Origin of the sequence: Paenibacillus sp. GCM10027627 (genome assembly GCF_042675505.1) — a bacterium.
Taxonomy (GTDB): domain Bacteria; phylum Bacillota; class Bacilli; order Paenibacillales; family Paenibacillaceae; genus Pristimantibacillus.
In genome coordinates this window covers 1,033,837-1,149,179 of sequence record NZ_JBHTHB010000001.1, presented here as the reverse complement: position 1 = coordinate 1,149,179, position 115,343 = coordinate 1,033,837, and the positions used below count along the sequence as shown (strand labels likewise).

At 48.1% G+C, this 115,343-nt stretch carries 95 protein-coding genes, 1 riboswitch and 1 other annotated feature (2 of these 97 only partly in view); of the genes, 80 read left to right on the top strand and 15 right to left on the bottom strand.

All coding sequences use genetic code 11. From position 1 onward, the window contains the following. The 8 genes from solA to metE all read left to right on the top strand — a co-directional run. Positions 1–564, top strand: partial view of an N-methyl-L-tryptophan oxidase gene (solA, locus tag ACFQZE_RS05300; RefSeq protein WP_379354392.1) — the end only. It extends 582 nt beyond the left edge of the window; the window shows 564 of its 1,146 coding nt (coding positions 583–1,146); its start codon lies off the left edge, out of view; its stop codon occupies positions 562–564. 281 nt (positions 565–845) lie between these two features. Beyond that, positions 846–3,221 (top strand): hybrid sensor histidine kinase/response regulator, encoded by a 2,376-nt coding sequence (locus tag ACFQZE_RS05295; protein ID WP_379354389.1) that lies wholly within the window; start codon positions 846–848, stop codon positions 3,219–3,221. A 56-nt stretch (positions 3,222–3,277) separates the two neighbouring features. Further along, positions 3,278–5,626 (top strand): hybrid sensor histidine kinase/response regulator, encoded by a 2,349-nt coding sequence (locus tag ACFQZE_RS05290; protein ID WP_379354387.1) that lies wholly within the window; start codon positions 3,278–3,280, stop codon positions 5,624–5,626. After that, complete coding sequence (locus ACFQZE_RS05285) at positions 5,626–5,991, top strand: response regulator (protein WP_379354385.1); 366 nt, start codon at positions 5,626–5,628, stop codon at positions 5,989–5,991. Before ACFQZE_RS05290 ends, ACFQZE_RS05285 begins: the two co-directional genes overlap by 1 nt. Before the next feature lie 25 nt (positions 5,992–6,016). After that, positions 6,017–7,066 carry an HD-GYP domain-containing protein gene (locus ACFQZE_RS05280; protein WP_379354383.1) on the top strand — a complete coding sequence of 350 codons (1,050 nt, stop codon included), beginning with the start codon at positions 6,017–6,019 and terminating at the stop codon, positions 7,064–7,066. Positions 7,067–7,348: 282 nt separating this feature from the next. Next, positions 7,349–7,960, top strand: a complete 612-nt coding sequence (locus tag ACFQZE_RS05275; RefSeq protein ID WP_379354381.1) for a rhomboid family intramembrane serine protease — start codon at positions 7,349–7,351, stop codon at positions 7,958–7,960. Positions 7,961–8,943: 983 nt separating this feature from the next. Beyond that, positions 8,944–9,846, top strand: coding sequence for a LysR family transcriptional regulator (locus ACFQZE_RS05270; RefSeq protein WP_379355518.1), 903 nt, complete (start codon positions 8,944–8,946; stop codon positions 9,844–9,846). Between the two features lie 134 nt (positions 9,847–9,980). Next, the gene (gene metE / locus ACFQZE_RS05265; RefSeq protein ID WP_379354379.1) at positions 9,981–12,269 is read left to right on the top strand and encodes a 5-methyltetrahydropteroyltriglutamate--homocysteine S-methyltransferase; all 2,289 of its coding nucleotides are present in this window, start codon (positions 9,981–9,983) and stop codon (positions 12,267–12,269) included. 127 nt (positions 12,270–12,396) lie between these two features. Here the strand turns inward: metE and ACFQZE_RS05260 are convergent, their stop codons facing one another. Continuing rightward, entirely contained in the window at positions 12,397–14,085 is a 1,689-nt protein-coding gene (locus tag ACFQZE_RS05260; RefSeq protein ID WP_379354376.1) for an exosporium glycoprotein BclB-related protein, read from the bottom strand. Positions 14,086–14,335: 250 nt separating this feature from the next. Here ACFQZE_RS05260 and ACFQZE_RS05255 point away from each other — a divergent pair, with 250 nt between their 5' ends. Beyond that, positions 14,336–15,889, top strand: coding sequence for an SAM-dependent methyltransferase (locus tag ACFQZE_RS05255; protein ID WP_379354373.1), 1,554 nt, complete (start codon positions 14,336–14,338; stop codon positions 15,887–15,889). A 58-nt stretch (positions 15,890–15,947) separates the two neighbouring features. Here ACFQZE_RS05255 and ACFQZE_RS05250 read toward each other — a convergent pair whose 3' ends face one another. Next, on the bottom strand, positions 15,948–16,385 hold the full coding sequence (locus ACFQZE_RS05250) for an Lrp/AsnC family transcriptional regulator (protein WP_379354371.1): 438 nt from the start codon (positions 16,383–16,385) through the stop codon (positions 15,948–15,950). A gap of 159 nt (positions 16,386–16,544) precedes the next feature. Between ACFQZE_RS05250 and namA the strand changes: the two genes are divergently transcribed. After that, positions 16,545–17,549, top strand: a complete 1,005-nt coding sequence (namA, locus tag ACFQZE_RS05245; protein ID WP_379354369.1) for an NADPH dehydrogenase NamA — start codon at positions 16,545–16,547, stop codon at positions 17,547–17,549. Here the strand turns inward: namA and pdxR are convergent. Next, positions 17,546–18,967 carry a MocR-like pyridoxine biosynthesis transcription factor PdxR gene (gene pdxR / locus ACFQZE_RS05240; RefSeq protein ID WP_379354367.1) on the bottom strand — a complete coding sequence of 474 codons (1,422 nt, stop codon included), beginning with the start codon at positions 18,965–18,967 and terminating at the stop codon, positions 17,546–17,548. The two genes, namA and pdxR, sit on opposite strands and share 4 nt — an antisense overlap. Before the next feature lie 112 nt (positions 18,968–19,079). Between pdxR and ACFQZE_RS05235 the strand changes: the two genes are divergently transcribed. The 17 genes from ACFQZE_RS05235 (at position 19,080) to ACFQZE_RS05155 (ending at position 36,980) form a co-directional block, all read left to right on the top strand. Beyond that, positions 19,080–20,081: an aldo/keto reductase gene (locus ACFQZE_RS05235; protein ID WP_379354365.1), complete on the top strand. Its 1,002-nt coding sequence runs from the start codon at positions 19,080–19,082 to the stop codon at positions 20,079–20,081. 34 nt (positions 20,082–20,115) lie between these two features. Further along, positions 20,116–20,664, top strand: a complete 549-nt coding sequence (locus ACFQZE_RS05230) for a GNAT family N-acetyltransferase (RefSeq protein ID WP_379355516.1) — start codon at positions 20,116–20,118, stop codon at positions 20,662–20,664. 160 nt (positions 20,665–20,824) lie between these two features. Further along, on the top strand, positions 20,825–21,910 hold the full coding sequence (locus ACFQZE_RS05225) for a PLP-dependent cysteine synthase family protein (protein WP_379354363.1): 1,086 nt from the start codon (positions 20,825–20,827) through the stop codon (positions 21,908–21,910). A 1-nt stretch (position 21,911) separates the two neighbouring features. Then, entirely contained in the window at positions 21,912–23,156 is a 1,245-nt protein-coding gene (gene cntE / locus ACFQZE_RS05220; RefSeq protein ID WP_379354361.1) for a staphylopine family metallophore export MFS transporter CntE, read from the top strand. A gap of 147 nt (positions 23,157–23,303) precedes the next feature. Next, the gene (locus tag ACFQZE_RS05215) at positions 23,304–24,191 is read left to right on the top strand and encodes an ABC transporter permease subunit (protein WP_379354359.1); all 888 of its coding nucleotides are present in this window, start codon (positions 23,304–23,306) and stop codon (positions 24,189–24,191) included. Beyond that, positions 24,188–25,111 (top strand): ABC transporter permease, encoded by a 924-nt coding sequence (locus tag ACFQZE_RS05210; protein WP_379354357.1) that lies wholly within the window; start codon positions 24,188–24,190, stop codon positions 25,109–25,111. The genes ACFQZE_RS05215 and ACFQZE_RS05210 overlap by 4 nt, the downstream gene beginning before the upstream one ends. Positions 25,112–25,375: 264 nt before the next feature. Next, positions 25,376–26,179, top strand: a complete 804-nt coding sequence (locus tag ACFQZE_RS05205) for a carbonic anhydrase (protein ID WP_379354354.1) — start codon at positions 25,376–25,378, stop codon at positions 26,177–26,179. Positions 26,180–26,552: 373 nt separating this feature from the next. Further along, positions 26,553–27,131, top strand: a complete 579-nt coding sequence (locus ACFQZE_RS05200) for a hemerythrin domain-containing protein (RefSeq protein ID WP_379354352.1) — start codon at positions 26,553–26,555, stop codon at positions 27,129–27,131. Positions 27,132–27,260: 129 nt separating this feature from the next. Then, on the top strand, positions 27,261–29,867 hold the full coding sequence (gene adhE, locus ACFQZE_RS05195; RefSeq protein WP_379354350.1) for a bifunctional acetaldehyde-CoA/alcohol dehydrogenase: 2,607 nt from the start codon (positions 27,261–27,263) through the stop codon (positions 29,865–29,867). 73 nt (positions 29,868–29,940) lie between these two features. Further along, a complete protein-coding gene (mobA, locus tag ACFQZE_RS05190; protein WP_379354348.1) occupies positions 29,941–30,561 on the top strand; it encodes a molybdenum cofactor guanylyltransferase in 621 nt (206 codons plus the stop codon). Positions 30,562–30,602: 41 nt separating this feature from the next. After that, complete coding sequence (pflB, locus tag ACFQZE_RS05185) at positions 30,603–32,882, top strand: formate C-acetyltransferase (protein WP_379354346.1); 2,280 nt, start codon at positions 30,603–30,605, stop codon at positions 32,880–32,882. A 35-nt stretch (positions 32,883–32,917) separates the two neighbouring features. Then, the gene (pflA, locus tag ACFQZE_RS05180; protein WP_379354344.1) at positions 32,918–33,655 is read left to right on the top strand and encodes a pyruvate formate-lyase-activating protein; all 738 of its coding nucleotides are present in this window, start codon (positions 32,918–32,920) and stop codon (positions 33,653–33,655) included. A gap of 116 nt (positions 33,656–33,771) precedes the next feature. Beyond that, entirely contained in the window at positions 33,772–34,482 is a 711-nt protein-coding gene (locus tag ACFQZE_RS05175) for a Crp/Fnr family transcriptional regulator (RefSeq protein WP_379354342.1), read from the top strand. A 21-nt stretch (positions 34,483–34,503) separates the two neighbouring features. After that, positions 34,504–34,908, top strand: coding sequence for a nucleoside-diphosphate kinase (gene ndk, locus ACFQZE_RS05170; protein WP_379354340.1), 405 nt, complete (start codon positions 34,504–34,506; stop codon positions 34,906–34,908). 28 nt (positions 34,909–34,936) lie between these two features. Beyond that, positions 34,937–35,128 (top strand): hypothetical protein, encoded by a 192-nt coding sequence (locus tag ACFQZE_RS05165; protein WP_379354338.1) that lies wholly within the window; start codon positions 34,937–34,939, stop codon positions 35,126–35,128. Between the two features lie 286 nt (positions 35,129–35,414). Beyond that, positions 35,415–35,786, top strand: a complete 372-nt coding sequence (locus tag ACFQZE_RS05160; RefSeq protein ID WP_379354336.1) for a Na-translocating system protein MpsC family protein — start codon at positions 35,415–35,417, stop codon at positions 35,784–35,786. A 174-nt stretch (positions 35,787–35,960) separates the two neighbouring features. Further along, a complete protein-coding gene (locus ACFQZE_RS05155) occupies positions 35,961–36,980 on the top strand; it encodes a sodium-dependent bicarbonate transport family permease (RefSeq protein ID WP_379354334.1) in 1,020 nt (339 codons plus the stop codon). A 56-nt stretch (positions 36,981–37,036) separates the two neighbouring features. On the opposite strand, the gene ACFQZE_RS05150 is transcribed toward ACFQZE_RS05155, so the two are convergent. Together ACFQZE_RS05150 and ACFQZE_RS05145 are read right to left on the bottom strand one after the other, a co-directional pair. After that, positions 37,037–38,860 (bottom strand): APC family permease, encoded by a 1,824-nt coding sequence (locus ACFQZE_RS05150; protein ID WP_379354332.1) that lies wholly within the window; start codon positions 38,858–38,860, stop codon positions 37,037–37,039. An 84-nt stretch (positions 38,861–38,944) separates the two neighbouring features. Then, the gene (locus ACFQZE_RS05145) at positions 38,945–39,388 is read right to left on the bottom strand and encodes a hypothetical protein (RefSeq protein WP_379354330.1); all 444 of its coding nucleotides are present in this window, start codon (positions 39,386–39,388) and stop codon (positions 38,945–38,947) included. Positions 39,389–39,392: 4 nt separating this feature from the next. Further along, a riboswitch (cyclic di-AMP (ydaO/yuaA leader) is annotated at positions 39,393–39,557 on the bottom strand. Between the two features lie 244 nt (positions 39,558–39,801). Beyond that, positions 39,802–40,073: a binding site (T-box leader), on the top strand. A gap of 88 nt (positions 40,074–40,161) precedes the next feature. Between ACFQZE_RS05145 and asd the strand changes: the two genes are divergently transcribed. Further along, a complete protein-coding gene (gene asd, locus ACFQZE_RS05140; RefSeq protein ID WP_379354328.1) occupies positions 40,162–41,247 on the top strand; it encodes an aspartate-semialdehyde dehydrogenase in 1,086 nt (361 codons plus the stop codon). 43 nt (positions 41,248–41,290) lie between these two features. Here asd and trhO read toward each other — a convergent pair whose 3' ends face one another. Next, positions 41,291–42,193: an oxygen-dependent tRNA uridine(34) hydroxylase TrhO gene (trhO, locus tag ACFQZE_RS05135; RefSeq protein ID WP_379354326.1), complete on the bottom strand. Its 903-nt coding sequence runs from the start codon at positions 42,191–42,193 to the stop codon at positions 41,291–41,293. A 368-nt stretch (positions 42,194–42,561) separates the two neighbouring features. Between trhO and ACFQZE_RS05130 the strand changes: the two genes are divergently transcribed. The 10 genes from ACFQZE_RS05130 to ACFQZE_RS05085 all read left to right on the top strand — a co-directional run bounded on the left by ACFQZE_RS05130 (position 42,562) and on the right by ACFQZE_RS05085 (position 58,012). After that, a complete protein-coding gene (locus ACFQZE_RS05130; RefSeq protein WP_379354324.1) occupies positions 42,562–44,955 on the top strand; it encodes a polyprenyl synthetase family protein in 2,394 nt (797 codons plus the stop codon). Positions 44,956–45,020: 65 nt separating this feature from the next. Then, entirely contained in the window at positions 45,021–45,581 is a 561-nt protein-coding gene (locus ACFQZE_RS05125) for a CBS domain-containing protein (protein ID WP_379354322.1), read from the top strand. A 526-nt stretch (positions 45,582–46,107) separates the two neighbouring features. Beyond that, complete coding sequence (locus ACFQZE_RS05120) at positions 46,108–47,442, top strand: lytic polysaccharide monooxygenase (protein ID WP_379354320.1); 1,335 nt, start codon at positions 46,108–46,110, stop codon at positions 47,440–47,442. A gap of 311 nt (positions 47,443–47,753) precedes the next feature. Next, the gene (locus ACFQZE_RS05115) at positions 47,754–49,106 is read left to right on the top strand and encodes a lytic polysaccharide monooxygenase (RefSeq protein ID WP_379354318.1); all 1,353 of its coding nucleotides are present in this window, start codon (positions 47,754–47,756) and stop codon (positions 49,104–49,106) included. A 169-nt stretch (positions 49,107–49,275) separates the two neighbouring features. Further along, positions 49,276–50,331 carry a lytic polysaccharide monooxygenase gene (locus ACFQZE_RS05110; protein ID WP_379354315.1) on the top strand — a complete coding sequence of 352 codons (1,056 nt, stop codon included), beginning with the start codon at positions 49,276–49,278 and terminating at the stop codon, positions 50,329–50,331. 696 nt (positions 50,332–51,027) lie between these two features. Then, positions 51,028–52,380, top strand: coding sequence for a lytic polysaccharide monooxygenase (locus ACFQZE_RS05105; RefSeq protein ID WP_379354313.1), 1,353 nt, complete (start codon positions 51,028–51,030; stop codon positions 52,378–52,380). A 195-nt stretch (positions 52,381–52,575) separates the two neighbouring features. Continuing rightward, a complete protein-coding gene (locus ACFQZE_RS05100) occupies positions 52,576–55,362 on the top strand; it encodes a glycoside hydrolase family 3 C-terminal domain-containing protein (protein WP_379354311.1) in 2,787 nt (928 codons plus the stop codon). A 160-nt stretch (positions 55,363–55,522) separates the two neighbouring features. Beyond that, positions 55,523–56,131, top strand: a complete 609-nt coding sequence (locus ACFQZE_RS05095; RefSeq protein WP_379354309.1) for a class I SAM-dependent methyltransferase — start codon at positions 55,523–55,525, stop codon at positions 56,129–56,131. A 92-nt stretch (positions 56,132–56,223) separates the two neighbouring features. After that, complete coding sequence (locus tag ACFQZE_RS05090; protein WP_379354307.1) at positions 56,224–56,934, top strand: response regulator transcription factor; 711 nt, start codon at positions 56,224–56,226, stop codon at positions 56,932–56,934. Beyond that, positions 56,927–58,012 (top strand): HAMP domain-containing sensor histidine kinase, encoded by a 1,086-nt coding sequence (locus ACFQZE_RS05085; RefSeq protein ID WP_379354305.1) that lies wholly within the window; start codon positions 56,927–56,929, stop codon positions 58,010–58,012. Before ACFQZE_RS05090 ends, ACFQZE_RS05085 begins: the two co-directional genes overlap by 8 nt. 161 nt (positions 58,013–58,173) lie before the next feature. Here ACFQZE_RS05085 and ACFQZE_RS05080 read toward each other — a convergent pair whose 3' ends face one another. Continuing rightward, positions 58,174–59,985: an alpha-helical endospore appendage domain-containing protein gene (locus tag ACFQZE_RS05080; RefSeq protein ID WP_379354303.1), complete on the bottom strand. Its 1,812-nt coding sequence runs from the start codon at positions 59,983–59,985 to the stop codon at positions 58,174–58,176. Between the two features lie 236 nt (positions 59,986–60,221). Between ACFQZE_RS05080 and ACFQZE_RS05075 the strand changes: the two genes are divergently transcribed. From ACFQZE_RS05075 to ACFQZE_RS05050, 6 genes are all read left to right on the top strand, one after another. Next, positions 60,222–60,578, top strand: coding sequence for a hypothetical protein (locus ACFQZE_RS05075; protein ID WP_379354301.1), 357 nt, complete (start codon positions 60,222–60,224; stop codon positions 60,576–60,578). A 189-nt stretch (positions 60,579–60,767) separates the two neighbouring features. Beyond that, a complete protein-coding gene (locus ACFQZE_RS05070) occupies positions 60,768–61,325 on the top strand; it encodes a hypothetical protein (RefSeq protein ID WP_379354299.1) in 558 nt (185 codons plus the stop codon). Positions 61,326–61,581: 256 nt separating this feature from the next. Next, complete coding sequence (locus ACFQZE_RS05065) at positions 61,582–62,652, top strand: S-layer homology domain-containing protein (RefSeq protein ID WP_379354297.1); 1,071 nt, start codon at positions 61,582–61,584, stop codon at positions 62,650–62,652. 195 nt (positions 62,653–62,847) lie between these two features. Then, entirely contained in the window at positions 62,848–64,029 is a 1,182-nt protein-coding gene (locus ACFQZE_RS05060; RefSeq protein WP_379354295.1) for a glycerate kinase family protein, read from the top strand. After that, positions 64,026–65,567 carry an SLC13 family permease gene (locus tag ACFQZE_RS05055; RefSeq protein ID WP_379354293.1) on the top strand — a complete coding sequence of 514 codons (1,542 nt, stop codon included), beginning with the start codon at positions 64,026–64,028 and terminating at the stop codon, positions 65,565–65,567. The genes ACFQZE_RS05060 and ACFQZE_RS05055 overlap by 4 nt, the downstream gene beginning before the upstream one ends. A 135-nt stretch (positions 65,568–65,702) precedes the next feature. Next, positions 65,703–67,349: a histidine kinase N-terminal 7TM domain-containing diguanylate cyclase gene (locus tag ACFQZE_RS05050; RefSeq protein WP_379354291.1), complete on the top strand. Its 1,647-nt coding sequence runs from the start codon at positions 65,703–65,705 to the stop codon at positions 67,347–67,349. Positions 67,350–67,451: 102 nt separating this feature from the next. On the opposite strand, the gene ACFQZE_RS05045 is transcribed toward ACFQZE_RS05050, so the two are convergent. Further along, entirely contained in the window at positions 67,452–68,219 is a 768-nt protein-coding gene (locus tag ACFQZE_RS05045) for an ArsR/SmtB family transcription factor (RefSeq protein WP_379354289.1), read from the bottom strand. Positions 68,220–68,364: 145 nt separating this feature from the next. Between ACFQZE_RS05045 and ACFQZE_RS05040 the strand changes: the two genes are divergently transcribed. The 7 genes from ACFQZE_RS05040 (at position 68,365) to ACFQZE_RS05010 (ending at position 79,353) form a co-directional block, all read left to right on the top strand. Next, complete coding sequence (locus ACFQZE_RS05040; RefSeq protein WP_379354287.1) at positions 68,365–68,937, top strand: NADPH-dependent FMN reductase; 573 nt, start codon at positions 68,365–68,367, stop codon at positions 68,935–68,937. A 92-nt stretch (positions 68,938–69,029) separates the two neighbouring features. Continuing rightward, positions 69,030–69,365 carry an ester cyclase gene (locus ACFQZE_RS05035; RefSeq protein ID WP_379355514.1) on the top strand — a complete coding sequence of 112 codons (336 nt, stop codon included), beginning with the start codon at positions 69,030–69,032 and terminating at the stop codon, positions 69,363–69,365. 29 nt (positions 69,366–69,394) lie between these two features. Beyond that, complete coding sequence (locus ACFQZE_RS05030; RefSeq protein ID WP_379354285.1) at positions 69,395–69,799, top strand: ester cyclase; 405 nt, start codon at positions 69,395–69,397, stop codon at positions 69,797–69,799. Positions 69,800–69,984: 185 nt separating this feature from the next. Then, positions 69,985–70,809: a MerR family transcriptional regulator gene (locus ACFQZE_RS05025; RefSeq protein WP_379354282.1), complete on the top strand. Its 825-nt coding sequence runs from the start codon at positions 69,985–69,987 to the stop codon at positions 70,807–70,809. A gap of 42 nt (positions 70,810–70,851) precedes the next feature. Next, the gene (locus ACFQZE_RS05020; RefSeq protein WP_379355512.1) at positions 70,852–71,853 is read left to right on the top strand and encodes a serine hydrolase domain-containing protein; all 1,002 of its coding nucleotides are present in this window, start codon (positions 70,852–70,854) and stop codon (positions 71,851–71,853) included. Positions 71,854–72,105: 252 nt separating this feature from the next. Then, on the top strand, positions 72,106–78,939 hold the full coding sequence (locus tag ACFQZE_RS05015) for a DNRLRE domain-containing protein (protein WP_379354280.1): 6,834 nt from the start codon (positions 72,106–72,108) through the stop codon (positions 78,937–78,939). A gap of 15 nt (positions 78,940–78,954) precedes the next feature. Further along, positions 78,955–79,353 carry a DUF4279 domain-containing protein gene (locus ACFQZE_RS05010; RefSeq protein WP_379354278.1) on the top strand — a complete coding sequence of 133 codons (399 nt, stop codon included), beginning with the start codon at positions 78,955–78,957 and terminating at the stop codon, positions 79,351–79,353. Positions 79,354–79,504: 151 nt separating this feature from the next. On the opposite strand, the gene ACFQZE_RS05005 is transcribed toward ACFQZE_RS05010, so the two are convergent. Further along, a complete protein-coding gene (locus ACFQZE_RS05005; protein ID WP_379354276.1) occupies positions 79,505–80,191 on the bottom strand; it encodes a Crp/Fnr family transcriptional regulator in 687 nt (228 codons plus the stop codon). Between the two features lie 81 nt (positions 80,192–80,272). Here ACFQZE_RS05005 and ACFQZE_RS05000 point away from each other — a divergent pair, with 81 nt between their 5' ends. The 4 genes from ACFQZE_RS05000 (at position 80,273) to def (ending at position 82,983) form a co-directional block, all read left to right on the top strand. Next, positions 80,273–81,034: an HAD-IIB family hydrolase gene (locus tag ACFQZE_RS05000; protein WP_379354274.1), complete on the top strand. Its 762-nt coding sequence runs from the start codon at positions 80,273–80,275 to the stop codon at positions 81,032–81,034. Between the two features lie 238 nt (positions 81,035–81,272). After that, positions 81,273–81,992 (top strand): class I SAM-dependent methyltransferase, encoded by a 720-nt coding sequence (locus ACFQZE_RS04995; protein ID WP_379354272.1) that lies wholly within the window; start codon positions 81,273–81,275, stop codon positions 81,990–81,992. A gap of 212 nt (positions 81,993–82,204) precedes the next feature. Then, positions 82,205–82,444, top strand: coding sequence for a helix-turn-helix domain-containing protein (locus ACFQZE_RS04990; protein ID WP_379354270.1), 240 nt, complete (start codon positions 82,205–82,207; stop codon positions 82,442–82,444). A 17-nt stretch (positions 82,445–82,461) separates the two neighbouring features. Further along, on the top strand, positions 82,462–82,983 hold the full coding sequence (gene def / locus ACFQZE_RS04985; protein WP_379354268.1) for a peptide deformylase: 522 nt from the start codon (positions 82,462–82,464) through the stop codon (positions 82,981–82,983). Between the two features lie 68 nt (positions 82,984–83,051). Here the strand turns inward: def and ACFQZE_RS04980 are convergent, their stop codons facing one another. Continuing rightward, entirely contained in the window at positions 83,052–83,642 is a 591-nt protein-coding gene (locus ACFQZE_RS04980; protein ID WP_379354266.1) for a TetR/AcrR family transcriptional regulator, read from the bottom strand. A 109-nt stretch (positions 83,643–83,751) separates the two neighbouring features. Between ACFQZE_RS04980 and ACFQZE_RS04975 the strand changes: the two genes are divergently transcribed. The 13 genes from ACFQZE_RS04975 (at position 83,752) to ACFQZE_RS04915 (ending at position 98,267) form a co-directional block, all read left to right on the top strand. After that, on the top strand, positions 83,752–84,231 hold the full coding sequence (locus tag ACFQZE_RS04975; protein ID WP_379354263.1) for a PH domain-containing protein: 480 nt from the start codon (positions 83,752–83,754) through the stop codon (positions 84,229–84,231). Further along, complete coding sequence (locus ACFQZE_RS04970; protein ID WP_379354261.1) at positions 84,218–85,660, top strand: PH domain-containing protein; 1,443 nt, start codon at positions 84,218–84,220, stop codon at positions 85,658–85,660. Before ACFQZE_RS04975 ends, ACFQZE_RS04970 begins: the two co-directional genes overlap by 14 nt. A gap of 74 nt (positions 85,661–85,734) precedes the next feature. Next, positions 85,735–86,808 (top strand): NAD(P)H-dependent flavin oxidoreductase, encoded by a 1,074-nt coding sequence (locus tag ACFQZE_RS04965; protein ID WP_379354259.1) that lies wholly within the window; start codon positions 85,735–85,737, stop codon positions 86,806–86,808. 82 nt (positions 86,809–86,890) lie between these two features. Further along, on the top strand, positions 86,891–87,772 hold the full coding sequence (locus ACFQZE_RS04960; protein WP_379354257.1) for an alpha/beta fold hydrolase: 882 nt from the start codon (positions 86,891–86,893) through the stop codon (positions 87,770–87,772). Positions 87,773–87,793: 21 nt separating this feature from the next. Next, positions 87,794–88,675: a DMT family transporter gene (locus ACFQZE_RS04955; RefSeq protein ID WP_379354255.1), complete on the top strand. Its 882-nt coding sequence runs from the start codon at positions 87,794–87,796 to the stop codon at positions 88,673–88,675. 258 nt (positions 88,676–88,933) lie between these two features. Then, positions 88,934–91,003, top strand: a complete 2,070-nt coding sequence (locus tag ACFQZE_RS04950; RefSeq protein WP_379354253.1) for an Ig-like domain-containing protein — start codon at positions 88,934–88,936, stop codon at positions 91,001–91,003. Between the two features lie 185 nt (positions 91,004–91,188). Further along, complete coding sequence (locus ACFQZE_RS04945) at positions 91,189–91,545, top strand: glyoxalase superfamily protein (RefSeq protein ID WP_379354251.1); 357 nt, start codon at positions 91,189–91,191, stop codon at positions 91,543–91,545. A gap of 86 nt (positions 91,546–91,631) precedes the next feature. Next, a complete protein-coding gene (locus tag ACFQZE_RS04940) occupies positions 91,632–92,369 on the top strand; it encodes a metallophosphoesterase family protein (protein ID WP_379354249.1) in 738 nt (245 codons plus the stop codon). 81 nt (positions 92,370–92,450) lie between these two features. Further along, the gene (locus ACFQZE_RS04935) at positions 92,451–93,236 is read left to right on the top strand and encodes a VOC family protein (protein ID WP_379354247.1); all 786 of its coding nucleotides are present in this window, start codon (positions 92,451–92,453) and stop codon (positions 93,234–93,236) included. A gap of 265 nt (positions 93,237–93,501) precedes the next feature. After that, a complete protein-coding gene (locus ACFQZE_RS04930; protein ID WP_379354245.1) occupies positions 93,502–93,840 on the top strand; it encodes a PadR family transcriptional regulator in 339 nt (112 codons plus the stop codon). Positions 93,841–93,855: 15 nt separating this feature from the next. After that, positions 93,856–94,875 (top strand): hypothetical protein, encoded by a 1,020-nt coding sequence (locus tag ACFQZE_RS04925; protein WP_379354243.1) that lies wholly within the window; start codon positions 93,856–93,858, stop codon positions 94,873–94,875. Between the two features lie 389 nt (positions 94,876–95,264). Continuing rightward, entirely contained in the window at positions 95,265–95,435 is a 171-nt protein-coding gene (locus ACFQZE_RS04920) for a hypothetical protein (RefSeq protein ID WP_379354241.1), read from the top strand. Between the two features lie 360 nt (positions 95,436–95,795). Then, positions 95,796–98,267, top strand: coding sequence for an aminotransferase class I/II-fold pyridoxal phosphate-dependent enzyme (locus tag ACFQZE_RS04915; RefSeq protein ID WP_379354238.1), 2,472 nt, complete (start codon positions 95,796–95,798; stop codon positions 98,265–98,267). 115 nt (positions 98,268–98,382) lie between these two features. On the opposite strand, the gene ACFQZE_RS04910 is transcribed toward ACFQZE_RS04915, so the two are convergent. Then, positions 98,383–99,516 carry an NADH:flavin oxidoreductase gene (locus ACFQZE_RS04910; RefSeq protein ID WP_379354236.1) on the bottom strand — a complete coding sequence of 378 codons (1,134 nt, stop codon included), beginning with the start codon at positions 99,514–99,516 and terminating at the stop codon, positions 98,383–98,385. Between the two features lie 540 nt (positions 99,517–100,056). On the opposite strand from ACFQZE_RS04910, the gene ACFQZE_RS04905 reads away from it, so the two are divergent. From ACFQZE_RS04905 to ACFQZE_RS04885, 5 genes are all read left to right on the top strand, one after another. Further along, positions 100,057–100,800 (top strand): polyphosphate polymerase domain-containing protein, encoded by a 744-nt coding sequence (locus ACFQZE_RS04905; protein ID WP_379354234.1) that lies wholly within the window; start codon positions 100,057–100,059, stop codon positions 100,798–100,800. Next, entirely contained in the window at positions 100,793–101,497 is a 705-nt protein-coding gene (locus tag ACFQZE_RS04900; RefSeq protein ID WP_379354232.1) for a DUF4956 domain-containing protein, read from the top strand. The genes ACFQZE_RS04905 and ACFQZE_RS04900 overlap by 8 nt, the downstream gene beginning before the upstream one ends. A 122-nt stretch (positions 101,498–101,619) precedes the next feature. Further along, positions 101,620–102,633 (top strand): phosphodiester glycosidase family protein, encoded by a 1,014-nt coding sequence (locus ACFQZE_RS04895; protein ID WP_379354230.1) that lies wholly within the window; start codon positions 101,620–101,622, stop codon positions 102,631–102,633. Between the two features lie 5 nt (positions 102,634–102,638). Next, positions 102,639–103,649, top strand: a complete 1,011-nt coding sequence (locus ACFQZE_RS04890) for a GtrA family protein (protein ID WP_379354228.1) — start codon at positions 102,639–102,641, stop codon at positions 103,647–103,649. Positions 103,650–103,664: 15 nt separating this feature from the next. Next, complete coding sequence (locus tag ACFQZE_RS04885) at positions 103,665–105,587, top strand: CotH kinase family protein (RefSeq protein ID WP_379354225.1); 1,923 nt, start codon at positions 103,665–103,667, stop codon at positions 105,585–105,587. Positions 105,588–105,675: 88 nt separating this feature from the next. Here the strand turns inward: ACFQZE_RS04885 and ACFQZE_RS04880 are convergent, their stop codons facing one another. After that, a complete protein-coding gene (locus tag ACFQZE_RS04880) occupies positions 105,676–106,263 on the bottom strand; it encodes a DUF4358 domain-containing protein (protein WP_379354223.1) in 588 nt (195 codons plus the stop codon). A gap of 363 nt (positions 106,264–106,626) precedes the next feature. Here ACFQZE_RS04880 and ACFQZE_RS04875 point away from each other — a divergent pair, with 363 nt between their 5' ends. The 7 genes from ACFQZE_RS04875 to ACFQZE_RS04845 all read left to right on the top strand — a co-directional run bounded on the left by ACFQZE_RS04875 (position 106,627) and on the right by ACFQZE_RS04845 (position 112,123). Next, a complete protein-coding gene (locus tag ACFQZE_RS04875; protein WP_379354221.1) occupies positions 106,627–106,956 on the top strand; it encodes an ArsR/SmtB family transcription factor in 330 nt (109 codons plus the stop codon). Next, a complete protein-coding gene (locus ACFQZE_RS04870) occupies positions 106,956–107,354 on the top strand; it encodes an SRPBCC family protein (RefSeq protein WP_379354219.1) in 399 nt (132 codons plus the stop codon). Before ACFQZE_RS04875 ends, ACFQZE_RS04870 begins: the two co-directional genes overlap by 1 nt. A 125-nt stretch (positions 107,355–107,479) precedes the next feature. Beyond that, positions 107,480–109,735, top strand: coding sequence for an ATP-binding cassette domain-containing protein (locus tag ACFQZE_RS04865; protein ID WP_379354217.1), 2,256 nt, complete (start codon positions 107,480–107,482; stop codon positions 109,733–109,735). A 209-nt stretch (positions 109,736–109,944) separates the two neighbouring features. Next, a complete protein-coding gene (locus ACFQZE_RS04860) occupies positions 109,945–110,712 on the top strand; it encodes a hypothetical protein (protein ID WP_379354215.1) in 768 nt (255 codons plus the stop codon). Between the two features lie 81 nt (positions 110,713–110,793). Further along, positions 110,794–111,279: an SRPBCC family protein gene (locus ACFQZE_RS04855; RefSeq protein ID WP_379354213.1), complete on the top strand. Its 486-nt coding sequence runs from the start codon at positions 110,794–110,796 to the stop codon at positions 111,277–111,279. Positions 111,280–111,281: 2 nt separating this feature from the next. Continuing rightward, positions 111,282–111,797, top strand: coding sequence for an SRPBCC family protein (locus ACFQZE_RS04850; RefSeq protein ID WP_379354211.1), 516 nt, complete (start codon positions 111,282–111,284; stop codon positions 111,795–111,797). A gap of 14 nt (positions 111,798–111,811) precedes the next feature. Further along, on the top strand, positions 111,812–112,123 hold the full coding sequence (locus ACFQZE_RS04845) for an ArsR/SmtB family transcription factor (RefSeq protein WP_379354209.1): 312 nt from the start codon (positions 111,812–111,814) through the stop codon (positions 112,121–112,123). Between the two features lie 60 nt (positions 112,124–112,183). On the opposite strand, the gene ACFQZE_RS04840 is transcribed toward ACFQZE_RS04845, so the two are convergent. From ACFQZE_RS04840 to ACFQZE_RS04830, 3 genes are all read right to left on the bottom strand, one after another. Then, entirely contained in the window at positions 112,184–114,205 is a 2,022-nt protein-coding gene (locus tag ACFQZE_RS04840) for an acyltransferase family protein (RefSeq protein ID WP_379354207.1), read from the bottom strand. 239 nt (positions 114,206–114,444) lie between these two features. Next, positions 114,445–114,846: a hypothetical protein gene (locus ACFQZE_RS04835; RefSeq protein ID WP_379354205.1), complete on the bottom strand. Its 402-nt coding sequence runs from the start codon at positions 114,844–114,846 to the stop codon at positions 114,445–114,447. Positions 114,847–114,888: 42 nt separating this feature from the next. Beyond that, positions 114,889–115,343 carry the 3' portion of a MauE/DoxX family redox-associated membrane protein gene (locus ACFQZE_RS04830; protein WP_379354203.1) on the bottom strand. The gene runs 415 nt beyond the window's last position, so the window shows 455 of its 870 coding nt (coding positions 416–870); the start codon falls outside the window, past its right edge; the stop codon is at positions 114,889–114,891.

Genomic DNA, 115,343 nt, shown 5'->3' with positions numbered 1-115,343 from the left:
CTGATTCTGTGTATGGGGGCGTGGTTTCAAACAAAGGTTTCGCAAGCGGAACTCCCGATTCAAGCCGTTCGCAAAGCGGTGGGCTGGTTTGAAGCACCGGGCTCCCTATTCGATCATACCCGGTTTCCCGGATTTACGTTCAGCAATGGGCAAGGAGAGTATTACGGATTTCCAAGCTATCGCGAGTCGGGAGTCAAAATCGGGAGGCATGACGCGGGCCAGCTGTGGAAACCGGATGAAACCTTTGAACCGTTTGGACACTATTCGGAGGATGAGAGCGATTTGCGTGGAGCGCTAAATACGACTATGCCGCAAGCCTCGGGACGGCTATTGAGGGGTGCGGTATGCAAATATGAACGAACCCCTGACGAGCATTTTATTATCGACAACCATCCGCAACACGCCAATGTGTGGCTTGCTGGCGGATTTTCCGGGCACGGCTTTAAATTTGCCAGCGCCGTCGGAGAGCTGTTGTCTGAAAAAGTATGGAGCGGAATTGATCGCTATGACCTCTCTCCCTTTTCCATTAGCCGCTTTAAAGGGTGCTCTGACAAAACTAAATGAGTCAAGCCTGTATTTTAGGCTATAAAAAAACGGCCACTAAGGTTCGAAAAATCTTAGAGGCCGTTTTTTTGCCTATTTTTCTTTCAAAATGCAACCATATAAATCAATAAAATAACAAAATGTCAGAGGTTGTCGTTTAATCGCGGAGGCTTGAGTATATGGGCCTAAATGATTTTGAAATAGTAGTTTTCATAATAGGTCAAACAGCGTAAAATAAATGAGTAACCTATGGTGATTTAGCAATATTTACATCGTTTTAAACGGAAAAAGGAGGAGCGGAATTGACGCATTTACACGGCTCGCATGATGCTACGCTCGTCGTCATTTCTTATATTGTAGCTGTCGTAGCTTCGTACACTTTGCTAGGGATGGTTGAAAGAAGCATAACTTCAAGCGGCAGACAGCGATGGGGCTGGAGGCTGTTTGGTGCTTTGTCGATGGGAATGGGCATTTGGTCGATGCATTTTGTCGGCATGTTGTCTTTTACCTTGCCGGTACCGGTCAGCTACGATTTAAGCATCGTGCTGCTGTCGGTAATCGCGGCGCTTGCAGGCTCGTTTGTTGCGCTATTGATTGCGGGACGAAGCGAGCCCCGATTGCGCCATATTTTTATAGGCGGGGCGTGGCTAGCCGCTGGCGTGGCGTCGATGCATTACATCGGCATGGCCGCTATGCAAATTAACATTACGTACGACCCTGTTTATTTCGCCTTGTCGATCTTAATTGCTGTGGTTGCTTCAATCGTAGCCTTGTGGCTGGCGATCTATTTTAAGAAAGGTGCGGAGTCCGGGAAGCGGTGGATGAAATTCGGCAGCGCGCTCATTATGGGGGCGGCCATTGCTGGCATGCATTATACCGGAATGATGGGGGCTAGTTTCCAGCCGCTGGATCAATCGGAATTGTCGGCGGGCGTCGTATTAAATCAGGAATGGCTTGCTTATTTGATTTCAACCGGTACATTAATTACGCTTGCCATCTCGATATTCGGCATTTTTATTTCCAAACGTTTTGCAGTGAAAGATTCCGAGATTCAAGAAAAATCGGAAGAAATTTATACGATGAATTTGGAGCTTCGACAGTTGAACGAGCATCTGGAAGAGCTGGTTGCGATTCGAACGGAGCAGTTGGAGAAAGCGCATAACGAAGCGATTGAAGCGAGTCAGATCAAAAGTCAGTTTTTGGCGAATATGAGCCATGAGCTTCGGACGCCGCTTAATGCGATTATCGGGTACAGCGAAATGCTGCAAGAGGAAGCGGAAGACATGGGGGAACCGAGTTTCGCCGAAGATTTGTCCCGCATTCATACAGCCGGCAAACATTTATTGGTGCTGATCAATGATATTTTGGATATTTCCAAAATTGAAGCGGGGAAGATGGAGCTTCATATTGAAATATGCAACCTGTCGGACATCATCGATGAAGTTATGGCGACCATGCGGCCGCTCATCGACGGGAAAGGGAATCGACTGGAGACGGTATTGAGCAAAAATATGGCTATCTGGACCGATATGACCAAGCTCCGCCAAATTTTAATCAACCTGCTCAGCAACGCCAATAAGTTTACAGACGTTGGAACGATTACTTTCGACATTCGCGAAGAAGCAAGAGGCCAGCGTGCGGGCTATAGCTTCCGCATAAGCGATACGGGCATCGGCATGACACCCGAGCAGGTGGACAAGCTATTTCGTCCGTTTACGCAAGCGGATGCCTCGACCACCCGTAAATATGGCGGCACAGGGCTTGGCCTTGCCATTACTCGCAATTTTGCGGGAATGATGGGCGGCACCATTGAAGTGACGAGCGAGCTTGGCGCAGGAACAACCTTTATTTGCTGGCTGCCTTCCGAGGAGCCGCTTGCGAGCGAGGAATCGCCCGCTGTCGAACATTTGGAGCCTGTCGTTACCGCTGGCGAAAGCGAAAAGAACGTACATATTTTGCTGATCGACGACGAAGCGTTTAACCGAGAACTAATGGAGAAATATTTATCCAAAACAGGCTGGAAGCTTGTTGCCGCAGCGGGCGGAGCCGAAGGGCTGAGGCTGGCGAAGGCAATTAAGCCGAAAGTGATTTGTCTCGATATACTGATGCCAAACATGGATGGCTGGAGTGTGCTGACCGCACTGAAAAGCGATCCTGAGCTGGCGGATATTCCCGTTATTATTTGGTCGATGGCCGGCGACAAGCAATTGGGTTATTTGTTGGGGGCGGCGGAATTTCTAATGAAGCCCGTCCAAAGGGAGCAATTAATTAGTGTTATAAATCGATATTTGCCCTCTGAAGAAGAGTACCAGTCTATTCTTGTCATTGAAGACGATACGGCGGCCAGCGAACTTGCGGCAAGAACGCTGCGCAAGGAAGGTTTCGTCGTTTTGGAGGCCGGAAACGGTCTTAAAGCACTCCATTTATTGTCGCGCGAGCGGCCTCCTTCGCTCATTTTGCTAGATTTGATGATGCCGGAAATGGACGGCTTTACGTTTATTGAGGAACTAAGGATGAGAGAGGCTTGGAGAACGATTCCGGTCGTTGTGCTCACAGCCAAAACGCTAACTCCCGAAGACCGAAAAAAGCTGAACGGATACGTTCAAAACATTGTTCAAAAAGGAGCTTTTTCCCCGCAAGCGCTGCTTGAGGAGATCAAGAGCTATTTAGACCGATAAGAGAAGCGAATACCGGTTAATCGAGTACACACTCTTAAGATGAATAGGAGAAGATCATGTCAACGATCCAACAGGATGTTTTGCATGCGTTAACGGTCTTAGGGGAAACGTCCACCATTTCAATTACGGATGATAAGGGCATTTTCACCTTTGTCAACGAGCTATTTTGCGAGAAATCGAAATATGAGCGGGATGACATTATAGGACAAGGCTATGACAAAATTAGCTCCGGCTATCATTCTCGAATTATGGCGCTAGAGCTTTGGGATATGACGGCAGATGGCAAGGTGTGGAAGGGCGAGCTAAAGCATCGTGCCAAGGACGGCAGCGAATATTGGGTCAACTTGACGGTTGTCCCTTTTGTCAACGATGAAGGAACCGTCTACCAGCGAATTTCGATCGGGACGGATATTACAGACCGCAAAGTAAGCGAGGGCCAGTTAGTTAAAGCGATGGACAATTTGCGGGATATTGAGGATGCGCTTGATGCTTCCTCGATCGTGGCCATCACAGACGACAAAGGCGTTATTACTTATGTCAACGAGAAGTTTTGCGAGATATCCAAATACGATAGGGAAGAGTTGATTGGCAAAACGCATCGCGTCATAAACTCTGGGTTTCATCCCAAGTCTTTTTTTAAAGAGATGTGGGAGACGATTACGGTAGGCCGCAGCTGGAGGGGCGAAGTGAAAAACCGCGCCAAAGACGGCACCGAATATTGGATGAATACGACAATTGTTCCTTTTCTCGACGATAATCTTCGTCCTCGCCAGTTTATTGCGATTCGAACGGATATTACGGACCGGGTTAAAGCGGAAACAGCGCTCGCAGAGAAGACCAAGCAGCTCGCGAAAGCGCATGACGAAGCGATTAAGGCCAATATGATCAAGAGCCAGTTTTTGGCCAATATGAGCCATGAGCTGCGGACACCGCTAAATGCCATTATCGGTTATAGCGAAATGCTGCAAGAGGAAGCGGAGGAACTTGGCGAAGCGACGTTTGCCGAAGATTTGGCGAAAATCAGCAAAGCCGGCAATCATCTATTGGCGCTCATCAACGATATATTGGATATTTCCAAAATTGAGGCGGGCAAAATGGAGCTCCATTTGGAAACTTGCGCTTTAAGAGATCTTGTCCAGGATGTGATGACGACGATTCGTCCTTTAACCGCGGGCAAAGGCAATCGTCTTCAAGTGAAATGCGAGGATCACTATGAAATAACGACGGATGTGACCAAGCTGCGGCAAATTTTGCTCAACCTGCTCAGCAATGCCAATAAATTTACGGAATCCGGCTCCATCCTGTTTGAAATTAGCGAGGAGACGCGCAATGAGCGAAGCGGATACCGGTTTGCTGTGCGAGATACGGGGATTGGCATGACGCCGGAGCAGCTCGACAAGCTGTTTCAGCCGTTTACACAAGCCGATGCTTCTACAACAAGAAAGTATGGGGGAACGGGTCTTGGCCTTGCGATTAGCCAACGATTCAGCGAAATTATGGGCGGAGACATTCGGGTGGAGAGTGAATTCGGCGTCGGAACGACGTTTACTTGCTGGCTGCCGGGTTCACCTTCGCAAAAGCTGATTGATCCCGAAAGAGCCGGGCTGCAAGCGGCAAGTGGATTAATGGACGAAGAGCAAGGAAGCGACATTCATATTTTGCTTATTGACGACGAAACGTTTAACCGCGACCTGATGGAACGGTATTTGGCGAAAACAGGCTGGTCGCTCGCTTTTGCAAACAATGGCGCCGAAGGACTGCGGCTGGCGAAGAAGCTTCGGCCTAAAGTCATTTGCCTCGATATATTAATGCCGAGCATGGACGGATGGAGTGTGCTGACGGCACTAAAAAGCGACGCCGAACTTGCCGATATACCCGTTATTATTTGGTCGATGACAAATGACAAGCAGCAGGGCTATTCGCTTGGAGCGACTGATTTTTTAATGAAGCCCGTCCAGCGCGATGAGTTGATTGCCGTTATGGAGCGTTATTTAAAAAACAGGCGTGAGAGCACGGTTCTAGTCATTGAAGACGATGCCTCCGCCAGCGAGCTGATTACGCGGCAACTGCGGAAGGACGGATACAACGTAACGGAAGCCGCCAATGGAGCTGTAGCTTTGGAAATGATGGCCCGGGAGCTTCCTTCGCTAATCGTACTCGATTTAATGATGCCTGAAATGGACGGCTTTGAATTTATTGAGACCCTCAAAAAGCAGGATGAAGCATGCAAAGTTCCAATTGTTGTCCTGTCTTCGAAGGAGATTTCGATGGAGGAGCGGCAAAAGCTGACCGGCAGCGTAAAAAATATTATTCAAAAGGGAGCTTTTCATCCAAAATCTTTGCTCGCCGAAATTCAGACATACCTACTGCAAAAGGATGACAGTAAGAAAGGAGCAGCGGAATAATGCATACGATTTTGCTTGTGGAAGACAACGAGATGAATCGCGACATGCTCAGCAGGCGGCTTGTCCGCAAAGGCTATCGAGTTCTGACGGCGGTAGACGGGCTGCAAGGTGTGGAGATAGCGGACTCGGAGCGTCCCGATCTGATTCTGATGGATATGAGTCTTCCAGTTATGGACGGATGGGAAGCGACCCGAACGCTAAAGGGGAATGAAGCATTGAAATCGATCCCCGTTATCGCTCTGACGGCACATGCGATGGCCGGCGATGACGAAAAAGCGTTCCAGGCAGGCTGCGACGACTTCGATACGAAGCCGATCGATTTGGAACGTTTGCTGCAAAAAATGCAGCAATTGCTGGCGAAATAAAGCTTTACAGAAGCGGGGGACTAACGTGGCATCATTTGCTCCGAATCATGCGAAAATATTAATTGTAGACGATCAAGAATACAATATCAGCCTGCTGGAAAGAATTCTCGGCCGTGCAGGGTTTCAGCATATATTCAGTACTATGGATCCGCATCAAATTGGGCAAATGCTTATTGATGTGGACCCAGACATTATTTTGCTGGACTTGCATATGCCCGGAATGGACGGAATCCAGTCGCTTAAGCTGATCCGCGAGCAGATTGGCGAAGACAACTACTTGCCCGTTTTAATGCTGACAGCTGACGTGACGCCTAAGGCGAAGCAAGAGGGGCTGCAAGCAGGCGTCAACGATTTTTTGACCAAACCCTATGATCGAAACGAGGTTGTGTTGCGTATTACGAACTTATTAAAAACCCGGGATCTTCACAAGCAGCTTCAGCGCCATAATTTATTGCTGGAGGAACGTGTGCAGCAAAGGACGGAACAGCTTCAGCAGGCCAAGCTGGAAATTTTGCAGCTATTCGGGCGTGCGGCAGAATACCGGGACGACATGACAGGCATGCATACGCAGCGCGTCGGTGAATTATCCAATATGATCGCATTGGAATTAGGGCTTCCTCAGCGGGTTGTCGAGCAGATCAGCATGGCCGCTCCGCTGCATGATATCGGGAAAATCGGCATTCCCGATGTTATTTTGCTTAAGCCGGGCCGCTTTGAAGAAGAAGAATTTGAGCACATGAAACGCCACACGACGATTGGGGCGAGCATTTTGGAAGGAAGCTCCTTCGACGTGCTCAAAATGGCGGAATTGATTGCAAGGTCGCATCACGAGAAGTGGGACGGCACCGGCTATCCACAGCAGCTTCGCGGCGATGACATTCCGATAGAAGCTCGAATTGTGGCGCTTGCGGACTTTTACGATGCACTCACGCATGAACGGCCTTACAAAAAGGCGTGGACGTCTGAAGAAGCCATCGCAGAAATCGAGAACCAAAGCGGCCGCCATTTTGATCCGAGTGTTGTGCAAGCCTTTCTGAGAGGCATTCGCAAGGGGGATGCGGTAGAGAGTATTTAAAGGGTTTCTTCGAGGAAGCGAGCGGATTTCGTATCCGCTGCTCCTTCTCCTCGGATAACCTTTGACGATGAATATAAAGCGCTAGCACTGGGGGATTGCCTTTGGGCTTGCGCTTTTTTTATTAATAATGAGTCGAGCCGCCTATTCCAATAACCATATCCTCCTATAGCGAACTATCGTTAGAAGTGGTATCATTTTAATTTCTAAAGCGGCAGTTTAGACATGGGAGCTCGGGTCCAATAATATAATAGGCTTCAAATCCGATAAGGAGGCATGGTCGGTATGTTTTTACGCAGTGAAAGCTTAAAGGAATATATCCGGTTATATCCGGTCATAAGTGTTGTTTTGCTAATCAATATTGGATTGTTTATCGCAATGGAAGTGGCGGGGTCTTCGACCTCCAACGCTACGTTGTTTGAATTTGGCGCAATGTTTAAATTGGAAGGATATGCGGGGCCGGAGCCGTGGCGGTTCGTCAGCTCGATGTTTCTTCATATCGGGTTTATGCATTTGCTTATGAACGGATTTGCGCTGTATGTATTTGCCGCGCCGCTTGAACGAATGTTTGGGAAATGGAGATTTGCTGTTCTTTATTTAGCGTCCGGCATTATTGGCAGCATCGCGAGCTACTGGCTCCATCCCGGCGATTTTATCGGGGCGGGAGCTTCGGGAGCCATTTATGGCATCTATGCGGCTTATCTGTATTTGTCCATCTTTTATAAGGATGTGTTTGGAAAAGACAATGCGGTCGCCATTCAGACGATTCTTGTAGTCGGCGTTATTTACTCTATCGTCATGCCCAATGTCGATCTATACGCTCATCTTGGCGGATTTGCGGGAGGTTTGCTGGCCACGGCCGTTATTTTCGCGGTAGCTAGAAGGAGACGGCAGTAGGGAAGAGATGGCATTAGGAAAGAAATGGAAATAGGATAGAGACAGATAGGGAAGAGACAGCAATAGGAAACAAGATGCATACCGGATGAAATCGTCCACATCATTGTTCATCTACAGCAATTGCAACTTCGGGCTTTCATAAAAAGGGCATTCCTATAAATCAATGATGATTGCCCTCTCATGTAATAGTGATTTCCAGCAATAAAAAAGCCTTCAAATCCACTGTAGCGGTGGATTTGAAGGCTTTTTGGCTCTACATTTGGGAGTGGCTCATCTGTCATTGCCCTTTTGAAAAGCCCTTTTTCTGTTTTTTTGGGAAAAGCGCAATTGTAATGAGCAGCGCCCTCCATTGTGCTAGAAACCACTAGAGGTTTCGCGGAGCCATGGTTTGGAGATTTAGTTGTGCGAGAAACCACTGGAGGTCAAGCGTGGGCCCGATTTGGAGATTTAGTTGTGCGAGAAACCACTGGAGGTCTCGCGGAGCCCCGATTTGGAGATTTAGTTCTGTGAGAAACCACTGGAGGTCTCGCGGAGCCCCGATTTGGAGATTTAGTTGTGCGAGAAACCACTGGAGGTCAAGCGTGGCCCCGATTTGGAGATTTAGTTGTGTAAGAAACCACTAGAGGTCACGAGTGGCCCCGATTTGGAGATTTAGTTGTGTGAGAAACCACTGGAGGTCAAGCATGGCCCCGATTTGGAGATTTAGTTGTGTAAGAAACCACTAGAGCGCTCGGCGAGTCCCTTTTTGGACAATTAGCCTTGAGATCGGGTGTCTCTGCCGGCGACCGCTTTGCGGCAATGGAGGCACCTGACCTTTAATGAATGGCATCCGAAACTTCGCTAAAACAACAATACGGAATGTTGCCATGTTATGTAGAACACTACCATGAAAACAAATAAGCCGACCAAAGTAAAGTAGCGGCGACAGACCTCATTTAAGTTGTATAATAGGGAGTAAAAAACGGTTGGAAGGGGATACGACGTTGACGTTGCAGCAGCTTAAATATGTCATTGAGGTTGCCACCAGAGGCTCTATAAACGAAGCCGCCAAACGGCTGTTTATTTCCCAGCCCAGTCTCTCAAACGCGATCAAAGATTTGGAAGAAGAGATGGGGGTCGCCATTTTTGAAAGAACGAATAAGGGAATCTCTCTCTCCAAAGAAGGGGTAGAGTTTTTAAGTTATGCGCGTCAGGTAGTCGAGCAAGCAGAGCTGCTGGAAAACCGCTATTTGAACGCCAAGCCGTCGCCGCAGCATTTTTCGGTATCGACACAGCACTACGCCTTTGCCGTCAACGCATTTGTCAGCTTGGTGCAGGAGCATGGGCATGAGGAGTACGAGCTGGCGCTGCGGGAAACCAAAACCTATGAAATTATAGAAGATGTCAAAAGCATGCGCAGTGAAATCGGCATCCTCTACTTGAACGAATTCAACGGCAAAGTCATTAACAAGCTTCTGAAATCGGCGAATTTGCAATTCAACAGCTTATTTACGGCCAAACCGCATGTTTTTATAAGCGTTCACAATCCGCTCGCGAAGCAAAAGATCGTGACGATTGACCAACTGCAGGAATATCCTTATTTGTCATTTGATCAAGGGGAATACAACTCGTTTCACTTTTCGGAAGAAATTTTGAGCACGCTGTCGCATAAAAAAAGCATAACGGTCAACGACCGGGCAACGCTTTTTAATTTGTTGATCGGGCTGAACGGTTATACGATTTCGACAGGCGTCCTAAGCGCCGATTTGAACGGAAACGCCATTATTCCTGTTCCTTTGGACTGTGAAGAAAATATAAACGTAGGCTGGATTTCCCATAAAAATACGTCGTTATCGCTGCTCGGATCTGCATATGTTGAAGCGCTAAAATCGGCTATTGCCCAATAATGTTTCCCAACCACGGCCGACGCCGCACTCCGGTATAGTTTTTGACTATATCTAGATATAGTTTAATCCAGTTACACTATATCTAAGCGATCATGGTATCTTTCTTGTAACAATTTGTATAGGAGTGTTGCAAGATGGCAAAAAGCAGTGTGCTCGGCTATCCTCGTATTGGCGCGGACCGTGAATGGAAAAAGGCTTTGGAATCGTTTTGGGGAGGCAAGCTGGAACAAGGGGAGTTTCTTGACAAGCTTCAGGAAATCCGTCTGAATCATTTGCGGAAGCAGCAGGAGCAGGGAATTGACTACATTCCAGTCAATGATTTCAGCCTTTACGATCAAGTGCTGGATACGGCTGCTATGTTCGGAATTGTGCCGAAGCGATTCGATTATGACGGCGGTGTAGTTCCTTTGTCCGTTTATTATGGCATCGCCCGTGGAACAAAAGACGCGACTGCCAGCGAAATGACCAAATGGTTTAATACCAACTACCATTACATCGTTCCTGAACTAGACGGAGCGGAGCCAAGCCTTGCTGAAAATAAACCTCTTGCCGCTTATCGCGAAGCAAAAGAAAAGCTAGGCATTGAAGGCAGACCGGTTATTATCGGTCCACTGACGTTTCTGAAGCTGTCCAAAGGATACGATGCGTCGCAGACTGACGAATGGATCGGACGTTTGCTTCCATTGTACGTTCAAGTATTGCAAGAGCTCGCAACTGAGGGAGTGCAATGGGTACAAATCGACGAGCCGATTCTCGTCACTAAAGTAAGCGGCCAAGATATTGCCCGTTTGAAAACGATTTACGATACGTTCGCCGCAGCCGTGCCGCAGCTGAGCATTATGCTGCAAACGTATTTTGAAGCAGTAGAGAGCTACAACGAAATCGTTCAGCTCCCGGTTAAAGGAATCGGCCTTGATTTTGTCCATGGGCTGTCCGGCAACGTGGCGGCTATCCAGCAATTTGGATTCCCGCAGGACAAAGTACTTGGTGCCGGCGTGATCGATGGCCGCGGCATTTGGAAGGCTTCACTCAAGGAGAAGCTGGCGCTGCTCGGCGAACTTTCCGCAGTCGTTTCGTCCGATCACCTTATCGTTCAATCGTCTTGCAGCCTGCTTCATGTTCCTGTAACGGTGCAGAATGAAACAAAGCTTTTGCCGGAACTGAAGGGTGCGCTTGCGTTCGCCGATGAAAAGCTGACCGAAATCGCTTTACTGACTAAAGCGGTAAATGAAGGGCAAGCCGCCGTTGCCGAGCAGTTGGAGCAAAGCGAACAAGCGATTACCGCACTTAAACAGTCCAGCGAGCGCAACCGCCGCGATGTGCAGGAAACCGTTAAAACGATTAGCGGCTTGCAGCCAAACCGGAACCAATCGTTTGCAAATCGCCATATCGCCCAGCAGCACAAATGGAATTTGCCATTGCTGCCGACGACAACGATCGGAAGCTTCCCGCAGTCGGCTGAAGTTCGCAAGGCACGCCAGCTTTGGCGCAAAGGCGAGTGGGGCAACGAGCAGTACGGCGATTTCATTCGCGAGCAAATTGATCTGTGGGTCAAGCTGCAAGAGGAGATCGGGATCGATGTTCTCGTTCACGGCGAGTTTGAACGGACGGATATGGTCGAATTTTTTGGCGAAAAGCTTGCCGGATTTGCTTTTACCCAATACGGTTGGGTCCAATCCTACGGCTCCCGCTGCGTAAAGCCGCCAGTCATTTTTGGAGATGTGGCCTTCGAAGAGGCGATGACGGTAGAAGAGACGGTATATGCTCAATCGCAAACGAAACGTCCGGTCAAAGGGATGTTGACAGGCCCGATTACGATTATGAACTGGTCGTTTGTTCGTGATGACATTAGCCGCGAGGAAATTGCTTACCAGCTTGCATATGCGCTTAGACAGGAAGTTGAAGCGTTGGAGCAGGCGGGTATCGGGATGATTCAGGTCGATGAGCCGGCCGTGCGCGAAGGATTGCCGCTGAAAGAAGCGGATCAAGCTCATTACTTGTCTTGGGCGGTCAAAGCGTTCCGTATGACGACTTGTACGGTTCAAGATACAACGCAAATTCATACGCATATGTGCTATTGTGAATTCCACGATATGATTGATTCCATTGAATCGATGGATGCGGATGTTATTTCGATCGAAACGTCCCGCAGCCACGGAGAGCTTATCCATAGCTTTGAGGAGAATACGTACAAGCTTGGCATCGGCCTTGGCGTATATGATATTCATAGCCCTCGCGTACCGGGTGTGGAAGAGATGACCAGTATGATCGAACGCGCTTTGCGTGTGCTTGATCCAAAGCTGTTTTGGATTAACCCGGATTGCGGCTTAAAAACTCGCGGCCGCGAGGAAACCATTGCTTCGCTGCGCAATATGGTAGAAGCGACTGAGCTAGCCCGTGAGAAATACACACAAAAGGTATAGCGCGATTGCAAGACGGCTTTTGGATTAGGAGATTTGGACATATATAAAATAGAGAAACCGTCCCTTGGAGGATGGCCCGATTGCGAGGCCATTCCCCAAAGACGGTTTCTTTTGCGCTGTTTGTCTATTATGCGATCGTAACGCCAGCGCTGGCGTAACCTTCAATCGTGTTAATTAGACTCAGGCCAGTAGCGGTTGCCGAGAAGACGAGCAATAGCCGCTCTTGCGTCGTAACGGGAATGCTGAGTCCCGTAGTCGCTCCGTTGCTGATCGCTCCGATGGCGATAATGCCTGTCAAGCTTGGTGCCAGCGTTACGATTGCTCCCGGTATCGGGGTAAAAGTATTGTTAGGCGTAGTTGAGCTATATAGTTGAGCTTGAATCGTTACGGTCGATCCAATAAGGCTGAGCGCAAGCGTTGTGCTGAAGTAAGCTGCGATGGAAGTAATCGTGCCAGCTCTTGGAACGGTGAAGGCAAAGTTCAACAGTGTTCCCGAAGCGCCCGTCAAGTCGATTGTTGCTCCAAGCACGCTCAGCGTAGGAGCGCTGCTGCCAAAGCCAACAAGTCCGCCGGTTCCGGCGAGTCCGCCAAGAATGGTAGTTAAGGATGTCGGAATTCCGGAAGCGAAAGGAATAATCGCACCGCTGCCCGTCGCACCTGTAGCGCCAGTCGCTCCAGTTGCTCCTGTAGCACCTGTAACGCCGGTCGCTCCAGTAGCTCCAGTCGCACCCGTAGCTCCTGTCAAACCAGTCGCACCTGTAGCGCCCGTCGCCCCAGTCACACCAGTAGCACCAGTAAGGCCCGTTGCTCCTGTTGCCCCAGTAGCTCCAGTAGCTCCATCCACACCTGTAGCGCCTGTTGGACCTGTAGGTCCAGTTGCGCCCGTCGCACCCGTTGGTCCAGTAGCTCCGTCGTCGCCCGTTGCACCCGTTGGTCCAGTCGCACCTGTTGTGCCTGTCGCACCAGTCGCACCTGTTGCTCCTGGGTCACCCGTAACACCAGTCGCGCCTGTCGATCCTGTTGGCCCTGTCGCTCCCGTTGCGCCCGTCGCTCCGTCGTCGCCCGTTGCACCCGTTGCGCCAGTCGCGCCAGTAGCTCCTGTAGCGCCCGTCGCCCCTGTAATGCCATCGTCGCCAGTCGGGCCTGTCGCACCTGTCGCACCTGTTGGCCCAGTCGCGCCAGTCGCACCCGTCGCTCCGTCATCGCCCGTTGCGCCAGTCGCTCCCGTCGTACCTGTAGCGCCAGTCGCCCCTGTAACTCCTGTTGCCCCAGTCGCGCCAGTCGGCCCCGTTGCTCCTACTCCAGTCGCTCCCGTCGCGCCAGTTGCGCCTGTCGTACCCGTCGCACCAGTCGCGCCTGTTGCTCCTGTCGCTCCTGAAACGCCCGTCGCTCCGGTTAATCCCGTCGCGCCCGTCGCCCCTGTAGCGCCAGTCGCGCCCGTTGCGCCCGTCGGACCTGTCGGGCCTCCTGCTGGACCTGTCGCTCCAGTCGATCCCGTTGGCCCTGTAGGGCCGACGGATATCGGCGTGTTCAAGATGCTATCCAGCTTGGTCTGCAAAATCATTTCCTTTTGAGTAGCCACTTTCAGTGTGCTGAGTACGCTTTCGTTGATATTCAGCAAATCGCTTATCGTTGCAGGCGGTGCAGTTACGCCGGGAAGCGTTCCTAATACATATTGAATTTTTTCGCCTTCCGCATTAATAATGTGACTTAGCCCGAGCTCCTCGAGTGCAATGGACGACAAAAGCAAGTTGATGGCATCTTCGCGCGTGACGGTGATAGAAGGAGTAATGTTGGGCAGATTGGCTTGAGACATTGATGTTTCCCTCCTCAAAGTGTTTGATTGAATGTGTCTAATTAAAAGAAAAAATAGATTTGAAATATACTATGTGACTAGTATAAAAGGGTATAAGCTGTTCCCTACATATATGAAAAATGTGTACATATCCTCAAATCCATGGCTGCTGTCCGTCGCAGAAACGGGCTTTGCCGTTTGTTCCGTGTTAATATGATATGATGGGAAAAAGATCATCCATGACTATAAACCGAAAGCAGGTATAGATAAAATGACGCAACAGAGTAAGAAACGGTACCTTTTTAACGAGGCGCCATTTTGGGAGTGGCAGCGAAGCTACTACGAAGAGAAGGGGAAAAACGCCTGGACCAACGATCAGGTACCGCAATACAGCTCAAGCAATCCTATGATGGCGACGGCTTATGCGGAAATGATATTCGGCTTTCTTCAAGACCGAGCCAAAAGCGAGTGGCCAAAAGAGAGGGTCGTCATTGCCGAATTGGGCGCGGGCCATGGTCGCCTTGCGTTTCATCTTTTGGACCGCTTATGCGAATTGATCGATTATGCCGGCTTAGAACTGCCGCCGTTTCAATATATATTGACTGATTTGGCAGAAGCCAATATCGACGCTTGGCGAGAGCATCACGCGTTAAAGCGGTTTGTGGACTCCGGTCTGCTCGATTTTGCCAAATTCGACGCCATGCAGGATGCTGAGCTGCATTTGCTTGTTTCCAAAGAGACGATTAGCCCTGGCAGCTTGAAGCAGCCGGTTGTCATTGTCGCCAATTACTTTTTTGATGCGATCCCGCAACAATTGATTTATATAAAGGAAGGAAGGGTGCTGGAATGCGAAGTCATGCTGGAGCTGGAAGAAGGAGAAGGGACCTCCGATGAATCGGGCGCATTGAAGCATGTCCCGCTTAGCTATAGCTATCGCGAGGCTCCCCATTATGAAGATGATTCGTCGCCATACCGGGAGGTCATCTCGCTTTACCGGGAGGAGCTGGAAGATTCTCATGTTTTGTTCCCGGCGGCAGGCCTGGCTTGTATAGAGCGATTGCATGCTTTATCGGAAGCCGGCTTTGTGCTGCTGACGGCAGACAAGGGGGATCATTTGCTCGAAAGCTGGAAATATGCGGAGCCACCGCAGCTCGTTGTGCACGGCAGCTTTTCGCTTACGGCCAATTACCATGCCCTTTTGCATGTTTGGGAACAAAGGGGAGCTTTGCCGCTGTTAACGGCACACCATTATCAAAATATAAATGTAGGCTGCCTAATCATGGTGGACAACCCGCCCCACTGCACGCAATTACGGCTTGCCTATCGGCGGTTTGTTGAACGTTTTGGACCGGATGACTTCTACAGCTTAAAAGAGTGGGCGGATCGCAGCATCCATTCCATGAAGCTAAAGCAGTTGCTGGCTTTCTGGCGGCTTGGCGGATACGATGCGGAATTTTTTGTTCAAAGCGCGAAACGGCTGTCGAGCCTCATCCTAAAGGCAAATGATGAGGAATTGGACGATATAGTTCAAGGGATCCGATTGATGTGGAAGTCTTATTACAAATTGGAGCAGCGGTACGACTTGGCTTTGGATGCAGGTCTGTTGCTGTTTGAAATGGAGAGATACGAGGACGCGAAGATTTTTCTGGAAAAATCGGTGGAAACGGATGAAGAGGAACCTCTGCCAACGGTTTGGTGCTGCCTTGCCGTATGCTGCTGTGAGATGGGCATGATCGAGCAGGCCAAGCAATATTTGCAGGCTGCGCTTGCGCAAGAGCCAGACCATCTAGAAGCTCAAGCGCTGCTAGAAAGCTTATCCCAGTAGGCAAAAGTGTAAAGGACGATATTCGCAGGCGTGAGCCTAACGGATATCGTCCTTATTTTTAAACGGTCGCAATCGGGATTAGCGGTTTGTATTCAACGGGCGAAGACATCACAATGAGCGTGACGGAATCGCCGAATTTGCCGCTTGCGTTAATAAACGTTTCCAGACTCTGCATAGATTCCGTCGTTACCTTCAATAAATAGTTGTATTGTCCGCTTATGCGGTGGCATTCCATAAGGTCGACCGATTGTTTGCAAAACGCAATGAATCCTTCACAATCTTTGGTATGGAACATGAGATAGGCGGTTGTTGTTTTGTTCACCTTCTCCGCTGAAACGACAGCACGGTAGCCGAGCAAAATTCCGCGCTCCTCCAGCTTGCGCACCCTCTCCGCCACTGCAGGCTGGGAAAGGCCAACTTCGCTGCCTAGTTCCTTCATCGAAATTCTCCCTTGCTCCTGCAGCAATTCTACGATTTTTTTATCCGTTGTATCCATTCCGCCGCTCTCCTTTTTTTATTAAGTCAACATGCCAATATTTCTTTAATAATGAACAAAAGAAACCTAAATACCTTATTCATTCCATTCAATTGCCTGCTTCTCCTCTATATAATAAAACCAAAATTGAAAATAAAAAAGACAACGGGGGAATGGAAGATGAGCATGCTGTTTAGTCCAATCAAAATTCGGGAAATGGAACTGAAAAATCGGATTATGATGTCGCCCATGGGAACCGTTTCGGCGGGGGAAGACGGCTTCGCAACGGATTGGCATTTGCTCCATTACGGAGCGCGGGCGCTTGGCCAAGTGGGACTCATTATGCTGGAAGTAACGGCTGTTATGAAAGAAGGGCGGGATGCCGGCTCGCTTGGCATATGGAGCGACGAGCACATTCCAGCGTTTCGCCGTATCGTTCATGCGCTCCACGAGCAAGGCTCAAAAGCGGGCATCCAGCTTTGGCATGCTGGCCGCAAATCCAACTTGGAGGGACTTGCCGTATCGGCATCCGGCTTGCCTCATCAAGGGAGGAGCAGCCGCACGCTAACCATCCCGGAAATAAAAGAGGTTGTAGAAAGCTTTCGCGTTGGAGCGGCGCGGGCGAAGGAGGCGGGTTTCGACGCTATCGAGCTGCATGCGGCGCACGGTTATTTGCTGAACGAGTTTCTTTCTCGGCATACGAACAGAAGGACGGACGATTATGGTGGTTCCCCAGAGAGACGGTACCGTCTGCTGCGTGAAGTGATCGACGCTGTACGCAGCGTTTGGGACGGACCGCTTTTTGTCCGCGTATCGGCGAACGAATATGGCGAAGGCGGCAACGGCATCGAAGAAACGATTCGTTATGCCAACTGGATGAAGGAGCAAGACGTCGATCTCATCGATGCCAGCAGCGGCGGCGTATTTCCTGTCAAACCGGATGTTTATCCCGGCTACCAAGTGCCGTATTCCGAAGCGATCCGCCAAGCGGCGGAAATTCCGACTGCCGCTGTCGGACTGATTACAAGCGGGCTGCAAGCGGAAGAAGTATTGCGCAACAAACGCGCCGACTTGATTGCGGTAGGAAGATCGTTGCTGCGCAATCCGTTTTGGGCGCTTACGGCGGCGGAGCAGCTCGGTGAAACAATCGAGGAGCCCGCCCCGTACAAAGGCTTTTGGTATTAAGTGGCCGGGATATGCGAGAGTACAAACCGCTGGATGCGGGCTACGCCCTCTTCGATTTCTTTATTGGATAAGTTGCCGTAACCAAGCACGATGCCTTGCGGATAGGGCGATTCTGAAATTTTGTACTCGCAGGTTCGCTCTATTTGAAAACCAAACCTTTCCGTATCGTGCCAAGGCAGTTCGGCGACCAAAGGGGAGTGGAAACGGACTTGCAAATGCATGCCTGCCTCGTCACCCAAGATGGAAATATCAGCGCCAAAGCTGCTTTGAAGACGTTCCTTTAGGAGAGCTCTTCTTTTTTTATACACCTTTTTCATGGCTAGAATATGCCGTTCCAGCTGTCCATCCCGAATAAATGCATCTAGCGCCTTTTGCATCGTAAGCGGGGTAAACAGATTAAGCCGTTCTTTTGTTGCTGCAATCGTTCCAACCAGATTTGGAGGAGCTATTAAAAATCCGATTCGGAGGCCCGGCGACAACGTTTTGCTGAATGTCCCCATATAAATAACTCTGGCAGGGGACAGGGCTAACATAGGGGGAACAGGAATCCCCTTTAGCCGAAATTCGCTGTCGTAATCGTCTTCGAGCAAGTAGGCGCCGGCTTCTTCCGCCATCCGGATCGCTTTTTGCCTGCGCTGAATGGATAGTAGGCTTCCAGTAGGGAATTGATGCGATGGCGTAAGCAAAGCCAGATGCCCTTTCTCAAACCGAGTCAGATTATCGAGGTCCATTCCGTTGTGATCTACGCCGACTGGCACCAATCGATAATTTAGAGCGCTGAAAATATCGCGGGCAAACCCAATAGTGGGATCTTCTACGTACACGGAGTGGTAGTCGGCAGATAAGGCTAAGGCGGTCAGAAGCATCCCTTCTGACGAGCCCGATACGATCATAATTCTTTCCGGCGGACTGTCAATTCCTTTCGTTCGGTATAAATAGTCGGCAATAGCGGCCCGCAAGCCGGGGTCGCCCAGAAGGTTTCCATATCCGGACACGTGCCCTGCATCGGCCTCGGCTGCTTTTTTTACATATTTGGCCCACAAGCCCCTCGGAAAAAGGGTTTGATCCGGCAGGCCCGTTGCAAAATCGATGATGTCGCGGCTGCTGAACGAAACGGATTCGGTCACCTCTTGTTTTTGCAACGGTTCTTGCAGTCGGGTTTGCGTGGGTGTCGCAATTCCTTCCGCCACAAACGTGCCTGATCCCGTTCGGCCTTCCAAATAACCTTCGGCGGTTAACTGCTCGTAAGCCTCAATGACAATGTTGCGTGCAATTCCCCATTCCTTAGCCAATACTCGTGTCGGAAGAAGCCGGGTACCGGCAGCGAGTCCGCCGGACTCAATGACTGAGCGAAGCTGACCGCATATTTGCCTCGTTACGGAAAGAGGCGAGCCCTTTTCAATATAAATGCCGTACATCGTATTCCTCCCTGATTTGGCTCTAAAAAATATTCAAAAATCGGCTCTTATTGCAAGCCATTTGAATGATTATAATGAAAAACGAGCGATCCGAAAAGGGAGGATATATAAAATGAATACAGGAATGAAAACAGTAATGAAAAAGTTGGGCAAATCCGACATTGAAGTAAGTCCGCTTGGACTCGGGTGCTGGGCAATCGGTGGGCTTTTCACGCTAGACGGCATTCCGGACGGCTGGGGAGAAGTGAACGATGAGGAATCGATCCGTGCCATTCACGCGGCGATTGATAGAGGCATCACCTTTTTTGATACGGCGGATGCTTACGGGACAGGGCATAGCGAAGCGATTTTAGGCAAGGCGGTCAAAAACAGACGGGATCAAGTCGTCATTGCGACAAAGTTTGGCTATACAAATAACGAGTTGACCAAAGAAGTATTTGGCCGCCATGACGTATCTCCCGAATATATTCGTTATGCATGCGAGCGTTCCCTTCGCCATCTCGGGACCGATTATATCGATCTCTACCAAATTCACGCAGGTGGATTAAGCGGCGAAGAGATGGATTCCGCTATCGGAACTTTAAACGAGCTTCAGCAGGAAGGGCTTATCCGAAGCTACGGCTGGAGCACATGGGACCCGGAAAGGGCTGAAAGCTTTGCTAAACGATCGAAAGCGGTAGCGATTCAGCATACGCTTAACGTCCTAAGAAACGAAGAGCAGATGGTGTCTGTTTGCGAGCGGTATGGATTGTCGAGCATTAACAATTCGCCGCTTGCGATGGGGCTCCTAAGCGGTAAGTTTAACCAGAATTCCAAGCTGCCGGACTCCGATGTACGCGGCAGCAGCCATGAATGGGTCACTTATTTTAAAGATGGCAAGCCGTCTCCGGAGTACTTAGAGAAGTTGAATGCCGTTAAGGAGCTGCTTGGCAGCGACGGACGGACGCTTGTGCAGGGAGCGCTCGCTTGGATATGGGGAAGAAGCAACGCGGCCATTCCGATTCCAGGCTTCAAAACGACAAAACAAGTGGAAGAGCTCGCCGATGCCATCTCATTCGGCCCGCTTTCCAAATCGCAAATGGATGAAATTGAGAAGTTGCTGCGTTTCGTCTAGAATGGGGGGTAAACAAATAAAGGAGCTTTTGATGATGGAAGTTTCGATAATAGAAATGACGGAGAGCGATCATGAACATGTCATTGACATTGACGACAGTTTTGTTGTGGATTCTATTTTAATTCCCTATTTTTCGGGAGAGAGCATCGCATATACCACTCATAAGGTAGAATTTTATATCAAAAGTTATGAGGATGACGAATCGGATGAAAGCTTGGAGGAAAACCGGAATGGCTACAGCTCGGATTCCGTTATTTTCAAAGCTTTTGCGGATGAGCACCCGGCAGGTCAAATTAGACTTAAACGGAATTGGAATCATTTTGCCTATATAGAAGATATAAAAGTGGATAAGAGATACAGGAGAGCCGGGATCGGACGAAAGCTTATGGAGCAAGCGGAGAAATGGGCGCTGGCAGGCGGTATGCCGGGCGTCGCTCTCGAAACGCAAAACAACAATTTGAAAGCTTGCAAGTTCTACGAAAGCTGCGGATTTGTTTTAGGAGGCTTTGATTTATTCCTTTACAAAAATTTGGGGAAGTCTTCCGATGAGATTGCCCTTTATTGGTACAAGATGTTGAATTAACGGTTGATGTCAAAAAGATATCGAATTCGGCGAATCGCCCCGCCGGAGACGATATCTTTTTTTATGCATAAAATTTGATTTTATAGCTCGAAATGGTCATTTGTCCCAATGGGCTTTATGTTAAGTTAGATTTGAATTGAACCATAAAAGGAGGACGCTGATGAAAACGATTTTGGATACGGTGGGAGGCTCTCCGCTTGTTCAGCTAACGAATCTGGTAGAAGGGAGAGAGATGGATATCCGGCTGAAGCTGGAGCGGACGAACCCGGGAGGGAGCATTAAGGACAGGCCTGCTCTCTATATCGTTAAGGAAGCGGAGAAGCGGGGATGGCTGAAGCCGGGAGGAACCATTATTGAGTCTTCGTCAGGCAATTTTGGCATTTCGCTTGCGATGATTGGCGCAGCCAGAGGGTACCGTGTCATTATATTGGTCGATCCGAAGACGACTCCCGCCAATCTATCGATGCTGAGGGCGTATGGGGCGGAAGTGATTGTGGTCACGGAGCAGGACGACAGCGGCTCCTATCACAAAACAAGAATTGCTTTAGCCAATAGACTGCACCGTGAAATTCGGAACTCGTTCCGACCTGACCAATGCTTCAATTTGCTGAATGGTGAGGCTCATTACCGGCAAACGGCGGCCGAGTTGTACGAGCAATGCGAAGGCGAACTGGATGCTGTTGTGTTGACCGTCAGCACGGGCGGGCAAATCGGCGGATTTTCACGTTTTTTCCGCGAGGCCGCTCCCCATGTCCACATTATTGCGGTTGATGCTATCGGCTCCACTGTTTTTGGCGGAGTTCCTCATGCGTATATGCTGCCCGGTATGGGGCTTAGCTGGACACCGGCCAATATCGACGATTTGGGACGCATTGACGCCGTATTCAAGGTGCCGGACGAAGATTCGTTTATGATGTGCAGAGTGCTTGCCAAGCACGAAGGCATTTTGTGCGGCGGTTCCACGGGGGCAGGCATGCTGGCCGCATGGAAGCTGGCCCTTCAAAGCGGTACGTTCAAAAAAATCGTTTGTGTCGCCTCGGACAATGGGGAGAGATATTTATCGACGATTTATAATGACGAATGGATGAGAGAAAAGTCGTTTAGTCTCTCAACTAGCCCTCAAGAAATGTGGAAACGAGTCGAGGCGCTGGAACCATACAGCGTCAATCCGATCGAAACGGCCAATTACAAGCCTGAGCTTGGGCTGCTGCTCGATTCACCAAGCTTAAACGATTTGACGGGTTAAAATGGCCAGAGCCTCATTCCCGGAAAGTCGCAGCAACCCCTTTTCTCCACAGGCGCTTAAGATTTACGCCATTACCATTTTATTTTATGCCGTCGTGTATATGGTTTTGATGGTCATCCCCTTTTATGCCGCGTCGCTGGACGCCACCAAAACGGATATCGGACTCATTATGGGCGTGACGATGCTCGCCTCGATGGCGGCACGCCCCGTTGCCGGAAAATGGATTGACCGATTTGGGGCGCAGCGTATTTTTTCAATCGTGCTTTGTGTATTTGCCTTCTCTTTGCTTGGATACTTTTTCCCTAGTTTATGGATGTTTGGTCTTGTGCGTCTTGTGCAAGGCATAGTGGCCGCCTTTTTTTCGACGGCAATGGAAATTATGACCATTGATTTGCTGTCGGACAAAGTTCGAGGGCAGGGACTTTCGTTATACTCGCTCGCTACGATGATCCCTTCCACCTTTGGCCCCGCAGTTGCGCTTGCATTAAAAGATTCGATCCCGATGACCGGAATGTTGTGGAGCTTTGTCGCGATGGCTGCTTTGAATGTTGCCTTTGCTTTTTTCGTCATCATAACGAAGAAGCGGCCATCCGCTGTAGAGGGCGGTGGAGGGGGGAGACAAGAGGAGCAGGAGCATGTCAGCCACTCCGGCTTGTGGAGGAATAGAAGTTTGCTTGTTTCCTCGCTTATCATGCTGCTTATGTCCATTGCTAACGGCGCTATATTCACTTTTTTGCCGCTTTATTTGACGGAAAAGCAATCGGCATGGGGCAGCAGCTACTTTTTGGTTCAAACTCTCGTTTTGGTTGGTTGCCGCTTTTTTGGCCGCAAACGTATTCCTTCCGACGGTCGTGCTCCCAAAGCGATCGTTTGCTCCATGGGCTTGATGGCGGCAGCCGGGACCCTTCTGCTCAGTCTCTCCGCCGAATGGCCCTTTCTGCTTCTGGCCGCCGTATTCAACGGAATAGCGTTTGCTATGCTTTATCCCGCCTTATTGACGTTTGTGTCGTTTAACGTTCCTTCCCATGCGAGAGGCTTTTTGCTAGGTTTATTTATAGGAGCGGCAGACTTGGGATTTTCGCTTGGCGCTCTTGCGATGGGGCCGCTTGCCGACGCATCGTCCCTCCGCTTCATGTTTATTTGCTGCTCCGTTATTTGTTTGTTGTCGATTACAATGACAAGGCTATACCGTTCCGAACGGCTGAAAGGCAAACGTCAACTAGAGAAAACGGAATCCTTTACGTAAAATGGGATGAAATCTCTTCTTCATAAGCTTACCGGGGAGGCATGTGCTCGGTAAGTTTTTTAATGTAAATTTTTGGACTTACAAGAAGAGTTAGGTTGGAGCTATAATAGATTCAATTCAACTCTACCAGCGGAAAGGAAGTTCAACGTGTCCAAAGCTGTGCAAATGACTTTGATTTTACCGGCTATTCTAATATTTGTTCTATTTTTTGCCATGATGCCCGTTGTGCTTCAATTCGGTCCGGACGGCAACTCGATTCATCTTTCCTGGAAAACGGGATTTTGGCATATCAAGCAATATTTTTCGGGAATCGGGACGGGAGATTCGTTTCGCTTTTTTATCGGGAAAAACGAATTTAATTTTTGGGAGGAAATCGGTTTTTATTTTCGCATTTCGTTTATCTATGTAATAGCGGGTGGCCTTCTGGGAACGTTCATCGGCATTTTTGCTGGTATTTATTTTGCGATTTCCAACTCAAGGTGGATGAAAAGCATCGTTGATTTGGTAGGCTCGCTGCCGGATTTTATTCTCATTTTGATGATGCAGTTTGCGGTGGTGTTTATTGCTTCGGAAACGGGAATTGTTATTTTTGAAGTGGCTACGCTCACTTCTGACGATCCAGCTATTGTGCTGCCTATCATTGCGATGGTTTTGGTGCCGGCCAATTATATGATTCGTAACGTGGCCATGCAAATGAAACTGACTTTGACGGAGGACTACATAAGCAACGCCAAAGCTCGCGGTTTAAGCAAATCTTATATTATTTTCTACCATGCATTGCCAAATGTGCTGCCTTATATAAAAGGAGATTTACATAAGCTGATGGGCATTTTGCTCGGCAATTTGTTTATAGTGGAATATTTATTCAATAACAATGGCATTTCGATGCTTATTTTTACGAACGCTTTTGTCGACGGTTATTTTCAATATGACATTATCGTAAACGGGCTGTTGTCCTTTATGGTTTTGTATGGAATCGGATACGCAGTGCTTAGAGTATTTCTATTCCTGCTTGGGAAGGTGTTTCAGAGATGAACAAAACGTTAATTGCCGGTCTGGTTATTATTGTCTCCATGATTTTAATCGCCATTTTTGGCCCGCTTCTCGCGCCGCACGCTATCGATCATCGCATTAAAATTGAATATGTTATCGATAAAAACGGGGAAGGGGAATACGTCGCGCCTCCTGCCGCCCCTAGAGCGGAATATCCCCTTGGGACGGATAAAAACGGCTATGATATGCTGACCAAACTTTTGCACGGTGCAAAATATACCGTTTTGCTGTCGATTGGCATCGCTGCTGCTAGAGTGTTGATCGGCGGACTAATCGGCATGATTGCCGGCATTTACGGGAAAGAGCCAGACCGGGACAAAAAAAGCGGACCGGCCATTTGGAGCATGCTTAACGGCATACCGATCTTTCTGATCGTATGGCTGCTGATGATAGGCATTTCCATTAATCCGGCAGCTTCCACATTTACGATGTCGATGCTGCTGGCGGTTGTGCTTTTGGTGATCGGAATTCCGTCCATCGCTTCAACGGTAAAGGCCAAAACGCTTATTTTGCGCGAGAAGCAGTACGTCACAGCTTCCCAATCGCTAGGGGCGGGAAAATGGACGATTATTCGCTCCCATCTGCTGCCGCATTTGAAGGAGAGCTTCCTTATTTTGCTCGTTAATGAAATTATGCTGATTTTAGCGCTGTTCGGCCAATTAGCACTATTTCAAATTTTTGTAGGCGGTACGGAGATGTATCCGAGCCCTCCCGAATTCCATAGTAGATCGAATGAGTGGGGCGGTTTGATCGGACAATCGAGAATGAGCTTTTACTCCAACCGCTGGATTTTTTATGCGCCGCTTGCATCTTATGTTCTATTAATTATTGGCTTCCATATGACCTCCAAAGGGCTCGAGAAACGGTATAGCAAAATGTTTTCCAAGTTTTCGCATTTGTAAGCCTGGGCTCTCGCCGGCCATTCTCATAGAAGCGAACAAAACATCGGGGATAAACCGGTGTTTTTTTGTTTGGGCTTCATGCAAAATGAAAGAGAGAGAATTCGACAAGCACATGAAGTTTATGAACTAAATGATCAATATTTGTCTTTTTAATCTATTTATTTCCAGTATGGTAATCTGATAGAAATGATTGGAAAGGAGGGAGCAAGTTTAATAGCGTATGCCGTTATACAATCAACTTTTAAAGAGGAGATGGATTGACGTATGCCAAAACGCATAGCCAAAGTATTGACAGGTGCCGTATTGCTGGCTTTATCAGCTTCGGCCATTGTTTACGCTGAACCGTCCGCTACTAAAAGCGAAGTGGGTTCACCTCATTGGTCTTACGAGGGCAGTACAGGGCCCGGGCATTGGGGCGATCTTAGTCCAGATTATGCGGCATGCAAGACGGGAAAAGAGCAATCTCCGATCAATATCAAAACGTTTCAGGCAAATGAAAGCGGTGCCAACGAAAAGGTAAAAGTACAATACAAAACGACAGCGTTCACATTCGGCCACAATGGTCATACGATTCAAGCCAACACGGCGTCTACCGCAAACCAGCTTACGATTGGCGGCAAAGCCTATACGCTTGCTCAGTTCCATTTCCATACACCTAGCGAACATGAAATAAACGGGAAATCATCGCCGCTTGAGCTTCATTTGGTGCACAAAAGCTTAGAGGGCAATCTTGCCGTATTGGGCGTGCTGATTAAGGAAGGCAAAGCGAATGCCGCTTTGGGAGAACTATGGTCCAAACTTCCAAAAACCCAAACGTCAACCGATCTTGCTCTGAAATCGCCAATTGAGCTGAACAAGATTTTGCCTGGCGACTTGGATGCCTATCGTTATCAGGGCTCGCTGACGACTCCTCCATGCAGCGAAGGCGTCAAGTGGACGGTTTTGGAGGAGCCGATCCAAATGTCGAAGGCTCAAATCAGAGCGTTCCAAACTATTTTCCCGGATAATCATCGTCCCGTGCAGCCGGTTCATGGCCGCATTGTGAACGAAACGGAAGTAAAGAAATAAAGATAGGATTTGCGAGAGAATAATCGTTTCCTACGATATGGCCATACTTTGATAGATAGGTTTGCTAAGTTTCATGATTACGCTTCATAAAGAGTTTCCGCATATGCGGGAGCTTAAAATTTTAAGGATTTTAAGGAAACCCTCGTCATTATAAACCTGTGACCCGTAAAATAGACACTTTGAAAAAAAGTGCCTTTGGCGGGTCACAGTTGTTATGACGTCGGGTTTCTTTTGTTTTTTGCATTGAACATTTGGCGATTTATTAACCTTCAATTTGATGCTGGCGGTGACCAAAGTCACAGATGGAAGCGGGCCGCTCCCTTATACTACAGGGGACAATGATGTTGCATGCATACAAATGGAGGTGGAGACGATGTTTCAAACACCGACCAAAACGGTGAAGCTGGATCCTATTGATTCCGCAAGACCAAGCGCTTTTATGCAGTTGGCTATCCGATTGCAGGAGGAGCATGAGCAGCTCAAACTAAAATGCAGCTTACTGAGCGAGCTTAGCGCGCAAACGGCTGCACGCCATGGAGCGGAAGGCTCGTTGCGTTCTCTCAAAGAGCTGCGGGCCAAGGCGGAGGAACTGCTTCTCGACTTGTCCTGCCACGCCAAATGGGAGGATGAAGAGCTGTTTCCTATTTTCACAAGATATTATAAGCGAAAAGAAGAGCCGACGATTTTGCCGTCGATGTGGGTGCTGGAGAAGGATCATGAGCTGGCGGTTCAATTTTTTGAATCGTTTTTGCAGACGAGCCGGACGCTGATTGGCCTTTTGCAGCTTGAAAAGGGAAGGCCGGACGCGGCGCTTATGAAATTGCTTAAGGAAGGCTGCGACCAGCTTACGCAAGGCTGTCTCATTTTAACGGGCCATTTTCAAATGGAAGAAGAACTTATTTTTCCGCTGGCGGACGACATTTTAACGGACATGGACTACCTGTTTTCGTAATTTTCATAACTTTCATAGTTTTCATTCAAGTGTGATAAATATCACCGATTTCTTCCATTCCATTCGATATGATGAAGGCATAAAGGAGATTCCACTCTTCCAAACCGGATCTCCAAGAAGGAGGAGCTTATGGCCGTTAAAGACAAGGCAGTCGATTTGAAATATTCGGCAAGCGAAGAAGTGGATCGTCTCGTATCCCGTGCAAAAGCAGCTAGGGAAGCATTTATGGAGATGACGCAGGAGGATGTCGACCGTGTCGTGCAAGCGATGGCGCTCGCCGGTCTCGATCAGCATATGGTACTCGCCAAAATGGCCGTTGAAGAAACGGGACGCGGAGTATACGAAGATAAGATAACAAAAAACATTTTTGCAACGGAATACATTTATCACAGCATTAAGTCGGACAAAACAGTTGGCGTTATTGAAGAGAACGTCTATGAAAACTATCGGAAAGTAGCCGAGCCGGTCGGCATTATTGCCGGAGTGACCCCGGTAACGAATCCGACGTCGACCACAATGTTTAAAGCTTTGATTGCCGTGAAGACGCGTAATCCGATCATATTCGCTTTCCATCCCTCCGCTCAAAAATGCAGCGCGGCATCGGCCAAAACGCTTCTGGATGCGGCTGTCGCAAACGGTGCGCCAAGTCATTGCATTCAGTGGATCGAAGCACCGTCCGTAGAGGCGACCCAAAGCTTGATGAACCATCCCGATGTGGCGCTTGTTCTGGCGACTGGCGGGGCGTCGATGGTAAAGTCCGCTTACAGCACTGGCAAGCCGGCGCTTGGCGTCGGACCGGGCAACGTGCCGTGCTTCATTGAACAATCCGCCGATTTAAAGCAGGCGGTAACGGATTTGGTTTTATCCAAAACGTTCGACAACGGAATGATTTGCGCTTCGGAGCAAGCGGTCATCATTGAGGAGGCCGTGTACGACGGGGTGCGCAAGCTGATGAAAGAAAACGGCTGCTACTTCCTCAACAAATCCGAAACGGAGGCGGTATCCAAGCTTGTCATTCAAAGCGACAAATGCGCCGTCAACGGTGCGATTGTCGGCCAGCCCGCTGTCAAAATAGCGGAGCTTGCGGGCGTGCAAGTTCCGCAAGATACTAAAATTCTTGTCGCGGAGCTTGGCGGAGTGGGACCGGCATTCCCGCTGTCCGCCGAAAAGCTTAGTCCCGTGCTTGCTTGCTACAAAGTGAAAACGGTAGAGCAAGGCATCGAGCGGGCAGCCGAAGTGGTCGCATTTGGCGGCCTGGGCCATTCTTCGGTCATTCACTCCCGCAACGAAAAAGCGATTCAAGCCTTTTCGGATCGGCTCAAAACGGGCAGGGTCATCGTCAATTCTCCTTCGACACATGGAGCGATAGGCGACCTATACAATACGAACCTGCCGTCGCTTACACTAGGTTGCGGTTCGTACGGCCATAACTCGACCACCTCCAACGTAACGGCCGTCAATTTGCTAAACGTCAAGCGTGTCGCTTACCGGACGGTCAACATGCAGTGGTTTAAGATTCCGCCGAAAATTTATTTTGAAAAAGGCGCTACGCAATATTTGGAGAAAATGCCCGACATCTCCCGCATTCTTGTTGTGACGGACGAGATGATGGTGAAGCTGGGGTACGTCGACAAGCTGGACTATTATTTGCGGAAACGTACAACCCCGGTTGCGATTGAAGTGTTTTCCGACGTTGAGCCCGATCCATCCGTAGAGACGGTTCAGCGCGGCACTAAGATGATGGAAAGCTTTAAGCCGGATTGCATTATTGCACTTGGCGGCGGCTCGCCGATGGATGCGGCAAAAGCGATGTGGCTGTTCTATGAATATCCCGATACCGATTTCCATTCGCTGAAGCAAAAGTTTCTCGACATCCGCAAGCGCGTGTACAAATACCCAAGACTCGGCGAAAAGGCCAAATTTGTTGCGATCCCAACGACGTCAGGCACGGGCTCGGAAGTGACGTCCTTCGCCGTCATTACGGATAAGAAGGAAGGCCATACGAAATATCCGCTGGCGGATTACGAGCTGACGCCGGATGTGGCCATTATCGATCCCGATTACGTATACAGCTTGCCAAAAACGGCGGTGGCGGACACGGGAATGGATGTGCTCACTCATGCCATTGAATCTTATGTTTCGGTGATGGCGAGCGATTATACGGATGGACTTGCGCTTCATGCCATTCGTCTCGTTTTCCAGCATCTCGAAAACTCGTACCATACGGGCGATCCGCTGGCGCGCGAAAAAATGCATAATGCTTCGACTATTGCCGGAATGGCATTTGCAAACGCCTTTTTGGGCATCAACCACAGTCTTGCGCACAAATGGGGCGGAGAATATCATACGGCGCATGGACGCACCAATGCGATTTTGATGCCTCACGTCATTCGGTACAATTCGCAAAAGCCGACCAAGTTCGCTTCGTTCCCGAAATACGGACATTTTATCGCCGACGAGCGGTATGCGGAAATTGCGAAAATGCTGGGGCTGCCGGCACGGACAACGGCGGAAGGGGTGAACAGCCTCATCGACGCGATCCGCAAGCTGAATCAATCGCTCGGCATTCCGGAAAAGTTCCAGGATGTCGGAGTGGAACCCGCCGATTTTGAAACGAAGGTCGATTATTTGGCGGATCGCGCGTTTGAGGATCAATGTACAACGGCGAACCCGCGCATGCCTTTAGTTGCTGAACTTGCGGACGTTTACCGGAACGCCTTCTACGGCAGATTTTAACAGGGGCGTATGGGCTGCCGGCTCTGTCGGCCGGCGGCCCTATTTATCGTCCAAAACGGGAGGAGCGATAACCATGATGTCAGGCGTTATTTTGGCAGGCGGAGATCACCTCAGCATGAATGGCGTAAATCGGGCTTTCCTCGTGATGGAAGGCGAAACGTTGATTGAACGGCAAATTCGCGAAATGGGACGATGCTGCAGCGAAATTACAATCGTGACGAACGATCCGCGCCCTTTTCTCCGAACCGTTGACCGGGATATTCGCATCATTACCGATTATTTTGTAGGCAAAGGGCTGCTGAGCGGCATGCATGCGGGACTAGCTTTGTCCAAATATGACCGGGTTTGGCTGTTGGGATGCCATATGCCATTCCCTTCAGCGGAGGCCGCCCGCTATCTCAATACGCATATGCGGGAAGGAATCGACGCTGTCATTCCTTGCATGAAGAGTGGAGCCTACCCTTTACATGCTATTTTTAACCGAGTAGGAGCCGCCGCCCGCATCGAAAAGCTGCTGAAAAGCGGCTATTTCAGCAAAACGGCACTGCTGAATGCGCTCAATTGGCGGAAGGTAGAGGAGTCGACGCTGACAGGGGCTGGAATTGACGGCAGGTTCGTTCATTCGCTGAGGACGAAAGAGGATTATGACAGGCTTGCGGGTCATTCCATAGGGACGAAGCTGCCTCAATCCTGACCATGAAAGCTGTATATATTTCAATATGGAGGTGCACGAAGATGGCTATGAAGGAAAAGGAAATGATGGAGCGCATAGCAAAGCCGGATGGGCCCGCTCCTTGGCGGGGCTTTAAACCCGGCAGCTGGCAAAAAGGGATCGACGTCCCTTCTTTTATTGAACGAAATTTGACCCCTTATGAAGGCAACGAAAGCTTCCTGGCTGAACCTACGGAAGATACGGTGGCGTTATGGGAGCAGGTTAGCGAGTTGTTGAAAGAGGAGCGGGAAAGAGGCGGCGTTCATGATATCGATGTTCATACGGTGTCAACCATAACCGCCCATGAGCCGGGTTATATCGACCAGGCGAAGGAAAAAATCGTCGGCCTCCAGACTGACGCTCCGCTGAAGCGTGCCGTTCAGCCGTTTGGAGGCATTCGGATGGCGGCTGACGCATGCGAAGCATACGGTTACCGCCTCTCTCCTGTACTGGAGGAGCTGTTTACAACCATTCGCAAAACGCATAACCAAGGCGTTTTCGACGCTTATACGACCGAGATGCGCGCAGCGCGCAAAGCGGGCATTATTACCGGCTTGCCTGACGCTTACGGCCGCGGCCGTATTATCGGCGACTACAGGCGAGTGGCTTTATACGGGGTAGACCGGCTGATCGAAGCCAAAAATGAGGAGCTGCTCCAGTTGGAAGTAGACGCCATACTGGAGGAGGTTATTCAGTTGCGAGAAGAGCTCTCCGAGCAAATTCGCAGCTTGACCGAGCTGAAGACGATGGCCGCCTTTTACGGCTTCGACATCTCTACGCCTGCGGCGAATGCGAAGGAGGCGGTGCAGTGGCTTTATTTTGCCTACCTCGCGGCGATTAAAGAGCAGAACGGAGCGGCGATGAGCCTCGGGCGCGTCTCCAGCTTCCTGGATATTTACATGGAGCGGGATTTGAAGGAAGGCGTTCTGACGGAGATGGAAGCGCAGGAGCTGGTCGACCATTTCGTTATGAAGCTGCGCATCGTCAAATTTCTTCGGACGCCTGACTATAACGAATTGTTCAGCGGCGATCCGACTTGGGTGACGGAAGCGCTTGGCGGCATGGGACTGAACGGCAAACCGCGCGTGACGCGAAGCTCGTTCCGCTTCCTGCATACGCTCTACAATCTCGGTCCTGCACCGGAGCCGAACTTGACCGTGCTCTGGTCGCCGAGGCTGCCGGAAGCTTTCAAACGGTATTGCGCGCGCGTCTCGGCAGAAACAAGCTCGATTCAATATGAAAACGACGATCTGATGAGGCCTCATTTCGGCGATGATTACGGAATTGCCTGCTGCGTCTCCGCTATGCGGATCGGCAAGCAAATGCAGTTTTTTGGAGCGCGGGCGAACCTCGCCAAAGCGCTGTTATACGCCATTAACGGCGGATTGGACGAAAAGTCGGGGGCGCAAGTAGGTCCCGCAATCGCACCTATCGAATCGGAAGTGCTGGATTACGAGGAAGTGATAGCGAAGTTCGATCTCGTGCAGGATTGGCTGGCGAGACTTTATATGAACACGCTAAATGTCATTCACTACATGCACGACAAGTATTGCTATGAACGAATCGAAATGGCGCTGCACGACCGTGATATCGTTCGAACGATGGCTTGCGGCATTGCCGGTTTGTCGGTGGTGGCGGATTCCTTAAGCGCGATCAAACATGCCAAAGTGAAGCCGATACGTAATGAACAAGGCATCGCGGTCGATTTTGAAATTGAAGGCGAATATCCGCAATACGGCAACAATGACGATCGAGTAGACGACATTGCGGTCGAACTTACGAAAGGCTTTATGAACCGTCTACGGAAGCATAAAGCATATAGGGGCGCTATCCCAACGATGTCGGTGCTTACGATTACTTCCAACGTCGTTTATGGCAAAAAAACCGGCAGCACGCCGGACGGCCGCAAATCCGGCGAGCCGTTTGCGCCGGGCGCCAATCCGATGCATGGCCGCGACCGGAAAGGGGCTCTCGCCTCGCTTGCTTCCGTCGCAAAGCTTCCTTACGCGGACAGTCTGGACGGCATCTCGAACACATTCTCCATCGTGCCGAGAGCGCTTGGCAAAGAAGCGCCCGACCGATTTGCCAACTTATCCGCCATGCTGGACGGTTATGCGCATAGCGGCGGTCACCATCTCAACGTCAACGTATTCAACCGCGAGCAACTGATGGATGCGATGGAGCATCCCGAGCAGTATCCACAGCTCACGATTCGTGTATCGGGGTATGCGGTCAACTTTATTAAGCTGACGAGAGAACAGCAGCTAGATGTCATCAGTCGTACGTTCCACGGGGAAATTTAAGTTGCGGCTAGTGCAAGGAAAGGAGCGTGAGCCGCATGAAAGGGCGGATTCATTCCATTGAAACGTTCGGCACCGTCGACGGTCCGGGCATACGCTTTGTGTTGTTTATGCAGGGCTGCGCGCTGCAATGCCAATTTTGCCACAATCCAGATACATGGGACACAGCGGGAGGCCGTCATGTGACGGTCGACGATATTTTGCGAGAGCTGGAGCCATACTTGCCTTACTATGAGGCGTCGGGAGGCGGCATTACGGTGACAGGAGGAGAGCCGACGCTACAGGCTCCCTTCGTCGCCGAGCTGTTTAAGGCGTGCAAGGAAAAGTATGGCCTGCACACGGCGCTTGACAGCTCCGGCTTTTGCGAGCCCACTCATGCCGAGGAGCTGATCCAATATACCGATCTCGTTTTATTGGATTTGAAGCAGCTCGACCGAGCGAAGCATGAGCGGCTCACTTCTCAACCGAATGATCGTATTTTGGCATTTGCGGAATGGCTGTCGGCGAAAAAACAGCCCGTATGGATCCGGCATGTTCTTATTCCAGGTGTAAACGATGAAGCGAGCGATTTGGCGCAGCTTGGGACGTTCCTTGGGAAGCTCGAAAATGTTGAGAAGCTGGAGCTGCTGCCTTACCATCGGATGGGCGTTTACAAATGGAGGCAGCTTGGACGGGAATATCCGCTAGAAGGCGTGCAGGAACCGACGGAACGGGAAATGTTGCGTGCAAGGCAAATGATTGAAGCGGCCCGAAAGCAAGTGTCTTGCCCCTGTTAACGACTCCATGAAATAGGGGATTTTTCCCTCCAAAATCAGTGAGCCCCCCGATGTTTCCGCTGCTCTCGCCGAGGTATGATGAAGACATAAGTAAGGTCCTTGGGGAGAGTGGCGAAATGGGAACAAACGCGAGGCAACTGGAAGGGCTTGCGCCCGTGCTGTCCATGGAAAGCTTTGAAAAGCTAAAAAGCATTATGTATATTAGGCAGGCTGAGAAGGGATCTACGCTGTTTTGGGAAGGCGACCCCGCGAGCCATTTATATTTTGTCATGAAAGGCCGGGTTAGGACGACCAAGTCTGCGGATACCGGGCGTGCATTGACGTTGTATTTGCATCAGCAAGGGGATTTGCTAGGCCAGATGGACCCGTTTCACGATTCTGTGCACAGCTTCAGCGCGGAGGTGCTGGAGGACGCCACGGTCGGAGTCATTCAGCGTAAAGACCTCGAAGCTCTGCTATGGCAAAACAGCGATTTGTCCATTGAGTTTATGAAGTGGATGGGGCTTATGCACCGATTGACGCAATCCAAGTTTCGCGATTTGATGATGTTTGGCAAAACCGGGGCGTTATGCTCCTTGCTTATCCGGTTAAGCAACTCTTACGGAGAGCAAAGAGGCAAAACCATTTGGATCGATCTCAAAATAAGCAATACGGAACTGGCCGATATGATCGGCGCCACTCGGGAAAGCGTTAACCGGATGCTGAGCGACTTGAAAAAGGACGGCGTCGTAGCTTATGAGAACGGGCATATCGTCATCTCTGATTTCGACTATCTCCGCAATGTATGCCATTGCGAAAATTGCCCGAAAGAAATTTGCCGTATGTAAATAGAAAGGAGGTGGCTTGCAATGTCTGAAAAAGCGTTTGTAATGATTAAGCCCGATGGCGTTCGGCGCGGCTTAATCGGTGAAATCGTGAGCCGGTTCGAGAAAAAAGGGCTGAGCGTCATCCGGGCGGAGCTCAAGTCCATCGAAAGAGAAATCGCCGAAACTCATTACGGCCATCTGAGACAGAAGCCTTTTTTTGAAGAGCTGGTCGCCTATATTACTTCGGGTCCCGTGTTGGCTCTAATTGTCGAGGGAAGAAATGCCGTGCAATGCTCGCGGTCGCTGATCGGTCCGACGAACCCCGCTGAAGCGCCGCCCGGTACGATCCGTGGAGACTTTGGCCTCGATGTGGAAGAAAACATCATTCACGGCTCCGATTCGGTAGACAATGCCCGGCGGGAAATCGATCTGTTCTTTTATAAATAATAGAACGATTAATAGGAGGTCATGCTTTATGACGGAAACGAACAAATACAACATCGTCACCGAAAAGATGATCAAATATTGCTATACTTGTCCTGAAGCCCATAAGTGCGACACAGAGGAAAAATGTATAGCCTGCTGGAAAGAAAAAGGGCTGCTGAATGAAGAGGAGCTGAAGGAGCTCGAAACGACAGAGGGACTGCTGAAGCTATATGCTCTTTAGCGGCTGAAGCCAATGAAGGGCTGTATCGGAAAAGTGAGTCTCTACCGTTAAAAATAGCTTGACAAGAGAGCGGAGCAAACTCTATTATGTACTGTAATAAGCTCCGAGCGATCTTGCGAGATCATGATGCAGGCAGCGCTTTAGCATATCGCTATCCGGTGGGATGGCCGTATGAAAAGGCAACAACTCCGGCATAATGAAGCAATGGATAATTCGGCATATTTTTTGGAGACCGCTCCAATGAAATATGCCGTTTTTTTATGGAGTCGGTTGGGAGGCAGGGAATATGGCAAGTTCAAAGGGCGAGCTGGAAGATAAAATTAGCCGCGCGCTTACGCAGTGGGAGAAAGAATATTTGGGACGCGGGCCCGTATCGGTGAAGACGGATATTATCCGCAATATGATCGTTATCGTTCTTCACGGCATTTTGACGCCGGCAGAGCGCAACTTGGCCAAAACGCTGGACGGCATGCTGTCGATCAAAAAAATTCGCGCCGACCTGATCGAATCCGGCAACAGCGAGCTGAAAGAACTGCTCGCCGGACTGACGGGATCGAAAGTGATCAGCTTTCATACCGATGTCAGCACAAGAACGGGCGAACGAGTTATCGTTCTGATGATGGCTGACAATTTAGAAGCGGCGTTTATCGCTCAATAGCATTTTGGCAGACTCAATGAAATAACATCGGCAGATCGTGAGAAAGGCTCGCTTTAAAGAGTCGGTTTCACCTAAACCGGAAATAGTCGAATGGCGGCGTCCTTAAAGTAAAGGGAGGCGCGAGTTCGAACGTTTCCGGTTTTTTGTTGCCTAAAATATGGAGGAGGAAATGTGATGTATGAAATTGTAGTTCAAAACCTGCTGTCGCCCGCTGTTTTGTTTTTCGCGCTGGGTCTGGTCGCCGTATTGGTGAAGTCGGATTTAAAGTTTCCGCAGGCGCTCAGCGATTCGCTTAGCATCTATTTGCTTGCGGCAATTGGTCTTAAAGGCGGGATGGAGCTGTCCAAATACGACTGGAATACGCTGGCGCGGCCAATTGGGGGGGCGCTGCTGTTAGGCGCCTTAATCCCAATCGCAACTTTTGGACTAGCTAGAAAGCTGGGGTTTGACCGCAATAACGCGGCGGCGCTTGCTGCTACCTACGGTTCGGTCAGCATTGTTACCTACGGAGCCGCGGTCGCCTTTCTTGGTCATGCAGGCATCGCTTTCGAAGGGTTCATGGGGGCTATGGTCGTATTAATGGAGAGTCCGGCCATCTTTATTTCTTTATTGATCTTGGGCTGGCTTCGGACCAAGGAATCCGGAGCGCAGCGCTCCAGCTATGCGCTTGGCATCGTAGCTTCGGGAGGATTTGGCGGCAAGCCCCGCATCGACCCCCATGTCATAAGGGAAAGTCTGTTTGGCAAAAGCATCTTGCTGCTGCTAGGAGCGCTGCTGGTCGGTCTAGCGATAGGGCAACAGGGAATGCCGATGGTGAAGCCGCTTTTTATCGATCTGTATCCCGGCGTGCTGATGATCTTTCTGCTTGGCATGGGACTGGCAGCCGGAGAGCGCCTCTCCGAATTAAAGCAATATGGCTTTAAGCCGATTGTGATGGGGATCGTTATGCCGCTTGCATTTGGAGCGATGGGAGTACTGATCGGCGGGCTGTGCGGCTTGTCGACCGGCGGAGCCGCACTTATGGGCGTGCTTGGGGCGAGCGCCTCTTATATCGCCGCGCCCGCCGCGCTCAAAACGTCCATCCCGGAAGCGAACCCGTCCGTATATTTAGGGATGTCGCTTGGCATAACCTTCCCGTTCAACCTCATCATAGGCATCCCGTTATATGTACAGATGGCACAATGGTTATCTTAAACATTAGCTGACTGTCGTATCTCTCTGATCTCAGTATGCAACGGCAATGTAGCCCTTTACTTTTTCAAATGATAAGGAACGGTCGTAATAATAATGTCTTTGCGGTAAAGCAAATAAGCCCGGAGCATAAAGCTGGTTTGGTTGTGCAGCAAGTAGTGCCAGCCTTTTTTCGGAATAAACTGCGGAATGATGACGGAAACCTGGTAGTTTGATTCGCCAGCCTTGCGCTGGACGGTATCGATAAATTTGCTGAGCGGCTGAATAAGACTCCGGTAAGGAGAATGCAGCGTGACCAGACGGATATCGGGCCGCCAAGCGTCCCATTTTTCCTCAAAACGAGTTTCCTCTTCCCGCTCAAAAGCGACATACACGGCAATAATTTGTGCTGCCGACATCGATCTGGCGTAGTCAATCGACTGCTCTACGACATGCGTAATGCCCGAGACGGGGAGGATGACCACATTGCCTTCAATCGGAATATGGGGCTCGCAAGTCGTCAACCGCAACTGCTCTCCGACGGCATCGTAATGTTTCCGGATACGGTAAAATATAAAGACGATGATCGGCAAAAAGAGGAGCACCGACCAAACTTGCGCAAATTTCGTCGTAAAAAACATAAGAGTTACAATTAAACTAATGATGGCGCCGGTCGAATTGATGATTAGCTTTGGAACCCAGCCTGCTGGACGTTCTCGCAGCCATTTCACCATCATGCCCGTTTGCGACAGCGTAAAAGGAATAAAGACGCCGACCGCGTAAAGTGGAATCAAATGCTCCGTCTGTCCGTGAAAAGCGACGATCAAGAGGATGGATAACAGTCCAAGAATGATGATGCCATTGGAATAGCCTAGTCGGTCGCCCCTTACTTTAAAAATTCTCGGAATAAATTTGTCATTCGCCAAATTAACGGCAAGCAGCGGGAAAGCGGAATACCCCGTATTAGCCGCCAAAATGAGGATAAGCGCGGTTGTTCCTTGGACAATAAAATACATCGTGCCCCGTCCGAATGTTTGCTCTGCAATTTGAGACACAACCGTCTCTTCGGCTCGTGGGGTGATGCCGTAATAATAAGCCAGCAGTACGATGCCCGAAAATAAGACGGCGAGCAAAAACCCCATAGCGGTCAATGTTTTGGCCGCGTTATGGGGGGCGGAAGGTTTAAAGTTTGGGATAGCGTTTGAAATGGCCTCTACGCCGGTAAGCGCGGAGCTGCCGGAGGCAAACGCTTTAAGCAACAAAAACAAGCCGATGCCGGCAACAGGAGTTCCGATTGGCGTATGCAGTTCCGGGGACACCCTGCCTGTAACAATGTTGAATATGCCTGCAGCGATCAAAATAAACAATGTGATTACAAACAAATAAACGGGATAGGCAAGCACGGATGCAGATTCCGTCACGCCCCGCAAATTGAGCAAAGTGAGAAGCATCACAAATACGACGGCAATGATGACGGTATAATCGTGCAAAGAAGGAAAGGCTGACGTAATGGCGTCCGTTCCGGCCGAGACGCTCACCGCAACCGTCAAAATATAATCGACAAGCAGGGATCCGCCGGCAACGAGCCCGGGAAATACGCCAAGATTATTTTTGGATACGACATAAGCGCCGCCACCGTACGGATAGGCAAAAATAATTTGACGATAAGATAGAATTAAGGCAGTCAGCAAAATGAGAACGCCGATCCCGATTGGAATGGAGTACCAAAATGCGGCTGCGCTGACCGTGAACAAGACGATCAATATTTGTTCAGGGCCATACGCAACCGATGAAAGGGCATCGGAGGACAAAATGGCAAGCGCTTTTCGTTTGTTCAGCTTCTGCTCGCCAAGTTCGGTCGATTTTAACGGCTTGCCGATTAATAGGCGTTTAAATGTCGACATGTAGCGTCACTCCAATATCTGCTTGAATTATCCCTTTATCATTTCCCGAACTTTTGCCCATATTCTTGTTTAACTTAATCGTCTTTAAAATAAGGAGGCGTAAGACACCGCACGATCCAGCAATAATGTAGCATTAAGAGGGTACACTTTGCCGAAAGACGGAGATGTAGTTAGTCCAATCTGATTGGCCGCTTGAAAAAACATTTGGAGAGACAGATCGGACTCATATTCATTGTTTTGCTGTTCTTCACGTTCCTGGGAATCAAAGTCGATACGTCTACCGGCAAAACGGAGCAGCTTCACGCTCCATCGTGTCCAATCGAGCGGTTTGTCGCTTTCGTTCACAAACATTTCGCTCCAGCCCGTACCCGTGCTGCTCGTTAGCCGCAGGTAGAGGAGGTACCCCTTTGGCATCGCATCGCCGGTGGTGGGGAGAACGAACACTTCAATTCTTTTCACTGTGAAACAAGTAGGTCGCAGGATGGTGGGTTGTAAAGGGTAAACATAGGATGGCGATGTCATCATCATTAAAATCTCTCCTCTGTTCGCTTGCGAGGTTAGCTGACGGATTCGGGCCGGGAGCCGCCCTACCGGAGTAACGCCGGATTCACCCCTGTGAACGTATGTACATATAATGTACGACTTCACGGTTGGTTCCCCCGCATTTTCGTTTCGAAAATTTCAGCGATAGTAGTGGCCGCAATTGGCATGAGGTCATTTTAAATCCGGGTCCAATTTTTGTAAAATGCGAAATGAAGCCAATGCAAGCAGTGTAGGCTCAAGGTAAGCGAAAATGACTCGTTTTTCCGAGAAAAAGAGGGATTATCTAGAAATAGCGCATTCATTCTCCCTCGTGCCTTGCTCTGATTGCTCTGGAAATGATGCGAATTTTGAAAAAAAGGTTTACGGCGGAAAAGTTATTTGATAATATAATCGCAATATCAAATGCATTGAAGAGACGAGTAAATAACCGAATTCCTTTCCAGAGAGCCCTTGCCAGCTGAAAGAGGGCATTGAATTCCTTATTGAAAAAAGACTCAGAGCAGCGCGTCGGAACTTCCTAAAGGGGAAGGGGTGATGCGACAGGAGCTCCTGTTACAGAGCTAGAGTATAAAGCATTGAGCGAAAAGCTATGCCGTACTCGAAGAGGCCCATATGGCGACATATCGGCAAATTTAGGGTGGTACCGCGAGTTACAAATCTCGTCCCTGAGACTATGATAGTCTTAGGGGTGGGATTTTTTTATTTCCTTTTTGAATAGCTATGAAGCATATCACATTACGAAAGGATTTGAATGTCTCATGTCAGCAAAATTGAAAGCAGGTATTGTCGGCGGTACAGGAATGGTCGGTCAGCGTTTTATTGAGCTGCTTAACGGTCATCCTTGGTTTCAAGTAACAGCTATTGCGGCCAGCGCAAGCTCGGCAGGCAAAACATATGAAGAATCCGTTCAAGGAAGATGGAAGCTTGCCACTCCAATTCCGGAAGATGTAAAGGGAATCGTCGTGCAGGACGCATCTAAAGTGGAGGAGGTTGCTTCTGGAGTCGACTTTATTTTTTGCGCGGTGGATATGAAAAAGGCGGAAATTCAAGCTTTGGAAGAGGCCTATGCGAAAACGGGCACGCCCGTCATTTCCAACAACTCGGCACATCGCTGGACGCCGGATATTCCGATGGTTATTCCAGAAATCAACCCCGAGCATATCGACATTATTGCCGCGCAAAGAAAGCGGCTTGGAACGGCTACCGGGTTTATTGCGGTGAAGCCTAACTGTTCCATTCAGAGCTACGTTCCGGCGCTGCACGCATTAAAGGATTTTAAACCGACCAAAGTTGTGGCGACTACGTACCAAGCCATTTCCGGCGCTGGCAAAAATTTCACGGATTGGCCTGACATGCTAGACAATGTCATCCCTTATATTGGCGGGGAAGAAGAAAAGAGCGAGCAGGAGCCTTTGCGTATTTGGGGCAGCATCCAAAACGGAGGAATTGTGAAAGCAAGCGCTCCGCTTATTACGACTCAATGTATTCGCGTTCCAGTAACGGATGGGCATTTGGCGGCTGTGTTTGCATCGTTTGAGAAAAAGCCTTCCAGAGAAGAAATACTTGCCCGCTGGTCGGAGTTCAAAGGACGTCCGCAAGAACTGGGACTGCCTAGCGCGCCGAAGCAGTTTATCACTTATTTCGAAGAGGAAAACCGTCCTCAAACGAAACTGGATCGCGACATCGAGCGCGGAATGGGCGTTTCGGCGGGACGATTGCGTGAAGATTCCATTTACGACTACAAGTTTGTAGGTCTCTCCCATAACACATTGCGCGGCGCGGCTGGCGGAGCTGTACTGATCGCCGAGCTGCTTAAAGCGGAAGGTTATATTCAAGCCAAATAAATAAAAAAGCGGGCTCTCTGTGAGAGCCCGCTTTTTTTATAAGTTAAGCCAGCTTTCTAGCTTGATCGTTCGTTTTGCAATCTTCGGTACAATAGTGCTCATAGGTTTCTTGACAATCGTCGCATACGAGATGCTGATGATGGCACAAGTCGTCGGCGCAGTTGATATAAGTATCAGTAACCTCACCGCAATGATGGCATTTGCCAACGATAATATCTTCGTCGGTTTGATTGACCCTCACGGAGACGCGCTCGTCGAAGACATACATTTTGCCGTCAAACAGACGTCCTTGAACGACCGGGTCCTTGCCATAAGTAGCAATTCCGCCTTCCAGCTGGGCAACATCGCTGAACCCTTCGCTCATCAATACTCCGGTTAGCGTCTCGCAGCGAATGCCGCCTGTGCAATACGTCAAAATCGTTTTGTCTTTGGCGTCCTGCAAGTTTTCGCGAATCCACTTCGGAAATTCACGGAATGATTCCACTGTCGGGCGGATCGCGCCGCGGAAATGGCCCAAATCGTATTCATACGTATTGCGTCCGTCGATAATGACGACATCGTCGCGCTGCAATTGCTCGTGGAATTGCTCCGGCGACAGGCGCTTGCCGCTAATGACGTTAGGATCGAGCTCTTTTTCGTATCGCAAAGTGACCAGTTCTTTTTTGGGACGGACAAACAGCTTTTTGAAAGCGTGCTGCTCGACTTCGTCCACTTTATACACCATATCGGAAAACAGAGGGTTAGCGCTCATATGAGCCTTGTAAGCCTCCGTTTGTTCAATTGTACCGGATAACGTCCCGTTAATCCCTTGATGAGCGATCAAAATGCGGCCCTTTATGCCAAGCTCTTTGCAATAAGCGAGATGTTCGGCGGCAAACGCTTCATAATCGGGAATAGCGACATACTTATAATATAGCAAAATACGATAGGGCATTTCGGTTTCCATACAGTTCACTCCTCATAACTTGACGCGGTCAAACACGCACATTGTATACATTATATATAACTAAAGGGGCAATGTATACTCTGAACGGTTTCCATTCCTTGTTGGTTTTACAATGTTGGGACTATTTTACTGGTCATTTTTACCTACTTCGATATTGAAAATCTTCCTGTTAAAACTTATAATAATAAAGGGTGCGGCTATTTTTGGCTACCCTTTAAATTTCCAAAATAGATTTCTTTTTGAATGAACTCCTTTTTGGAGTTCTTTGTTTATTTTCCAATTTTACTTCTTCATGGATTCCATTTCGTAACCGGGAAGACGGCTTCACGTATTATTTATCAAAAATAGAAGTAGAGGGAATCCAACCTATGAATATTGCGCTTGCAAAACATGCTGCTGCTGATACTTGGTTTGAACAGGCCGAGCGGAAAGCGGCTCGGTATTTTGAAACACTTTATATGCAGGTGAAGGATCAATCCTACGTGCCTGTATTAAGCGAAGATTTTCAGAAATGGAAGAGGGGGCATATTCAGCCGTATTCGTGGCTGGGCATGTTCTCAAAAGGGAATAGAAAACCGGACACCAAAGATTATAACCGCTACGTCCGCTGGCTGAATTATACGGGCAAATTGGATGACTATCTGGATCGCAGCATCTCTTATATTTATATGAGGGATTTAGGCAAAGCGCTGGACCAGCCCCATACCCGGCAACGAATTGATACAGTGGTTGCCTATATTCAAAAACATCTTATTGGGCCCGAGGCATCACCCGGAGGCGGCCAGCCCCACTTTTTGAGCATTGCCGGTCTGTACCGCTGGTCGCAACGAGAAGGGGTAGAAAATGCCGCCATTTGGGTAATCCATAAATTAAAAAGCGTATCCGCTCATATTCCGGAAGGAATGAGCTCAGAGCATGCCGTGCGCAAATTGATCAAAATCATTTTGGGCGTTGTTCTGCACGTTATCGAAGAAATGAGCGAAGGCGTACCTCCTGCCGAACGGTCCAAAAGGCTGGATGAAGCGATTCGGCTAGGCTATTCCTATGGTTTGACATACCCCTTTATCGATGATCTGCTGGATTCTGAAGTTCTAAGTCCAAAGGAGAAGGAGCTGTATTCCAGGCTCATTCGGGAAGCGCTGCTGAAAGAGACGGCGCCGGATATCGCTGATTGGACTGGAAGCAATCCTGAGCTGATGCGCTTTGTGTATGGGGAGCTTAAGGAAGCGTTTGACTATGTGAAAAACTATCAGCGCTCGGAGATGAAGGAAGCTTTTTTTGAGCAGTCCTATGTTTTTTTTCATTCGCAAGAGATGGACCGCGCCAAAAAGCTGGACTATACGCGCTATACGAACGAAGACCTTTATTTGCCGGTTATTTTAAAGTCGTCGTCCTCCCGGTTGATTGTCCGTTCCGTCATAAGCGCCGACGCCGATGAAGGCTTCGATCAGCACACGTTTTATTATGGAATCTATAACCAGCTGGCCGATGATTTTGCGGATTTGTTTGACGACATGAGTAACGGAGCGGTTACGCCGTATACGTATTATTTAAAATATAGGGAAGAGCGCTCGGATCTTATTAACCCATATGAGATGTACTGGACGGTCATTTCCAATCTTATTCATAACGTTTACCGATCCGATGATAAAACCCGGGAAGTCATTTTGGATCGCGCCATTAACGGCCTCAAGAGGTGCAAAGAACGGGTCGGAGTTCAGAAATACAATGAGCTGATGGACATTTTCGCTTCTGGAAGCCCGGAATTTAACCGTATTGTGCAGCAAATGGTGAGCAAAGCGGATGATGTCGATTTTTTTGACAAGCTGATTCGCGATCAAATGGTGGCCGTTTTACGGAACGATAAGAATGAACGAGACCATTTTGTTAAAACGGTTAAATCGGTACGCGATCAAATCAATAGCGAGCTCGAAATTGCAAGTGACATCGACGGTTATCCGGAAATGAAAAAGTCGATGATCGACGCAGCGAATTTCAGCCTGCAAGGTTCTGGAAAACGACTTCGCCCAATCGTTTCATGGGTGATGGGAGTGGAGGAATACGGGCTAAGCGCTAAAGGGATCATTCCTCTCCTAAGGTCACTTGAGTATATGCATACGGCATCGCTTATTTTTGACGATTTGCCTTCCCAGGACAACGCATCCACTCGCAGAGGGCGGCCGACCTTGCATCAGGTTCACAATAGCGCGACCGCGGAGCTGACCGGATTGTATCTCATTCAAAAGGCGATTGAGGAACAATCGTCGCTTACGCCATTCGATCCAAAAGCGATTCTTGCGCTCATGAAATATTCATCGCAAAAGGCGGCGGATATGTGCATGGGACAGGCGATGGATTTGCATTCCAAAGGAAAAGCGCTGACGCTTGAGGAATTGAATACGATCTGTTTCTACAAAACGGGCATCGCATTCGAAGCTTCGTTGATCATGCCCGCTATTTTGGCAGGAGTGAAGCCTGAGGAGAAGGAAGCTTTAAAAACATACGCATATCATGCGGGAATCGCTTTTCAAATTAAAGATGACCTGCTTGATCTAGAAGGCGATGTGCACTTGCTCGGCAAGCCGACCGGCCAAGACTCCGGAAACAACAATTCGACGTTTGTGACGGTGCTCGGTAAGGAAGGCGCCGGGAAGGAAATGTGGAACCATTATTGCCTGGCGATGGAGCAGCTTCAGGCGATGCCTCGGCCTAGCGCATTTTTAAAGCATTTGTTAAACTATTTTGTTAACCGTGACAGATAAGTGCCGAACATAATAAATGCCGCCGATGGAGACTAATCGTCTTCTGGCGGCATTTTTAGTTTGGTATGCAACTGAGAACATGGATAGGAGCGGTAAAAGCCGGGTATTCTATTCAGACTGCGGCAAACCGTCAGAGTATTGATTGGGCTTGTCTGCCGGAGAATGGAATGGAGAGGGGTACTAAAGTGAGGCAAGTAAGGGAGCTCATGTCGACGCATTGCAAAACGGTTACTTTACAGGATAACGTATATGAAATTGCCCTTTTAATGGCTCAATATGATATTGGATTTGTGCTTGTTGTTGATGGAGATGACTCTAGCAAGTTAATTGGGGTAGTGACCGACAGAGACCTGGTCATTCGCGGCTATGCTTCAAAGCGGCCCGGCTCTTGTCCGGTTTCCGATGTCATGAGCGATTCGCTTGTGACTGTATCGCCCGATGAAGATGCCGAGGAGGCGGCCGACCTGATGGCCAGCCATCAAATTCGGCGCCTTCCCGTTGTAGAGAACGGCAAACTTGTAGGGGTTATCACACTCGGCGATTTGGCGCTTGGGTCTACAACTGGCCGGGATGCGGGACATGCGCTTAGCGAAATTTCGGTGCAACATCATCATGCTTTTCATTAGGGTAGGAGCACAACCTGAGCAAAAAGCCCGCGAGATTTTTTAAAATCGTGGGCTTTGCCGTTTTCAATTTACCAATCTATGAAATAGGACTTTTGGAAGGGACTTTCAGTAGTTTCCATAATATACTAAATTAGTGCTAAACTATTATTTTAAAGTTATAGCGTTTACATTATGATAGATTTACCAACTACCCCTACACAAATTTCGATTCGGGCATTTTGAATCAGCACCCATTTCCCCTTCGTTTCCGTAAGTCCTACCTGCGCAATCCTTGCCTAATTTCAGTAAGCATTCCTTTATAACTCCAGAAGCCAAGTCAAAACGACAAGTGGCCTAGTCAGCTATGTGTATAAGCTCATATGAGTTTATATAAATCTAATTTAGAAGGAGCTGATCAAGCATCTCTGTTTGAGCTTGTCTAAGATGGACCGCAGCTATGAGTAGAGACTATTTGTTAGGCAATTCGGATGAGGTTTGAAAATGGATGGAAACAAAACCATACCTACAATTCGGGAGGAATGTGTAGATGATCCAAGTCCGTTTGAATTCCAGTTTTATGATGCGCGTATTGATAATTGGCGGTAGTATGCTACTAGTGTTTGCATTTATGTTAGCGTTTGCAAAATCGGTATCTGCCTTCGGGTATGTCGATTCCCCCGCCAGTCGGTCCATACAGTGTAAAAACGGATTGAATACGAATTGCGGACCTATCATCTACGAACCGCAAAGCTTGGAAGGACTGAAAGGCTTCCCTGCATCCGGCCCGGCAGATGGACAAATTGCGAGCGCCGGCAATGCGATCTTCTCTAATCTGGATCAACAATCGGCCACCCGCTGGAACAAAGCGAGCATCGCTAGCGGCCAAAACATATTTACATGGAAAATTATTGCCAATCATGCAACAACGAGCTACCGCTATTTCATTACTAAAACAAACTGGGATCCTAATCAGCCTCTCACTCGCGCTCAACTTGATTTAACACCGTTCTGTACCGTTCCGGGAAACAATCCGCCGTCAGTAAATGTGTCTCATAGCTGCAATGTGCCCCCGAGAACAGGTTATCATATCATTCTAGCCGTGCGGGATATTGCCAACACGCCAAACGCTTTTTACAACGTCATTGACGTTAACATTGGAGCTGGCGATATTACGCCTCCAACAGCTCCAACCAATTTCTACGCAGGAGCAGTAGGGGTAAATTCGGCATATGTGAACTGGGGAGCTTCGATCGATGCCAACGGAGTAGCCGGATATGAGGTTTATGCGAACGGCAACCCAACCCCGATTGCTTCTACAACAGGGGCGACGAGTGTCAGCTTGCCGAATTTGCAGAGCGGCACGACCTATACCTTAACTGTTAAAGCATACGATTCAGCGGGCAATCGTTCCGCCGCGAGCAACAGTATCCAAATTACGCCAGGCGACAACACGGCGCCAACCAGTCCTACCGGGCTTCAAGTGGTAGGAACAGCAGGGTCCAATTCTGTCACTCTTAAATGGAATGCTTCGACTGATGCGAACGGCATCGCAGGATACCGGATTTACACCGGCGGCAATGTAGTCGCTAACGTTCCAGGAACAGCAACGCAATGGAATGTGTCGGGACTTTCTTCAAATACATCATATACATTTACGGTTCGTGCCGTTGATCCGTCGACCAACGAATCCGGCAACAGCAACGCCGTGACCGTGACCACAGGGCAAGGCACGACAGCTGCGCCATGGGCGCCTAATACGGTTTATGCTTTGAATACGCTGGTTTCTTACAACGGATTGACTTATAAATGTACATTTGCTCATACATCCTTAGTTGGATGGCAGCCAGGCGCAGCTGCAGCTCTCTGGCAGCTTCAGCCTTAATCAAACCTTTTAATTGCTGCAAGACCTGCACCCCTGAAACAGATTGGAATAAACCGGATTGGTTTTTCTGATGGATTTCAGGGGTGTGTTTTATTGAAAGGGAGCGACAAAGATAGGCTGCAACAACATTTGTATATAAGCTCATTGAGTTTATATAAATCGGTTTTAAAGGAGTTGGTTTATGAACCCTTTTTGAGATGGCTACGGTAGGCTGCAAGGAAGAGTGTCGGTAATGAAGCAAGGAAAATCGCATGAGGTTAAGAAACGGGTGGATACAATACCATACCTAAAACTTAGGAGGTAATGTGAAGATGATTCAGTTCCGTTTGGATTCGAGACTAATGATGCGTATTTTGATTGCTGGCGGGGGGTTATTGCTTGTCATGGTAGCTATGCTGGCGTTCGCAAAGTCAATTTCCGCCCACGGATATGTCGATTCGCCTGCAAGCCGTGCCATACAATGCAAAAACAACTTGAATACGAATTGCGGCAGCATTATTTATGAACCGCAAAGTTTGGAAGGGCTAAAGGGCTTTCCTAACGCAGGTCCAGCCGACGGTAAAATTGCAAGCGCCGGCCTTGCCGGCTTCGCCAACTTGGATCAACAATCGGCTTCGCGCTGGAATAAAGTGAACATCTCAAGCGGGCAAAATACGTTTACTTGGAAATTTACCGCGCCTCATGCGACTACAAGCTACCGTTATTTTATTACTAAACCTAATTGGGATCCGAATCAGCCGCTCACTCGCGCGCAGCTTGATTTAAATCCGTTCTGTACGGTTGCGGGCAACGGTCAAGCGCCGCCAACGACGCTATCCCATAGCTGCAACGTTCCTTCGAGAACAGGCTACCATATTATTCTTGCCGTATGGGATATTAGCAACACGCCAAACGCTTGGTACAATGCGATCGACGTTTTTTTTGGCACACCCGATGTAACGCCGCCTTCAGCACCAACTAACTTGACGGCAGGCGCGGTAGGCTCGTCGACGGCAACTTTGTCGTGGGGGGCTTCGACCGACGTTAACGGCATTTCGGGCTATGAAATCTATTCCGGTTCCAGCACAACCCCGCTGGCTACCGTGCCCGGCAATCAGCTCACCGTCAATTTAACGAATCTGCTCGGGGGTACAACCTATCAATTAACGGTTAAAGCTTTCGACCCGTCGGGCAACCGATCCGCGGCAAGCAACAGCATTCAAATTATAACGAGCCAGCCGCCGGTCGACAATACGCCGCCTAGCGATCCTACCGGTCTTCATGTGATGGGAAGCCCAGGCTCAACTTCGCTGACGCTCATGTGGAATGCGTCTACGGATGTTTCCGGCATCGCGGGGTACCGGATTTACGTTGGCAACAGCGTGGTAGCTACTGTAACGGGAACGGCGACCGAAAAGCTGGTGACAGGCTTAGCGCCTAACACGCAATATACGTTTACGGTTCGGGCGATCGATCCGTCGACGAACGAGTCCGGCAACAGCAATGCCGTTACGGTTACAACCGCACAAGGGTCAACGGCTACACCATGGGCCCCGGGCGTAGCTTATGCGGTCAATACGCTTGTTTCTTACAATGGATTGACGTACAAATGTATTCAGCCGCATACGTCGCTAGCTGGATGGGAACCAAGCACAACGGCTGCTTTGTGGCAGCTCCAGCCTTAACACATTAAGGCCGGGTTAAAACCGTTTTGCATCGATAACGGGCATGAGGGCCACATAACTGTAGAAGACATCCCCTAGAATCGACATTGGAAGATCGGTCCCTTCGAGGGGATGTCTTTTTATGGCTGAAGGATTCCAGTACTATACTTAAAAATTGGGAGGAATAAACATGAATCAATTCCAGTTGAATAGAAGACCATTGCTGCTTATGTTGGCCGCTAGCGGCGGTTTGCTTATTGTAATTGCTTGTATGCTGGCGTTTGCGGGATCGGTGTCCGCTCACGGCTATGTCGATTCGCCCGGCAGCCGGGCCATCAAATGCAAAAACGGATTAAATACGAATTGCGGACCCGTTATCTATGAACCGCAAAGCCTGGAAGGGGTGAAAGGGTTCCCGATTTCGGGACCGGCAGACGGACAGATTGCGAGCGCCGGCCATTCCTTTTTCTCCAACCTGGATCAACAATCGCCAACCCGTTGGCACAAATCGAACTTGAGCAGCGGCCCCAATACATTTACATGGAAATTTACGATCCTGCGACCAACAACCAACTTCCGCTACTTTATTACTAAGCCGAATTGGGATCCAAACGCGCCTCTGACTCGTTCGCAACTGGATCTTACGCCTTTCTGTACTATTGAAGGCAATGGACAGAGTCCACCGATTACGGTGTCTCACAACTGCAACGTTCCAGCGAGAACAGGCTACCATGTTATTCTCGCCGTGTGGGATATTCAAAACACGCCAAACGCCTTTTACAATGTGATAGACGTTCAGTTCGGTCCTGAAGATCCGATCGGACCTCCTACAAATTTAATAGCAACTGCGGTTGGCTCGACAACGGCGTCTCTTTCGTGGGGAGCTCCGGAAAACGGTCATCTGATTGCAGCTTACGAAATTTATTCCGGGGCTATCCCAACACCGCTGCTTGTTGTGTCAGGCAATAACTTGAGCGCCAATTTAACCAACTTGCAGAGCAATACGACTTACAGCTTCACCGTTAAAGCGGTCGGCCCATCAGGCGATCGAACCAGAGCGAGCAACGCTGTGACGGTAACTACGACACCGGATTCGACAGCGACTCCGTGGGCTCCGAACACGGCTTATGCCGTAAACGCTCTTGTTTCATATAACGGTGCAACTTATAAATGTATTCAAGCGCATACGTCTTTAGCAGGGTGGCAGCCAAGCGCAACTCCTGCTTTGTGGCAACTTCAACCCTAATGAAAGATAAATAAGGCGGTTTTGCAAAAGGGCCGCAAATCTATCCTGATTGATGCAATGAGCGCACCCCTTAAAATAGTCATTGGATGCCGATTCGATGACTGCTAAGGGGTGCATTTTTATGGGGAAATGACGAAGCATAGTTCGAGCTTATCCGCTACTGCCTTGTGCAAATCAGATTTGTTTCGCCATTATTTCGATAGATTCGAAGCGACAGGTTGTCGCAAGAATAGGTCGTTGGGAGCAAAAAGGGGGCGTCTGCCTCGTATACTATTTTAGTTCTAAACTATTATACACAAAAGACAGCGTTTACATTATGATAAAACTACCAACTATCCCCAGCTATTATCCGAGCCCGGATGTCGGCTTTAGCCGCATTCTGTTCATTCGGATAGAAACAGCACCTCATCCTCCTCCATTTTTCAACAAACACTGCTTATTCCCAGCAAATCATCCTACCTTGTCGATTGCACCGTTCCCCAAGCACACAATCGCAGCATTGTTATGCTCACAGTCGTGTATATAAGCTCTTAGAGTTTATATAAATTCAATTTTGAAGGAGCTGGTACACTAGGTTTGTTTGAGCTTGTTAAGTTTGGCTATGTGGACGAGGGGAGGCAGTAGACTGACATTCGCATGATGTTTGAAAACGGGTGGATACAGTACCAAACCTAAAATTCGGGAGGTAATGTGAATATGATTCAAGTCCGTCTAAATTCGACTCTTATGATGCGTGTTATGATTGCCGGCGGCGGTCTGCTGCTTTTATTGGCATGTATGGTAGCGTTTGCAAATTCGGCATCCGCCCACGGATATGTGGATTCACCAGGGAGCCGGGCCATATTGTGCAAAAACGGCGTAAATACGAATTGCGGCAACATTATATATGAACCGCAAAGCTTGGAAGGGCTCAAAGGCTTCCCGGCAGCTGGACCGGCCGATGGTAAAATTGCAAGCGCGGGTCTCGCGGCATTCTCTAACCTGGATGCGCAATCGGCTACACGCTGGAGCAAAGTAAACATCAGCAGCGGCCAAAATACGTTTACTTGGAAATTCACTGCCCGTCATGCGACAACAAGCTACCGCTACTTCATCACTAAAGCAAATTGGGATCCTAATCAACCGCTTACACGTGCACAACTTGAACTGACGCCGTTCTGTACAGTTAACGGAAACGGTCAGCAGCCTCCGGCTACGCTGTCTCATTCTTGCAACGTTCCAGCTAGAACAGGCTATCATATTGTGTTGGCTGTTTGGGATATTGCAGATACGCCTAACGCTTGGTACATCGCAATTGACCTTAACTTTACCGGTGGCCCAGGAGGAGACAATGTTGCTCCTACAGCGCCAGGTACTCTGGCTGCTTCCAATGTAGGAACAAATTCCGCTACGCTGAATTGGGGCGCTTCCACGGACAATGTGGGCGTGACTGGCTACCGCATCTTCAATGGCGCGAACCAAATCGGTTCGACAACGGGAGCAACGACATTGAATTTGACTGGGCTTACCGCGAATACAGCATACAGTTTAAACGTTAAGGCGATCGATGCCGCGGGCAACCTTTCGGGGGCGAGCAATACGGTCAACTTTACAACGCAAAACACAACCGGACCTGATACCCAGGCGCCAACAGCGCCAAGCGGACTTCATGTAATGGGCACCTCAACGCCTACTTCGATTCCGCTCATGTGGAACGCCTCGACAGATAATGTCGGCGTTACCGGGTATCAAGTTTTCCGCGGCACTACGCTCGTGCAGACGGTATCGGGCTCCACTTTGAGCTATACGGTAACCGGCTTGACTGCAGGTACGGCTTATACGTTTACGATTAAAGCGATTGACGCTGCGGGCAATGTATCGGCAGCGAGCAATGCGCTAACAGTGACGACACCAACAAATCCGACCACATATCCGGCATGGAGCGCAACGGCCGTTTATGTGGCTGGCAACAAAGTGACGCATAACGGCGTCAATTACGAAGCCAAATGGTGGACGCAAGGCGAAACTCCAGGTACAGCGGCCGCTACTGTTTGGAAAGTGATTCCTTAAATTGCAGCATAGAGCTGACCCAAGTCATCCGAAGATGACTTGGGTCAGCTTTTTTTTATGCCGTTAAAGGGAAATTGACGACGGATTCGCACAGTTTAGCCTAGGGTTATGATTTTAAAAAAACGGAAGATATGCTATACTAATCGAAACGTTTCGATTAGTATGCTTTACATCAAGAATACTGGGAGGCCACATATGACTGATCAATTAATAGGAGTTCCACTGGAAGGATTTGCGGCGTTCAGCCGAAAAGTAGCTGCGGAAGGAGCCATCCTGCTCAAAAATGAGGGACAAGTATTGCCGCTGAGGAGCGGGGAAAACGTTTCGATTTTCGGCAGAACCCAAATCAACTACTATCGCAGCGGTACTGGCTCGGGCGGCAGCGTTCATGTCGCTTATACGACAAACCTGCTTGACGGGCTTCGCGGCAAACCAAACGTAAGTGTTAACGAAGAACTGGCTTCTATTTATGAAAAGTGGGTCGAGAACCATCCGTTCGACAACGGCGGGGGAGGCTGGGCGGCGGAGCCGTGGCATCAGCAGGAAATGCCCCTGACCGATGAGGTCGTAGTCGCGGCAAGGCGAGCGTCAAGCAAAGCGATTGTTGTTATTGGACGCACGGCGGGCGAGGATCAAGACAATGCCGACGCGCCGGGCAGTTACCGGTTGACGGCAGACGAGATGGATATGTTGAAGCGTGTAACGGCGCATTTTGAACAAACGATTGTTGTGCTTAACGTGTCCAACATTATGGATATGAGCTGGCTGAACGATGCTGGCTGCGTACATCCGATTTCTACAGTTGTTTACGCTTGGCATGGCGGGATGGAAGGTGGCAACGCAATTGCCGACGTTCTCTCAGGAGAAGTTACGCCAAGCGGGAAGCTGACCGATACTATCGCTTACTCCATTCACGATTATCCTTCCACACGCAATTACGGCAACGAATTTAAAAGCGTGTATGAAGAGGATATCTATGTAGGCTATCGGTATTTCGAAACCTTTTGCCCAGACAAGGTTCAGTTTGAATTCGGATACGGCTTGTCTTATACTTCATTCGCTTGGAAGGCGGAGGGCGCAAAGACGGTTGAAATAGAGGACAAGCCTCATATTGAATTCGAAGCGACGGTGCAAAATACAGGCAGCGAGTTTGCCGGAAAAGAAGTTGTGCAGATTTATGTGGAGGCTCCGCAAGGCAAGCTTGGAAAACCGTCGAAAGTGCTGGCGGCCTTCGCCAAAACGGGTTTGCTTGCTCCCGGCGAGTCAGAACGGATTACGGTAAGCGTGCCCCTTCACTCGTTGGCATCCTATGATGATGCAGGCGTGACGGGCTTTCCTTCGTCTTATGTCCTAGAAGCCGGGATATACAAGTTTTACGTGGGGAACAGCGTAAAACAGGCTGCCGAGCTGAGTGTTGATGGCGAGCCAGGCTATTTGGTCGCACAATTGCAAGTAGTAGAACAGCTTCAGGAGGCGATGGCGCCTGTCGAGAGCTTCACCCGATTAAAGCCGGGTACGCAGCATGAGAATGGGACGTATATGCCTGTTTTTGAAGAAGTGCCGACGCGAAACGTTTCGATGGCGGATCGTATCGAACAGAACTTGCCGGTATCGTTGCCGCATACCGGAGATCAAGGTTATGTGCTTAGAGATGTATATGATGGAAAAGTGGACATGGACACTTTTGTCGCTCAGCTAAGCGATGAAGATTTGGCTGCTCTTGTGAGGGGAGAAGGGATGGTCAGCCCGCTTGTAACGCCGGGAACGGCTTCAGCGTTTGGCGGTGTGACCGACAGTCTCGTGCATTATGGCATTCCGGCAGCCTGCACAGCGGATGGACCTTCCGGCATTCGAATGGATAGCGGTCATAAAGCGACACAAATTGCAATTGGCACGCTGCTTGCGGCAACTTGGGATGTGAAGCTTGTTGAAGAGCTGTATGTCATGGAAGGCAAGGAACTGGTAAGGAACCGGGTTGACGCTTTGCTCGGTCCTGGCATGAACATTCGCCGCAGCCCGCTCAACGGCCGAAATTTTGAATATTTTTCAGAGGACCCGCTTGTAACCGGGTTGTTCGCTGCCGCTTGCACTCGCGGAATTATGAAAGGCGGCTCTAACGGCACGCTAAAGCATTTTGCCTGCAACAATCAGGAAAAATACCGAAGCAAAGTAAACGCCGTCGTTTCCGAGCGGGCGCTGCGCGAAATTTATTTGCGAGGGTTTGAAATTGCCGTGAAGCAAGGCGGCGCCAATTCTATTATGACGTCTTACAATCCGATAAACGGTCATTGGGCGGCGTCCAATTACGATTTGAATACGACCATTCTTCGTGGGGAGTGGGGTTTTAGCGGCATTGTGATGACCGATTGGTGGGCCATTATGAACGATCCTGTTCATGGCGGTACCCCTGACCGGAAGCTGACGAACTGGATGGTACGCGCGCAAAACGATCTTTATATGGTCGTTAGCAATTATGGCGCGGAAACAAACGTTTGGGGAGACAATACGATGGAATCTCTGGAGAATGGTACGTTGACCAGAGGGGAATTGCAGCGTTGCGCCAAAAACATTTGTGAGTTTATTATGCAAGCGCCAGTATTTTCCCGGAATACGGCAACGGAAGAAACATCGGTGACGGTTAAGGCCGATGCTTCCCTTCCATCTGCCGCGGCGCAATCGATTTCCGGAGATGCAGAAATTAAGCCGAGCGCCGATGGCGCCATCGTCTTGAATGTAGAGGAAGCCGGCGTTTATCGGTTATTCGCGCGAATCATGTCGACCGAAACGGAATTAGCCCAAAGCGCTTGCAACTTGACGTTAAACGGCGGGCTCGCCACAACCGTTCAAACAAATGGCACGGACGGAAAATGGTTTACGCAAAAGCTGGTGAAAGTCGAGCTGGAGGCGGGGAATTATGAAATGAAGCTCGACCACGTCAAGCCGGGATTGTCGTTCGACTGGATCGTTTTCAAAAAAATATAGTTCCATCGGGGCACAGCCTGTCAAAACCGTGAGAACGGAGCTGACAGGCTGTGTTTTTTGTTTTCATCTTCAGAAATTATTTAGAAATTTTTTGACTTGTTCTGAAAAAGTTTTCGATATGCTGGCATCATCAAAAAAGAACAAGCGAGGCGGGCTGAAGATGAAAGCGATTGGGGAGAAGCTGTTGTTTTTATATAAGTTTCTAAATGCACCGAGGCGAATGGGAAGCGTCACGCCTAGCTCCGGCCAATTGGCGAAAAAAATGCTGGAGCCGGTTGCATGGCATCGAGTTGGCAGCATAGCGGAACTTGGGGCGGGTACGGGTGCGATTACAAAACATTTGGGGGCGATACTGCGTCCCAAAACAAAAGTGATCTTATTTGAATTTGATTCAGAGCTGCGCGAGCGGCTGACCGTGGATTATCCGGATTATGTTTGCTTTGACGATGCATGCAAACTGTCCTTTTGCTTGAAGGGGGAAGGGCTTGACGGGGTCGATTGCATTTTGAGCGGACTGCCGTTTTTCAACTTTTCGCCTCGCCTGCGCGAGCATCTATTGCATGAAGTTTTTCGGTCCTTAAAGCCCGGAGGTTTGTTTGTCGCTTTTCAATATTCCTTGCAGCTGCGCAGTCGGCTCCACCGTCAATTTGAAATTGAACGCATACATTTTGTTCCTTTTAATGTACCGCCAGCTTTTGTATATGTTTGCAGGAAGAGGGAGGAGCAGAAAGGTAGAGTTAATAAAGACATTGGACTGGAGATGTGGTAGTTTTTGTGTAAAGAATATTTATTTGCAATAACAAGTGGATATTGCCTATAGAACAAGGGGAAGCCGTTTTAAACCGAGGAGGGACGCAGTTGATGCCAAATGTGCTAGTAACGGATGATGATCCCGAAATCCGCGATGTTATTCGCATTTTTTTGCAAAATGAAGGGTTCCGAGTGTTTGAGGCGGAGGATGGCTTGCAGGCGCTGGAGTTGCTTGGCAAGGAGAAGGTCGATGTGGTCATTTTGGATATTATGATGCCAGGGATGGATGGGATAAAGGCCTGTTTTGCAATCCGGTCGATCACCAAGGCGCCCATCATCATGCTTTCAGCCAAAGGCGAAGATATCGACAAAATTACGGGATTAACGACAGGCGCCGACGACTATATGGCTAAGCCGTTTAACCCGCTGGAACTGGTAGCGAGGGTGAAGGCGCAGCTGCGCAGACAGTCATTTGCGAATGAAACGGAAGCGGGTGCTGCCGGTCATGGTTCAGAAGCGGACAAAAATTTGATCGAAATAGATGGACTAAAAATCGATAAAAGCCGCCATCGCATTACGGTGAACGGAAAAGAAGCGGCGCTCACTCCGATTGAATTTGCAATTTTGGAGCTGCTGGCTCGCAGGCGTGGACATGTGTTAAATGTGGATCAAATTTACCGCAGCGTGTGGAAAGAAAACAAATTTTTATCCGATAATACCGTGATGGTGCATGTAAGAAACCTTCGCGAAAAAATAGAGGAAAATCCTAGGGAGCCCCGCTATATCAAAACGGTCTGGGGAGTGGGGTACAAAATTGACTAAAAGCGGAAGCGTTCTGACCCTTTTGGATCGGAAAAAAAGTATTCGCATTCGAATTTTTTGGTCATTTTTAACGAGTTTTTTGCTGGCTTTTGTGGCGGCAACCGTCGTACCTTCAGGCGATATGACTCATAAAATAGGGTCGACGTTTTCCGTGATCATCACTTTCGCGGTCTTTATTATTTTGTTTATGTTGTTCTTTTTTCTTCTGACAAGACGGATCGTCCGCAATATGCAAACATTGGCCGAGGGGCTGGTGACCATCGCTAATGGCGATCTCAACTATCGGGTTCCCCTGGTCGGCCAAGACGAGCTTGGAACGGTTGCGCAAAATATTAATTACATGGCCGAACAGCTTCAGTCGATGATGGAGAGGGAACGACTACTGGAACTGTCCAAGATGGAGCTTATTACCCATGTGTCGCATGATTTGCGAACTCCGCTGACCAGCATTGTCGGGTATTTAAATTTGCTGAAAAATGACGATTACAAAAATATTGAGGAGCATAAGAGGTATATTCATAATGCGTACAATAAAACGCAGCAGTTGAATAAGCTCATTGACGATCTTTTTGATTATACGCGCTTGTCAAGCGGGGATGTTCGATTGACGCTTCAAACGATTGATCTTCGCAGTTTGGTTGAGCAGATGGCGACCGAGGTGGAGCCGATTGCTCAGGAAAACTTATTAGCGGTTAAACTGACCGGCCCGGAAACGCCGCTATTCGTGCATGTTGATGCGGAGAAGCTAGTGAGAGCCATTGACAACTTGCTTATGAACGCGCTTAAGTTTTCATTAAAGCCGGGAGAAATCGCATTGCATTTGGAGAGTCGGGAAGATGCCGTATTATTAACTGTTGAAAATAAAGGCAAGCCGATTACGCCGGAGCAGGAAATTCGTTTGTTTGAACGGTTTTATAAAGCGGAGCCGTCAAGAAGGGATCGCGAGATGCCACCTGGAGCTGGACTGGGGCTTTCTATTGCAAGCCATATTGTGGAGCTTCATGGAGGAAAGATGTCGTATATTCATCGGGAGGGGCATTTTACGTTTGCGATGGAGCTGCCCGCAGCGTTGTCGTGAAACAAGGTTTGAAGTAAACTGCCTGAAGTATGGATGAGTGCTCGGATGAATGGCATCATTCACTGTATATTGCCTCATTACTGACGCTAAACAACAATTCAAATGGAAAACAGACGATTACAATAGTTGTGATCGTCTGTCTTCTTTGGAAACAAGTTTAATTAGAGTAATCTGAATGTTTCAAGATTAGCGGTAACTCCAAAGTTGGAGCCAGCGCTGCCCTGCAGTTGAATTTGTAGCACACCTGGCGGTGCCGCAACCGTCAGAATAAATGATTTCGAAATAAACACGACTGAATTTGCAGAAACACCCGTTACGAAGAAAGAATTTCCTACCTGCACACCGTCCAATAGCGCTAGTCCTGTAATGTTTTCAACTGATCCTACGTTGTTGTTAATCGCTAGCTCGTAGGTCACCCAATATGTGGCGCCCGGTGCAAAAGTAATATTGGTTGTAGGAGGAGCAGATGAGATTTGTGAGGCGTCTGTGGTAGCGAATGCAGTCCATTGCACGAGTGTTGCTGTTGACGTGACGGTTTGCTGGGTCAGGCCACGAGACGCTTCTGCAACAACAGTTGTTAAAGCTGGGCCTGTTGCGCCAGTAGCCCCGGTGTCGCCTGTCGATCCCGTCGCGCCTGTTGCTCCAGTTGATCCCGTCGCGCCTGTCGCCCCGGTAGCCCCAGTGGTTCCAGTAGCTCCGGTAGCCCCAGTTGTACCAGTAGCTCCCGTCAGCCCTGTCGTACCCGTGGCACCAGTCGCGCCTGTCGAACCTGTCGCGCCGGGATCACCAATGTCTCCAGTTGGTCCTGTTGCTCCAGTAGCGCCCGTCGATCCCGTCGCGCCCGTCGCTCCAATATCGCCGGTATCTCCGGTTGCGCCAGTTGATCCAGTGGCTCCTGTGGCTCCAGTAGCTCCAGTAGCTCCAGTAGCTCCAGTAGCTCCTATTCCGGTAGCCCCAGTCGCACCCGTAGTTCCGCTCGGTCCTGTTGGACCAGTTGGTCCTGTCGCGCCAGTAATACCTGTTGCTCCTGTCGCTCCGGTAGTGCCACTCGGTCCAGTTGGTCCCGTAGCTCCCGATGGCCCAGTTGCGCCCGTTGCCCCGGCTCCAGTAGCACCTGTTGGTCCTGTCGCGCCAGTGACACCAGTAACCCCTGTCACCCCGGTCGCTCCTGTCGCGCCGGTCGTTCCACTCGGTCCAGTCGGTCCAGCAGGTCCGGTGGCGCCAGTGGCTCCCGTTGCGCCAGTAGTACCGCTCGGTCCAGTAGGCCCTGTTGGCCCCGTTGCTCCAGTTGATCCGGCTCCTGTCGCTCCAGTTGGTCCTGTGGCGCCAGTGACCCCGGTTGAGCCTGTTGCGCCGGTAGTGCCGCTAGGTCCAGTTGGTCCAGTCGGTCCGGTTGCTCCAGTTGTACCAGCGGCGCCAGTCGCCCCCGTTGCGCCGGTAGTACCGCTAGGTCCAGTAGGCCCAGTTGCCCCAGTTGTGCCAGAGGCACCTGTAGCCCCCGTCGCGCCCGTAGTACCGCTAGGTCCAGTAGGCCCTGTCGCACCAGCTGTGCCCGTTGCCCCTGTTGCCCCAGTCGCACCAGTCGTTCCGGTTGCTCCGGTAGCTCCAGTAGCGCCTGTCGGTCCAGTTGGCCCTCCCGCAGGACCAGTCGGCCCTGTTGCTCCAGTAGGTCCTGTTAAGTTAGGAGCGGTAAGTACGCTTTCCAGCTTGCTTGTTAACAACATTTCTTTTTTGATCACTTCTTGCAGGGTCGATTTTACGCTAGCATCAACAGCCAAAAGATCGCTTATCGTTGCTGGGGTGCTTAATCCGGGCAAAGTTCCGACCGCATACTGAATTTTTTCGGCTTCCGAATTGATAATATGACCGAGACCGAGTTCCTCAATCGCAACGGATGCCAAAAGCAAGTTCAAAACATCGTCTCTTGAGATGGTTATAGTTGGAGTAATGTTAGGTATGTTGGCTTGTGACATAGATGAGATCACTCCTTAAAAATGGATAACAGAAACTTATGCCGGATAGCCTGGTTAGTTTGCCTATTTTTTTCGACAGCTTATCTTTTCCTTTCGCAAATTTTGCAGTACTAGAATGACCGACGCACTTATTTAATGGAGCAGGCAAAGCGCGACGAACGGCACATTTACAAAATCGGCTTGGCTAGCCTAAACTATAATGGATAATAGTTCCAAATAAAGGGAGGTAGGAAACCATGATAAGAAGAAAAGTTCTGCTCGTTGTTGCGATTAGTTCTCTGTTAATGGCCCTCATTCCGGTAATGCCGCTAACCGCTGCTCCAACTACCGCTCCAGCCGTGGCGAAAAGTCAACCTAGTTGCCGAATTATTAAAAACATAACCGGATCAGGCACACTAATTGTAGATGTAACAGCGTTGGGCAGTAGTGCTTGGTGGACGTTGTCAGTCAAAAACAGCAGCGGCCAAACCCTCTATAATCAGGTTTACGGCGATAACGTGTCATTGCCAAACTTGCCAAATGATACGTATACGGTAGAAGGAGCTTGTTCTCCGTTCACTCAATATTTTGACTATCAAGCTTATTTCCAATAATAGTACTCATCAGCCGCGCTAAGCGCGGTTTTTTTATTTCCAAATTTCTCTTTTTGTTATGAGTATAATGTCCTATAATGTCGTAATGAAGGGAGATTTGTCATACCGAATGCCGCATTCAAGATATGTTTGCATCTAGAGTCATCGTTCGGAAGTGTTATTTTGTAATTCAGAAAGGGGAACGTTTTGTTGAATTTGGGAAAGCCTGCATTTTTGACAGCTGAAAGTAAATTTTCATCTTTCTTCATGATTATGTTAATCGCTTTATTTGGCGTAATCGTTTTGTTTTTTACCGTGTTTAATAATAATCTCCATGCATACCTCATTTCTAAGGCGTTGTTTCTTTGTTTTTTGTGTTTTACTTTCGTTGGTTTAGGACGAAAGTTTTTGTTAAAGTCAAAAAGTAACGGAAGCGGCAGTCCTTCTCATCCCGCGCTGGGAACAATCGGCAGATGGATAGTCGGTTTATTTTGCTTCGTTATGGCCATTGTTGTAGGTATTGCTGCTTTAGTGCATGTCATAGACCTCATTTTATGGGCAGCAGGGAGTCTGGCCGAAATAGAAGGGCTTGTGGAAAAGAAATGGTTTGATGGCGAGGGGAAATGGGCAAGTGATCACTATTTTATACAGGTTGGGGAAAATAATCATGAGTTAGTGAAAAATGCGGAAGTGGAAGTTGGGGATTACGTCAAACTAAAGGCGTTGCCAATTACCGACACGGTTATTGAAATGGAAGTTGTTAAATAAAGCGAGTGTTGCGGTTAGAAGAAACAATGAAAGTCATGGGCTACGGGCTTGACTAGCGCTGTAGCTGGAATAGTCGAGTACAAAAGATTTGATCGTGGCAAATGGGCTAGCTCTCATTATTATTATCGGTAAATGGCAGCGATTATGAGCTGGTGTTCAACCTTAAATCGAAGTTATTATTTACCGCTAGAATGCAGGCTCCGGCTCTGTTATCCTTCTTGATGGACTTGAAAATAGGATAGAGGAGCTTATGAAATTGAAAAAGGTATTATCCATCGTATCATCTATTGCACTCGCTGCCGTACTACTTTGGCCTGTTCAGCCTGCCGCCGCAAGCGATGCGGAGCCGCCTTCGCTAAACATGTATCTTCCAATTGACATCGAAGATCATTGGGCGTATGCGGAGCTGGATCATTTTGTTATGGCCGATTTGATTAAAGGTTACCAAAATGGAGACGGATCTGTATCGGTAAAGCCGGAGCAAAGCGTTACCCGTGCTGAGTTTGTCGCATTGCTCGTACGCGGTCTCGGACTAGAAAGCAAAGCGAGCGGCAAAGCTTTTGCCGACGTGGAACCGACTAAATGGTATTACGAGCCTATTCGCATTGCGAGTTCGCTTGGTATAGTAAACGGAACAAGCGACGCTCAGTTTGAGCCGGGCAAAAAAATTAACCGTGGCGAGCTTGCAACAATGATCGTAAGAGCATTTAAAAGCTCCATCGATTTTGCGGATGTTACACGCGACCTTCCTTTTGTTGACGTGCCGGACTATTTTGCAACAGAGTCGATAGCGGCCGCTTATGAAACAGGTATCGTTTATGGAAAAACGGAGTTGGAATTCCAGCCCTTCGCTTCTGCTAAACGTGCCGAAGCGGTAGTCATGCTGACGCGCGCACTGGATATGCAAGCTAGCGATCTGCCGGAAGATTCCGCCTTGTTCGAGCTTGTGAAGAAGTCCGATACAACGTTCAAAGACGCAGTAAATGCAAAGCAGTTGGATCGTTTGCATGAACTGAATGAAAGCTACTCTACTGGCTATCAGTTTGCCCTCAATTATGTAATTGCGAATGCTTTGCTTGAAATGAAGGAAGAAGGAATTGTCCTGAATTATGCGGATACAAAAGAACCCGTTCTAACCGTTTTGCATAAAGCGGATCGGTTCGCTATCGTGGAATCGACGGGCGGCAGCTACGAGTTGACAACAACTGAAAATGGCCAAGAAAGCAAAGAAACGCTCACTTCGGACTCGCTTTATTTGATGAAGAAGATGGGAGACGGAAGCTGGAAAGTGTATGCCAACCTTTTTGATGAAGAGCAGCAGCCTTAATATTTATTAACCTGCTTCGCAATAGAATTAAGCGAAATCCCGCCAATGCACTGGCGGGATTTTTTCTGTTTTCTCATTCTACTCTCATCGCTTTCTAATCTTACTCTCACGGCGTTCACGGAATCGATCGTTACAATGGCTACATATCGACGGAAAAGTATTCCATAAACGGTGCAGCGGAGAGGGGAAAGCAAAATGAAAATCGTGGTAGTCCCATCGGGATTTAAAGAAAGTTTAAATGCGGAAAATGCGGCGACTTGCATTGAAAGAGGGATTAAGAGAGTTATGCCGGAGGCGGAGGTTCTCTCCATTCCAATGGTAGACGGGGGAGAGGGCTTTGCTGAAACGTTGGTGCGGGTAACTTCGGGAGAGCTTGTCCAAACAACGGTTACGGGTCCAGTCGGAAGTCCGCTCGAAGCGGTCTTTGGGTTTCTTGGAGGGGACGGGCCGCGAACGGCCGTAATCGAAATGGCAGCTGCGGCCGGGCTGCGGCATGTTCCGCGAGACATGCGCAACCCCGCTTTAACGACGACATATGGTGTGGGCGAAATGATTCTGGCCGCATTGGATTTAGGAGCGGAGCAAATATTGTTTGGCTGCGGCGATTCGGGTACGTCCGATGGCGGAGCCGGGATGGCGCAAGCGCTGGGCGCCCGTATGCTGGACAAAGACGGCTGCGAAATCCAAAAGCGCGGAGCAGTGGGTTTGCTGGGATTGGAGCGAATTGATTTGTCTGCTCTGGACCCGCGGCTACGGGGCATTCGCATTGACGTTGCATGCAATTGGCATAACCGGCTTTGCGGTCCCAAAGGCGTAGCCCGAGTGTTCGGGCCGCAAAAAGGCGCTACGCCTGAACAAGTGAGGGAGCTTGAAGCCGCATTGGAGCGTTACGCGAAAGTAATAGAGGGCGACATCGGAATCGATGTGCGAACCGCCCCCGGCTGCGGAGCGTCGGGAGGGCTTGGCGCAGGGCTCAAGGCGCTGCTAGGCGCACATCTTCATTCCCGCTATGACATTATTTCCGAATATATGAATCTTGATGATATGCTTCAGCATTGCGATCTTGTGTTTACGGCGGAGGGCAGCATCGATTTCCAGACGCCGCATGGCAAAATTCCGTCTGAGGTAGCTGCCAAGGCGAAACGGAGAGGCATCCCGGTGTTTGCGTTTGCCGGTACGATCGGGAAAGACGCGCGAGTGAACTACGACTGCGGCATTGATGCGTATACGAGCATTTTGCAGGCTCCGGCTACGCTGGAAGAAGCTTTTCAACAGGCGGAAGAGTGGCTGACGGACAGCTCGGAAAATGCGATGCGGACGATATTGGTCGGATATCGGCTCGGAGCGGGCGCGGTCAGCGGGGGGCATGCCTCATGACGGAGACGATAGCCGGAATGCTTCGGCGGTCCTATGCTGGACTGCGCAAAACGTTGCCGCCGAATTCATCTATTCATGTGGTGCTTAAAGAAGAAATACGCAAATACCGTCTCTCTATCGTGCTGCTTATTTTGTGGGGCGTTGCGGTCGCGTTATTCCACGGGTTGTCGGGGGAAGGCAAGCTAACCCTGTTTGCCCTTGGTATGGCCACGATTTTATGGACGACTAGTAAGTTCAATTCCGCCTACGTTGCCATTTTTACTGTTATATTTATTATTTTGTCGGGCGGCGGAGAGCAGGAGCTATTATTTGATTCGCTATCTTCTGATATCGTATGGCTCATGATCGGCACGTTTATTTTGGGAGGGGCTTTGCAGGCGACAGGACTTGCAGGCAGGCTCACGATGACGCTGCTTAACCGGGCGAAGACGGTTCAAGGACTGTTCTGGCTGCTCGCGACCGTGCTTCAGCCGCTAGCCTTGTTTATCCCGTCCACTTCAGGGCGGGCATCGGTCACCGTTCCCGTGTTCCGCAGCTTGGCAGGTTATATAGAGGATTGTAAAGTAGTCAAGGCAATGGCGCTGTTGATGCCGACAGTTATTCTTCTTTCGACGGTATCCACTCTAATCGGGGCCGGTTCTCATCTGATTGCGGTAGATTTGCTGAAGCAGTTTTCTGGAGAAGGGATATCTTTTATTCAATGGCTCGTATGGGGATTGCCTTTCGGTATTGTTTCCAGCTATGTTTCCTGCTGGGTTCTCATACGAATGTTTTTGACCAAAGAGCAGCGGCTCGGCCCTGTCAAATGGAGCCGTTCTGCAAATGACACGGCACAGGGAGGAATAGAGCTTCACTCCAACGAGTCCACCTCTCGGCGCGCATCGCAGTTTTTCTCTTTTTCCAGCACGGAAAAAAGAACGCTTTATATTATTTTGGCGATGATAGCGGGATGGTTGACAGAGTCTTGGCATAAGCTCGATATCGCGATGGTTACGATGCTTGGCGTCCTGCTGCTCACCATGCCCAAGCTCGGCGTTATTTCTTGGAAAGAAGGCATCAAGCACGTTTCCTGGAATTTAATTGTGTTTGTTGGCGCCGCTCTTGCGCTCGGTCAGGCGCTTATCGATTCGGGAGCTTCAAATTGGATCAAAGATACGCTGTTTGCCGCAACAGGTTCTTTGGATGGAAGCTCGACATTTGCGGCATTGGCCGCTGTTGTTTTGTTGTCGCTCACTTCCCATATTTACATGACTTCGCATACAACGAGGGCTATTGTCATGGTTCCTCCGCTTCTATATTTGGCATCTGCGCTCCAGCTCAATCCTGTAGCTGTTCTATTTATCGGAACGATCGGCATGGATTATTGCTTGACGTTCCCGGTTAGCTCGAAGGCGCTTCTATTGTTTCAGGAAATGGATCGGGAAACGTTTGCGCCTAAAGATTTGCTTCGGCTCAGCGCCGTGCTCATCGTTTTGCATGTATTGCTAATGGTAGCCTTTTATTATGGGTACTGGCAGTGGACGGGTCTTAAGTTGTAATAGGCAAACGGCACCGTATGCGGCATCATTCGACAAGACACTCCCACAACAGTAGAGTTGTGTGGTAGGATGTGGGTAGGTATTTGGACACTATCAAAACGCAATAGCACATCTTGAAGTGGAGTGTACGAAGCTATGGGAACGCCACAATCGACTATTATTACATTGATCATAACCGCCGGCGTCATTAATATAATTATGGGCATTTACGTATGGTTCAATAGGGCAAAGCAGCCTATGACCAAATCTTTTATTGCGCTTAGTTTTTTGTCGGCCATCTATATTTTTGGAGCGGCTTTGGAAAAATCGGCGGATTCGCTTCAGGAGGCCATGCTCTGGATTAAGGTGGAGTATTGGGGAATGCCGTTTCTGCCGCCGCTCAGCTTGCTGCTCATTATGTATTTTCTTGGCATGGATAGGTATTTAACCCGGCGCTTGCGAATTTCTTTATTTGTAATCCCGCTTGTGACCGCGTTGCTAGTATCCACGAGCGAGCTGCATTCGTTTTACTACCGCTCCGTGACAGTTAGTGAAGGGACTTCTTTTTTACGGGTTCATCTCGATGCCGGTCCTTGGTATATCATTCAAGGTGGCTACACGTTCGGCTGCATGGCGATGGCATTCATTTTGCTGTTAGCCCATTGGAAGCGAATGAAGTCATCTTACCGGCTCCAGCATATGACGATGATGATCGGCCTTTTGCTGCCGCTAATCGGTGATTTTGCTTATTTGAGCAACATGACGCCGGAAGGGATCGATCCCATACCGATCATTATGGCCGTGACATCCGCTTTGTATATGTGGGCGCTCGCTTCAAAAGGGATGCTGAACGTCGCTCCGATTGCGCGAGATTATTTATTTGAAAGCATGGGGGATGGCGTTGTTGTACTGGACCGCGACAATCGGCTTGTCGATTACAATCCGGCCGCAGCGGTTGTTATTCCGGAGCTGTCTCCTAATGCCATTGGCATGTCTATTGAACCGTTATGGAAAAAGCATACCGAAGCAGTCTTAGTCGAGCCTATCGCGTCTGTCGAAGGAGAAGAGTCGGGAGGGGCTGACTCTAGAAGCTTGCAGGCGGAAGTCGAGTGGAAAATCAACGGTCAAACTTTTCACTATCAAATTCGTGCCTCCACCGTCCGAAAAAGAATCGGGCACGATATCGGCAAACTTATGGTGTGGATTGATATTACGGAACGTGTGCGTTTGCAAGAGCAGCTTCGCAAGCAAGCGTATTATGACGGATTGACCGGCATTTACAATCGGACTCATTTTATGCAGCTTAACGAATCGCTCCTGGCTAGCGCTGCGGCTAACGGCGAGCCATTTTCCATTTTATTGTTCGACATTGATTATTTTAAACGGGTAAATGATGACTATGGCCATGATGCCGGTGATCAGGCGCTGAATCATGTGGTGGACATTTGCCGCAGCGTACTGCGCCCGGATGACGTACTCGCCAGATATGGCGGAGAAGAGTTTGTCTTGGCTATGCCGGGGTTAAATCGGGAGCAGGCGGTAGGTGCCGCTGAACGGCTGCGGGCGGCAATAGCCTCCGGGAGCTTGCGGTTGCCAGGCGCAGAGCTTATCGTTACAGCGAGTTTTGGACTAGCTTTTGCAGATTTCGCAAGCGAATCTGTAGTGCATAACGGGGTTCAAGGGCTGATCAAAGCAGCCGATCTAGCTTTATACGAGGCAAAGGCTGGCGGCAGGAACAGGGTCAAGCTTAGTGTGGTTGACGAAGTTTATTTTGCCGGACTACCCAGAAATGTTGCTGACTGACAGATGGATGGCTGGCACCACATATACTGCAAAGGCAACGCTCAATACGCGGAATCGCGTACATGAAGCGTTGCCTTTTTGGTATTCGGAAATAAGGGCCGATTAATTGCCAGTTAGTGAAATCCCGGTTTCAAGCAGCGACTTCATTCCCGAAAGGACAATCGGCAAACCGTTTTCGAGTATTTGGGCGGTAGCCTTGGCTTGTTCAAACTCATCATGAACAACTGTAAGTAGAGTGACGCCCTGAAACTCCCCATGCGGCTCGATAGTCCAAGCAATGCGCGAAGGGGAGTCGTTTTCGGTGCCGGGAAAGGAATGGAACGTCCAACGCATAATCAATTTGTGAGGAGGATCAACTTCGATAAGAGTCCCTTCCGCTTTTTTTCTGCCTTCCAAATCCACAAGCTCAAATGAAGAGCCTTCTTGCCAGTCCGAGTGGATCGAGCAATTGAACCAAAACTTCGAGGTTTGGGCCGGATCGGTTAAAGCTTGCCAAACCTTTTCGGGCGTTGCCTTAATGGCAATTCTATGGATATGTCGCGGTTTATTTTCCACTGCGAATTCACGCTCCAGTTCGTTTTGAATAGAAGTAAGCTGCATAACCCAAGGCTCGGAATATTTGCTGACCCAGCGGTCGTAAATTTGGCGAATGGGGACGGCGTTTAAATAATGCAGCTTTTCCCGGCCCGCTTTTTTGGTTGTAATTAGTCCGGCTTCTTCCAAAATGTTCAGATGTTTCATGACACCGAACCTTGTCATATCCAGCGGCAAACATAATTCGCCTAGCGTTCTGCCGTCCGAAGCATGAAGCAAATCAAGCAGTTTCCGCCGATTTGGATCGGCCAGCGCCTTGAACACTTCATTTTCCAAGTGCAGGCTCCTTTCAAATGAATTTGAGTAAATCAATTACAACGCTTGACATGTTACCAAATAGTAACGTATTATGAAATTAACAAAAGTGACTCAATAGTCACATGTTAACACAAACTTTCAAATGAGGAAAGGATTGATCGGGATGAAGATTGTTTTGTTGGCTGGAAGCAACCGCGAAGGAGCCTCAAGTACGAAGCTAGCGAGGTATATGGAACAAGGTTTAATAGCGAGGAAGGTGGAGGTTTCTTTTATCGATTTGCGTCAACTGGTTTTGCCGCTTTATTCTCCGGATTATGTCGACCTGAACGACAATGCCAAGCGGATCATTGCAGAAGTGGGGAGCGCAGACGGATTCATTTTCGCAACCCCTGAATATCATGGCTCCATCTCGGGCGTACTGAAAAATGCATTGGATTATTTGAGCGGAAATTTGGTAGAAGGAAAGCCGGTATTGTCCGTTAGCTCTGCAGGCGGCCCGTCGGGAGTTTGCTCCTTGCTGCATTTGCAAAGCATTGTGCGTAATTTGCATGGCATCAATTGTCCGCAATGGGTTTCAATCGGGTATGGCTGGGGCGGAGTGGATGAGAAAGGCAATCCGGTGGATAGCGATGTAAGAGACCGTGTCGATGGAGCAATTGAGCAATTGTTGAAATTGACCCGCTTGACGGCGGACGGAACAGAGGCTGAATCGGAAAAGGATGAAATCTACGTGTAATTGTGAGTTCTTATTTTTTTGTTTAAAAGGTGACCAAAAGGTAACATTAATAAAACTATTTTTAAATAAAGGAGCAAAGTAAATTGAAAACAATGTACGAGCAAAATCGGGAAGCGGTTCAGGACTTTATTGCAGATCTGTCCAATAGATCGGAATTGGAGATTACCGATCAGTTTTTTGTCGAGGAAATGAAAGAGGCCTTTTCAAATTGGCAATGGGAATTAGCCGATTGTTTGGCGGAGCAAGCAGAGGCGACAGCACGAATCATCATTACCGCTAAACATACAGGTACATTTGCCGGCCACGCGGCTACCGGGAAAGTGGTGAACGTTACGCAATTCCGCGAATTCCACCTGAAGGACGGACAAATAACAGCGCATCGCGGCTGGTTTGATACCGGGACGCTGCTTCCTCAACTACAGTCTTAATATACCAAAAAACAAAGGAGAGAATGGGAATGACCTATGCGACGGAGACATCTAACAAGGAGATCGTTACTGCATTTATTGAGTTGTTTTGGAATCAGAGCAATTGGAGCTGTTTGGAAACCTATTTGTCGGACGATTATAAGGAGTTATCGTATCAATCCAAGGAAGGACTCGTCCGATTTGCAAAAATGATATTGGAAGCCTTTCCCGATAAGCAGTATACGCTTGAAAAAATGACGGCTCAAGAGAATCAAGTGCTTGTCCGTATGACTGTAAAAGGTACGCAGCAAGGGATTTTCTTTGGAAGCCCCCCTACAGGAAAAGCGATTGATATCACGTTGTACCGCCAATACCGCATTGCGGACGGTAAAATTGCCGAACATAGGGGCTGGATCGATATGGTCACGATGAAACGGCAATTGCAAGTCGAATAGCGGGGATCGTAGAGCATCCTGCCTTGGAACATGTAATGAAGGACCTTGAAGGAAGCTTCAAGGTCCTTTTTTTTTGCAAAATTCGTCGTTGACTCTTCCCTCGGGGGAAGGTGTACATTGGAGTGGAGCACCGCAAGCTAGTGCGGGAACGATAGATATGGAAACGAATCATTGGGGGTGGAGGTTTGCTTTCGATTGGACAATTTTCAAAAATATGCGGCGTGTCTGCTAAAACCCTTCGCTATTACAATGAGCATGGCTTATTAATCCCTAGCGAAACGAATGTTGAAACTGGATATCGCTATTATTCCATAGCGCAGCTGAAACAAATGTTGGTTATTAATCGCCTGAAGTCCTATCAATTTTCTTTGGAAGAAATCAAAACGTTGTTGGAGCTGGAAGAGGAGCAATCGGACCAAGTTCTTTATTTGGCTCTTCAGCACAAACGAAATGAGTTGAAAGCGGAAATGAACGCTCTTCGGCAAACTTTGAACCAAATGAACGATGATCTTGCGGATTTGAATAAGGGTATTCCTTTCATGTCTTACCTTGACCGTATAGATGTTCAACTGGCGGAATTCGGCCCTTTCAATATCCTTTATGTACGCCAAACGATGAAAAAGGGGGATTACGCCGTTGGTTACGGGAAATATTTTCGCCATTTATTTGAAAAGATAGCCGATCAAAAGTTTACCCCGCTTGGCGCCCCCATGACCATTTATCATCATGCCGAGCATCAACCGAACGGCAATGACACAGAGTTTGCCGTTCCAGTTCTTGAAAACGTTAAGGGAACACGAGAGCTGTCCGCTACCCTGTGTGCAAAGTCTATTTTAAAAGGCGCCTATTCGGATTTGGCCTCCGTGTATGCCCGGATTAGAGAGTGGACGGAAATAGAGGGCTATGAACTCGCGGGTTCGCCGTTTGAAGTTTATCTCACCAATCCGGATCAAATCGGAAATGCGGAAGCAAACGTAACGGAGGTTTATTTTCCAATAAAGAAAAAGTAAGTCTAGCGGGGAGGCCTATTCATGATCGGGAATGATCGGAAGATGGAGGAGAGGGAAGTGTCCCGGCAGAGCCTTTCAATAGAAAAAGCCGAAAAGCTGTCCAGGTTGGAAAATGCCATAAATACCGAATATGAGAATATAAACGGCATTGTGGCGGCGACCGATGACGGTATCGCCTATGAGCAATATTTTCAGGGGTATGGGCCGGATCACGCGCATCATATTGCCTCCGTTACCAAAAGCATCTTGTCTGCGCTTATCGGGATAGCCATGGATGAAGGGCACATTCATGATGTCGATCAAAAAGTGCTGAATTTTTTCCCTGATTACGAGATAGATGATGCAAATACGGTTATAAACGAAGTTACATTGCGCCATCTTTTGACGATGACGGCCCCTTACCCTTTTGCTCATTGGCATGAACCGTTGGACCAAATGTGTATGCAGCCGGATTGGATCAAGCATACGCTCGGCCTGCTCGGGAAAGGGGGCAGTCTAGGCGATTTTAAATACTCAACTGCCGGAGCGCATCTGCTTTCAACCGTCATTACCCGCGTTACTGGAAGAAGCGCCCGGCAGTATGCCAATGAGCAGCTGTTTAGGCCAATAGGCATGAGGGAGATTCCCGATTATGAGATGAGCGCATTTGGATTTGACGATTTGTTTGGCAGCGGTGTAAAAGGGTGGGTTCATGATCCGGCAGGCCACTCTACTGGAGGATGGGGACTTACGCTTACTCCGCGAGATATGGCTCGCTTCGGCTTATTGTATTTAAATCGCGGCGAATGGAAGGGAAAGCTGATCCTATCTAGCAGATGGATTGAACAATCTATCGCAATGACTGCTAATCAGTATGGCTATTTGTGGTGGCTCCGTGAAGAAGAGGGATTGTTTTCCTTCTCGGCAATAGGCGATGGCGGCAATATGATTTGCTGTATCCCCAAGCATCATTTGGTTGTGGCGATAGCATCCGAATTTACTCCAAATCCGCGTGACAGATGGACGCTGATAAGGGATTTCGTTATTCCTGCTGTATTAGATTGATGTATTGCAAATCACATACAGTGTTGAAAAAGTCGCTAAATTAGCGGCTTTTTTTGTTTTATCAGGACATCCGAGGCAGTCGGAACACTTTTAGGATGTAAGGCAGGAAATGGCTGAAAACTTAATTTCCGTTTAAGTCTATTTTAAGGATGTATTAAGCTTTCCATCAAATACCGCTATCAAATTTTATATCAAGATTGATATATTATCTTTTGCATCCTAGATCATCGACATAGTAAAGGGGACTTTTCATTGAATCGCCGAGTACGAAATTTATTTAAAAAATGGTTTAAACCAAGCCGCAGACGGACACAAGTGGGGATTGCCCACCTGCTGTCCCTTTCGCTCATTATCGGGCTGCTGGCTCCTGCAGGCGCTGTCAGCGCCGGACCTAACAAAAAAGTCGACCAAATGAGCTCTAACGAGCTGACCACGGTCAAAAAGAAAAAAAAGGATTTTCCGAAGAGGCCTAAAAAAGGTGAAAAAAGTGAAATTGTAGATTGGCGCACAGCAAACTCCAAGCACTATGTCAAAGATGATGGAGAATTTGTCGCGGAGCTGTATGACAAGGAAATTTTTTATCAAGATAACGAGTCTGAAGAGTGGAAAACAATCGATAATAACTTGGTGCCCTCCGAAAAAGGGAACAAGGGCAAGGGACACAAAACAAAAGCGAACAAGTTTGAAGCTTTTTTCCCTATTGATTTTAAAGAAAAAGGATTGCTGTTTAACTATGAATACGACGGAACGGCTATCGATTTCTACGCTGTAAACGGCAAAAACAGCAAGCCGAAAGTAAACGGAAACGAAGTTGTATTTAAAAATATTTTTAAAGATACAGACATTAAATACACCGGCGATTCCGATCAAATTCGCGAAGATATTATTCTTTACTCTCCAAAAGCGCCTTCCTCCTACACCTTTGAGGTTCGGCTGGAAAACCTGAACTATGAGCAAACGGAAAAAGGCGATATCGTATTCACCCGCAAGGACAGCAATCGGTTCGCCTTTCTGATCCCGCGTCCTTTTATGTACGAGGCGGGCCTCATACCGAACATTTCCTCCGCAGTTACGCAAACGATAAGAGAAGAAGGCGGACGCATTTATATCGATATTAAAGCGGACGAAAAATGGCTGAACGATCCAAGCCGTCAATATCCGGTCACAATCGACCCGCCGATCACAACAAATCCTAATTACTATGAAGATACATTTGTCAGCAGCGCACAGCCTGCGGCAACTGGACTTGACCAATATCATCATGTGTATGCAGGCAATAACGCGACTTACGGCAAAACGGAATCGTATATACGTTTTCCTTTGCCGCAGCTTCCTACAGGCGCATTGGTTACAAAAGCGACCGTTTCATTATACAACTACCTTTCTGTAGCAAGTCCAACCAAGGTGGATTTGTATGAAGTCAATGAGCCTTGGAAGGAAGACTCCATCAACTGGAATTCTAAACCGAACAAAACGCAAATGGCGGGCAAAACGTTTACCGTCACGGGTGCCGGCACGTATTCCTTTGATCTGACGACTGCTGTAGATGCCTGGTATCGCGGTTCCAAGCCGAATAACGGAGTGGCGCTCGTTGCAAACCCCGATACGTCTGCGATTGTCGGATTTACGTCCAGCAATTATAGCAGCTATCAGCCAAGCATGACGGTTGAGTATTCGATGGACCCGAACGGCTCGACCAGTTTCTGGACATATACAGACGAAGATGTCATGCCGTTCAAAGGCAACCTGTTTATAGATGATACTGATTTATCTGTTGACGGACGAGGCTTGGGAATGGATTTGACCCGATATTACAATAGTCGTCAAACGACTCCTGATGGATTTTTTGGCCCGAACTGGATTTCCAATCTAGACATGAAGGTTTGGGATTTGCATGGCTCTTACGCCTTTCTCGATGAGAATGGAACCACTTATTTATTTGAAAAAACGTCGGGCAGCGATGGCAGTTCGAATGGATATGCTCCACCGCCTGGAGTAGGGCTTGGATTGAAGCTTGAAGGCACTGGAACGGATGAAAAAGTCGTCATCACAACAAACGAGCATATTGAATATGTGTTTAATCGTGCGACTGGCCGTATCGAAAAAGTAATGGACAATAACAAGCAGGCCACCTCGTATGTTTTCCAAAAAGACAGCATTGTCATTACCGATCCCTCCGGACGGCAGCTTACAATGATGCTGGATGCGAAAGGAAAAGTCGCAAGCGCGGCAGCTCCTTCCGGAATGACGGCAGCGTATACGTACGATGCGGCTACCGGGGCGCTAAAAAGCGTGCAAACGACCAAAGGTTCAGAGAGCAACTCTACGGCATACACTTACGTTGCGTCATCGGCGACTCCCGGCAGAATGCTGCTGACGAAGGAGACGGATGGAGACAATAACTCAACTGATTACGAGCATGACCAATACGACCGGGTTCGCAAAGTATCAGATACGGTTGATGGCAAAATATCGGCTTCGACATATACGTATGTGCAGTCTCCTCGTACGGTAACCGTTACGGGTCCAGGCGTAACCGGACAAGTAGGGGATACGGAGCAACAATCCGTTGTTTACTCCACAAACGACAATGCCAATGTGACGAAAATAGACGAGAAATTAAATGCAAATCAGAAGGCGCAAACGATTTACACCTGGTCGGAGCTTAATCAATTGACGGAAGTAAAGGACCCTAATTCGCAATCGACCGCTATTTCGTACACAGATGACGGAAAGCCGCTGGAAGTGGATTTCCCTGACGGCAACGATATTCGGATGAATTATGACCCTAATGAAAACTTGATTTCGGTGAAAGACCGTACCGACGATGTACAAGGAACTCTTTACGACAGCAAACATAATCCGACGGATGTATCAGATGGTATCGGCAATACGACGATGCTGGATTACGATGCGAACGGAAACTTAACGAGTCAAACGGATGATTTGAGCCTTGCTCATAATCTTTTGGCCAACAGCGGATTTGAAAATGGAACGACTCACTGGAAAGCAGTTGGCAGCCTTGGAGCTTCGGAAAAGTTTGAAACCGTGGCAGCCGATATTGTCAGCCATGGTTTCAAAACGCTGCATCTCCTGTCCCAAGATGGTGTGGACGCAGAATCGGCGTTTACATTCCCTGTAAACGAGTATCAAAAATATACGTTCAGCATGAGCTTGAAAACGGCGGTACAGACAAGAACGATGCTGAAAGTCATTTGGACCAAAAAGGACAATACCAAAGTCGAGCAGAGCTTTACAATGTCCGGTGCGGATACGGTTGCCCGGGGTTGGACACGTAAATCGACTGGAATAGAAGCGCCGGCTGATGCCGTTAAGGCTACTGTGCAGCTCGGAGTTGCGGGCGCAGGTGAAGCTTGGTTTGACAATATTGCTGTAGAAGGCGGCGCCAGCCGTTCGGACGACAATCTGGTCACAAATGCGGGCATGGAGTTCGATGCGGATAAATCGACCAAAGCTGACGAGTGGTATCCGCCATCCGATGCCGTAACGGGCATTTCGATTAACTACAACAAATTTAAATTTGGAAAATCGTCTGAACGTATAACGGGTACGCCTGGCGTGCTCAAGTATGTAAAACAAAATTTGTCCGTTGGCGGACGAGCGGGCAGCAAGTTTTCCATTTCCGGCTGGAGCCTCGGCGAAGGCATTCCGGCGGATACCGGTATTAAATGGCGTGTCCAGTTGAATATGAACTACACCGATGGAACGATCGGGAATTACGGGATCGCATTTGATGCCGCGAATAACGAATGGCAAGACGTATCGCGTATCGTGACTGCGGAAAAAGATTTTAACGATCTTTCGGTCGTTCTTATGTTTGATAATATGGCTGCGACGGCTAATGCGTATTTTGACGATGTGAAAGTAACGCGTGTAGATGCGCCATCGACGAGTTCAGTTGCGGGATATAACTTAATCGATAACTCTTCTTTCGAACAGGATTACGATGCCACTAACCGTCCTGACGGATGGAACTCGCTGTCGGCAACGAACTATTCGGAGTGGATCAATCTGGAGCGTAAAGATACAGATCCGCAAGGAAGCCCGATCGATTACAAAAAGAGCAATACGTTTACTGGAACAAGGTCTATTTTGTTAACTGGAAACAGCTCGGAAGAAGCGGCGTTAGTTCGTGCGGAATCCATTGCGGTTCAAGCGGGAATGACGTACACCTTGATTGGTTACGGCAAAACGGTAAATGCGCCAGCGTCAGGATTGCTGCTTATCGCGCGCGATGCATCGGACAAAGAGCTGACCCGAATTAAAACGCCTGTGTCTGATAAAGATACCGATTGGAAACGGGTACGTTATGTTTTTGATACAAGCATGCTGCCAAAGGGAACGGCTAAAGTACAGGCCGGAGTTTACAAAGAGGCGGGCGGCGCTGGCAAAGCTTTCTTTGACAATATTCGTCTTCAAGAGGGAGAGTTTAGATCCTCTTTCACCTACGATAATCAGGGCAATTATTTAAATTCGGTAACAACGCCTAATGGCAACACGACAAAGCTGGTGTCCGATGCCAATACGGGCGATACTAAAGAATTTACAGATGCGCTTGGAAACACATTTTTGTATGACTACTTTATGGACGGCAATGCCAAATCGTTTACGTTCCCATATCAAAGTCAATTGGGCGGAGCAATCTCGAACAAGACTTTCACTTATGAATACGATAAGTCGGGCAATTTGACTAAAATTAAAGATCCGAATCAAAATGCCGTCTCCGTTCAATACAATGAACAAAATCAAGTGGACAAGCTGACGGAATCCGCTTCAAACATAGCAGGCACAGCGAAGTCTCTGGTATGGGATTATAATTACGACGCTTCAGGCCGATTGATCAATGTAAAGTCGGCAAACGGCAAAACGACTACTCTTACGTATGATCAAGGCAATCGGATTAATTCGGTTAAGCTTGGGGCCAAAACGTTCAACTACGGGTTTGATCTAAACAATAACTTGATCAGTTATGGCAACGGCACTTCTTTGTTTAAGGCCGAATTCGATGAAATGAACAATGTGACCAAAGTATTAGAGCCGACGGCTACTCGTTATTTGGAAGCGGAATACGATGCGGAGGGCGACCGAACCTTATTGAATGTGGTTCCGAACACGGCTACTACATTCAGCTACGAATATGAATATGACAGTGCCGGAAACCCGCTTCGATATACGGACGTTCATGCTCAAAAGTCGATCTATTATTTACACGATGAATCTGGCAGGCTCGTAAAGTCGGTTTTCTCGGGCAATGTGTCTAATTTCTACACGTATGATAAAGACGGGCGAATGGAAACTAGCCGCAGCGAACTGCTCGGCAAAGAGACTGGGAAATGGAAATATGAATACAATGCTGCCGGCCATTTAACCAAAATTGTGGATGAACTGGATTCATCGAAAGGCATCTCGTACCATTATGATTCTCTTGGCCAGTTGGTGGAGGAAGAAACGGCGCAGGGTAAAAAGACCTTTGCTTATGATGAGGTAGGAAATCGCACTTCGGTTGTGGACGGTGGTCAAACGACTGCTTACACGTATAACAAAGAGAAAAACCGTTTGCTTAGCGTGGGAGGGAAAGCTTACACCTACGACGATAGCGGGAATGTTTTGAGCGATGGCACAAATCAGTACGTGTGGGGCGACGATAACAAGCTGAGCACGGTGAAAAACGCTGCCGGAACGACGACACTTGCTTCTTTTAGCTATGATGCTTTGGGCAGACGCGAAACGATTACGGCAGGCGGAGTTGTCAAAACTCTTCATTATGACGGAAACCTGGTCACTTACGTCACGAACGCGAGCAATTCGATCTTGTACCGAATCGGTTACGATCATAATGGACGTCCGGTTGTATTCCGTTCCAATGGTGTAAACTATTGGTATCAGTACAATGCGCATGGCGATGTTGTAGCTTTGTTGGATGATAACGGTGCCGTTAAAGTATCTTACAGCTATGACGCTTGGGGGAACCACACGTCCAAAGCTCCGACAGATGCGACTTTGAAGTCGGTGTACGAAAACAATCCTTATCGTTATGCTGGAAGCTGGTACGACCAAGAAACAGGCAAATATTATTTAGGCGCACGTTTTTATGACCCAGCAATTGGCCGTTTCCTGTCAAAAGACCCGGTTGGCGTAAGAGTAGGCAGCCATTTAGGCACTAATGCATACGCATATGCGGACAACAATCCCATCATGTATGCCGATCCTCATGGCGAATGGGTGTGGATCGTCGTCGACATTGCAACGGGCGTTGCGCTCGATTATGCTATGTACAGATATGGCGGCGGCAAAGGCAAGTTCAAATGGGGCGCTTCATTAAGAAGCAACGCCGCTTGGAGCTTGATTCCTGGCGGGGGATATGCGAAAAAGTACAAAAAAGCTAAAAAGTTTCTGAAAATGAAGCGAAAGTCCAAGGCTAGAGGCTGCAATTGCTTTACAGCGGGGACGAAGGTTCTCACGGATGAAGGGGAAAAGCCGATTGAGGAAATTGAGGTCGGGGATAAGGTTCTTTCGAAAGATGAGAATCATGTTGATGGTGTAGTTGGTTATAAGGAAGTAACGGCTCTATATCAAAACCAGCGCGATGACATAATAAAATTGCATATTGGCAAGCAAATGATAGAGACGACCGACAACCATCCGTTCTGGGTTGAGGGTAAAGGTTGGGTGTTTGCAGACGAACTGGAAGCAGGAGACCGGCTTCAGAAGGATGACGGAAGCGACCTTACGATTGACAGGATAGAGTTTGTAAAATTAAATGAGCCTGTTACCGTTTATAACTTTACTGTTGAGGATTACCATACGTATTATGTGACTGATTTGGGGATATGGGTTCATAATACAGAGGGGCCTTGTAACTTAGATAAAATAGAAGACAAATACCTTAAAAAAAGAGGGATAGATGCCCATGAATTGAAGAAGGATCATTTAGGAAGGAAAGCAAAAATATCCGAATATGATTTATATGTAGATAAAAAGACGGGGGAAATATTTATAGTTAGAAAACCTAAGTATAATAAAAATGGTCAAAAGCCAATTTCTACTGGAGAGAAAATAAAATAATAAGGGAAAATAAAAATGGATAAAACAAGTATAATGGTGGACTTTAGCATTATTGGTGATGATTTCTCGCCTTCAATAATTACCGAACGATTAAATATCGTACCAACCGAGCAATACAATAAGGGAGAGTTAAGCAAAAAGAATCTTACAAGAAAAGAAAGCTGCTGGAGTAAAAGTACTGGATATATCGATACATTATATGTTTCTGAAGTTTTAGAAAAAATCATGATGGAGATTTCCGATTCAAAACAAACATTAATTGAGTTAAGGGAAGAATTTGATTTAGTTTATAAGTTCATTGTCGTTTTGAAAATAGAACAAAACCAAAAGCCTGCAGTATATTTGGAAACTTCAATTATACAGTTCGCTAGTGAGATCGAGGCGGAGATAGATTTTGATTTTTACATCTATTGAGCTGGTTATATTAAAGATTATTAAAAAAGGAAACCTTGAAGATCATAATCTTCAAGGTTTCCTTAGCATTACATTTTTTACACGCATCAAAATCAAGGTCAATCAATCATATTATTTAATGGGACTAATCCAGTGAATCAACGGTTTACATTTAATCATACCGCAAGCCATTTGAAATTTCGTCCAAGCGTCCCCAATCGAGCACGAGGATGCTTTTTTTCGTTTTTTGGACGATGCCTGCATCGGATAACTTTTGGATGACCCGATTTAAGTGCCGGGGAGTTGTCCCGATCAGAGAAGCAATTTCATGACTGCGCTGGGTGCTCATTTCGATGCCAAACTCGTTTTGCAGCCTCACCGTCAAAAAGTAACTGGCGACCCGCTCTTCTACTGAAGACAATAAATTAATTCTTGAAGCGGTCGTGCAAGTTTGAAGCTTATAGGAGAGATGTTGTAAAAGAAGATGCATAAACGCACGGTTTTGCATTAAATCTTCTTCTACCGTTTTTTTCTCAATAAATAGAATGGTAGTTCGTTGAAGGGCCTCGATTTGGGATTGAATCGGAACATGCTGGATCAGCTCAATATCGCCGAAAACCGAAAGCGGATAACAAAATCGGAGCAGCAACGATTTCCCCGTTCCTACGCTAGTCGTCACTTTTGTCTGACCTTCCACTTGAATATACAGGCCGTCTAAAGGGTCCCCTTCTTTCAAAATCAACTCATTTCGATCATAAGTTCGAATTTGGATAGAAGGAACGGACTGAAAAAAGATAGCGTCGAGGTTGAAGGCAGAAAGGTAGAATTGTACGCGTTCTTCATCTAAGATAGCTTTCATAATCTTCTCCTTTTTGGACATCCGTCCTTTTTATTATACAAGAAAGGGACTAAGATGTGGGAAAGGAGAGGGGAAAAAAGGATGAAATTTGTATTCGATTTGGATGGCACAATTTGTTTTAAAGGGAAACCGTTAAGCCATTTAATGGTGAAGGCTCTGGACTCTTTAGTGGAAAAAGGGTTCGACCTTGTTTTTGCCTCCGCCAGGCCGATTCGCGATCTGCTGCCGATTTTGCCACCGCATTTGCAGCAATGTTTAATGGTGGGCGGCAATGGCGCGTTTATGGCTGAGGGCGGCCGGATCGTCTCGACGGTTTCATTCGACTCCAATACGGCAGACGCCATTATGGCCTTAATTCATAAATACGAAGCGGATTATTTAGTGGATAGTCGCTGGGACTACTCTTTTTCCGGCAGCCTTGATCACCCTATTCGGGTCAATATTGATCCCGAACAACGAGCAAAAGCGGTTCCGCTAGAGCAATTAAATGAAATGGTTAAAGCGGTCATTTTACGAAGCTTCAATCAACAAGAAGTGATGGAAGAGCTGAAAAAACTGCCAGTCGTCCTATATCGTCATGGAAATGAAGACATTATCGATATTAGCCCGCAACACATAAACAAATGGACGGGACTGCAAAAGCTTGGCGTAATGTCGGGGGAGTTTATTGCATTTGGCAACGACGCTAACGATATTTCCATGTTTCAACATGCCGTTCACTCCGTATGTGTTGGCGAGCATCCAGAACTTTTGCGTGTAGCGACAGAACAGGTGCAGAGCGATGAAGGTGCGGTCATTGAAAAAATAAGTGAGCTTCAAATGTTGTTAAGCCAAGGTGCTTAGTTGAAGAGTTGACTTCATTAGCATAATGGCGCTATTATAGATATGTTAAGTCTCCAATTAATTGCAAGAGGGAGATACCCTTCACGTATGTTGGATCACGCATGTTAGACTCGACCGGAGAAAAAGGCCGAATTGTCCTTATGAATAAAGGGCAATTTTTTTACGGGAATCAAAGACATTATATATCTATAATAGTCTCATTTATTTCACGTTGAATGAATTAGGAGGTTTTATTTGAATGAGAGAACTACTATCCTTGTTAAACCCTCAGCCTGGGGAGCGAATTTTGGACGTTGGCTGCGGAGCGGGGCAGCTTATGGCCGCTATTGCGGATGCCGGTGCGGTCCCAACCGGTTTTGATTTGTCGGAGGAAATAATCGAACAGGCTAAGCAGAACTATCCGGGGCTGGATTTTCGAGTGGAGGATGCTCGCTACTACCAAACGGATAGCCAGTTTGATGCCGTTGTATCCCATGCTGCGCTGCATTGGATTAGTGATGCTGAAGCAGCCGTCCGCACGATTTCGCTCGCACTTAAAGAAGGGGGCCGATTCGTGGCCGAATTCGCCGGAAGCGGTAATGTCGTTACAGTGACGGATGCAATTGAAGAGGCGTTGAAAAAGCACGGATATGCATGGGAAGGACTAATACCATGGTATTTGCCTACTGCGCAACAATTTGCAAGCTTGCTGGAGCAGACGGGATTCCGCGTCACGTTTATTCAGCATTTTGAGAAGCCATCTCCGCTTAAGGGCGGTAAAAATATTCGAATGTGGCTGGATAGTTTCTCGAATTATTTTTTTCAGCATGTTAGTCCTGCCGATAAAGAGTCGATCTACCAACACATTGAAGCCTCTGTTAAACCTCGACTTTACCGGGATGAGCAGTTGATCCTTGATACGACCAGACTGCGCGTGACGGCCATTAAAGAAAGTCCATCTAATGTTTCCAACACATGAGGAGGAGATGAAATCATTCGTCTAGCTCAAGCAAGACGGCTGCTGGTTCCCCCATTTAAGGATGAGGATTAGGATTGTTTAGAAGTCGCTTTATTTTTGAATCATCCTTTGTTATATTAGGTGTTAATTAAATAAATTAGGCATAAACTAATATTATTAATCAACACCTAATATCTTGTCCGTTCATCATGACAAGTGGAAGGAGAATCGGCATGTTAGTTTGGATGCTCAGAAAAATAATGGCGGAACGGGGCATATGGACGGGGGCGGAATTGGCGCGGCTTTTGAAAGAAAGGGCAGGGTATGAGCTGTCGGCTCCGTCGATCAGCGTACTTCTGAGAAGCCAGCCCAAGCAGATGAAGGCAGAAACGATGGATGCTTTATGCACGGCTTTGGAATGTGCTCCTGGCGAGCTATGGGTACATACTCCATCTCAAATTAAAGGGGCATAGTGGGAGGCGTTAAAGTAATGGCGGAAAAAACGATTCTCCCTTTCGGAGACCCTATTTTAAGAAAACGTGCGAGAGTGGTTGAGGAAGTGAGTCCCAAAATCGTTAAGCTTTTGGACGATATGAAGGATACGCTGTATGCAGCAGAAGGAAGAGCGGGCTTGGCGGCTCCGCAAATCGGGATTCTTCGGCGAGTCATTGTGATGGACTGCGGAGATGGACTGATTGAGCTCATTAATCCGGAATTGCTGGAAAGCCGAGGCGAACAGATCGGTCATGAAGCTTGTCTTTCATACCCCGGATATACAGGTCTCGTCAAACGAGCGAAATATGTTAAAATCAAAAGCTTGAATCGGTCAGGGGAAACGTTTATTCTCGAAGCGGAAGACTATTTAGCCGTTTGCATTCAACATGAAATGGATCATTTGGATGGCGTGTTATTTGTCGACCGAATAGAGGGAAACAACCTTTTCCACGATAGGAGCAAACAGAGAATAAATGTTTTTGACGTTTTGCGCTTGACGCTTGGCAATGGAATGTGAAAATAAACCTAGGAATCAGGCAGCCGATAAATCGGCTGCCTTTTTTTGCTCCAGAGGAAGCGCGTAGCTCATAGTTCTTGCAAGTGGCGCAACAACGTCGATTCTACTTTCTTTTCGTCTGCCGCATCGGGGCGCATAAAGCAATGGACAGCGAGTCCGTCAACCAAGGCATACAGTCGTTCCGTTTCATATGGAACATCGAGTTGCTTTTTCGCCATGTTCAAATAAATCAACGCCTCAATAACGAGCTTAATGAGCAGCATGTTTTCTTCGTATATTTTGGCGTTAAACGGTTTTAAAGCGGGCGTTCGCGCAGCCTTGGCATTAAACCAAAGCCATACCTCCATTTCCAATTTGGTTTCGGGGTGAACGGGCAGCAATTGCATAAGCAGATGAACGAGCTGCAGCATTGTAGGTGCCGATGTAGTAGCGATCAACGCTTCAATACGCGAACCCGCCTTTTTGCTGACGAGCTCCATCAAATAAATATACAAATCCGCCTGACTGCGGAAGTAATGGCGCATGGCGCCCATAGATAGTCCAGACTCTTTCGCAATGTTACGGACACTCGCCGCTTCGACACCGTCTCTTCTCACAATGGCCCAAGCGACTTCGGCAATTTTTTCTCTTTGCGAGTCATGGTTTTGATTTTTTGGCATGGCCTAATTGTAGCACATTCCATTTTATTTAGCACACTGTGCTTGAATTATTTAGCACACCGTGCTATTCTTTTGCAAAGTGAAATTTTGGCAAAGGAGATGTTTCGAATTGGGTGAGATACTGGATGGGAAAATTGAAAAAAATGTCCTTATCGTTTGGAGGCTGACTGCACTTTTGATCGTGTCGCCATCGATTTTGATTGCAGCGGCCATGCTTCTGTTTTCGTTATGGCTTCATTGGCCATTTTGGCTGTTTGGCGCTGCTCTTGGTTTTGTACTGCTTGTCCATGTTCTATTTGTTGTGGTTAATCCTCTGCTCCGTTACAATCGCTGGTCTTATTGCGTTAAAGAACAAGCGGTTGAGCTGCGCCATGGCATTTGGAGCCGGAAACGGACGATTATTCCAATGGTTAGAGTCCAGCATGTGTCAATGAATCAAGGACCGTTAATGCGGCGTTACGGATTAGCCTCGATTACGATTTCAACCGCGGCAGGCAGCCACAATATTCCGGGGCTTACAGAGCGTACTGCCGATGAAGTTCAAAGCCGGATCGCGGTATGGGCGGAGGTTTCCAATGAAGGGGAGTAATGCAGCTTTAGCGGGCACGACCAGGCGTTTGCATCCAGTTTCCCTTTTATTTTTTGCGGAAAAAACAGCAAAAAGTATGGCGCATGCCTTGCCTCTCATTCCGTTAATCGGAGTACTTGTTTCAATCGCCTTTGGAGAGAGGGTGAATGGGTGGACTCTTGCTATTGTAATGATTAGTGTAGTGTTTATGCTTGTTCTCGGATTAGGCTGGCTCCGCTGGTACCGATTCACCTATGTAGTGAAAAACGGAAAACTGTACATAGAACAAGGAATCTGGTTCCGCAAACAAAGCTGGATCTCCAAGGAAAAAGTGATGTCGGTAGAGCTTACCGTTTCTTTGTACCAACGGCCGTTTGGTTTAACCAGCCTATTGATAGGCATTGCTGGGGCCGAAGAAGCGGTTGTCGAACTGAGCTGCATGAGCAAGGCCGAAGCAGAGCGGATTCGTAAGGAAATGACAGGGTCCTTGCTGAGCCGGAAAGAAGCGGAGGGCGGTGAGCTGAAGCGCATTTCACTCCACTTCAACGATTTGCTGAGCTATAGCATTACCTCTGCCCGCATTGGCATCGCACTTGCTGTACTGGGGGCGATTGTGGCGCGGTTTGACGATTTTAAAGCTGTATTCGATCTGTGGGCTTTTATTGCCGAAGCCTTTGGCTCGTATTGGTATATAAAGTTTCCCATTTTAATAATGGCTGCCGCATGGTTCAGTGCGGTCATCCTCACAATTTTAATGGATTATCATTTCCGTCTGGAACGGGATGGAGATCAGCTTTTGATAAAAAGGGGCCTGCTTCAAAAAAAAGCTTCCGTCATTCCTCTTCGGCGTATTCAGGCGGTGAAAGTGGTGGAGAATCCGCTTCGCAGGCCTTTCGGTCTGGTCACTGTTTACGCGGTTATAGCGGGCAAAACGAATGAGGATACGCGAACGGTAGTGCTTTTCCCTCTTTTAAAGGCAGCAAGGCTGAACGGGTTTCTAAAAAGCTATGTGCCAGGCTTTGAATGGCCGGAAAAATGGAGCGGAGGACCAACTCCATTCGCAAGAAGTCACTTCTTGCTGTTGCCTGTTCTATTGGCTTCGTTCATTGCGATTCCAGGACTCATTTGGCTGCCGGGCTATTATGCCGGGTGTGCGCTTTTATTGCCGATGATTGCGGCTTTATGGGGAGAGCTTCGTTATAAGCAGTCGGCATGGTCGGTAGAAGGCACGCAGCTCGCCATCCTGTACGGTGGAATATCAAGGCGGCAAGTATGTATTCCAAAAAACAGAATGCAATGGTGCTCACTTTCCCAAACGGCATGGCAAGAGCGGAGAGGATGCGCTACGTTGCGTGTCGCGGTTGCTGCAGGAAGCGATCCCGCTATATTTGCAATCAGGCATTCTCCTCAGGTTAAATTAGGCGAAATGTTGGAGTTTTTGAGTAAATAAGGTTACAGATCAAGAGACATCCACCTAAATTTGGTATAATAGAGGCAAACCGACGAGCGGGGGAGGGCCCGAAGATGAACATTTCGCTAGATAACGAGCTATGCGCACTTTTTAACATAAAGTATCCTATATTTTTAGCAGGGCTTGCCGGAATTCCCGGAGTAAAACTGACGGCTGCTGTTTCAAATGCGGGGGGACTCGGCACGCTCGGCGCAGCCTATCTGACACCTGATCATTTGCGTGAAGCTATTCGCGAAATAAGGGAAGAGACGGCGGCTCCTTTCGGAGTCAATCTATTTTCTTCCTCCTTTATAGACAGCACTGCAACAATAGTAGAGGTTCAACGGCAGCTCAATAGGATGCGTGCTCAGTTAGGACTTGACGCTATGCAAGGAGCTGTTTCCACGCCCGATCATTTTGAAAAGCAGGTTGAGGTGTTGCTGGAGGAAAAGGTTCCGGTCATTAGTACAGCCTTTGGACTGCTTCCGAAGGAGATGATGGGGCAAGCGAAATCGGCGGGTGCTCGTGTAGTCACTATGGTCACAACTGTGCAAGAAGCTGTTATGGCGGAACAAGCCGGTTGCGATGCGATTGTTGCACAAGGCAGTGAAGCAGGCGGGCATCGTGGAACTTTTGAATTAACCAGCCATCCTATGGGAGCGAATATCGGCCTTATGGCATTGACCCCCCAAATTGTGGATCGAGTAACGATTCCTGTCCTTTCAGCTGGAGGGATCATGGATGGCCGAGGACTAGCCGCTGCTCTCGTATTAGGTGCGCAAGGGGTGCAAATGGGAACGCGCTTTTTGACCGCATTGGAATCAGGGGCGCATAAAGCTTACAAAGAGGCGCTCTTAAGCAGTACGGAGGAGAGTACCGTGTTGACTAAAGCATTTTCGGGACGTCCCGCAAGAGGAATTGTCAATTCCTTTATTCAACAATGGGACGCAAGCGGAGTGCAGCCGTTGCCGTTCCCTACTCAAAATACGTTGACAAGAGATATCCGAAATGAGGCTTCCGAGCAAAATAATGAGCAATTTATGTCCCTATGGGCTGGACAAGGAACGAGGATGCTGACGGGCGGCCAAACGGCCGAGGAAATCATTTTGAAAATGGTCGGCCAGGCCAAGTCTATTTTGGGCCAGTAGAACAAATGCGATATATGAAATAGTAAAATAATAACAGTTTGGAGAAGTCTATTACTATAGTATTTGAAGGAGAGGCGAATGAATGGGATACGATACGAGCAATGAAAAGATTTTGAGAGTAAACGGGGTGGAATTGGCAACCGAGACGTTTGGCAACCGGAATCATCCTGCCATTTTGTTGATCCAGGGTGCAGGCAACTCTATGATTTCTTGGGACGCCGAGTTTTGCCGGAAGTTCGCCGATGAGGGTCGGTTTATCATTCATTACGACAGCAGGGATACAGGGCGATCAACAAGCTGCGAGCCGGGAGAGCCCAATTATGCGCTGCGGGATTTGAAAGCGGATACACTCGCTTTAATCGAAGCATTTGAATTATCAAAAGTGCATCTGTTCGGGCAGTCTCAAGGGGCAGCCATTACCCAACTGTTAGCCATTGAGCATCCGGAACGAATAGCCAGCATTACACTTGGATCGGGCACGCCGGGCGGACCGGGACATGGAGCGGCTGACCTTCCGTCAATGAACGAGGAAATTGCTCAATTATTTTCGGGCCAAACGGTCGTGCCGGAACCAGACTGGAATGATCGGGAATCTGTGGCTAACTTTCTGGTTGAAGGGGAGCGTCCTTTTGCAGGAGGCGGGCATTTTGATGAAGAGTGGATGCTAGAGACGGCCCGTCATATTTATGATCGAACGCTTAATCTTGCTTCGCAGTTGACCAACCCGTTTCTGCTTGATGCCGGGAGCCCTTGGAGAGACCGATTAGCTGAAATTGCCGTTCCCGCTCTAATTATTCACGGCACGGCCGATCCGCTTTTTCCTTTTGCACACGGCGAGGCGCTCGCCCGCGAAATCCAGAACGCCAAGCTGCTGCCGCTTCATGAAGTCGGCCATGCTCAATTGCCGCGCCATGTTTGGGATTCCGTTGTAAAAAATATAGTTGAACATACAAGCTTGTATTAGCTTGAATAGGGAATTAAAAAGATGATTCAGTTATTACTTTTTGGTGTGTCGACGGCACTTTTATGGAGTTTTGCGGATATTTTTATTGCTAGAGCGACGGTGACAGTCAAACCTGTATTGGCCGCTGGAATAGTCAATATAGGCGGAGCATTGTTATATGCTCTTTTTTACATGTTAACTGTAAATGATAGGACCACCTTGGAAATTAGCGGCATCATTTATGGACTAGGCGGGGGCGCATTTATCGCTTTTGCTTCCATGTTCTTTTTTGTCGCTCTTGCAAGAGGGCCCATTGGAATATCAAGCGCGATTTCAAGTACATATCCGGCAGGCACGCTGCCGCTTGCAGTGTTTTTGTTCGGCGCAAGCATTCAGCTTCCGCAAGTGTTAGGCGTGGCTATGGTGGCCATAGGTGTCGCGCTTGCTTCGGGGTTGCTGAGCAAACGCGATGGAGCAAAGCGGCAAAAGGGAGCGAGCGGCCCTGTAATGGCGTTGTTTGCCGCGGCTGGTTGGGCTGTAGGTTACGCGCTCTTAGCAGAAAGCGTCGCGCTGATCGGGTGGAGGGCGGCCACGCTTTTTCAAATGGCGGCGGTCGGCTTTATATTTGTTGTTGTTCTTATTGCGAGGCATAACTCAATAGCTTCTTCGGAATTTGGGCTGCGATCGGCAATTCGCAATAAGTGGGTGATTGGGGCCATGCTTACGCAGCTTGCCGGCGGATTGCTTCTAAATATCGGTCTCGAATACGATACAAGCGGAGGCTCTATCATTGTGGCTGTATCCGCCTGTTACCCTATTCTTACTACCGCATATGCTTATTTTTACCTCCATGAGCGTGTGCCTGCAACATCTATGTTAGGCGGATTGCTTGGTATTATAGGTGTTGTTGTTTTGTCGGTCTGACGTTTGTTTTGGATATTCAAGTTTTCAAATGATTTAAAAGTGTATCCAAGTATAACAGGTTTTTACGCCAGTCGTTCATTGGTTCATAACGTGGGAAGTTTGCTCGAACTGTGACTAGTTTTGCCGGAGACAAACTTCGACAGAAACATTTTCCTCCGAGGTATCGTTTAAGAGATACATGAGCTGGACCGCAACCACCTGTTAGCCGCGGGCTTTTGATTGCGGTACCGGCAGTATTCCTTAAGGAGGCCTAATGTAATGAGAAAAATAACGTTGATCCTGCTCGCAATTACTTTGATGCTTGGAGTTTCCATACCGGCAGCAAGTGCAGCGACGCTTACAACGGAAGAAAAGTTCCAAATCCTGAAGCAGAAAGGAATTATGAGCGGGTTTGAGGATGGCTCCTCTCGCCTGAACGAATCGATGTCACGCGAGCAATTTGCTACCGTGCTGTACAATTTGCTTGAGCTGCCTGTTTCCAATTCTACACCCGGTTTCGTAGACGTGTTGAAAACCCGCTGGTCGTTTAAAGCGATTCAAGCCGTGAGAAGCGCTGGCCTTATGGTCGGTAAAGGGGATAATCGGTTTGGCCCTACTTCCCCGGTAAAAGTGGAAGAGCTGGCCGCTATTTTACTTAAGGTCAACAATGTTCCATCCAATTCGAATGTTAGCTTCACAGGGAAAGTATCGCCTTGGGCGAAGGCAGCCGTTGGTACCGCAATTGCGAAAGGGTGGATCGCTCCTCGCAGCGATTACACGGTAAACGCTACCCGGGGCATTCTGGTAGAGGCTGTTTACGCGGTTTATACGGGATGGGACACGGCACTCGATATTAGATCGGTTGAAGGCTTGACCGCCCAGACGGTGCGAGTGAATCTAAAAACAAAAACCGCTTCAGCGGAAGCCAAGCGCTTTGTCATCAGAGATGATCTTGGCAACAACGTGCCCGTCTATCAATCGATAGTCAGCAGTGACGGTTTGACGGTATTGCTCACAACGGGCTTGCAGCTTGAGAACCGCACTCATTATGTAACCATTGACGGCAAGGTATGGTCGTATGTTTCCACGAGATCGGATATGGTCAAACCTTCGGTTATCTCATTAGAGAAAATAACTGCCCGCGATTATATTCTTACGTTTTCGGAGCCAGTGGAACAGTCAACAGCAACCAACCCTTCGAACTATACATTTTCGAGCGGATTAAAGATTACGTCGCTGCAGTTGACTTCGGATAAAACCAAAGTGATGTTCACGACATCGAGTCAGACGAATAACGTTCGTTACTGGCTGACGATTAGAAATGTAAAAGACCTCTCCGGCAACGTAATGGACACAAAAACGGATTTATCTATTCTCGGCAGCAACGACTCGACTAAGCCGACTATTATTGATTCCGAATTTAAAGTTAATGCGGACGCTTCATTGACTGTGAAATTCAGCGAGAAGGTTAATCGTGACTTTGCTGTTCAAACGGGAAGATATAGTCTTAACAACGGCCTGGTTGTTTTATCGGCAAGTCTGAACAGCGATGGGCAGACTGTCACGCTGAGGACATCGGCCCAACAAGACAAAACCTTGTACAGTCTTACGGTAGCGGGAATTCCGGATTTGGCTGGCAATGTAATGGACACAAAAACCGGCCTGTATTTTGGAGGGATTTCTAATCCGCTTCTGCCTGTGAAGCTTCAAAGCATAGCGGCGATAAATCAAAATACAATTGAAATTACGTTCGACAGAGATATTAGGGACGAGGATGTGGCCTCGCTAGTTGCAACCGTTGTTAAGGATAACGGAGCTGCTGTTTCGATGTCTGGCTGGAGCAAATACACGGTTCGCAAGCCTGGAACCAATCGAATAGTATCCGTTCAATTCCGCACAAGCAACGATTCGAACCCGAACTTGTTCCAGCCTGGTCATGTCTATTCTGCGAGAGTAACGGGCGTATCGTCGCTTGTGACTGCCGATGGCGCGAATGAGTCTGTCTTTGCAGGAACAGTTATTGCAAATGAGGCTCCTTACGCCAAACAGATCGTGGTAGTGAACAAAAATACGATTAAAGTGTTATTCAGCGAGCCGGTGAAAAATGTGAATGATCCTTATTTCGCTGTTAAGGAGCAGGGAGGAGAGGCTGTTGCCATCTCTCATGACGAATTAAACAATACGAATGCGGTTGTGACCGAGGTGACGCTGAAGTTGTCTAAGGATTTAACGTCTGGCCGGGTATATGTTCTTACGTTTAAGCCGGGCATTACCGATGCGGCAGGTTTCAACGGATGGAAGACGAAAAACGGCAGCGAAGACATCAGCATTTTATTTACGGGAATTTAGATAGGGAAGCAGCAACAAAAGGGTTTATCTAGTATAGCAAAAGGCCGGCCTGCTCAAATGCAGGTCGGTCTTTGTCGTCTTCACTACCGTTTTGCTAAACTAATAGATAGCTCAAAATGTTGCCTTAATAGAGTAAAATAAACAATATGCGGAGCTTAACATGGGCTTCGACTAGGAGGCAGAAAATGCAAAGGGTCGTTCCAGCGTTTCGTATAACGGATTATTTAAAAAGCAAGGAGTTTTATGTAAGCGGCCTAGGCTTTCAAGTGGATTGGGAGCATCAATTCGAACCCGATTTCCCTTATTTTGTACAAATTTCAAGAGACGATATGGAGATTTATTTGACCGAGCATACAGGGGACTGTCAGGTCGGAGGTTTAATTCATTTTTTTGTTGCCGACGTGGATAGCTTGTATGCAGAATTAGTGGGCAAATGCTCCATTTTAGGCCGCATAAAACCGCCGCAGCCGTTGGAGGAGCTGCGGATTATGACCGTAACTGACCCGGATGGAAATCAGCTTCGTTTTTGCATGGAGCGGTAGGGGAAATTATAAAGGCAGTTTTATTGGCATTACAGCAGCTTCCGCATGAGGTTGGCAAAATAGACAACAAAAGAAGGAGAGACAATGTGGAAACGACAATTGCAGTCCTATCTGATATACATAGCAACGTTTACGCGTTAGATGCTGTTTTGCAAAATATTGAATCTCGCGGAATCCAAACGATTGTCAATCTTGGTGACACGTTGTTTGGTCCAATTGAGCCGGGTTTGACCGCCAAAATGCTTATGAATCGAACCGATATCATTCATGTTATGGGCAATTGCGATCGTTACTCGCTGCAAGAGGAGATGGACTCTGCAACGTTTCGGTTTGTTAAACCTTACATGAACGAAGACATTTCCGAATGGCTGAAGTCGTTTAAGCGAACTTGGACCTATCAAAATTTATTGTTTTGCCATGGCACTCCTTTTTCCGACGAGGAGTATCTTCTCGAAGAGGTGCATGAAAGCGGTGTAAAGGATAAAAGTGTCGAAAAGCTGATGATGGAGTTGTCATCTATTGAGCAGAGTATCATCTTTTGCGGACATACGCATAAGCAAAAGTCGATTTGGCTACCCGATGGCAAAGGGGTCGTAAATGTCGGCAGTGTAGGGCTGCCGGCCTATTTCGAGGATCAGCCGTATCCTCATGCAATGGAGGCGTTCACCCCGCATGCCCGGTATGCCATTGCGACGCAAACGAAGCAATCATGGGTAATCGACCAAGTCATGGTGCCTTACGATTATGAATTGGCCGCCCTTCAGGCCGATAAAAACAACCGTACCGATTATAGTCATGCCATCAGATATGGCCGCGTTGGTTAAGCTGCAAATCAAGCAGTGACTTCTAAACGTTCCAATAGAATGAAACCTCAATACGGAAAAAAAGTTATGGGAGATATCGGTATGAAAAAATTTGCGATCGGTCATATATTGATCAAAAGTAATCAATTACAGCAAACAGTAAAAGATTTCGAGCAATTGGGCTTTACCGTTACCTATCGCTCCGATCCCGCCAAAGCCCATAATGCGTTCATTTACTTAAGCGACGGATCATTTCTTGAGCTGTTCAATCCAAAGCCGGTCAAACTGCCGGATAAGCTGATGGTGGGTCTATTAAAGCTGCTGCGTCCGCTGCAACCTGCTATGATGGATCGGCTTGCGACTTATATGAAGGGCAGCGAAGGACTAATGGATTACGCGCTAGACAGTGTCCCTGTTGAGAAGGCGGATGAGTATTTGAAGGATATCATTCGTGCAGGGGCAAAGATGGGGAAGAAGCTTTCGATGAGCAAAAAAATGCGCGACGGAAGCAAGCAAAGCTGGTGGATTGCACCGCCGCAGGACGTTAAGCTGCCCTTTTTGATGAGTTCATATCAACCGCCTTTAGTCTGTCATGAACAAGAATTTACTCATCGCAATAACGTACAGCGTTTGGATGGAATGGTCATAGAAGTTCCTAATTTGGAAGAATGGATAACCACATATAGGAGCATTTTAGTTGGAACTCAGGCTTTCAGACAAGGCAGTGAATGTGAATTTACCCTTGGCAAAAAGCATAAAATTATACTTCGTCAGGCGGAACGCTATCGCATTTCGGAAATACGGCTGCTAACCTCGGATGATTCATGGCTGCATAGGGACGAAATATTTAGTAAAGCTAATATTACCCTTCATCCAATAGAAGATTAGTGAAAACTGATCTATGACTACTATTATCTAGGTTAATATTTAATATAGTTAATTAAATAGACAAACGGTAAAGACTGCTTCTCTCAATCCAGTCGAGGAGCGGGTTTTTGCTGTTTTTTTGCTGGTTAGCGACAGGTTTCCGTTCCTTCTATCTATGTGTAGATATGAAAAGTAGTCATTTCTGTACAGTATCAAATTACGTCTAATATAATGTTGTTTACAATAGTGTGTGACGTACAGTATGATATGTTCAGGAGTTGATCATATGCCAGATGTTAATGAAACGATTAACGGTTTGCTCGGCGAGTTGAGGCGTGGAACCATCGTTATCGGTGTACTGAGCCAGTTAATGGAGCCGCAATACGGTTATTCTCTCGTTCCTGTTTTGGAGGAAAAGGGTGTAGCCGTTGATCCCGGTACTTTGTATCCGCTGCTGCGCAGATTGGAGAAGCAAGAGCTTCTGGAAAGCACATGGGATACCAATGAAGCGCGTCCCCGCAAATATTACGTGTTAAGTCCTTTTGGTAAGGAAGTTTACATGGGTTTGTGCCAGGAGTGGCGCAAGTTGATTGCCAGCATGGAAAATCTTTTAACTGAGGAATAAAGGAGGAGATTTAGGATGGAGATCATTGACCGTTATATTTATGCAGTGACGCAGCGTTTGCCTGGTTCGCACAGAGCGGATATTAAGCAGGAGCTTAAAGGACTGATTGAGGATATGCTGGAGGATAGAGCGCCAGCGGGTATGGCCACGGAGAACGACGCGAAAAGTGTACTGACGGAACTTGGGCATCCAAATGTGTTGGCCGCAAAATATAACGGCCACAGAGAACGATATTTTATTGGGCCTTCTTTAATTGAGCCTTATTTCACAACATTAAAAGTGGTCCTTATTTCAATTGGCATTGCTCTATCTGCCCTATTCGCATTCGAAGTGATCGTTACGGGCTCCAGCGTGACAGAGTTGGTTACGGAGTATCTTGTTACACTAGTCAATACCGCGGCTCAAGGATTTGGCTTAGTAACGGTTGTATTTGCATGGATCGAGCATCGCAATAGAAAAAATGCCGCAGGAAATTTTGACCCGCATAAAGACTGGAAGCCAGCCGATTTACCCACTATTCCCGACCAGCTCACCCGCATTAAATTAAGCGAGCCGATTTCTGGCATTATTTTTACCGTTCTGTTTATGGCGGTATGTTTATATTCGATTGAACTGCTCGGCGTTTGGCGAATTCACGAGGGTGAACGGATACTCATCTCCTATTTGAATGTTGAAGCGTTCCAAGTATATTTGCCGCTTGTGTGGGGAATAGCCGTACTAGCCATTTTAAAGGAAAGTGTACGGATGATTGTTCGCAGTCGAACGGGCAAGCTTCTTGTTTTGCATATTGCAGTGACTGCAGCCGCCACAGCCATTATGTGCATCGTGATGTCAGATTCGGCGATTTGGAATGCTAATTTTCTCCCGCAAATGGAGGCCGCAGGACTGCTGAGCGCCGGCAGTGAACATTACGAAAACGTTGCTTCTATATGGAGCAGAGTTGGCGAATGGCTTGTCGCTTTGACTGCTCTGTATGGCGTGATCGATATTTTAACGGAAAGCTACAAGTGGTTCAAAATCAAACGTTTGGCGTGAAACCAATGAAATTGAGATGATGGGACTAACACTTTAGGGAGTAATGTTTAGCTGCGCTCAGCGCGGCTATTTTTTTTCGTGCAATAAGCGAGACAGGCTAGTTCCTAAAGCGTCAAAAAGTCGCTTGTTTCAAAAGTCCTGTCAAGAGAGTTACAAGTTTATCTGCTATCAACCTCTTCTTTAATTAAGTATTTTCTTTATAAACGAATCGCTGCAATATGCCATGACGGATACCCCGCATCGGATATTCACAATCAATTTACGGTCAGCCCTCAGGCGATGTCCCAGCATTTAAAAATACTTTCGAGAAGCCAACTTGGTGCATGTGGAAAAAAAGCGCAGCAGCGAATCTATTGGGTTAACACCGAAGCAATGGCGGGGGCCGAGGATTGGCTGCACAATATGAGACGCCGATGGAGCAGCGGCTTGAATTCAGCTCCTATTTATCCGACCGGGATGGAAACCCTGTTGATCCTGCTCAGGCGGGCGTTCCGGCAAATTTCCCAATAAATATTGAATTTTTGATTGAGTTCTTTGCCAAAGGGAACAGACGGAGCTGAAAATTACGGAGTACGGATGGACAGCTGGCGAGATGATGAAATATGCCATTATAGGGATGAGCCAGTCACTCGATTAACTTGCAGTCCATTTAAATGAATTCAAATAAAAAATTTAAACCAATCAACATCTGTTTAAATCGGCATAAATGATTCGCTAAAGTAAAATGTTTGAGATGGCCTGGAACTTCCGTTAGGAGAATCCGGGCTTTTCTTTTCGACTCGAACAATGTCGATTTATTTTGATATTCAATCCTGTATAAAATTGTATAATTTAAGAATGCGCTTACAAAAATGGTGAAGTGAAAATAGGGGGCTAAACAATGTTTAAACAACGATATCCAAGTTGAGAGGAGAAATGGAATGTCTAAAGCCGATGAATCATTCCTTCATTTGTACCAAATGATTAACGAAGCCATCTCTCATGGCATTGTCCATCATGTCGCAGAGGACGAACAGCATGAGGGAAGGACCATTCGTCTGCAGGATCGGAATATGCTCAATTTTGGCTTATGCAGCTATTTAGGGCTTGAGGCCGATTCCCGTTTAAAACAAGGGGCAATCGATGCCGTAAACCGTTACGGGGTTCAATTTTCTGTCTCGCGCGCCTATGTTTCGCATCCGCTATGCGAGGATGCAGAAGGACTGCTAAGTCAAATATTTGACGGTAAACCGGCGCTTTTTGCCCAAACGACAACGCTCGGCCATCTGTCAGCGCTGCCTATTTTAATTGAACCGGGCGACGCCGTGCTGGTCGATTTTCAGGTGCATAACAGCGTTCAGACAACCGTAAATATCGTGCGGACCAAAAAGGTGCATATCGAGTACATTCGCAATGATGACATGGAGCAACTGGAGGAAAGAATCGTCGCATTAAAAGAAAACCATCGCCGAATATGGTATTTGTGCGATGGCATTTATAGCATGTACGGCAATGAAGCGTCTTTGGATGCTCTTGAACGGCTGCTGAATAAATACGATCAGTTTCATTTATATATTGACGATGCTCATGGCATGGGCTGGATCGGCATAAATGGCAGAGGCTTTGTCCTCAGCCGCATCCCGCATCATGACCGTATGATCGTTGTCACTTCGCTTAGCAAATCATTTTCTGCCGGTGGCGGCGCAGTCGTATTTCCCAACTACGAAATGTATCATAAGGTCAGGTCATGCGGAGGGCCGATGATCTTTTCTATTCCGTCCAATCCGCCAACGCTTGGCGCAGTCATCGCTTCTGCCCACATTCATCTTTCCGACGAGTTGCCTGCATTACAGAGCAAGCTGTTGGATCATATTCGTTATTTCAACGAGACGGCCAAAGCTTACGGACTTCCGCTTGTACATGCAACCGAAAATCCGATTCGCTTCATTGGGGTGGGTTTGCCAAAGCTCGCATATGCGGTAGTCAGCCGTCTACAGGATATGGGCTTCTATACGAATATAGCAGCTTATCCGGCTGTGCCAATGCGCCGCTCGGGTATCCGCATTACGCTGACGAACCATCATACGAAGGAAGATATTTTTGCTCTCATTCAGGCCATTGCGGCAGCGCTGCCTGAAATCGTTACAGCAGGCGCAAGCTCCATGGACAAGCTGTTCAAAACGTTTAAAATGCCGCAGCTCCAGAGTTCCAAAAATATGGTTGCTGCTGCAACGGTTGAAAGAAGTGCCGAGCGGGGCGGGCTGTCTGTAGAACATCATGAAAGCATCGAAGCGATTGGGAAGGAAGAATGGAATCGACTGCTGGGGGATCGCGGTTATGAATGGGATTTCCTGCTCGCTCTGGAGAAAACCTTTATCGACCAATCGAATCCCGAGGACAAATGGAGCTTTCATTATTTTATCGTCCGCGATAAAGAGGGGTTTCCTTTGCTTGCGACATATTGCACCGGTGTGCTGCTGAAGGACGACATTTTGGAATCAAGCGCAGTGTCCATGGCCGTTGAGCAAAACAGAATCGACGATCCCTACTATTTAACCTCGCACTACTTGGTTATGGGATCGCTCCTTAGTGAAGGGAATCATCTTTATTTGGATCGTGGCGGCGACTGGCAAACAGCCATGGACCTGTTTATAGAGGCCGTTCAGGCAGAACAGGCGAAAGCCCAAGCGAATACGATCATGCTGCGCGACTTCCCGGACGATGACGAGGAACTGGCGCGATATATGTACGCTCAAGGTTTTCTCAGCAAACCGATGAGAGAAAGCAACGTATTGGTGCTCTCGTGCAGCAATAAAGGGGACTACTTGGCGGGACTGTCCAAAAGTGCGCGTTCGGTCATTCGCAAGGAAGTGCTGGCGCTGGAGCACATGTTTGAGATGGATATTTTGGATAGCGACAGCCCGCCAGCCTCAGAGGAAACGATCCGTCATTTACACAGCTTGTATCTAAGCGTTCAGCAACGGAAACGCGACATCAATACGTTCCCGCTGCCGATGAATTTATGGCTTGAACTGACGAAAAGTCCAGGCTGGGAGCTGCTTATGTTTCGGATTAAACCGGAGTATGGAGGCGATCCGAATGGACGGCCTGTCGGATTCTTAAGCTGTTACAAAGGCGAGAATCATTACTTGTTGTCCCTGATCGGCATCAATTCCGATTATACGGGGTCTCATCATGTGTACCGCCAAGCGTTTTATCAAGCGATTGTACGGGCCATGGACCTAGGACGGTCAACCGTTTATTTAGGAGTTGACGCCAATAAAGAAAAGCAAAGATACGGCGCCAGCCTGCATCCTTCGAAGGTGTACTTCCAAACGTTAGACCATTACGCTTATCATGTGCTGGAAAATATCAAGTCAGGCCTCGGTAATAGAGTGGAGGTTACACGATAAGGAAAGCACCTGAAAAGCCCCTTTCCCGAAATGGGAAGGGGGCTTTTGGGTGTAGTGTTGTACAGATGCGGTCATAACGGCCCGCTGTCCAGCTCCTTTTGCCGCTAGGTCAATATCAATATAGTTTACCTAAAGCTTCAGCGGTAAAAGGTTTTATTTCCTCAAGTTTTCCATCGTGCACTTTAACAACCCATTCGGGGTCTGCCAGCAAGGAACGTCCTACGGCAGCCAAATCAAATTCGCCCTGCTCTAATTTCGCGATTAAGCCATCCAAGCTAGTTACTTTCGCCACGTGGCCGGGAGCGAATGAGTTTAAAAACTCGTCGTCCAGCCCAACCGATCCTACGGTTATGGTCGGTTTACCCGTTAATTTTTTGACCCATCCAGCGAAATTCAGCTCGGATCCCTCATATTCAGGCTCCCAAAAACGTCGCGTCGAGCAATGATAAATGTCCACGCCTGCGGATGTCAGTGGCTCTAGAAACGACGCCAGCTGTTCCGGCGTCTCTGCCAGCTTGGCCGAATAATCCGACATTTTCCATTGGGAAATGCGCAGTGCGATCGGGAAATCGGGTCCAACGGCGTTTCTAACGGAGTGAATGATTTCTGCGGCGAACTGGGTTCGCCCCTCTAAGCTGTTGCCGCTGTAGCGGTCCGATCTTTGGTTGGTCCTTTCCCAAAAAAATTGATCGATTAAATAACCGTGAGCCGCATGGATTTCGATTCCGTCAAATCCAAGCTCCTTTGCGTTGGCGGCCGCTTGAGAGAAAGCGTTAATAATGGAAGCGATATCTGATTCGCTCATTGGAGCGGTTATCTGATTTCCGTTTAAATCAATGCCGGAGGGCCCAATCGGAAGAGATTCCGGATTTGGAAGAGCTCCGACGGCTCTTGCCATCCCAACATGCCACAGTTGAGGAAAGATGAGGCCTCCTGCAGCGTGAACTTGTTCCACTACAACAGACCAGCCCTCTAGCGCAGAACCGAAAAAATGCGGAACGTTTGGATTGTCGGCGGAGGAAGGGTGATCAATGACTGTCCCTTCTGTAATAATGAGGCCAACCCCATTTTCGGCGCGGCGCCGGTAATACTGAGCGACATCCATCCCGGGAATGCCGCCCGGTGAAAATCCTCTGGTCATTGGCGCCATCACAATTCGATTCGGCAACGTCAGCTTGCCTAGTGTCATTGGCGTAAATAAAGGCTTCATGTGAGGATGAACAGGCAGTGAGCGGTTATTTGTTTTCATTTGAATTTAAGTCCTCCCATATCTATTGGCATTCCATGTGCCGATTTGCGGCTCTGCAATGGAAGAGAGTCCGAACAAAGCGCACAATATACCGGGCAATTTTGCAGAAACCTTTCGGATCAGTGAATAGAGTATAAATGAAGGAAAGGGAGAATGGAAAGATGCCGCCGGACCTGATTCCTTGTCATCGATAATTAAGGCTAATTTATAGAGAATACAACACCCGCGTTAAGACAGCTTTTGTTTTCTAGGCCAAATAAAATAAGTTAAGAATTCGATTTGGATTTATGAAGGAGCTGTTTGAGAGAGCGACGGAAAATAAAGCTTCAGCCCTTGTTTAAACGAGATAAAGAGGAAATTTAAAATTGCTTTGAAAAAGCCCTGCGTAGACACGCGGGTTTTTTGTTTTGGACGGAATGTTCCCCTTTTCGAAAAAATGAAGTCTTTGTAAATTTATTTAAGATTCGTTAAAGGTTATCTCCGTAATATAGGGCTCAGCAAGGAAACAAAGAAAGGATTTTGGCGGAGGGGATGAAGGGAATGGCGATTGAGGTTTTTAACCGATATGAAAACAAATATTTGCTCGACGACATGGCGTACATCCGGTTTTACGAGCGGTTGCTCGATTATATGGAGCCAGACGATTATAACAAAAAAAATCCTTTTTATTCGATCAGCAATCTCTATTTCGACACACACGATGATGCGCTAATACGCAAGAGCATTTCAAAACCGAAGTACAAAGAGAAGCTGAGGCTTCGTGCTTACGGGGTACCGAATTGGGGGGCAAAAGGATATTTGGAGCTGAAAAAAAAGGTTTACGGCTTGGTCAATAAACGAAGATCGTCGCTGCGGCTCGACGAAGCCCATATTTTTGTCACAACCGCACAATTGCCGCCACCGCAGGAATATATGAACAAACAGGTGATGAACGAAATTCAATATTTCCTCTCGCGATATGAATTGGAGCCTAAGTTGTATCTGGCTTATGAGAGAAGGGCTTTATTCAGCAAGGAAAACCGCGATTTGCGCATTACGTTCGACACTGATATTCGATCAAGGCGATATGATTTGAGGCTGGAAAAAGGGGACCATGGAGAGCCGCTGCTTGGGCAAGGAAGCTGGCTTATGGAAGTAAAAGCGGAGAAGACCGTTCCGATGTGGCTGTCCCGCTTGCTCTCGGAGCATCGAATGTTCCGGACAAGCTTCTCCAAGTACGGCACCGAATATGTAAAATACGTCAAAGGCGGCAAAACCATCAAGGAGGCTATTCTTTATGCTTGAATTTATTGAATCCATCTTTGCGCCCTCTACAGCGGCGGACCCCACGCTTACGATAAGCCATGCCCTTATTACCGTACTGGTGTCGATTGTGCTTGGCGGCATGATCAGCTTCACTTATATGAAAACGTCAAATCGTGCCAACTATTCACCAAACTTTACGCTAACGATGATGCTTCTGCCCGCTATTGTCGCGATTATCATTTTGCTTATTGGAAGCAACATCGCTAGAGCGTTTAGCCTTGCAGGCGCTTTCTCCATCATCCGGTTCCGCAGCGCTCCGGGCGATCCGAAAGATATCGCTTTTGTTTTGTTTACGATGGCGTCAGGACTTGCGGTCGGCGTCGGTTCGTTTGGGTATGCCGTTCTATTTACCGTTTTGCTGTGCGGACTGATGTTTGCGCTCAGTTTTCTCAAGTTTGGACAGCAGAAAACAACGCAGCGCCTGCTTAAAGTGACGATACCCGAAGACCTTGGCTACGAGGAAGCATTTGCGGAAGTATTCCGCGACTTCGGCATTGCGTTTGAACTGAAGAAAGTCCGAACAACCGAGCTTGGAAGTCTTTATGAACTCGTATATGCAGTCACAATGGGCAGCGAAACGAATCAGAAAGGTTTTCTAGATGCCATAAGATGCCGTAACGGAAATTTGGATATCACCTTGACTATGGCTCCGACAGCATATGATTTCAGGTCGTAATATACATAGAGCAACGAAATGGGAGGAAGGACGATGAAAAGAAAATTAAGCTTATTGCAGCTTTCCGCCGACTCGCTCTCCTTTGCATCTTTGAATACAAACGCTGCAAGAGGTGACCTAAAATGACGCGCCGCAAAAAAACGGTTATAGCCGTTATATTCACCTGTGTCGCGGCAATTGGACTCATTCTTTACGGACTAGCAGACCGATACTTAATCGAACATGTCGAACAAGTCATTACGGATACGAGTAAGGAAGCAAGCGCCGCCGCTTCAGACGGAGATGTACCGCTTGGAGAGGGTTCGGCAGAAGCTCCAGAGGATGAATCAACCGCCGCGAACGGTGAGGAATCTTCCAGTGATCAGGGAGAAGCGGCGAAATATAGCGCCGACGATTGGAACTATAACAGCGATCAATTAAACATTGCTATTAAGCGGGTTACGACAGGATCGGGCAACGATCAAATTACCTACTATGCGGCCGATGTGAAAACGGCGGAAGCCTCAATGCTGAAGGCTGCTTTCGCGGAAAATGCATTTGGCCGCAACATTATTGAAAATACGTCCAAAATCGCATCGGATCACGAAGCCATCTTCGCCATAAACGGCGATTATTACGGATTTCGCAGCGACGGTGTCGTAGTTCGAAATGGCGAGCTTTACCGCGACGAACCGGCACGGGATGCGGTGGCGCTCTACGAGGACGGTACGATGGGCTCGTACGACGAAACGGCTGTTTCGGCAGAATCGCTTTTGCAAAAAGGCGTTATTCATACGTTGTCATTCGGGCCGGCGCTAGTGAAAAACGGCGAAGTCGTGCAAAACCTCGACAATGTGAAAATCGACTCCAATTTCGGAAACCGTTCCATTTCCAATGCCAATCCGCGGACGGGCATCGGCATGATCGCTCCGAACCATTATGTGTTTGTCGTAGTGGACGGTCGCTCGGCGGAAAGCAGAGGCATGACGCTTGATGAATTCGCGGGACTTTTCGGCGATTTGGGGGCCACGGAAGCTTACAATTTGGACGGCGGCGGCTCCTCTACGATGTATTTTATGGGACGAGTGGTGAACAATCCGCTTGGCAGAGGACAGGAGCGCGGAGTTAGCGATATTTTATACGTCGGAGGGGAGTGATTGAGGTGACCGTGTTAATTCCTTCCTATCAGCCTGACCATCGGCTGGTCGATCTAGTCGGTCGGCTGAAAGCGGTGACGGATGCTCTTATCGTTATTGTTGACGATGGCAGCGGCGACCGATACCGCACGATTTTTGATGAGGTCAAATTGGCCGGCTGCACCGTGCTTACTCATGTAGTAAACCTTGGGAAAGGACGAGCGCTCAAAACGGGATTCCAATACATTCGAGAACTGGGAGCAAAAGAAGGCGTTGTATGCGCCGACAGCGATGGACAGCATGAGCCGAGAGACATTATGTCGGTGGCCAGTTCGGTCGCGTCAGGTGGAAAAAGGATTGTTCTTGGAAGCCGCAGCTTTACCGGTAAAGTTCCGCTGCGCAGCCGATTCGGCAACCGTCTGACGAGTAAAATCTACGATGTTGCGACTGGCATTCACATTTCGGATACGCAGACCGGACTAAGAGGCTACCCAAGCGAACTGCTCGGCTGGCTGTGCGAAGTACCGGGCGAACGGTTCGAATACGAGATGAACTTGCTGCTCGAAGCGCCGCGTCAAGGGTTCGCCATTGCGGAATTGCCGGTCGAAACCATTTATTTAGACGACAACAAATCTTCGCATTTCCGTCCCGTTGTCGATTCGGTCAAAGTCTATTGGCCATTTCTTAAGTTTAGCGCTTCATCCATGCTTTCCGGCGTACTCGATTTTTTGCTTTTTTTCTTGCTTTCGGCTTGGACCTCAAACTTATTGGTCTCCGTCGTATTCGCTAGAATAGGGAGCTCGCTTGCGAACTATTCGGTCAATCGCCGCTTTGTGTTTGGCCGCTCCACGCAAACGCCGGTCATGTGCTCCATGACAAAATATTATTTGCTTGCAGGCACCATCATGGGGCTAAACTACGGGATGTTGTATTTGCTTCATATCGGCATGGGGCTGCATCTCGTTCCATCCAAGCTATTGACGGAATGTTTGTTATTTCTTTTAAGCTACTGGTTCCAAAGAAAATATATTTTTTAACTTAGGAGGGTCCGAATGAGGAGCCAAACGTTTATTAAACAAGTCGGCTGTATTCTTCTGTGCGCAATCTTGTTAACTGGATGTATGAAGGAAGGCAATACTGGCGGCACGACCGATACGGCGATCATAGAGACAGGCGAAACCGTTGTAAAGGAGCTCGACTACGTTGGACAAATCGACAAAACCAAAATGATGACTTTTTCGATTACAGCCGATGAGGCAAAGTGGCAGGAAATGCTGGACAATGCGGCTAACGAGGAGTATATTTCCGCAGATGTAACCATTAACGGAACATTGATCAAAAACGTCGGCATTCGTCCAAAAGGCAATTCCAGCTTGAGGCAAATTGTAAACGACGACACGACGGACCGGTACAGCTTCAAAATCAAGTTTGATGAATATGTGGAAAATCAAACTTGGCTTGGACTAGATAAAATCGTGGTCAACAACATTCATTCGGACAACAGCTATTTAAAAGAATATTTGAGCTACGACATTATGAGTTATATCGGCGTTGACGCTCCTTTATATTCTTTCGCCAATATTGAAGTGAACGGCAAAGCTTGGGGATTCTATCTCGCGGTCGAAGATTTGGACAGCGGCTATTTGGATAGGACGCAGGGAGGCGAAGGCGAGCTTTATAAACCAAACAACGACGGCAATATGGGCGGCGGGGGCATGAGAGACTTCGCTCCGGGAGATGGCGCCGCGCCTGGCAATAATCCGCCTGCGGCTAATAATGGAAACGCTGAGCAGCCGGCCCCTCCTGCAGAAGGCAACGCACAAACGCCGAATGCAGCAGGTACGCAAGCTCAAACGCCAGCCAATGGCGGAGGCGATCAAGCGCAAATCCCGCCTGTCGAAGGCGCTGCACCGGGCAATAATCCGCCGATGGAGCCTCCGGCCAACTTCGACCCGGCAAATATGCCGGATTGGGGCGGAAGAGGAAATGGCGGCGGTCCCGGAAGGATGAACGGTGGCGGGAAAGGGGTTTCCCTGGAATATACGGATGATCAAATTAGCAGCTACTCCTCCATCTTCGACAATGCCGAAACAAAAACGACGGAAGAGGATCATAAGAGAGTCATTACGGCACTCAAAAATTTAAGCACAGGCACCGATCTGGAAACTTACGTGGATGTAGATGCGGTTCTGAGATATTTTGCGGCTCATACCGTTGTGGTAAATATGGACAGCTACACATCGATGATGGCACACAATTTTTATCTTTATGAAAATAACGGAAAAATCAGCATACTGCCATGGGATTACAACTTGTCATTTGGCAGCTTCCAATCCGGCAGCGCATCCGATGCCATCAACCTTGCGATTGATACCCCAATCTCTGGCGTAACGTTGGAGCAGCGTCCGCTTCTTGGAAAACTGCTAGAAGTTCCGGAATATAAGGAAAAGTATCATGAATATTTGCAGCAAATCGTCGACGGATATTTTTCCGGCGGGAAATTCGAGCAGACGGTTTCTGCTCTTGATCAATTGATTTCGGAGCATGTCAAAAATGATCCAACCGCGTTTACCACATTTGAAAAGTATCAAGCAGCGATTGCCGAAATTAAGAAGATTGGAACGCTTCGTGCCGAAAGCATTCAAGGCCAACTGAACGGAACGATTCCTTCTACAACAGAAGGACAAAAGGCGGATTCAAGCAAGCTCATTGACGCTTCGTCGGTTGATTTGTCCAAATTGGGCGACTTCGGGGGCGGCAGAGGCGGTGCTGGCGGATTTAGACCGGGCGGCGGGCAAGGCAACTTCCCTTATGGGATGGGGCAAGGGTTCCCTCAGCGGGGCAATGGCCAAAATGCGCCGAACGGACAAAGCGCACCTAATGGGCAAAATGCGCCGAATGCACAAAATGCACCTAGTGGGCAAAACACGCCGAATGGGCAAAGTGCCCCTGCGGAAAATGCACCGAATGCCTAATAAACGTCTCAATGGCAATAACGATCTGTAGCAAAAGAATAATAAAAACGGGCACTCGGATTTTTCCGAATGCCCGTTTTTTGATCCATTAATATTTAGCTGCAATTTCCAAAAATGCTTTTTCCAAGTCATCCGCTTTTTCGTGAATAAGGAGCAGCACATAGTTTCCTTTAGTGGCGATTTTGTAGTTTTGTGCGTTTTTGTACGGCTCAGGCAAATAAGTTTCGAACGTCTTCTGAATGTCTGCAGCGCGCTCTTCAAACGCCTTTTTGACAGCGTCGATGTCTTTTGCATCCTTTACCTTTACAACAGTGAGCTCATCGGAGGAAAGGCTCACAGCCGGAGATTGCACTGTATATTCTTCAAGAAGGCTAAGATCAAGCTTGTAGTAGTCTTTTAACAAATCTGCTGGCAGCTCCATAACGGACGGAGGATTTTCTACCTTTTTCACCATTTCATTTATAATTTTGCCTGTAGAAGTGGTTGGCGCCTTTTCTTCAGGCTGTGCAGGAGTTTCCGGTTCAATGGATGGAGACGGGCTAGGTGCAACGCTTTCGGTTGGTGGAGTTGATGTTTTTGGCATTTCGGCATTGTTTTTGGCGTTGCCTCCGCAAGCGGTCAGCAAGCTGCCGAGCAAAGCGGTTACTAAGAGAAGGGACAAAGCTGTTTTTTTCATGATGGTTGTTCTCCTTATACTTGTTTCTATTAAAAGCGATTTGATTCAGAGTAACTGACGGCTATAGGGGGCAAAATGTTGCAAAAGGACGTGCTTGTGCTGTCTGGCATATCTTTCCTTAGCTATTTGCAGCACAACAAATGAAAGTGATTCTTTACATTTTGTCCTGTACAAACCTCATTAAGGATAGGGTTAAAAAATAGGGTTGACACGACACCAAATGGTGTCCTATTATTAAAAGGACACTAAATGGTGTCATTTAAAATGTTCGCACCATACGGCTATTGCTTTCAAAGTGGGCTGCTTGCATCAAGGTGTGAAAGGCACGCCTGCCCTTTGGCAATACTAGTAGGAGAGGGTGTTGTGAGCGAAAACAACGGAATGCGGGATGTTTTTGACGCTGTTGCAGATCCAACCAGGCGCCGGTTGATCCAACTGCTGGCAGGAGCAGAGGAAATTCCGCTTCATGAGTTAACGGCTCAATTTCAGATGGGGCGGACGGCAATATCCAAGCATTTGACTATTCTTAAAGAAGCAGGACTCGTACTCGACCGCAAAGCTGGCAGAGAAACACGATTTCGGCTAAATGCCGCACCGCTTAAGGAGATCCACGATTGGGCGGCTTTCTACAATAAGTTTTGGATGACGAACTTGCTTCGATTAAATCAATTATTATTAGAGGAGGAAGAATAATGAGTTTGATATTAAATTTAGATTTTCAGTATACAACGTCAATTGAGAAGCTTTGGGCTGCGGTGACGGACTCGGACCAGCTCGCTAAATGGGTTTTGCCCAATGATTTTAAGCCGGAGGTTGGTCATCGTTTTAAATTCCAAGCAGAACCGAACGAATGGTGGGACGGTCTTATCCAAGGGGAAGTGCTAGTTGTGGAACAACCTCAACGGTTGTCCTATTCATGGGAAAGCGGAGGGGAGAAACATACCGTCGTTTGGACGCTTCAAGACTTAGGCGAGGGCAAAGTGAACCTTCATCTTGAGCAAACCGGGTTCTCCAATCCACAGGGGCTTGAAGGCGCAAAATATGGCTGGAGCGCTTGGTGCGGCGAATTGGAAAAGCTGCTCGCTTCATAATTCAGCGCTTGGCTTGCTTCATACAAACCGGCTGCATCCGAAATGCAGCCGGTTTATGTCTGCTTAAGCTAAAAGATATGATATTGTAGAAACAGAGACTCATATAATCGAAAGGATGGTAAAGAGTGAGCGAAACGAATCAAGGATTTATCGTCATCTCGGGCGCAAGGGAAAACAATCTTAAAAATGTATCCCTTCAAATTCCGAAGAAAAAAATTACGATTTTTACAGGCGTATCCGGTTCCGGCAAATCATCGATCGTATTTGATACTGTTGCCGCAGAATCTACGCGTCTGCTGAATGAAAATTTCAGCATGTTCGTACGCAATTTTTTGCCGCGCGTTCCGCAGCCGGACACAGATGGAATTGAAAACTTAAGCATGGCCGTCATTGTGGACCAGAAGCGGCTTGGCGGAGGCTCTCATTCCACGATGGGTACGATCACTGACATATCGCCCATACTCCGTCTTTTGTTCTCTCGGGTAGGTCAGCCGTCTATCGGAGAATCACATATGTTTTCGTTCAATGATCCGCAAGGCATGTGTCCCGAATGCAACGGCATCGGTCGCAAGCTTGGCGTAGATATGAGCAAGGCCATTGACATGAATAAATCGCTTAACGAAGGTGCGATCATGCTCCCGGATTATACGGCTGGCGGCTGGGAGCTGAACATGCTCGTTCAGGGCGGCCCTTTTGATCCAGACAAAAGGCTGAGCGATTATTCACCTGAGGACCTGGAAGAGCTGCTTTACGGCAAAGCGAAAAAAGTAAAAATGGATTTTGCCGGCAAAGCGACAAATATTACAGTGGAAGGCGCCATTGAGAAATTCGCCAACAAATATATTAAGCAGGACGTGAAGACAAAGTCCGAGCGTACGCAAAAGGCGGTTGCGCCGTTCATCACCGAAGGCGCTTGTTCGAGCTGTCGAGGAGCGAGGCTCAGCCAAGCTGCATTGGGCTGCAAAATTAACGAATTAAACATTGCGGAGATGTCTTCCATGGAGGTGGGACAGCTTATCCGCGTCATTCGGGAAATTGACAATCCGGTTGCCGCAACAATGGTGAAATCGCTAACGGAGCGATTGCAGCATTTGGTGGATATTGGGCTGGACTATTTGACGCTAGATCGGGAAACCGATACGTTGTCCGGCGGCGAGTCGCAGCGTGTCAAGATGGTGAAGCATCTAAGCGGCTCTTTGGTGGATGTCACTTATATTTTCGACGAACCTAGCGTTGGGCTCCATCCTCGCGATGTACACCGGCTAAATGAATTGCTTCAGAAACTGCGGGACAAAGGCAACACCGTTATTGTCGTCGAGCATGATCCAGATGTCATTAAGGTGGCGGATCATATTGTTGATGTTGGGCCTCACGCCGGAAGCCGCGGCGGCAATATCGTCTATGAAGGAAGTTACCAGGGACTGCTGGAATCCGGTACGTTGACTGGTTCTCATATGAAGCTTCCGCTTCAACTTAAACAGGATAGCCGGAAGCCGTCGGGTAAACTATCTATACAGGATGCGAATCTCCATAATCTAAAAAACGTAAGCGTCGATATTCCGACGGGTGTGCTGACAGTCGTAACAGGTGTAGCCGGTTCTGGCAAAAGCACGCTAATCAACGACATCTTCCTTAGTAATCATTCAGATGCCATCGTTATCGATCAATCGGCAGTAGGTATTTCGACTCGTTCGAATCCCGCGACGTATACTGGCATTATGGACGATGTGCGTAAGGCGTTTGCTACAGCAAACAAGGTAAACCAAGGCTTGTTCAGCTTCAATTCCAAAGGAGCTTGCGAGAACTGTCAAGGGCTTGGCGTCGTCTATACCGACCTTGCTTTTCTGGACAGTGTGAAGCTGCCATGCGAAGTATGCGGCGGCAAAAGGTTCAAAGAAGAGGTATTGGAATACAAGTACAACGGCAAAAATATTGCCGAAGTGCTGCAAATGACGGTAGAGCAGGCGCTCCAGTTTTTTGAGCTGAAAGAGGTCGTGCGCAAACTTCAAGCGATGAGCGATGTGGGGCTGAACTACATTACGCTCGGTCAGCCGCTCAGCACGTTGTCGGGCGGAGAATGCCAGAGAATTAAGCTGGCAAGCGAGCTTCATAAGAACGGCAGCATCTACGTCATGGATGAGCCGACTACCGGCTTGCATATGTCCGATATCGGGCACTTAACGGAAATCATGAATCGCCTCGTAGATGCCGGTAATACGGTTATTGTTATCGAACACAACCTTGAAATCATCAGCCAAGCAGATTGGATTATCGACATGGGACCGGATGGAGGCAGCAAAGGCGGCCAAGTGGTGTATGAAGGAACACCTTCGGGGATTGCTCAGGCCGAGCAATCGATTACGGGAAAATATTTGGTGTAAAGCAAGTTATTCCAAGGCTGCCGGCCCCAATCGGCAGCCCTTTTATTTATGTGCCGATTTTGCGGATGCCACTAATCGCTTCTTCAACGAGTAACGGATGAATTTCCAGATCGTCACCCCACAATAAGAAGGTTAGCAAAAAATAATAGGAAATTATTTATTAAAGTTGGTAAACTGGGGTTCAATCCCGTTGGGAAGGATGATTTGAGATGAATAAAGAGTTAAACGTTCTAAACCGCAACCGAAATCGGATCATTCCGATTTTTAATTGCGATTACGACACATTTGACACCCATTTAGAGTTTTATACCGCTATGGGCTTCGATATCGTTTATTACCAGAAGGCTCCCTATCGCTATGCATCTGTGAATAGAGAGGGCATTGGAGAGTTTAGCTTTTATGGGGTGAAAAACTTCAAGGAAGATGGACAAGTAGGCGGTTGTTATGTAGTTGTGCCTAACGTCCGGCAAATTTTTGAAGAGCTCAAAGCCAATTTAAAAGCTTATTACGGCAAAATTCCAGTCAAAGGGACGCCAAAAATTTCCAGGTTGAATCAAACGACCGAGGATTGGAGAGTGAATGTGACAGATGCTGTCGGCAACACGATCATTATCGGCGAAAGCTTTGGGGATTCAACTGCGCTGATGGAAGCAGAAGAAGGTAGAATTAAGGCGCTTCAATCCAAATTTGAAAAAGGCTACGCCGGAGCGTACCGGTTTGCCTATTCCAAAATGGATTATCTGGCCGCTAGAAATACGTTGGAAGTTGCGTTTCATAAGTTCAGGGAAGAAATATCGAATGAGCTATTATTTAAAGCCAAAGTTTTGCAAGCAGACATTTACAATGAGCTGGGTCAAAAGGAGAACGCAGACGAGGCACTGCAAGAAGCGGCATCGATTATATTAACGGAAGTAGAGAAAGAAAACGTAAAGAATGAGCTAGAACGGTTTCATGAACTAAACAAAGGGGACATTTGATCGTTATATTTCTTTACAGTTATATAACCATATAGTAATATAAAGTGGGTGGAAAAATAAACTAGCTGGAGGATGGATTAAATGGAGGGAAAAGTAGTACAGATAGACGGGCATCGAGTCGTGCGTTTCGAGCGGTACTTCAGGCATCCGGCGGAAAAGGTATGGGAGGCGATTACAAATTCGCAGCAGTTGGCCAAATGGTTAACGGTACGGACGGAAATGGAGCTTAAGGTGGACGGCAAATTAACTTTTAGCTGGGAGAACGGTGATCGTGTAAATGGAACATTTTCGAAAATCGTCCCGCCGTCTGAGTTGGAATATACTTGGCTTGAGCCGGATTCGGGTCACTCGGTCGTACGTTGGAAGCTGGAAAGCGAAGGTGAGGGCTGCCGGCTCCATTTGACCCACACTTTCTATGATTCCGCTGTTGTAAAGAATTATTTGGCAGGCTGGCATGTGCATCTTGATGTTTTGGATGAGGTGCTCAGTGATCGGTTCGACCAGTTCCCTTGGGGAAAAGTAAAGGAAATGCTCGTTCATTATACATCCAAATTGGAGGGGGAATGAGAATGGAACCATTAACGATATATCATCGTTCATTCATCAAGGCATCGCCAGCCAAAGTTTATGAAACAATCGCAACGGGAGAAGGCTGGGATGCGTGGTTTACGCAAGGAACATCCGTTGATGCGCGTCCAGGCGGAAGGATTCATTTCCGGTTCAAGGATTTTGGACCCGATCATATTACGCTTGAGGATGGCGGGACGGTACTAGAGGCGATTCCTGAAGCGAGATTTGTATACCAGTGGACTCCTGGAGATACGACGACGACCATTTCTTTTGTGCTGACAAAGATAGGCGAAGGAACTTTGGTTTCCGTGGAGGAGTCTGGTTATAAAGGAACGGCTGCGGATTTAAAAGCTTTTGCCGATTGTGCAGTGGGATGGGGAGAGGCGCTCACTTTGCTCAAATTTTATTTGGAGCATGGCGTCACCTATGGTCCAGTTCCGCGACATCAATTGGAGAAGCCGATGACAGAGCAGTATTCAACGCGAACGGATCATTTTATAAATTCACAACAATAAGCAGAGGGCAGACTATGACAGCAAAAAATGTTTTTGAAGTGTTGGCCGAGCCGCATAGACGAACGATGCTGGACTTGCTTCGCATTCGTGAACGTTCGGTGGGGGAGCTTGTGAATCTATGCGGGCTTAGTCAGCCAGGGGTTTCCAAACATCTTCGAATTATGCGGGAGGCCGGTTTAGTTGAAGTGAAATCGGTTGCTCAAAAAAGCTTCTATTCTATTCGGCCTGAGCCGCTGAAAGAAATCGACCAATGGCTGGAATCATATAGACATTTTTGGTCGAAGCAGCTTGATCATTTGGAAGCTTTTTTGGATCATGAGGAATAAAATGAAGAGAGTGCTCCATCGGCGACCACACCTTTGAAGCACTCTTTTTGTAAAGTTAAGTTAGTCGGTTAGGCTATCTACGATAAGGCTCGCATAAAGCTCTGCGCCTTTCTTCTTCAAGTGAACGCCATCAGCAGCAAATAAATCCTCGTTTCCTTTACTCGCAGCATACCAATCTATTATTGTGACGTTTGAAGCTTTTTTCGCTGTTGCAGCTAACATTTTGTTAACGGAATCCTGCCATTTGCGAGGAACTCTTGTGTTTATGAACACAATTTCCCGCTTTTCGCCGATTACGCCAAGCAGCTCATTCATCTGTTTTGTTGTAAAGGACCCGTTCGTACCCAGTTGAATAACGACGGTATCCGCCAGCTTATTGCTTTTTTTAAGCTGTTCAATTATGTTTGCCGCCGCTCCAAATTGCCTTCCTACTTTCCCATCCATGTAGATGCCGGGAAGCTGTTTTTCCAAATAGGGGGCTGCATCCAAAAGAACAGAATCTCCGATAGCCGTAATGTTGTGCTTGTTAAGAGGAGTGACGGGCTTCTTCTCCGGGACAGGTTTTACCGCACTGCCCGGATTCGAGCTTGGGCCAATTTGTTTATTGCTCTCCTTCTGCTCGGATTTCTGGCTAGATTTCTGATCCGTCTTCTGATCCGATTTTTGATCAGGTTTTTGTTCAGTGACTGGCTTTTCCTCCGTTATATCCTTTGTATCTTTTTTATCAGAACCGTTAGGTTTTACTGTGTTTACAGTATCCTTTTGTTTATCTTGTTTTGCTTTACCTTGTGTGTTGCCAGTTGTTGCTTCTTTTGTCTGATTCGGCGCGGCAACCGCTGAATCGTCCTTTTTGGCATCCAAACTTTCAGATTGCAGGTTTGCGCTGCCTGTGCAGGAAACGCCGGTTAAAACAAGAACGATGACGGCCGCTAAAGCGGTTGTTTTTCTAAGACGGAACGACGATTTCGTTTTTTGTTTTACCCAAGTGTACATATTGCCCAAAGCTCCGCGTCGAATAGGTTCTTCAATAAATCTCCAGGATAGCTCGGCAAGGACCAAGGTGAGAGCAAGCTGCATAAACGCTCGTGCAAGATGGAACTCGGCAGCTTCTGCTGTGGGAGTGGTCAACACGATAATCGGATAATGGTACAAATAAATGCCATAGGAGCGTACACCAATCCAAGTAAAAGCTTTATTCCCCACGATTCCAGCTAGTTTGCTGGCAGGATGCGCTAGAACGGCTACAACTGCCGCAGTAGCTAGAGCAAACAGGACCATGCCTCCTTGATATAAAAATGAATCATATTCGCCAATCTGGGCCATCATCACAATAATAACCCCGAATCCGAACATACCGATACCATCGAGGAGACGGCGACTGCGCTCGGAAAGCGTACTAGACAGCTTTGAACTCGGCCAGACGATGGCAAGTGCTGCACCAATCAGCAAACCGAAGGCTCTTGTATCTGTACCGTAATAAACACGGCTCGGATCTGAGCCAGGTACATACAGCAGCGCCATTGCTCCAGCGGAAATAGCGGCAGCAGCTAGTGTCCATAACGCAAGCTTGCCGCGTTTTGGCGAGAAGCGGATAGCGATGAGCAAAATGAAAGGCCATAACAGATAAAATTGTTCTTCCACCGCAAGCGACCATAGATGACCGAATGGAGAAGCGGGGCCAAAGCTTTCAAAATAAGAAACCTCATGAAAGATGAGCCACCAGTTATTTATATACAGTAATGCCGAACCGATATCGCCTTTCAGGGATAGAAGCCGATTCGGATCGAGAATAAGCAATCCTAATGAAACGACCGCGATCATGAGAAACATAGCTGGCAGCAGCCTTCGAGTACGGCGAATGAAAAAGGTTTTGAGGTCCAATGTTTTGTTTTGGCTCAATTGTTTCAGTAATAGGTCAGTAATCAGATAACCGGAGAGCACAAAAAACATCGTAACCCCAAGCAAGCCGCCGGGTATCCCTTTTACGTTTAAATGGTAGGCGATGACTGTGAGTACGGCGATGGCTCTCAGCCCATCGAGTCCCGGCATGTAGCGATAGTTGTTGTCGAGCGGCTTAGGCATTTCGGTATCCCCCAACACTTAAGCGCATGGGAGATGCAGCAGCAGTCAAGTAGATAAAAAGAAGCTCGCAGAAACAGTGGTGTTTGAAACAAGTGTCGGTGGTAAAAATGATGTTCAGCCCCTCTAGATGATAAATCGTTGTCATGTCATTATAGGGCGAATGGAACATTAATTCGTAACAGAACAGTTACAAAACGGAATCAAATTCGTTTCAATCGCAATAGGGGGTTGGCTAGCCACTAAGCCGTTGAACGAATAGATACAAATAACGGAAAGTACGTCAGCACATTGTTTTCCCGATCTAGCAGTTTTACCGTATAAACGCCCGTTCGATTAACGACAAACTTGATTTGCATGGCGGAATCGATTCCTTTGGGTAGCCCCTCCGGTCGGCGATTGACGATGCCTTCCAGCTCTTGCGACCATAATACATTTTTCTTTGTATCGGATACGCTCAAAAAGATCGAATCGTCCGCCACGTTCTGCATCCATATTTTGATCCATGCGGTTAAGTGAACGACAGTGGGGTACACGTTTACTTGTACAGAATTGCGAATGTTTTCAATCGTTTGGCTGTGTGTCGTTTCGTCAAATGAAACATGATCGGCCAAAATAAGCTGATAGTGCAACGATAAGGCCACCGTTATTCCTCCTTTTTATTTTGCAAGCGCATGTTTCAACAGTCAACTGGCTGCATTCATTTTGGCATACATACCAATTTCCGTGTACGGCACTAGTTCTTCACCAATCAAGTCCAAAATTTCGCCGTCTGAACGAACAACAGTGGACCAGCGGGCATAGACCGGTGAATGGGCCTCCAGTACTGTAACTTGGCTGCCCCAGCCCCTTTGCTTCACCTTGATCAGCCATTCAGGTGCGTTCAGGAGGACAAGCCATTTGCGATCAGGTTGCAGCAGGGGAGAGGAGAGCAGTTGATCGATCGCTTTAAAGTCCGGATGCGAATACGAGACGGCGATGATCGTCATTCTCGATTGGCCGATGTGTCCAATTTTTCCTAGCAGTTCGTGCAGCTTCACTTTTTTTTGCCACTGAGTATGCATGCGATAGAAATAGGCAAACAGCAAAGAGATGGCCGCTGCACTCAAAATCGAGAAATTTGCAGGTGAAAAGGCCCGAT

Coding starts and splice junctions, on each gene's coding strand:
- ACFQZE_RS05290 (WP_379354387.1), top strand. CDS start 3,278: ATGTCAACGATCCAACAGGATGTTTTGCATGCGTTAACGGTCTTAGGG.
- ACFQZE_RS05285 (WP_379354385.1), top strand. CDS start 5,626: ATGCATACGATTTTGCTTGTGGAAGACAACGAGATGAATCGCGACATG.
- ACFQZE_RS05275 (WP_379354381.1), top strand. CDS start 7,349: ATGTTTTTACGCAGTGAAAGCTTAAAGGAATATATCCGGTTATATCCG.
- metE (WP_379354379.1), top strand. CDS start 9,981: ATGGCAAAAAGCAGTGTGCTCGGCTATCCTCGTATTGGCGCGGACCGT.
- ACFQZE_RS05260 (WP_379354376.1), bottom strand. CDS start 14,085: ATGTCTCAAGCCAATCTGCCCAACATTACTCCTTCTATCACCGTCACG.
- ACFQZE_RS05255 (WP_379354373.1), top strand. CDS start 14,336: ATGACGCAACAGAGTAAGAAACGGTACCTTTTTAACGAGGCGCCATTT.
- ACFQZE_RS05250 (WP_379354371.1), bottom strand. CDS start 16,385: ATGGATACAACGGATAAAAAAATCGTAGAATTGCTGCAGGAGCAAGGG.
- namA (WP_379354369.1), top strand. CDS start 16,545: ATGAGCATGCTGTTTAGTCCAATCAAAATTCGGGAAATGGAACTGAAA.
- pdxR (WP_379354367.1), bottom strand. CDS start 18,967: ATGTACGGCATTTATATTGAAAAGGGCTCGCCTCTTTCCGTAACGAGG.
- ACFQZE_RS05235 (WP_379354365.1), top strand. CDS start 19,080: ATGAATACAGGAATGAAAACAGTAATGAAAAAGTTGGGCAAATCCGAC.
- ACFQZE_RS05230 (WP_379355516.1), top strand. CDS start 20,116: ATGGAAGTTTCGATAATAGAAATGACGGAGAGCGATCATGAACATGTC.
- ACFQZE_RS05225 (WP_379354363.1), top strand. CDS start 20,825: ATGAAAACGATTTTGGATACGGTGGGAGGCTCTCCGCTTGTTCAGCTA.
- cntE (WP_379354361.1), top strand. CDS start 21,912: ATGGCCAGAGCCTCATTCCCGGAAAGTCGCAGCAACCCCTTTTCTCCA.
- ACFQZE_RS05210 (WP_379354357.1), top strand. CDS start 24,188: ATGAACAAAACGTTAATTGCCGGTCTGGTTATTATTGTCTCCATGATT.
- ACFQZE_RS05205 (WP_379354354.1), top strand. CDS start 25,376: ATGCCAAAACGCATAGCCAAAGTATTGACAGGTGCCGTATTGCTGGCT.
- ACFQZE_RS05200 (WP_379354352.1), top strand. CDS start 26,553: ATGTTTCAAACACCGACCAAAACGGTGAAGCTGGATCCTATTGATTCC.
- adhE (WP_379354350.1), top strand. CDS start 27,261: ATGGCCGTTAAAGACAAGGCAGTCGATTTGAAATATTCGGCAAGCGAA.
- mobA (WP_379354348.1), top strand. CDS start 29,941: ATGATGTCAGGCGTTATTTTGGCAGGCGGAGATCACCTCAGCATGAAT.
- pflB (WP_379354346.1), top strand. CDS start 30,603: ATGGCTATGAAGGAAAAGGAAATGATGGAGCGCATAGCAAAGCCGGAT.
- pflA (WP_379354344.1), top strand. CDS start 32,918: ATGAAAGGGCGGATTCATTCCATTGAAACGTTCGGCACCGTCGACGGT.
- ACFQZE_RS05175 (WP_379354342.1), top strand. CDS start 33,772: ATGGGAACAAACGCGAGGCAACTGGAAGGGCTTGCGCCCGTGCTGTCC.
- ndk (WP_379354340.1), top strand. CDS start 34,504: ATGTCTGAAAAAGCGTTTGTAATGATTAAGCCCGATGGCGTTCGGCGC.
- ACFQZE_RS05165 (WP_379354338.1), top strand. CDS start 34,937: ATGACGGAAACGAACAAATACAACATCGTCACCGAAAAGATGATCAAA.
- ACFQZE_RS05160 (WP_379354336.1), top strand. CDS start 35,415: ATGGCAAGTTCAAAGGGCGAGCTGGAAGATAAAATTAGCCGCGCGCTT.
- ACFQZE_RS05155 (WP_379354334.1), top strand. CDS start 35,961: ATGTATGAAATTGTAGTTCAAAACCTGCTGTCGCCCGCTGTTTTGTTT.
- ACFQZE_RS05150 (WP_379354332.1), bottom strand. CDS start 38,860: ATGTCGACATTTAAACGCCTATTAATCGGCAAGCCGTTAAAATCGACC.
- ACFQZE_RS05145 (WP_379354330.1), bottom strand. CDS start 39,388: ATGATGATGACATCGCCATCCTATGTTTACCCTTTACAACCCACCATC.
- asd (WP_379354328.1), top strand. CDS start 40,162: ATGTCAGCAAAATTGAAAGCAGGTATTGTCGGCGGTACAGGAATGGTC.
- trhO (WP_379354326.1), bottom strand. CDS start 42,193: ATGGAAACCGAAATGCCCTATCGTATTTTGCTATATTATAAGTATGTC.
- ACFQZE_RS05130 (WP_379354324.1), top strand. CDS start 42,562: ATGAATATTGCGCTTGCAAAACATGCTGCTGCTGATACTTGGTTTGAA.
- ACFQZE_RS05125 (WP_379354322.1), top strand. CDS start 45,021: ATGCAACTGAGAACATGGATAGGAGCGGTAAAAGCCGGGTATTCTATT.
- ACFQZE_RS05120 (WP_379354320.1), top strand. CDS start 46,108: ATGATCCAAGTCCGTTTGAATTCCAGTTTTATGATGCGCGTATTGATA.
- ACFQZE_RS05115 (WP_379354318.1), top strand. CDS start 47,754: ATGATTCAGTTCCGTTTGGATTCGAGACTAATGATGCGTATTTTGATT.
- ACFQZE_RS05110 (WP_379354315.1), top strand. CDS start 49,276: ATGAATCAATTCCAGTTGAATAGAAGACCATTGCTGCTTATGTTGGCC.
- ACFQZE_RS05105 (WP_379354313.1), top strand. CDS start 51,028: ATGATTCAAGTCCGTCTAAATTCGACTCTTATGATGCGTGTTATGATT.
- ACFQZE_RS05100 (WP_379354311.1), top strand. CDS start 52,576: ATGACTGATCAATTAATAGGAGTTCCACTGGAAGGATTTGCGGCGTTC.
- ACFQZE_RS05095 (WP_379354309.1), top strand. CDS start 55,523: ATGAAAGCGATTGGGGAGAAGCTGTTGTTTTTATATAAGTTTCTAAAT.
- ACFQZE_RS05090 (WP_379354307.1), top strand. CDS start 56,224: ATGCCAAATGTGCTAGTAACGGATGATGATCCCGAAATCCGCGATGTT.
- ACFQZE_RS05080 (WP_379354303.1), bottom strand. CDS start 59,985: ATGTCACAAGCCAACATACCTAACATTACTCCAACTATAACCATCTCA.
- ACFQZE_RS05075 (WP_379354301.1), top strand. CDS start 60,222: ATGATAAGAAGAAAAGTTCTGCTCGTTGTTGCGATTAGTTCTCTGTTA.
- ACFQZE_RS05060 (WP_379354295.1), top strand. CDS start 62,848: ATGAAAATCGTGGTAGTCCCATCGGGATTTAAAGAAAGTTTAAATGCG.
- ACFQZE_RS05055 (WP_379354293.1), top strand. CDS start 64,026: ATGACGGAGACGATAGCCGGAATGCTTCGGCGGTCCTATGCTGGACTG.
- ACFQZE_RS05050 (WP_379354291.1), top strand. CDS start 65,703: ATGGGAACGCCACAATCGACTATTATTACATTGATCATAACCGCCGGC.
- ACFQZE_RS05040 (WP_379354287.1), top strand. CDS start 68,365: ATGAAGATTGTTTTGTTGGCTGGAAGCAACCGCGAAGGAGCCTCAAGT.
- ACFQZE_RS05035 (WP_379355514.1), top strand. CDS start 69,030: ATGTACGAGCAAAATCGGGAAGCGGTTCAGGACTTTATTGCAGATCTG.
- ACFQZE_RS05030 (WP_379354285.1), top strand. CDS start 69,395: ATGACCTATGCGACGGAGACATCTAACAAGGAGATCGTTACTGCATTT.
- ACFQZE_RS05020 (WP_379355512.1), top strand. CDS start 70,852: ATGGAGGAGAGGGAAGTGTCCCGGCAGAGCCTTTCAATAGAAAAAGCC.
- ACFQZE_RS05010 (WP_379354278.1), top strand. CDS start 78,955: ATGGATAAAACAAGTATAATGGTGGACTTTAGCATTATTGGTGATGAT.
- ACFQZE_RS05005 (WP_379354276.1), bottom strand. CDS start 80,191: ATGAAAGCTATCTTAGATGAAGAACGCGTACAATTCTACCTTTCTGCC.
- ACFQZE_RS05000 (WP_379354274.1), top strand. CDS start 80,273: ATGAAATTTGTATTCGATTTGGATGGCACAATTTGTTTTAAAGGGAAA.
- ACFQZE_RS04995 (WP_379354272.1), top strand. CDS start 81,273: ATGAGAGAACTACTATCCTTGTTAAACCCTCAGCCTGGGGAGCGAATT.
- ACFQZE_RS04990 (WP_379354270.1), top strand. CDS start 82,205: ATGTTAGTTTGGATGCTCAGAAAAATAATGGCGGAACGGGGCATATGG.
- def (WP_379354268.1), top strand. CDS start 82,462: ATGGCGGAAAAAACGATTCTCCCTTTCGGAGACCCTATTTTAAGAAAA.
- ACFQZE_RS04980 (WP_379354266.1), bottom strand. CDS start 83,642: ATGCCAAAAAATCAAAACCATGACTCGCAAAGAGAAAAAATTGCCGAA.
- ACFQZE_RS04970 (WP_379354261.1), top strand. CDS start 84,218: ATGAAGGGGAGTAATGCAGCTTTAGCGGGCACGACCAGGCGTTTGCAT.
- ACFQZE_RS04965 (WP_379354259.1), top strand. CDS start 85,735: ATGAACATTTCGCTAGATAACGAGCTATGCGCACTTTTTAACATAAAG.
- ACFQZE_RS04960 (WP_379354257.1), top strand. CDS start 86,891: ATGGGATACGATACGAGCAATGAAAAGATTTTGAGAGTAAACGGGGTG.
- ACFQZE_RS04955 (WP_379354255.1), top strand. CDS start 87,794: ATGATTCAGTTATTACTTTTTGGTGTGTCGACGGCACTTTTATGGAGT.
- ACFQZE_RS04950 (WP_379354253.1), top strand. CDS start 88,934: ATGAGAAAAATAACGTTGATCCTGCTCGCAATTACTTTGATGCTTGGA.
- ACFQZE_RS04945 (WP_379354251.1), top strand. CDS start 91,189: ATGCAAAGGGTCGTTCCAGCGTTTCGTATAACGGATTATTTAAAAAGC.
- ACFQZE_RS04935 (WP_379354247.1), top strand. CDS start 92,451: ATGAAAAAATTTGCGATCGGTCATATATTGATCAAAAGTAATCAATTA.
- ACFQZE_RS04930 (WP_379354245.1), top strand. CDS start 93,502: ATGCCAGATGTTAATGAAACGATTAACGGTTTGCTCGGCGAGTTGAGG.
- ACFQZE_RS04925 (WP_379354243.1), top strand. CDS start 93,856: ATGGAGATCATTGACCGTTATATTTATGCAGTGACGCAGCGTTTGCCT.
- ACFQZE_RS04915 (WP_379354238.1), top strand. CDS start 95,796: ATGTCTAAAGCCGATGAATCATTCCTTCATTTGTACCAAATGATTAAC.
- ACFQZE_RS04910 (WP_379354236.1), bottom strand. CDS start 99,516: ATGAAAACAAATAACCGCTCACTGCCTGTTCATCCTCACATGAAGCCT.
- ACFQZE_RS04905 (WP_379354234.1), top strand. CDS start 100,057: ATGGCGATTGAGGTTTTTAACCGATATGAAAACAAATATTTGCTCGAC.
- ACFQZE_RS04900 (WP_379354232.1), top strand. CDS start 100,793: ATGCTTGAATTTATTGAATCCATCTTTGCGCCCTCTACAGCGGCGGAC.
- ACFQZE_RS04895 (WP_379354230.1), top strand. CDS start 101,620: ATGACGCGCCGCAAAAAAACGGTTATAGCCGTTATATTCACCTGTGTC.
- ACFQZE_RS04885 (WP_379354225.1), top strand. CDS start 103,665: ATGAGGAGCCAAACGTTTATTAAACAAGTCGGCTGTATTCTTCTGTGC.
- ACFQZE_RS04880 (WP_379354223.1), bottom strand. CDS start 106,263: ATGAAAAAAACAGCTTTGTCCCTTCTCTTAGTAACCGCTTTGCTCGGC.
- ACFQZE_RS04870 (WP_379354219.1), top strand. CDS start 106,956: ATGAGTTTGATATTAAATTTAGATTTTCAGTATACAACGTCAATTGAG.
- ACFQZE_RS04860 (WP_379354215.1), top strand. CDS start 109,945: ATGAATAAAGAGTTAAACGTTCTAAACCGCAACCGAAATCGGATCATT.
- ACFQZE_RS04855 (WP_379354213.1), top strand. CDS start 110,794: ATGGAGGGAAAAGTAGTACAGATAGACGGGCATCGAGTCGTGCGTTTC.
- ACFQZE_RS04850 (WP_379354211.1), top strand. CDS start 111,282: ATGGAACCATTAACGATATATCATCGTTCATTCATCAAGGCATCGCCA.
- ACFQZE_RS04845 (WP_379354209.1), top strand. CDS start 111,812: ATGACAGCAAAAAATGTTTTTGAAGTGTTGGCCGAGCCGCATAGACGA.
- ACFQZE_RS04840 (WP_379354207.1), bottom strand. CDS start 114,205: ATGCCTAAGCCGCTCGACAACAACTATCGCTACATGCCGGGACTCGAT.